Source organism: Streptomyces sp. NPDC107521 (assembly GCF_055598485.1).
In genome coordinates this window covers 1-115,343 of record NZ_JBVKAT010000003.1, presented here as the reverse complement: position 1 = coordinate 115,343, position 115,343 = coordinate 1, and the positions used below count along the sequence as shown (strand labels likewise).

Annotated in this window: 82 protein-coding genes and 3 tRNA genes; 45 read left to right on the top strand and 40 right to left on the bottom strand. The window is 74.7% G+C overall.

Annotation, left to right across the window (positions count from 1 at the left end; translation table 11 throughout):
- Window positions 1-47 precede the first annotated feature (47 nt).
- The 5 genes from chpG to ACZ7LB_RS06535 all read left to right on the top strand — a co-directional run bounded on the left by chpG (window position 48) and on the right by ACZ7LB_RS06535 (window position 2,924).
- Window positions 48-287 (top strand): chaplin ChpG, encoded by a 240-nt coding sequence (chpG, locus tag ACZ7LB_RS06555; RefSeq protein ID WP_265293831.1) that lies wholly within the window; start codon window positions 48-50, stop codon window positions 285-287.
- Window positions 288-533: 246 nt separating this feature from the next.
- On the top strand, window positions 534-815 hold the full coding sequence (locus ACZ7LB_RS06550) for a hypothetical protein (protein ID WP_161225874.1): 282 nt from the start codon (window positions 534-536) through the stop codon (window positions 813-815).
- Between the two features lie 40 nt (window positions 816-855).
- Window positions 856-1,368, top strand: coding sequence for a hypothetical protein (locus tag ACZ7LB_RS06545; protein ID WP_471465700.1), 513 nt, complete (start codon window positions 856-858; stop codon window positions 1,366-1,368).
- A gap of 148 nt (window positions 1,369-1,516) precedes the next feature.
- Window positions 1,517-2,074: a tyrosinase family oxidase copper chaperone gene (locus ACZ7LB_RS06540; protein WP_471465699.1), complete on the top strand. Its 558-nt coding sequence runs from the start codon at window positions 1,517-1,519 to the stop codon at window positions 2,072-2,074.
- The gene (locus tag ACZ7LB_RS06535; RefSeq protein ID WP_471465697.1) at window positions 2,058-2,924 is read left to right on the top strand and encodes a tyrosinase family protein; all 867 of its coding nucleotides are present in this window, start codon (window positions 2,058-2,060) and stop codon (window positions 2,922-2,924) included. Before ACZ7LB_RS06540 ends, ACZ7LB_RS06535 begins: the two co-directional genes overlap by 17 nt.
- A 106-nt stretch (window positions 2,925-3,030) precedes the next feature.
- On the opposite strand, the gene ACZ7LB_RS06530 is transcribed toward ACZ7LB_RS06535, so the two are convergent.
- From ACZ7LB_RS06530 to ACZ7LB_RS06500, 7 genes are all read right to left on the bottom strand, one after another.
- The gene (locus ACZ7LB_RS06530) at window positions 3,031-3,312 is read right to left on the bottom strand and encodes a chaplin (RefSeq protein ID WP_471465695.1); all 282 of its coding nucleotides are present in this window, start codon (window positions 3,310-3,312) and stop codon (window positions 3,031-3,033) included.
- 219 nt (window positions 3,313-3,531) lie between these two features.
- Window positions 3,532-4,785: a cytochrome P450 family protein gene (locus ACZ7LB_RS06525; RefSeq protein WP_471465693.1), complete on the bottom strand. Its 1,254-nt coding sequence runs from the start codon at window positions 4,783-4,785 to the stop codon at window positions 3,532-3,534.
- Window positions 4,782-6,020 carry a cytochrome P450 family protein gene (locus ACZ7LB_RS06520; RefSeq protein WP_471465691.1) on the bottom strand — a complete coding sequence of 413 codons (1,239 nt, stop codon included), beginning with the start codon at window positions 6,018-6,020 and terminating at the stop codon, window positions 4,782-4,784. Before ACZ7LB_RS06520 ends, ACZ7LB_RS06525 begins: the two co-directional genes overlap by 4 nt.
- Window positions 6,017-6,628, bottom strand: coding sequence for a GTP-binding protein (locus ACZ7LB_RS06515; RefSeq protein WP_237532163.1), 612 nt, complete (start codon window positions 6,626-6,628; stop codon window positions 6,017-6,019). The genes ACZ7LB_RS06520 and ACZ7LB_RS06515 overlap by 4 nt, the downstream gene beginning before the upstream one ends.
- Before the next feature lie 4 nt (window positions 6,629-6,632).
- The gene (locus ACZ7LB_RS06510; RefSeq protein WP_265293822.1) at window positions 6,633-6,992 is read right to left on the bottom strand and encodes a DUF742 domain-containing protein; all 360 of its coding nucleotides are present in this window, start codon (window positions 6,990-6,992) and stop codon (window positions 6,633-6,635) included.
- Window positions 6,989-7,408 (bottom strand): roadblock/LC7 domain-containing protein, encoded by a 420-nt coding sequence (locus ACZ7LB_RS06505; protein WP_471465690.1) that lies wholly within the window; start codon window positions 7,406-7,408, stop codon window positions 6,989-6,991. The genes ACZ7LB_RS06510 and ACZ7LB_RS06505 overlap by 4 nt, the downstream gene beginning before the upstream one ends.
- Window positions 7,405-8,880 carry an ATP-binding protein gene (locus ACZ7LB_RS06500; protein WP_471465689.1) on the bottom strand — a complete coding sequence of 492 codons (1,476 nt, stop codon included), beginning with the start codon at window positions 8,878-8,880 and terminating at the stop codon, window positions 7,405-7,407. The genes ACZ7LB_RS06505 and ACZ7LB_RS06500 overlap by 4 nt, the downstream gene beginning before the upstream one ends.
- Window positions 8,881-9,368: 488 nt before the next feature.
- Here ACZ7LB_RS06500 and valS point away from each other — a divergent pair, with 488 nt between their 5' ends.
- Both valS and ACZ7LB_RS06490 read left to right on the top strand, forming a co-directional pair.
- Window positions 9,369-11,939, top strand: coding sequence for a valine--tRNA ligase (gene valS / locus ACZ7LB_RS06495; RefSeq protein WP_471465688.1), 2,571 nt, complete (start codon window positions 9,369-9,371; stop codon window positions 11,937-11,939).
- Window positions 11,940-12,270: 331 nt separating this feature from the next.
- Entirely contained in the window at window positions 12,271-13,089 is an 819-nt protein-coding gene (locus ACZ7LB_RS06490) for an SAM-dependent methyltransferase (RefSeq protein WP_471465687.1), read from the top strand.
- Here the strand turns inward: ACZ7LB_RS06490 and ACZ7LB_RS06485 are convergent.
- The 8 genes from ACZ7LB_RS06485 to ACZ7LB_RS06450 all read right to left on the bottom strand — a co-directional run bounded on the left by ACZ7LB_RS06485 (window position 13,062) and on the right by ACZ7LB_RS06450 (window position 29,051).
- Window positions 13,062-14,531, bottom strand: a complete 1,470-nt coding sequence (locus tag ACZ7LB_RS06485) for a helix-turn-helix domain-containing protein (RefSeq protein ID WP_471465686.1) — start codon at window positions 14,529-14,531, stop codon at window positions 13,062-13,064. The genes ACZ7LB_RS06490 and ACZ7LB_RS06485 overlap by 28 nt on opposite strands.
- 801 nt (window positions 14,532-15,332) lie before the next feature.
- Window positions 15,333-17,570, bottom strand: a complete 2,238-nt coding sequence (brxL, locus tag ACZ7LB_RS06480) for a BREX system Lon protease-like protein BrxL (protein WP_471465685.1) — start codon at window positions 17,568-17,570, stop codon at window positions 15,333-15,335.
- Window positions 17,571-17,586: 16 nt separating this feature from the next.
- Window positions 17,587-20,082: a BREX-1 system phosphatase PglZ type A gene (pglZ, locus tag ACZ7LB_RS06475; RefSeq protein ID WP_471465684.1), complete on the bottom strand. Its 2,496-nt coding sequence runs from the start codon at window positions 20,080-20,082 to the stop codon at window positions 17,587-17,589.
- On the bottom strand, window positions 20,075-23,587 hold the full coding sequence (gene pglX / locus ACZ7LB_RS06470) for a BREX-1 system adenine-specific DNA-methyltransferase PglX (protein WP_471465683.1): 3,513 nt from the start codon (window positions 23,585-23,587) through the stop codon (window positions 20,075-20,077). Before pglX ends, pglZ begins: the two co-directional genes overlap by 8 nt.
- A complete protein-coding gene (brxC, locus tag ACZ7LB_RS06465; protein ID WP_471465682.1) occupies window positions 23,587-27,093 on the bottom strand; it encodes a BREX system P-loop protein BrxC in 3,507 nt (1,168 codons plus the stop codon). Before brxC ends, pglX begins: the two co-directional genes overlap by 1 nt.
- Window positions 27,090-27,689, bottom strand: a complete 600-nt coding sequence (locus tag ACZ7LB_RS06460) for a DUF1788 domain-containing protein (RefSeq protein WP_365206239.1) — start codon at window positions 27,687-27,689, stop codon at window positions 27,090-27,092. The genes brxC and ACZ7LB_RS06460 overlap by 4 nt, the downstream gene beginning before the upstream one ends.
- Window positions 27,686-28,312 carry a DUF1819 family protein gene (locus ACZ7LB_RS06455; RefSeq protein WP_471465681.1) on the bottom strand — a complete coding sequence of 209 codons (627 nt, stop codon included), beginning with the start codon at window positions 28,310-28,312 and terminating at the stop codon, window positions 27,686-27,688. The genes ACZ7LB_RS06460 and ACZ7LB_RS06455 overlap by 4 nt, the downstream gene beginning before the upstream one ends.
- Window positions 28,313-28,978: 666 nt before the next feature.
- Window positions 28,979-29,051, bottom strand: a tRNA-Arg gene (locus tag ACZ7LB_RS06450).
- Between the two features lie 321 nt (window positions 29,052-29,372).
- Between ACZ7LB_RS06450 and ACZ7LB_RS06445 the strand changes: the two genes are divergently transcribed.
- The 7 genes from ACZ7LB_RS06445 to ACZ7LB_RS06415 all read left to right on the top strand — a co-directional run bounded on the left by ACZ7LB_RS06445 (window position 29,373) and on the right by ACZ7LB_RS06415 (window position 39,520).
- Entirely contained in the window at window positions 29,373-30,980 is a 1,608-nt protein-coding gene (locus tag ACZ7LB_RS06445; RefSeq protein WP_471465680.1) for a dynamin family protein, read from the top strand.
- A gap of 909 nt (window positions 30,981-31,889) precedes the next feature.
- Window positions 31,890-33,743, top strand: coding sequence for a YfjP family GTPase (locus ACZ7LB_RS06440; protein ID WP_471465679.1), 1,854 nt, complete (start codon window positions 31,890-31,892; stop codon window positions 33,741-33,743).
- Between the two features lie 434 nt (window positions 33,744-34,177).
- Complete coding sequence (locus tag ACZ7LB_RS06435; RefSeq protein WP_471465678.1) at window positions 34,178-34,729, top strand: single-stranded DNA-binding protein; 552 nt, start codon at window positions 34,178-34,180, stop codon at window positions 34,727-34,729.
- A 413-nt stretch (window positions 34,730-35,142) separates the two neighbouring features.
- A complete protein-coding gene (locus ACZ7LB_RS06430; RefSeq protein WP_471465677.1) occupies window positions 35,143-36,558 on the top strand; it encodes a Cys-Gln thioester bond-forming surface protein in 1,416 nt (471 codons plus the stop codon).
- Between the two features lie 158 nt (window positions 36,559-36,716).
- Window positions 36,717-38,381: an energy-dependent translational throttle protein EttA gene (gene ettA / locus ACZ7LB_RS06425; protein WP_471465676.1), complete on the top strand. Its 1,665-nt coding sequence runs from the start codon at window positions 36,717-36,719 to the stop codon at window positions 38,379-38,381.
- A 6-nt stretch (window positions 38,382-38,387) separates the two neighbouring features.
- Window positions 38,388-38,831: an acyl-CoA thioesterase gene (locus ACZ7LB_RS06420; RefSeq protein ID WP_471465675.1), complete on the top strand. Its 444-nt coding sequence runs from the start codon at window positions 38,388-38,390 to the stop codon at window positions 38,829-38,831.
- Complete coding sequence (locus ACZ7LB_RS06415; RefSeq protein ID WP_471465674.1) at window positions 38,828-39,520, top strand: DUF8010 domain-containing protein; 693 nt, start codon at window positions 38,828-38,830, stop codon at window positions 39,518-39,520. Before ACZ7LB_RS06420 ends, ACZ7LB_RS06415 begins: the two co-directional genes overlap by 4 nt.
- Window positions 39,521-39,636: 116 nt before the next feature.
- Here the strand turns inward: ACZ7LB_RS06415 and ACZ7LB_RS06410 are convergent, their stop codons facing one another.
- On the bottom strand, window positions 39,637-40,041 hold the full coding sequence (locus ACZ7LB_RS06410; RefSeq protein WP_471465673.1) for a globin: 405 nt from the start codon (window positions 40,039-40,041) through the stop codon (window positions 39,637-39,639).
- Between the two features lie 234 nt (window positions 40,042-40,275).
- Here ACZ7LB_RS06410 and ACZ7LB_RS06405 point away from each other — a divergent pair, with 234 nt between their 5' ends.
- Window positions 40,276-41,277: a methyltransferase domain-containing protein gene (locus tag ACZ7LB_RS06405; protein ID WP_471465672.1), complete on the top strand. Its 1,002-nt coding sequence runs from the start codon at window positions 40,276-40,278 to the stop codon at window positions 41,275-41,277.
- 90 nt (window positions 41,278-41,367) lie between these two features.
- Here ACZ7LB_RS06405 and ACZ7LB_RS06400 read toward each other — a convergent pair whose 3' ends face one another.
- The 11 genes from ACZ7LB_RS06400 to ACZ7LB_RS06350 form a co-directional block, all read right to left on the bottom strand.
- Window positions 41,368-42,780 carry an FHA domain-containing protein gene (locus tag ACZ7LB_RS06400; protein WP_471465671.1) on the bottom strand — a complete coding sequence of 471 codons (1,413 nt, stop codon included), beginning with the start codon at window positions 42,778-42,780 and terminating at the stop codon, window positions 41,368-41,370.
- Window positions 42,781-42,845: 65 nt separating this feature from the next.
- Complete coding sequence (locus ACZ7LB_RS06395; protein ID WP_471465670.1) at window positions 42,846-44,192, bottom strand: vWA domain-containing protein; 1,347 nt, start codon at window positions 44,190-44,192, stop codon at window positions 42,846-42,848.
- Between the two features lie 113 nt (window positions 44,193-44,305).
- Window positions 44,306-45,766 carry a PP2C family serine/threonine-protein phosphatase gene (locus ACZ7LB_RS06390; RefSeq protein WP_471465669.1) on the bottom strand — a complete coding sequence of 487 codons (1,461 nt, stop codon included), beginning with the start codon at window positions 45,764-45,766 and terminating at the stop codon, window positions 44,306-44,308.
- 3 nt (window positions 45,767-45,769) lie between these two features.
- Window positions 45,770-48,379: a serine/threonine-protein kinase gene (locus ACZ7LB_RS06385; RefSeq protein ID WP_471465668.1), complete on the bottom strand. Its 2,610-nt coding sequence runs from the start codon at window positions 48,377-48,379 to the stop codon at window positions 45,770-45,772.
- A 28-nt stretch (window positions 48,380-48,407) separates the two neighbouring features.
- Window positions 48,408-49,805, bottom strand: coding sequence for a hypothetical protein (locus tag ACZ7LB_RS06380; RefSeq protein WP_471465667.1), 1,398 nt, complete (start codon window positions 49,803-49,805; stop codon window positions 48,408-48,410).
- Between the two features lie 232 nt (window positions 49,806-50,037).
- Window positions 50,038-51,084 carry a glutamate ABC transporter substrate-binding protein gene (locus ACZ7LB_RS06375; RefSeq protein ID WP_471465666.1) on the bottom strand — a complete coding sequence of 349 codons (1,047 nt, stop codon included), beginning with the start codon at window positions 51,082-51,084 and terminating at the stop codon, window positions 50,038-50,040.
- A gap of 58 nt (window positions 51,085-51,142) precedes the next feature.
- Window positions 51,143-52,525: a hypothetical protein gene (locus tag ACZ7LB_RS06370; RefSeq protein ID WP_471465665.1), complete on the bottom strand. Its 1,383-nt coding sequence runs from the start codon at window positions 52,523-52,525 to the stop codon at window positions 51,143-51,145.
- Window positions 52,526-52,786: 261 nt separating this feature from the next.
- On the bottom strand, window positions 52,787-53,752 hold the full coding sequence (locus ACZ7LB_RS06365) for an N-acetylglucosamine kinase (protein ID WP_471466049.1): 966 nt from the start codon (window positions 53,750-53,752) through the stop codon (window positions 52,787-52,789).
- Window positions 53,749-55,014: a 6-phospho-beta-glucosidase gene (locus ACZ7LB_RS06360; RefSeq protein WP_471465664.1), complete on the bottom strand. Its 1,266-nt coding sequence runs from the start codon at window positions 55,012-55,014 to the stop codon at window positions 53,749-53,751. The genes ACZ7LB_RS06365 and ACZ7LB_RS06360 overlap by 4 nt, the downstream gene beginning before the upstream one ends.
- 73 nt (window positions 55,015-55,087) lie before the next feature.
- A complete protein-coding gene (locus ACZ7LB_RS06355) occupies window positions 55,088-56,299 on the bottom strand; it encodes an ROK family transcriptional regulator (RefSeq protein ID WP_471465663.1) in 1,212 nt (403 codons plus the stop codon).
- Between the two features lie 604 nt (window positions 56,300-56,903).
- Window positions 56,904-57,440: an HNH endonuclease gene (locus ACZ7LB_RS06350; RefSeq protein ID WP_471465662.1), complete on the bottom strand. Its 537-nt coding sequence runs from the start codon at window positions 57,438-57,440 to the stop codon at window positions 56,904-56,906.
- A 307-nt stretch (window positions 57,441-57,747) separates the two neighbouring features.
- On the opposite strand from ACZ7LB_RS06350, the gene ACZ7LB_RS06345 reads away from it, so the two are divergent.
- Window positions 57,748-58,830: a mechanosensitive ion channel family protein gene (locus tag ACZ7LB_RS06345; protein ID WP_471465661.1), complete on the top strand. Its 1,083-nt coding sequence runs from the start codon at window positions 57,748-57,750 to the stop codon at window positions 58,828-58,830.
- Window positions 58,831-59,305: 475 nt separating this feature from the next.
- Here ACZ7LB_RS06345 and ACZ7LB_RS06340 read toward each other — a convergent pair whose 3' ends face one another.
- From ACZ7LB_RS06340 to ACZ7LB_RS06330, 3 genes are read right to left on the bottom strand one after another with little or no spacing between them, the layout of a single operon-like run.
- Complete coding sequence (locus ACZ7LB_RS06340) at window positions 59,306-60,673, bottom strand: FtsX-like permease family protein (protein WP_471465660.1); 1,368 nt, start codon at window positions 60,671-60,673, stop codon at window positions 59,306-59,308.
- Window positions 60,670-61,380, bottom strand: coding sequence for an ABC transporter ATP-binding protein (locus tag ACZ7LB_RS06335; protein ID WP_471465659.1), 711 nt, complete (start codon window positions 61,378-61,380; stop codon window positions 60,670-60,672). Before ACZ7LB_RS06335 ends, ACZ7LB_RS06340 begins: the two co-directional genes overlap by 4 nt.
- The gene (locus tag ACZ7LB_RS06330) at window positions 61,377-61,910 is read right to left on the bottom strand and encodes a PadR family transcriptional regulator (RefSeq protein WP_471465658.1); all 534 of its coding nucleotides are present in this window, start codon (window positions 61,908-61,910) and stop codon (window positions 61,377-61,379) included. The genes ACZ7LB_RS06335 and ACZ7LB_RS06330 overlap by 4 nt, the downstream gene beginning before the upstream one ends.
- A gap of 435 nt (window positions 61,911-62,345) precedes the next feature.
- Here ACZ7LB_RS06330 and ACZ7LB_RS06325 point away from each other — a divergent pair, with 435 nt between their 5' ends.
- From ACZ7LB_RS06325 to ACZ7LB_RS06315, 3 genes are all read left to right on the top strand, one after another.
- A complete protein-coding gene (locus tag ACZ7LB_RS06325; RefSeq protein WP_471465657.1) occupies window positions 62,346-62,621 on the top strand; it encodes a hypothetical protein in 276 nt (91 codons plus the stop codon).
- A gap of 10 nt (window positions 62,622-62,631) precedes the next feature.
- A complete protein-coding gene (gene malQ, locus ACZ7LB_RS06320) occupies window positions 62,632-65,400 on the top strand; it encodes a 4-alpha-glucanotransferase (protein ID WP_471465656.1) in 2,769 nt (922 codons plus the stop codon).
- A gap of 74 nt (window positions 65,401-65,474) precedes the next feature.
- A complete protein-coding gene (locus tag ACZ7LB_RS06315; RefSeq protein ID WP_471465655.1) occupies window positions 65,475-65,753 on the top strand; it encodes a hypothetical protein in 279 nt (92 codons plus the stop codon).
- 335 nt (window positions 65,754-66,088) lie between these two features.
- Here the strand turns inward: ACZ7LB_RS06315 and pepN (ACZ7LB_RS06310) are convergent, their stop codons facing one another.
- The 4 genes from pepN (ACZ7LB_RS06310) to ACZ7LB_RS06295 all read right to left on the bottom strand — a co-directional run bounded on the left by pepN (ACZ7LB_RS06310) (window position 66,089) and on the right by ACZ7LB_RS06295 (window position 75,921).
- Complete coding sequence (gene pepN, locus ACZ7LB_RS06310; RefSeq protein ID WP_471465654.1) at window positions 66,089-68,665, bottom strand: aminopeptidase N; 2,577 nt, start codon at window positions 68,663-68,665, stop codon at window positions 66,089-66,091.
- A 228-nt stretch (window positions 68,666-68,893) separates the two neighbouring features.
- On the bottom strand, window positions 68,894-69,910 hold the full coding sequence (locus tag ACZ7LB_RS06305) for an aspartate-semialdehyde dehydrogenase (protein ID WP_471465653.1): 1,017 nt from the start codon (window positions 69,908-69,910) through the stop codon (window positions 68,894-68,896).
- 129 nt (window positions 69,911-70,039) lie between these two features.
- Window positions 70,040-72,316: a TerD family protein gene (locus ACZ7LB_RS06300; protein WP_471465652.1), complete on the bottom strand. Its 2,277-nt coding sequence runs from the start codon at window positions 72,314-72,316 to the stop codon at window positions 70,040-70,042.
- Between the two features lie 293 nt (window positions 72,317-72,609).
- Entirely contained in the window at window positions 72,610-75,921 is a 3,312-nt protein-coding gene (locus tag ACZ7LB_RS06295) for a S8 family serine peptidase (RefSeq protein ID WP_471465651.1), read from the bottom strand.
- Window positions 75,922-76,210: 289 nt separating this feature from the next.
- On the opposite strand from ACZ7LB_RS06295, the gene ACZ7LB_RS06290 reads away from it, so the two are divergent.
- Both ACZ7LB_RS06290 and ACZ7LB_RS06285 read left to right on the top strand, forming a co-directional pair.
- A complete protein-coding gene (locus ACZ7LB_RS06290) occupies window positions 76,211-76,735 on the top strand; it encodes an NUDIX hydrolase (RefSeq protein ID WP_471465650.1) in 525 nt (174 codons plus the stop codon).
- A 69-nt stretch (window positions 76,736-76,804) separates the two neighbouring features.
- On the top strand, window positions 76,805-77,980 hold the full coding sequence (locus tag ACZ7LB_RS06285; RefSeq protein WP_471465649.1) for a serine hydrolase domain-containing protein: 1,176 nt from the start codon (window positions 76,805-76,807) through the stop codon (window positions 77,978-77,980).
- A gap of 172 nt (window positions 77,981-78,152) precedes the next feature.
- Here the strand turns inward: ACZ7LB_RS06285 and ACZ7LB_RS06280 are convergent, their stop codons facing one another.
- Together ACZ7LB_RS06280 and pepN (ACZ7LB_RS06275) are read right to left on the bottom strand one after the other, a co-directional pair.
- Window positions 78,153-79,196 (bottom strand): hypothetical protein, encoded by a 1,044-nt coding sequence (locus ACZ7LB_RS06280; RefSeq protein WP_471465648.1) that lies wholly within the window; start codon window positions 79,194-79,196, stop codon window positions 78,153-78,155.
- Window positions 79,197-79,642: 446 nt separating this feature from the next.
- Entirely contained in the window at window positions 79,643-82,225 is a 2,583-nt protein-coding gene (gene pepN, locus ACZ7LB_RS06275; RefSeq protein ID WP_471465647.1) for an aminopeptidase N, read from the bottom strand.
- A 254-nt stretch (window positions 82,226-82,479) separates the two neighbouring features.
- On the opposite strand from pepN (ACZ7LB_RS06275), the gene ACZ7LB_RS06270 reads away from it, so the two are divergent.
- Window positions 82,480-83,118 (top strand): mycothiol-dependent nitroreductase Rv2466c family protein, encoded by a 639-nt coding sequence (locus ACZ7LB_RS06270; protein ID WP_471465646.1) that lies wholly within the window; start codon window positions 82,480-82,482, stop codon window positions 83,116-83,118.
- 188 nt (window positions 83,119-83,306) lie between these two features.
- Here ACZ7LB_RS06270 and ACZ7LB_RS06265 read toward each other — a convergent pair whose 3' ends face one another.
- A complete protein-coding gene (locus ACZ7LB_RS06265; protein WP_471465645.1) occupies window positions 83,307-83,948 on the bottom strand; it encodes a superoxide dismutase in 642 nt (213 codons plus the stop codon).
- Window positions 83,949-84,317: 369 nt separating this feature from the next.
- Between ACZ7LB_RS06265 and ACZ7LB_RS06260 the strand changes: the two genes are divergently transcribed.
- From ACZ7LB_RS06260 to ACZ7LB_RS06240, 5 genes are all read left to right on the top strand, one after another.
- Window positions 84,318-84,896 (top strand): biotin transporter BioY, encoded by a 579-nt coding sequence (locus ACZ7LB_RS06260; protein ID WP_471465644.1) that lies wholly within the window; start codon window positions 84,318-84,320, stop codon window positions 84,894-84,896.
- 142 nt (window positions 84,897-85,038) lie between these two features.
- Window positions 85,039-85,524: a ribose-5-phosphate isomerase gene (locus tag ACZ7LB_RS06255; RefSeq protein WP_265293756.1), complete on the top strand. Its 486-nt coding sequence runs from the start codon at window positions 85,039-85,041 to the stop codon at window positions 85,522-85,524.
- Window positions 85,525-85,642: 118 nt separating this feature from the next.
- A complete protein-coding gene (locus tag ACZ7LB_RS06250) occupies window positions 85,643-86,572 on the top strand; it encodes an Fpg/Nei family DNA glycosylase (protein WP_471465643.1) in 930 nt (309 codons plus the stop codon).
- A 121-nt stretch (window positions 86,573-86,693) separates the two neighbouring features.
- A complete protein-coding gene (locus tag ACZ7LB_RS06245) occupies window positions 86,694-87,884 on the top strand; it encodes a SpoIIE family protein phosphatase (protein WP_471465642.1) in 1,191 nt (396 codons plus the stop codon).
- Window positions 87,885-87,915: 31 nt separating this feature from the next.
- A complete protein-coding gene (locus tag ACZ7LB_RS06240) occupies window positions 87,916-88,422 on the top strand; it encodes an HD domain-containing protein (RefSeq protein WP_471465641.1) in 507 nt (168 codons plus the stop codon).
- 210 nt (window positions 88,423-88,632) lie between these two features.
- Here the strand turns inward: ACZ7LB_RS06240 and ACZ7LB_RS06235 are convergent, their stop codons facing one another.
- The gene (locus tag ACZ7LB_RS06235) at window positions 88,633-89,805 is read right to left on the bottom strand and encodes an acyltransferase family protein (protein WP_471465640.1); all 1,173 of its coding nucleotides are present in this window, start codon (window positions 89,803-89,805) and stop codon (window positions 88,633-88,635) included.
- Between the two features lie 596 nt (window positions 89,806-90,401).
- Between ACZ7LB_RS06235 and ACZ7LB_RS06230 the strand changes: the two genes are divergently transcribed.
- On the top strand, window positions 90,402-90,596 hold the full coding sequence (locus tag ACZ7LB_RS06230) for a hypothetical protein (RefSeq protein WP_471465639.1): 195 nt from the start codon (window positions 90,402-90,404) through the stop codon (window positions 90,594-90,596).
- A 279-nt stretch (window positions 90,597-90,875) separates the two neighbouring features.
- Here ACZ7LB_RS06230 and ACZ7LB_RS06225 read toward each other — a convergent pair.
- Window positions 90,876-90,949, bottom strand: a tRNA-Gly gene (locus ACZ7LB_RS06225).
- A gap of 177 nt (window positions 90,950-91,126) precedes the next feature.
- Between ACZ7LB_RS06225 and ACZ7LB_RS06220 the strand changes: the two genes are divergently transcribed.
- The 5 genes from ACZ7LB_RS06220 to clpX all read left to right on the top strand — a co-directional run bounded on the left by ACZ7LB_RS06220 (window position 91,127) and on the right by clpX (window position 95,986).
- Window positions 91,127-91,203 (top strand) — tRNA-Pro (locus tag ACZ7LB_RS06220).
- Window positions 91,204-91,450: 247 nt separating this feature from the next.
- A complete protein-coding gene (gene tig / locus ACZ7LB_RS06215; RefSeq protein ID WP_471465638.1) occupies window positions 91,451-92,839 on the top strand; it encodes a trigger factor in 1,389 nt (462 codons plus the stop codon).
- A 341-nt stretch (window positions 92,840-93,180) separates the two neighbouring features.
- Window positions 93,181-93,786 (top strand): ATP-dependent Clp protease proteolytic subunit, encoded by a 606-nt coding sequence (locus ACZ7LB_RS06210; protein ID WP_030399935.1) that lies wholly within the window; start codon window positions 93,181-93,183, stop codon window positions 93,784-93,786.
- Window positions 93,787-93,836: 50 nt separating this feature from the next.
- The gene (locus ACZ7LB_RS06205) at window positions 93,837-94,517 is read left to right on the top strand and encodes an ATP-dependent Clp protease proteolytic subunit (protein ID WP_161225941.1); all 681 of its coding nucleotides are present in this window, start codon (window positions 93,837-93,839) and stop codon (window positions 94,515-94,517) included.
- A 182-nt stretch (window positions 94,518-94,699) separates the two neighbouring features.
- Window positions 94,700-95,986 (top strand): ATP-dependent Clp protease ATP-binding subunit ClpX, encoded by a 1,287-nt coding sequence (gene clpX, locus ACZ7LB_RS06200; RefSeq protein ID WP_161225942.1) that lies wholly within the window; start codon window positions 94,700-94,702, stop codon window positions 95,984-95,986.
- 72 nt (window positions 95,987-96,058) lie between these two features.
- Here clpX and ACZ7LB_RS06195 read toward each other — a convergent pair whose 3' ends face one another.
- The gene (locus ACZ7LB_RS06195) at window positions 96,059-97,018 is read right to left on the bottom strand and encodes a hypothetical protein (protein WP_471465637.1); all 960 of its coding nucleotides are present in this window, start codon (window positions 97,016-97,018) and stop codon (window positions 96,059-96,061) included.
- Window positions 97,019-97,213: 195 nt separating this feature from the next.
- Between ACZ7LB_RS06195 and folC the strand changes: the two genes are divergently transcribed.
- The 12 genes from folC to ACZ7LB_RS06135 all read left to right on the top strand — a co-directional run.
- Window positions 97,214-98,734, top strand: a complete 1,521-nt coding sequence (gene folC, locus ACZ7LB_RS06190) for a bifunctional tetrahydrofolate synthase/dihydrofolate synthase (RefSeq protein ID WP_471465636.1) — start codon at window positions 97,214-97,216, stop codon at window positions 98,732-98,734.
- 5 nt (window positions 98,735-98,739) lie between these two features.
- Window positions 98,740-99,099: a DUF4233 domain-containing protein gene (locus tag ACZ7LB_RS06185; protein ID WP_471465635.1), complete on the top strand. Its 360-nt coding sequence runs from the start codon at window positions 98,740-98,742 to the stop codon at window positions 99,097-99,099.
- Between the two features lie 742 nt (window positions 99,100-99,841).
- Window positions 99,842-100,255: a nucleoside-diphosphate kinase gene (gene ndk / locus ACZ7LB_RS06180; protein WP_471465634.1), complete on the top strand. Its 414-nt coding sequence runs from the start codon at window positions 99,842-99,844 to the stop codon at window positions 100,253-100,255.
- A 306-nt stretch (window positions 100,256-100,561) separates the two neighbouring features.
- Window positions 100,562-101,581 carry a rod shape-determining protein gene (locus ACZ7LB_RS06175; protein WP_161225982.1) on the top strand — a complete coding sequence of 340 codons (1,020 nt, stop codon included), beginning with the start codon at window positions 100,562-100,564 and terminating at the stop codon, window positions 101,579-101,581.
- Between the two features lie 307 nt (window positions 101,582-101,888).
- Window positions 101,889-102,950, top strand: a complete 1,062-nt coding sequence (gene mreC, locus ACZ7LB_RS06170; protein WP_471465633.1) for a rod shape-determining protein MreC — start codon at window positions 101,889-101,891, stop codon at window positions 102,948-102,950.
- A gap of 14 nt (window positions 102,951-102,964) precedes the next feature.
- Complete coding sequence (mreD, locus tag ACZ7LB_RS06165; RefSeq protein WP_161225948.1) at window positions 102,965-103,636, top strand: rod shape-determining protein MreD; 672 nt, start codon at window positions 102,965-102,967, stop codon at window positions 103,634-103,636.
- Window positions 103,637-103,776: 140 nt separating this feature from the next.
- A complete protein-coding gene (mrdA, locus tag ACZ7LB_RS06160) occupies window positions 103,777-106,233 on the top strand; it encodes a penicillin-binding protein 2 (protein WP_471465632.1) in 2,457 nt (818 codons plus the stop codon).
- Window positions 106,230-107,429 carry a rod shape-determining protein RodA gene (rodA, locus tag ACZ7LB_RS06155; RefSeq protein ID WP_471465631.1) on the top strand — a complete coding sequence of 400 codons (1,200 nt, stop codon included), beginning with the start codon at window positions 106,230-106,232 and terminating at the stop codon, window positions 107,427-107,429. Before mrdA ends, rodA begins: the two co-directional genes overlap by 4 nt.
- Before the next feature lie 217 nt (window positions 107,430-107,646).
- Window positions 107,647-109,581 (top strand): TIGR03960 family B12-binding radical SAM protein, encoded by a 1,935-nt coding sequence (locus ACZ7LB_RS06150; RefSeq protein WP_471465630.1) that lies wholly within the window; start codon window positions 107,647-107,649, stop codon window positions 109,579-109,581.
- A 214-nt stretch (window positions 109,582-109,795) separates the two neighbouring features.
- Window positions 109,796-110,563, top strand: coding sequence for a TIGR03936 family radical SAM-associated protein (locus ACZ7LB_RS06145; protein WP_471465629.1), 768 nt, complete (start codon window positions 109,796-109,798; stop codon window positions 110,561-110,563).
- Window positions 110,564-110,842: 279 nt separating this feature from the next.
- A complete protein-coding gene (locus ACZ7LB_RS06140; protein ID WP_471465628.1) occupies window positions 110,843-115,111 on the top strand; it encodes an Rne/Rng family ribonuclease in 4,269 nt (1,422 codons plus the stop codon).
- Window positions 115,112-115,227: 116 nt separating this feature from the next.
- On the top strand, window positions 115,228-115,343 hold a 116-nt coding region (locus ACZ7LB_RS06135; protein ID WP_365213003.1), incomplete at its 3' end, for a sugar phosphate nucleotidyltransferase.

Genomic DNA, 115,343 nt, shown 5'->3' with positions numbered 1-115,343 from the left:
ATCCCCGCCCGGATGTCTGACGAGCAACCCCCAAGGAGCACCTCTCCATGTCGCGTATCGCGAAGGGCCTGGCCCTGACCTCCGTCGCCGCCGCCGCGGTGGCGGGCACCGCCGGTGTCGCCGCTGCCGACAGTGGCGCGCAGGCCGTCGCCGCCCACTCCCCGGGCGTCCTGTCCGGCAACGTGCTGCAGATCCCGGTCCACGTCCCGGTCAACGTCTGCGGCAACACCATCGACATCATCGGCCTGCTGAACCCCGCGTTCGGCAACGGGTGCGTGAACGGCTGACGCCGCTCCCGGCACCCGGGCCGGCCGTCCGCCGCGCGGTCACCCCGCGCGGGCGGGCGGCCGGTTCCGCGTTCCCCGGCACACTCCCGGCCGGTCCCGCCCTCCCCGGGGCGCGGGACCGGCCGGGAGTGTGCCGGGGATCTCATATGTCTTGCGCCGGGCGTGGTTTCCCCGCCCCCTCCGCGCTCGTTGGGCACGGCGCCAGCACGTCCACCGGCGACCCCCGTCGCCGACGAAAGGAACACGATGAAGTCCCTGAAGGCTGCCGCTGTCGTTGCCGGGTCCCTGGCCCTCGCGGGCGCCGCCGCGCCCGCGTTCGCCCAGAACACCGCCGACCTCACGCCCACCAGCCTCAACGGCGCGGTGAACTCGCTCACCAAGGGCCCCATCGACGTGATGCCGCTCAAGCACCAGTCGGACGCGCTCGACACCGAGAACAAGGACTCCGTGCTGCACACCGTGAACGGCGCGACCCGGAAGCTCAACACCGGCACCGGCCTGCTCGGCGGCCTCCCGCTCGGCGGCTGACCCGCCCCGTCACGCACTCCCGAAAGGAGCCGCGCCCGCCATGAAGCGGACCACCAGAGGCGCCCTCGCCGCCGCCGTCGCCGGTCTGGCCGCCGCCCTCGGCGCCACCGCCACCCCCGCCGCGGCCGCCGCGGCGGTCCCCGTGCCGGTGCCGCTCGGCGGCGCCGAGACCGCCCTCGGCGCGGAACTGCCCGAGATCGCGGGCGAGCTGCCCGTGCCCACGGCCGGCGCCCCCGAGGGCCCCCGGTACACCGAGGGCCGCCTGCTGCCCGACCGGACCCTGCCCCAACTGCCGGTGACCGGGGGGCTGCCCGGCCTCGACGTCCGCCAGCCCCTGCCGCGCCTGCTCGGCGAGGGCTTCGACCACGCCGCCCTCGACGCCCCCGCCGCCGGGCTGCGCACCCTGACGCCCGGCCTGGCCCTGGACACCCCGCTGCGCGCCCCCGCGGCCGCCGGCGGGCTCCCGTCCCTCGGCCTCCCCCGCGCGGGTGTACTCGCGCCCGTCGTCGAAACGGTGCCCGCGGCCGGTCTCGGTGTGGGACCGGGCCTGTAGGAGGCCGTCGCCCGTTCCCGGCGCGGCGGCCGGACGTCCGGCCGGCCGGTGCTCCGTGTGGCCCTGCGGTGAGTGACCGCAGGGCCCGTCGCCCGGTTACCGCTACCGAGCGCGGACCAGCGCACCGAACGAGAACGAGGAGCGAGCCATGGCCAACACCACCGGCACAGCGGCGGACCCGGCGGACGGGACCGGCCGGGAACCGGGCGGCCCGGCGAGAGGCGGACCCTTCCACGGCACCAGGCGGGAGATGATGCGGGGACTGCTAGCCCCCGCCCTCGCCCTCTCCGTGGCCCCGCTGATCGCGGCCTCCGCGCCCGCCGACGCCGCCCGCGGCACCCGCCCCGCGCCCCCGCTGCCGGGTGCCGAACCGCCGTCCGGCGGACGGACGGCCACCCGGCCCCTGACCGGCGCCGTGTTCGACGAGACCTACCGGGGCCACCGCATCCGCGGCGTCCGCACCGCCGCCGACCGCTCCGCCGAGGGCGACGCCTGGCACGTCACCGTGGACGGCCGCCCCCTGCACCTGATGCGCCGGGCCGACGGCACCTGGCTCAGCATGATCGACCACTACCAGTCGTACCCGACCCCGCTCGACGCCGCCCGCGCCGCCGTCGACGAGATGGGGCCGGACACCCGGCTGAACGAGGAGCCGTCCGACGGCGGCCGCACCCACCTGGGGGGACACCGTGGCGTACACGCGTAAGGACGTCAGCACGCTCACCCGCACCGAGAAGCGCCGCTTCGTCGACGCGCTGCTCGCGCTCAAACGGAGCGGAGAGTACGACGAGTTCGTCCGGCTGCACATCGACTACTACGTCTCCGACGGCGAGAAGAAGCTGCGCACCGCCCACATGGCGCCGTCCTTCCTGCCCTGGCACCGCCGCTTCCTGCTGGACCTGGAGAACGCGCTGCGCCGCGTCGACTCCTCGGTGACCGTGCCCTACTGGGACTGGACCAAGGACCGCTCCACCACCGGCGCGCCCTGGACGGACGACCTCCTCGGCGGCAACGGCCGGCGCTCCGACCACCGGGTCACCACCGGGCCGTTCGCGCACGCCACGGGCAACTGGCCGATCAGGGTCAACGTGGTGAGCACCTCCTACCTCACCCGGAACCTCGGCCGCCCCGCCGACCCGCTCGCCCTGCCGACGAAAGGCGACGTCACCTGGGCCCTCGACGACCCGGTCTACGACGCCTCGCCCTGGGACTCCACCGTCCGCACCGGCTTCCGCAACAAGCTGGAGGGCTGGGGCAGCGGCACCGGCAGCGTCTCCTGGCGCAACCACAACCGCGTCCACCGCTGGGTCGGCGGCGCCATGCTGGGCGGCGCCTCCGTCAACGACCCGGTGTTCTGGCTGCACCACGCCTTCGTGGACCTCCAGTGGACCCGCTGGCAGGCCCGGCACAGCAGCCACCGCTACCTGCCCGCCGCACAGCCCGCCCAGGGCAGCGCCCAGCGCGGCCGGATCGTCGCCCGGCACGAGAAGCTGCCGCCGTGGAACGTGACCCCGGACCAGCTGGACGACGTCGGCGGCGTCTACCGGTACGCCTGAGCCGCTCCGCCCGGCCCCCGGTGTCCGGCGGCGGGCCGGGCCCACGGCGAGGGGCCCCGGCGTCATCGTCGTGACGCCGGGGCCCCTCGGTGTGCCCGGGGCGGGTTCAGCCGCCGTAGCCGTAACCGCCGTGGCCGCCGCCGTGACCACCGCTGTTGACGCAGGTGTTGCCGAAGGCCGGGTTCAGCACACCGACCACGTCGATGGTGTTGCCGCACAGGTTGACCGGGATGTTCACCGGGACCTGGACGACGTTGCCCGACAGCACACCGGGCGAGCCGACGGCCGCGCCCTCCGCGCCCGCGTCCGCCATGGCCAGGCCGGTGCCGCTGAGCACCACGGCACCGGCGCCCAGGGCGACACCGGCAGCCTTCGCGATGCGAGACATCACGTTCTCCTTCTGACTCGGGGAGCGCGGCGGCAGGACGCGCCACCGCACTGCCGGGTTCAACGCGGGGGAGCGGGCGGGGTCACGGGAGGGAATGCGCGGATCACCCGTTTCGGGCGCGGGGACGGCCGGGGACCGCGCGCCGGTCCGCGCGCCCCGCCCCGTGCCGGACACAGCGCCCCGCCCCGTGCCGGACCCCGCGCCGGAACACCGGGGCGGTCAGCCGTCCCCGGCCGAGCGGGTCAGCCGGACGGGGATCTCCTGCCAGCCGTAGGCGATGAACGACGGCACCTGGCGCAGCCCGTCCGGCCCGTACGCCGGGGCGATGTCCGGGAAGCGGTCGAAGAGCGCGGGCAGCGCCGCCATCGCCTCCATCCGGGCCAGCGGCGCGCCGATGCAGCGGTGCACCCCGATCCCGAACGACAGGTGGTCGTCCGCGCCCCGCGCCGCGTCGAACTCCGCCGCGTCCGGGCCGTAGCGCGCCGGGTCGCTGCCCGCGGCGGCGTACGTGGTCAGGATCGCGTCGCCCGCCGGGATGGTGACTCCCGCCACGGTGATGTCGGTGACGGCGTAGCGCAGCGGCAGGTTCGCGATGGACGGGCGGGACCGCAGCGTCTCCTCGATCACCTGCTCCCAGGAGATCCCGCCCGCCCGCACGGCGGCGAGCTGCGCGGGCCGCTCCAGCAGGGCCACGACACCGTTGCCGATGAGGTTGACGGTGGTCTCGAACCCCGCGCCGATGACCAGCAGCAGCGTGTAGAGGAGTTCCTCGTCGCTGAGCCGGCCGCCGTCCTCGTCGCGGACCCGGAGCAGTTCGGTGGTCATGTCGTCGCCGGGGTGCTCGGCCTTGTGGGCGATCAGGGCGCCGAGGACGGCGGCCGTCTGCTCCTGGACGAGGGCGCCGTGCTCGGGGCTCGGGTCCGAGGTGTCCATCAGCGCGGCGATCAGCCGCCCGGTGGCGCCGACGAGATGGTCCGGCACCCCGAACAGGTCGCAGATCATCCGCATCGGCAGCGGATGGGCGAGGGCGGCCCGCAGGTCCACCACCGAGCCGTCCGCCCCGGCGGTCCCCAGCTCGCCCAGCAGCTCCTCCGCGATGGCCTCGACCCGGCCCCGCATGGCCTCGGTGCGGCGGGCGGTGAAGCTGGGGGCGACCAGCCTGCGCAGCCGGGTGTGGTCGCCCCCGTAGGCGCTGAGCATGTTGACGACGCCCACCCAGCCGAGGATCCACACCCACTCCGGGTTCTCCGGGACGCGCGGGAACAGCGACCAGTGCCGGCGCGGGTCCTTGCTCACCCGGGGGTCGAGGATCAGCTCCTTCAGCACGTCGTGCCCGGTGGGGGCCCAGGCGGGGATGCCGCCCGGCAGCTCCACGGGCACCACCGGGCCCAGGGAGCGCAGCCTCGCGCTCTCGGCAACGATGTCGGAGCCGAACGGATCGATGACGACGCGGGTGGGGTCGGACACGGTCATGCACGATCTCCTGCCTGGTCGGGAACACGGGCGGTGAAGCGGACGGGCAGTGCCGTCAGGGAGCGGTGGAAGGGGCCCGGACGCCACTGGAGGCGCTCGCGGGCGACGGTGGGCCGCAGGTCCGGCAGCCACTGGGTGAGGCGCTCGACCGCCTCCGTGGCGATCAGCAGCGCGGGCTGCTTGACCGGGCAGGAGTGGGGACCGGCGCCCCAGGACAGGTGCGAGGCGTCGTGCGGGTGGTGGGTGCCCGCGTGGTCCCGCTCCGAGAAGTGCCCCATCGCGCCGAAGGAGATGATGATCGGCACCGCCGCCTGGAGCCACATCCCGTGGAAGCTCGTCGACCGCCGGGCGAAGTGCACCCCGTAGTTGGAGAGCGGCGTCTCGTAGCGCAGCACCTCCATGACCGCGTCCATGACCGGCCGCGCGCCCGAGGTGAGCGTCGAGTAGTAGGCGGGGTTGCCGAGGATGCGGGAGAGGGCGTTGGAGATCAGGTTGGCGGTGGGCTCGTGGCCGGCGCCCAGGGTGAGGAACACCTGCCAGGTGACCTCCTCCGGGGTGAGCCGCAGCGGGTGGTCCAGCAGCCGGCTCGGCAGGTCGTCGCCGCGCCGCGCGGACTTGACCGCGATCAGCTCCATGACGTACTTGCCGTACTCGGCCTCGCCCGCGGCGGACTCCTCGCCGCCCTCCATCATCAGGCCCAGGGCCGCCTCCAGGCGGCCGGACTCGCTGTCCGGCAGGCCGAAGAGGTTGTTGAGGACCAGCGTCATCAGCGGGCGCGCGAACTGGCGGACGAGGTCGGCCTCGCCGTCCGGCCCGAAGCGCGAGACCAGGATGTCCACCGAGCGGTGCACCCGCTCCCGCAGGTCGTGCGGCTCGACGAGGTCGAAGGCGTCCAGCAGGGTCTGCCGGTAGCGGATGTGCTCCCCGCCGTCCGCGAACAGGCAGTTGGGCCGCCAGCGCATCATGGACAGGAGCTGGGAGTCCTCCGGGACGGTCCGCTCCCAGGGGCGGGGGTCCACGGAGAAGGACTCGGTGTCGTGCAGCAGGTCCAGCGCGGCCCGCCGGTCGGTGACCACGTACGCCGACTGCCCGGGGGCCAGCTCGGCCCAGCCGACGGGCCCCTGGGCGCGCAGGGCGGTGTAGTAGGCGTAGGGGTCGAGGGCGAAGCCGTCCTCCCACAGGCGCACCGGCGTGCCCTGGGCGAAGGCGTCGGAACGGGCTGGGTGGGTGGTCACCGTACCTCCGCGGACATGCGGTCGATGAGATGCTGGACGAGGGAGATCAGCGCGTCGAGGGACGAGTTGGTGTCCCGGGCGTCGCAGACCACGAGCGGGGTGTCCGGCTCCAGGTCGAGGGAGCGGCGGAGCTGCTCCTCCGTGTAACGGGGGGAGTCGGGGAAGGTGTTGAGCGCGACGGCGTACGGCACCCCGCTCTCCTCGACCAGGCCGAGGACGTCGAAGGACTCGTCGATGCGCCGGGTGTCGACGAGGACCAGCGCGCCGAGCGCCCCGTAGGCGATGTCGTCCCACAGCGGGCGGAACCGTTCCTGCCCGGGGGTGCCGAACAGGTAGAGGACGACCGAGTCGCCCAGCGACGCCCGGCCGAAGTCGATGGCGACGGTGGTCGTGGTCTTGTCCCGGACGCCGGCCAGGTCGTCGACCGCCACGGACGCCTGGGTCAGGTGCTCCTCGGTGTGCAGGGGGCGGATCTCGGACACCGCGTCGATCAGGGTGGTCTTGCCCACCCCGAACGGCCCGGTGACCAGGATCTTCACCAGCTCCCGCGCGGTCTCCGGGAGGTGCAGCTCCGAGGCGGTCGGGGGCGGGGCGGACGCGCTGTACATCCGGTCAGAGCTTGAGGGCGCGGAGGCCATCGGCCACTCTCTCCAAGAGGTCACGGTCGGGCAGGGCGGCGAGGGGGACGGGCGGGCGGGCGCTCACCAGTCCCTGGTCGGTCAGGGCGGCGGCGAGCACCCGCAGCGCGGAGACCGGCAGCCGCAGCAGGGCCGCCGCCTCCACCACGGTCAGCGAGCCGCCCTCCAGCGCGCCGAGCAGGGCGTGCTGTGCCGCGGGCAGGCCGGCCGGGGCGGGGCCCCCGGTGCCGGTCAGGACGGACAGCCGCTCCAGGCTGTTGCGGCTGGGCCGGGCCACGCCCCCGGTCGAGAGATACGCGGGGACGAGCGGGCGGCCGGTGCGGCGGCCGGTCATGCCGGGTGGCCGTCGGCCCCGCGGGGCGCGGCGGTCATGGCCTTCTGGCCGAGCCGGGCGACCTGGGAGTGGACCCGGTGACCGAGCAGGTCCAGCCGTACCTCGGGACCGCCGTAGGCGGCGACGCAGGTGCCGTGGTCGGTGGGCGCCACCAGGATGTAGCCGTGGTCGGACTCGATGACGACCTGGCGCAGCAGCGCGCCGGGGGCGTCCGCGAAGGCCGCGGCGGCGGTGCGGCAGGCGCCCTGCACGGTCGAGGTGATCGCGGCGACCCGCTCGGCGGACTCCTGGGCGAGCGCAGCGGAGTATCCGGAGACCAGACCGTCCCTGGTGAGCAGCACGGCGGCCCGTACGTGCGGGATCTCCAGGATCGGGTCGAGAACCCAGGCGGTGTCGCCGGTCTCGCGGCTGTTCATAGCGGGTCGCTCCCTTCGGTGGCGGCGGCCTGTCGGGCCGCGTTGGTGGCGGACTGGAGTGCGCCGAGCGCGGCGGCGGATTCCTCGGGGGTACGGACGGGGGACCTCGGCGGTGCCGCCCGGTCGTCGTCGGCGGCGGCGGTCCGGGCCCGGCGGCGGCGCTGCGGGAGCAGGTCGCCGTCGGGGTAGCCGCCGGGCGCGGACCGGGGGGTGATCCCGGGCCCGGTGCCGGGGGCGGCGGCCGGTGCGGGCGGGGGCGGGGGGTCCGCGGGGGCGGGCGGGTGCGGGAGCGGGGTGTCGAGGGCGGCACCCCGCGCGGCCTCCTCCCGGGTGGGGCGCCGGTCGGCGAAGGCGTCCGGGTGCCCCTCGGGCCCCTCGTGCTCCTCCGTCCGGTACTGCCGGGTGGAGGGGGCGGCGCTGGCGGAGGGCGGGTGGAGCAGGGGGTCGATGTACGACAGCAGATGCGTCTTGATCAGCAGGATGGCGCGGACGCCGCCGTAGGGGGAGGGCGTCGACAGGTCGACGGAGAGGTCGAACTGCCGGGTGAGCTGGCCGATGGCGGCGAGACCCATCCGGGGCGGGTCGCCGAGGTCGGACAGCATGATCGGCTCGGTGCCCGCCACCAGCCCCTGGGCGGTGCGGCGCTCGTCGGGGGCCATGCCGACGCCCGCGTCGTCCACGGTGACGGTGATGCCGTGGTGGGCGCGTTCGAGGTTGACGACGACGGCGGTCTCGGGCGAGGAGTGGCGCAGGGCGTTGTCGAGCAGCTCGGCCATGATGATGGCGACCGGCTCCACGGCGTGCGAGACCAGCGCGGTGCCGGGTTCGAGGTGGTTCTGCACCCGCACCCGGTGGTAGCCGACGAGCCGGGCCTGGCCGCCGGTGACGGCGTCGACGAGATGCGACTCCTCGCGGGCCAGCCCGACCCACGCGCCGCAGATCACGGCCGCCACCTGGGCGCGGCGCAGCGACTGCTCGTTCTCGTGGTCGAGGGCGTAGAGGGTCTGCGCCAGCTCCGGGTCGTCGTAGCGGAGCTGGAGTCCGTGCAGCACGTCCTGGAGGCGGTAGAGGCCGGCCTGGATCTCGCGGGTGGTGCCGCGCATCCCGGAGCGGGCGGCGGCGTCGACCCGCTTGCGTTCCTGGAGGACGGCCCGGCGCAGCTCCGCCAGCACGGGCTCGGTCCCGGCGCCCGCCGGCCCGAGCGGCCCCGGCACGGGGACGTGGGGGTGGGCCAGGCGGGAGGCCTCGGCGGGCATCCGCTGGGCGGCGAGGTGGTCGAGCTCCGCGGAGAACGCGGCCTGTGCCCGGACCAGTTGGGTCTGTGCGGCGTCGAGCCGCTCGCGCACCGCCTCGGTCTCGGCGTTCTGGCGGGCTCGTCCCCGCCGCGCGCTCAGCAGTCCGCCGCCGAGTGCGAAGGCGGTCAGCGTCCCGGCGGCCAGGCCGGCTGCGGCCAGCTCCGGTATCTCGATCATGGAAAAGGACCTCGGAAGGGGCAGGGGAAAGTCCACGCGATGTGGACGCGCCAAGTACACACTGCAATCGGCCACTTGTCCGCAGTTTTGGCCGGAGATCCTTTTTGTTTTGTCCGAACCACGACTTTGCTGTCGCGGTGTCTCGCTGTGTGACGGGTCACACACACCGATATCCGGTGGCCGCGGTACCGCTTTCCCCGGTACGGCCCCGCGGGCCGCGCCGTCCGGGGCACCGGGGGGACGCCGTCCGGGGCGCGGTCCGGGGCGCCGCCGGGGCGTCGCGCGCGGGACGTCGCACGGCTGTGCGGGGCGTCGCGCCGCGGGCCGCCGTGCCGGGCCCGGCCGGGGCCGGGCCGTCTACACTGGGCGCGGGGTCGTGTTGCATCTCGGGATCACTGATCATCTGCGCATGAGGCGAATACCGGCCGACGGCGTCGGTCGCCCAGCCGGCCTCTGGAAGTAGAACTGACTGGGAAGGGTGTGTCGGAGTGACGCGCTATGGGTCTCCGCTGCCGGAGAAGCCACTGCTCGACGGACTGGAGACCAAGTGGTCCCAGTTCTGGAGCGAGGCCGACGTATACCGCTTCGACCGGCCGGGCACCCGCGACACGGTCTTCTCCATCGACACCCCGCCCCCCACGGTGAGCGGATCGCTGCACGTCGGGCACGTGTTCAGCTACACCCACACCGACATCGTCGCCCGCTACCAGCGGATGCGCGGCAAGCACGTCTTCTACCCGATGGGCTGGGACGACAACGGCCTGCCGACCGAGCGCCGGGTGCAGAACTACTACGGCGTGCGCTGCGACCCCTCGCTGCCCTACGACGCCGACTTCGTGCCGCCGGTCCCCGTCGCGGAGCGCACCGGCAAGGACAAGAAGGCGCCGGCCGTCAGCATCTCCCGGCAGAACTTCGTCGAGCTGTGCGAGCGGCTCACCGCCGAGGACGAGCAGGTCTTCGAGGAGCTGTGGCGCAAGCTGGGCCTCTCGGTCGACTGGTCGATGACGTACACCACCATCGGCAAGGAGGCCCAGAAGGTCTCCCAGGCCGCCTTCCTGCGGCTGCTCGGCCGCGGTGAGGCGTACCAGTCCGAGGCGCCGACCATGTGGGACGTCTCCTTCCAGACCGCGGTCGCCAACGCCGAGGTCGTCGAGAAGGAGGTCGCGGGCGCCTACCACCGCCTGGCCTTCAAGCACGGCGACGAGGACGTCTTCATCGAGACGACCCGCCCCGAGCTGCTGCCCGCCTGTGTCGCCCTGGTCGCCCACCCGGACGACGAGCGCTACCGGCCGCTCTTCGGCCAGGAGGTCTCCTCCCCGCTGTTCGGCGTCCGCGTCCCGGTGGTCGCCCACCACGCCGCGGACCCCGAGAAGGGCAGCGGCATCGCCATGATCTGCACCTTCGGCGACATGAACGACGTGCTGTGGTGGCGCGAGTTCAAGCTGCCCACGCGGACCGTGATCGGCCGCAACGGACGGCTGCTGCCGGTGGACTTCACCGAGCTGCCGTGCGAGGACGCGGCGCGCGCCCAGGAGGTCTACGACACCGTCGTCGGCAAGACCGTGCACACCGCCAGGGAACTCCTGGTGGCCGAGCTGCGCGAGTCCGGCAGCCTCGTCGGCGACCCCCGGCCGACCACCCGTCCGGTGAAGTTCTTCGAGAAGGGCGACAAGCCCCTGGAGATCGTCAGCAGCCGGCAGTGGTTCATCCGCACCGTCGAGCACCGCGACGAGCTGCTCGCCCGGGGCGAGGAACTCCAGTGGCACCCCCGGCACATGCAGTCGCGGTACAACGACTGGGTCAAGGGCCTGAACATCGACTGGCTGATCAGCCGCCAGCGCTTCTTCGGCGTCCCCTTCCCGATGTGGTACCGGCTGGACGAGGCCGGTCAGCCGGACTACGACGCGCCGATCGTCCCGGACGAGTCGACGCTGCCGGTCGACCCCTCCAGCGAGTGCCCGCCCGGGTACACCGAGGAGCAGCGCGGCGTGCCCCACGGCTTCATGGGCGAGCCGGACGTCATGGACACCTGGGCCACCTCCTCGCTCAGCCCGCAGCTCGCGGGCGGCTGGCTCTCCGACCCGGAGCTGTTCGCCCAGGTCTACCCGATGGACCTGCGCCCCCAGGCCCACGACATCATCCGGACCTGGCTGTTCACCACGGTCGTCCGGTCCCAGCTGGAGTCCGGCGTCCTGCCCTGGAAGCACACGGCGCTCTCCGGCTGGATCCTCGACCCGGACCGCAAGAAGATGTCCAAGTCGCAGGGGAACGTCGTCACCCCGGGCCACCTCCTGGAGGAGTACGGCGCGGACGCGGTCCGCTACTGGGCGGCGAGCGGCCGTCCGGGCACGGACACCGCCTTCGACCCCCAGCAGATGAAGATCGGCCGCAGGCTGGCCATGAAGCTGCTGAACGCCAGCAAGTTCGTGCTGTCCCTGCCCGCGCCGGCCGAGGGCGCCCGGACGACGGACCCGTTCGATCGGGCCCTGGCGGCGCGGCTCGCGGGCACGGTGCGGGAGGCCACGGAGGCGCTGGAGGGCTTCGACTACACGTCGGCGCTGGACAGCATCGAGCGGTTCTTCTGGTTCTTCTGCGACTACTACGTCGAGCTGGTCAAGGAGCGCGCCTACGGCAAGGAGTCCCAGGAGGGCGCCGAGTCGGCGCGGGCCACGCTGCGGCTCGCCCTGGACGTGGTGACCCGGATGCTCGCCCCGGTGCTCCCCTACACCACCGAGGAGACCTGGTCCTGGACCCATGACTCCACCGTGCACCGGGCCGCCTGGCCGGTGGTGGAGGAGCTGGCCGGGGCTGCCGCCGAGGGCCGCCCGGAGCTGACCGAGGTCGCCTCGTCCGTGATCACGGTCATCCGCAAGGCGAAGTCCACGGCGAAGGTGTCCATGCGCGCCGAGGCCGCCCGGGTCGTCCTGCGGGCCCCGGCCGCGGTGCTGGAGGACGTCCGGCTGGTGAGCGCGGACGTCCGGGCCGCCGGCGCGGTGCGGGAGTTCGAGTTCGTGGCGGACGAGGACGCCGAGCTGACCGTCGAGGTCGAGCTGGCGTGACGCCCGCGCGGCGGTGACCGCCGCCCCGAACGCCCCCGAGGGCCCCACCGCGCCGCGGTCGGGGCCCTCGGCCGTGGCGGGGGCGGACGGGGAACGGGCGGTGCGGGGCCGCGGGCCGGCGGTGGTGCCCGGGCTCGCGGGGCCGGTGGGGCCGGTGGGGCCGTCGGGCGGACTCCGGGCCCGGCGGTACGCTTCTGATCCACCGTCATTCACATCGGGCGGCCCGGGACATTCGCCGGTGAACGGGCCGGTCCGCGGGGGGAGGCGGCGCACCGGCGCCCGGTCCCGGCGCGGACGGCGTCCGGCGCCCGGGGCCGCCGGGGAGCAGCCCGTGCCTGAGCCGGAACAGAGTGGTGCGCACACCGATTTGGGACAGGAACGGCCCCACGGCGCCCGGATCTACGACTACCTCCTCGGCGGGGCGACGCACTACGCCGTGGACCGGATCGCGGGCGACGAGATGGCCCGGGCGTTCCGCCCCATCGAGACCACCGCCAGGGTGAACCGGGCCTTCGGGCTGCGGGCCGTGGGCCGGCTCGCGCGCCTGGGCGTCCGGCAGTTCGTCGACGTGGGCACCGGCTTCCCGCACGCGCCCCACCTCCACGACGTGGCACAGGCGATCGCCCCCGAGTGCCGGTTCGTCCACGTGGACAACGACCGACTCGTGATCGTCTACGCCGACGAACTGCTGCACGGCACCCCCGAGGGGCGCACGGACCGGGTCCGGGCCGACGTCACCGACCCGGTGCGGCTCTGGGAGGCGGTGACGGGGCTGGGCGTCCTCGACCCCGGCTCCCCGGTCGCCCTCGTCCTGCACGGGCTGCTGCACCTCGTCCCCGACGGACGGGCCCACGAGAGCGTCGCCCGGCTGCTGGAACCGCTGCCGCCGGGGTCGTACCTGAGCCTGAGCCACTGCACCGGGGACTTCGCCCCCCGGGAGTGGCGGGCCGTCGCCGAGGTCTGCGCGCGGTACGGCACCCCGCTGCGGGTGCGGGGGCACGCGGAGGTGGCCGCCTTCTTCGACGGCCTCGAACCGGTCGGCCCCGGGGTGGTCCCCGCCCACCGGTGGTATCCGGAGCCGGGCAGCGGGCCCGGGGTGGTCAGCGACCGGCAGGCGTCGCTCTACGCGGGGGTCGCCCGCAAGCCCTGACCGCCGCTGCCGCTGCCACCCGCGCCGCCGGGGGCGGGGGCGCGGCCGGAGGCCCCGTCCGCGGGGTCCCCGGCGGACGGGGCGGTGTCCCTGCCGGGTGGGCCGGAGGGCGGGTCGGGCACGGGGCGGGCCGGGGGCGCGGCCAGGACGGGCGGGCGGTCCGGGGCCCCGTGGGCCGGGGTGCCACCGTCCGTGCCGTCCGCGCCCGTCGTGCCGTCCGCGTTCGCCGTGCCGCCCGTGCCCGTCGTGCCGTCCGCGCTGTCCGTGCCCGCCACGCTGCCTGTGCTGCCTGTGCTGCCCGTGTCGCCAGCGCCCGCCACGCTGCCCGTGCCGCCCGCGCGGCACATGCCCGTCATGCCTGCTGTGCCGCCCGTGCCCGCCACGCCGCCTGTGCCGCCCGTGCCGCACATTCCCGCCGCGCCCGTCCGGTCGCCCACGCCCCCGGCGGGCTCCGCTGTCGCCGGGCCGCCCGCTCCGCCGCGTCCCGTGGACCGGCCGTCGGTCCGGTAGCGCTCCGCCAGTTCGCGGAGCCGGCTCCGCGACGCCTCCGGTTCCAGCGCGTGGGCGCGCAGCCGGTCGAAGGCGCGCTCCCGGTGGTCCACCATGTCCTCCTCCTGGATGAACAGCCCGCCGTCCAGGCTCTCCGCGTAGGCGACCTTGGGCACCCGGCCCTCGAAGTCGAAGAGCAGGGTGCTGCCCAGCTCGACCGGCAGGTCGTAGTGGCGCCCCTGTTCGGCCACGCGCACCTGGTGGCCGCGCCGCCGCGACAGGGCGATCAGGTGCTCCATCTGCCCGGCCATGATCTCCGGCGAGCCGACCGGGTTCAGCAGCGCCGACTCGTGGACCACGCAGATCAGGTTCTTCCCCGGCGTCGCGGCGAACCGCTCCCGGCGGGCCCGGCCCAGCCGCAGCAGCGCGTCATGGGCCCCGCTCCCGCCGGGGCCGCGCCGGACCAGCGCCTCGGCGTAGGCGGGGGTCTGCAGCAGTCCGTACAGCAGGACGCAGTCGTTGGCCTTGACGCGGGTCGCCATGTCCTCGAAGCTCACCACCGCCTGGAGGTACGGCGGGGCCACCGTCGACCATCTGTCCCACCAGGTCGGCCGGTTGGCGAGTTCGGCCAGGCGGAACAGCCGGTCGCGCTCCCGCGTCTCCTCGACCCCGTAGACGAAGAGCAGTCGCAGCAGGTCCTTCTCCTTGAACAGGTGGTGGCCGCGCTCGATCCGGCTCAGCTTGGAACCGGAGCAGCCCATGTGGCGCGCCACGTCCTCCAGCTTCAGGCCGCGCTCCAGGCGCCGGGCGCGCAGGGTGCGGCCGAGCAGCATCCGGGGCGCCGAGGGGCCGATCTCGTTCCGGAGGTAGCGCACCGCGCTCCGATGGCCCTGCCGCTCGCCCCCGCCTCCGCCGTCGCCAGGCTCCGCGGTGCCAGTCGTCTGCCTGACCAACGTTCGCTCCTCGTATCCGGAATCGTCACCGAGCGTGACCTCCCGGGACCCGTGGCGCGTGGTGCCGTGCCTCGCGGGGTGTGTCGCGGGGATGTCCCCGGTGGTACGCGTGTCCGACCGCCCGCCGGCCCCGGCGGGTGTGCCGCCGGTCGCGCGCGGTGGGCGTCGCGGTGGTCAACGTAGCGTCCCCCGGCGGGGGCCGGGGCACTCGCGGGCGGCCGGGATGGCGCATTCGCGCGGTCGCCGCGCCCCCGGAGGGCGCCGCCGCCCCCGTCGACGCCGCCGCCACCGGGGGTGATGCGCCGTGCGCGGTGGGTGGGCGACGGAAGGGGCCCGCGGTGGTACGGCCGGTTCCGGGCGGGTGGGCGGAGGCGTCCGTCAACGGGATGCCGCCGGGGTGCCGGTCCGAGCGGGCGCATACGGGCCGACCTGCGGATACGTGGCCGGACCGAGGGGGTCCGAAGTCGTCCCGGGAGGGGGTGGGGGGTGTGGCCGGGGCCCGGGGGAGGGGGCTCCCGCCGGTGCTCCGGCACGGTCCTTCGCGGGGCCCCGGAGCTGTGCCGGGAGCGCCGCCGGGGCGGCCCGGTGGGGTCCGGTCCGTCCGGGCCGTCCATTCTGGCCGGTATGCGAGGGTGGTCCGGACGGTCCGCTCGCCCTGTTTGGGCATATGCGGCCATCATGTGCCATGGTTGCCGGAGGCATATGACCCGCGGTGGTCGCGCACCCGCCGGGCTATCCGGAGCCGGTCGGCCGGGCCCGCCCGTGCCCGGGTGCCCGGACCGGGGCGGCGGTGCTTCGCGGTCACCCGCCGTCGCGGATGTACGTCACCCCGAACGCCCGCACCTGGCGGTACTCCTGGAGCCTCGTGGCGAGGTCGAAGGCGTCACCGGTGACGTACTGGAAGATGTCCAGCCCCCGGCCGAGCACGATCCGCCACCCCGTGTCGGTGACGACCGAGCGGTCGTGGATGGTCGCGGAGAACGAGACCTCCAGCCGGATGCCGGCCGCCGCCGCGCCCTCCCGCACCTTGAGCAGGAACTCGAGCTGCTTGCGGACCTTCTCCTCGCCGCCGGTGCTCTCCGAGGTGACGAGCGCGACCTCCACCTCGTCGGCGGCGTCCTTGGCGGTGGCGATCCCCTCCAGCAGCTCCATGAGGTTGCGGGCCTGGTGGAACTGGCGGATGTAGGGATCGGTGACGGTGATCCGCGCCGCGCCGCGCAGATACGGCACGAGGAGCGTGCCGAACGAGACGCCGCGCTGGTTCTCCTGGAACTCGCGGTGCCCCTCGAACAGCGGAGCCTCCCCGGGCGGCGCGGGCTCGCCGGGACTCCCGTTCCGGGCGGGCGGCACCGTGGCGGTGGCCACCGGCTCCCCGCTGGTGCCCGCGGCCTCCCCGGCGGTGTCCTCCGCCTCCGCGTCGGCGCTCCCGCCGGTGTCCGCGGGGCCGCCGTGGGAATCGGCGCGCCGCCCGGAGCGGTAGTACGCCGGGTACTCGTCCTCCTCCAGCGTGGAGACCGGATGCCAGGTCCCGCCGCCGTCCAGGTAGCCGAACCTGACGCCGGGCATCGTCGGGTCGATCCGCAGGATCTGGTCCTTGACGCGCCTGCGGCCCTCGATCGCGAACCGCAGGATCTCCTCGGTCTCCTGGAGCGAGGCCTCCCCGTGCGGGTGGAGGATCTTCATCATCCCGGAGAACGTCTTGTGGACCCCGTCGCGGTCGCGCGTCGAGATGTCCGGGGAGAGCGAGAGGCGGTGGCGCAGGTAGCGGTCGGAGAAGTCCTGGGAACGCATCGACTTGAGGACCTCGGCGATGTAGTCGACGACGAAGCCGTAGCCCCGCGAGAACATCTCGCCGCGGATGGTGTCCACCTCCCACCCGGGGAGGTAGCAGTGCAGCCGGTCCAGGTAGGCGGAGTCGTGGTAGCTCTCGGGCAGTTCGTCGAACAGGTCGGAGTGCTTGAGCATGTAGGGCACGGTGTGCGAGGTGTTGCCGACGAACACCATCGACGCCTCGGCGCCCAGCGTCTCCACGCCGCGGGAGAAGGACTTGTTCGCCATGTAGTTCTTGAGGATGTCCACGAGCGCCCGGTCGGCCCGCTTCTTCCGGCCCGCGAACTCGTCGAACGCCACGACGTCCCAGTAACCCACCAGGCCGAGCCGCCCGTTGGCGTTGTTGACGAACAGCTTCGGCACGGTGACCTCGCCGCCGGAGACCAGCATGCCGTGCGGCGAGAACTCCGAGTAGACGTGGGACTTCCCGGTGCCCTTGGGGCCCAGTTCGACGAGGTTGTAGTTGCGCTCGGCGAACGGGACGAGCCGGGCGAGCTGGAGGAGCTTGGCCCGCCTCCCGAACAGCGCGGGGTCGAACCCGACGGACTGCACCAGCAGGTCGATCCACTCGTCGGTGGTGAACTCGCGCCGGGCCGCCAGATAGCCGTCGAGGTCGAAGTTCGACAGCTGGATGGGCTTGATGGACCCGAGGATCCACGGCACGGCTCGCGGGTCGGAGCTGTGGAAGTACTCGATGTCGCAGATGCACCACACCCCGCCGACCAGCAGCTTCGGATGGGCCTTGACCGTGGCGGGCTCCACCCGCACGCCCTTGACGCCGAGGTTGGCGAACTCGGCCTCGTAGACGTCGTCCTTCTCGTTGAGCGTGACCGTGACCCTGTCGATGATCCGGTGCCGGCCCCGCTCCCGGATGGTGGACTTCACCAGTTCGGACTGGTTCCGGTGCACGTAGTGGTCGGCCAGGATCCTGCGCACCGTGTCGATGCCCGCCCGGATGGTGGCCTCGTCGTCGGAGGCCGCGTACTGCCCGAGCAGGTACTCCAGCACGTAGGACGGCACGATGGCGTTGCCCTTGACGGCCTTGACCAGGTCCTTGCGCACGACGGCGCCCGCGAAGAGCCGGTTGGCCTTCAGGTCCAGGGCGCTCCTGACCGGAGCGGCGCCGTCCGTGCCGCCGGCGCCGCCCGCGGCCGCCGCCGCGCCGGGACCCGTCCGGCCGGCCGGGGCCGCCTCGCTCACGTCACTCACTGCCGCACACCCTCCCTTAGAAGTCGAAGTCCGAGGCGAACGAGCGCTTGAGCGTGTACAGCGCCCGGCCGTGGACGCGCCACTGGTTCGTGTGGGGGATCTGCTCCTCCAGCCTGAACTCGACCGTCCGGTCGTTGTGCCGGTTCGCCTCCCGGCCGAGGAGCATGACGGCGCTCTGGTACCGGTCGCGCTTGTCGGCCGACTCCTGGTCGAACACCAGCCGGACCTGGTTGGAGATCAGGGTGTCACCGCAGTACAGACCGGCCCGCACGGTGCGCGGCTGGACCTTCGCGCTGACCGGCTCGCTCTGGAACAGCTTGACCACGAGCTGACCGGTGGTGATCTTGTCCGTCTCCGGGAGGATGTCGATGTTCACCGGCCTGGTGTCGCTCCGGCGCTTGCGGTTGACGGTGAGCACGGGCACCACGATCTCCTGGAGCGCCGCCCCGCCGTGGACGAACCGGGCGCCCGAGCCCCGGAGCCGCAGCCGGTGCACCGACTTGGGGATCTGCACCTCGAGGTCGCTGTCCAGCCCGAGCTGCGCCGGGGTGAACGTGTGGAACGCCGGGTCCTCCTTCAGCCCCGTGCCCAGGACGAAGCGCCGCGCCTGCACGGCGATCCGGTCGCCCTGGGGGGCGACGGACAGATGGCCCTCGTCGCCCGGGGCCGAGTCCTGGAAGAGGAAGCCGTGGTCGGCGGTGACCAGGATGTTGGTGGCGTCGGCGCTCGTCAGCCGCTTGATCAGGGCGACGAGTTCCCGCAGCGTCTCCTCCGCGGCCTCGAACACCTGCCGCTCGGTGCTCCGCTTGTCCCCGGTCGCGTCGATGCGGTTGTGGTAGACGTACAGGACCTGGTGGCGGCGGTACAGCTCGCGGACCTCGTCGCGGGTCATCCCGAGCAGGTCCTCGGCGGGCACCGCCGTGCCGCCCTCGTCGGCGAGGATCCTGCCGCGGTTCTCGCTGCCCGCGGTCGGCCGCCCGTCCACGTGGACCAGATCGCGCCGGCCGGTGTGCCCGAGCGTGGTGTGCGGCAGCAGCGCCGCCATCCCGAGCTGGGTGTAGCTCGGCAGCACGCCCAGGACGGCGTCCAGGGCCGCGTCGAACCGGTCCTCCTTGCGGACGCGCTCGCCCAGTTCCTCGGCGATCTCGTAGCGCAGGGCGTCGGAGACGATCACGACGGCCTTGCGCCGGCCGTCCCGGACGAGGGGGCGGACGTGGTCCGCGAAGAACGAGGTCTGGGGGCGCAGGACGGCGGAGCGCCACCGGCCGACCCCGTCGACGTGCCGCTGCCAGGCCGCGCCCAGGGGGTGCAGGAACCTGTTCGCGTAGAACCCCTCGACCTGCGCCCGCAGTTCCTCCAGCGGCCCGGCGTGCTCGGCGGCGCGCGCCGCGCGGGTGAACCGCCGGTAGAGCTGGTCGACGCGGAACCACTCGTGCCGGTAGCGGTCCAGTCCCTCGTCGAACGATCCCATCGACAGGTCGATCGAGCCGAGCGCGGTCAGCAGCTCGGAGGCGCTGCCGATCGCGGCGTACAGGTTGCGGTACCCCTCGATCCAGATGCTGCTCTGGCGGGCGCGGACGATCTCGGTGACCTCGCGGGCCGGGAGGGTGCGCTCGGCGACGGCCCGGGCGAGATCGCTGATGATCTTCCGGTCCACGTCCTCGAACAGGTCGTTGCCCACGAGGTCCGCCAGGGCCGCGTCCTCGATGGCGGCCGCGTGGTCCAGATCGCGGGCGGCCCGCCGGGCGAGGGTGCTCATCGCCCCCTGGCTGCGGACGTCGTAGCGCAGGCTGCCGAAGTCGAGCTGGATGTTCCGCAGTCCGCCGGGGTGCTCGGCGGCGAACCCGGCGACGGCCTGCCGGAACATCCACAGCACGAAGTCGTCGACGCCCGGCCGCTCCGACCGGTAGCCGTAGATCCTGGCGACGCCCCTCCAGTGGAACGCGTCCAGGCCGTGGTCGGCCAGGAGGCGGTACCCGGCGTCGTCGCCGGCGGCGTTCCCGACGAGCAGGGCGCGGGTGATCTCCAGCAGACTGTGCTCGCTCTGGCCCAGCAGCACCGCCGCCATCTTGGCGCGCAGCCGGTCGGCGTCGTCCCCGGGGTGGAGCAGCGCCCTGAGTCCCTGCACCCGCTTCGCGGCCCGGAAGAACCGCTCGTGCTCCCGCACCACCTCGCCGGTGCCCTCGTCGGTGAGCCCGAGCTCCTTGCGCGTCAGGGAGACCCGGTCCGCGGTGAACACCCCGTGGGCCAGCTCCAGGTCGAGCAGCCAGTTGTCGATCCCGGTGGGCACCGGGCCCCGCCGGTAGACGAGGAACTTCGCGGTGGGCTCCGCGCGCAGCAGCCGGTGCTTGACCGCGTACTCGTCGTTGGCGACCCGGACGACCTCGACGCCCTCCAGGCCGAGCGCGTCGAGGTCGGCGGCGTACTCGCCCTCCGGGTCGTGCCAGAACACCACCCGGCGCGTCTCGAACCGCCGCTCCAGGTGGGAGCGGACGGCGGACGCCTCACTCATGGCCCGCCTCCAGCCCGGGGATCCGCCGCAGGGCGGCGCCGAGCCTCGGGTAGTTGGCCCGCACCCCGTCGTCGAGGTCGAGCCGCACCTGCTGGGTGGCCAGCGGATACAGCACGTCGTGCTCGTAGGCGTCGAGTTCGAGCAGGACCTTGCGCAGCCGGTCGGTCTCCTTCTGGGCGGCGGCCCGCTCCCGGGCGGTGCCGGTCCCGGCGGCGATCCCCTCGTGGTGCCTGCGGCCCGCCTCCAGCTTCGCCCGGAACTCGCGCAGGTACTCGTTGAGCACGGTGGAGACGGTCGACGGCGTGTAGCGGTGGGCGTAGACGAGGGCGTTGAACGAGCCCTTGGGGCTGGAGAACATCCAGTAGACGGGGCGCTTGCGGTACCGCTGGACGTGGTCCTTGTAGAACGACTTCAGGAAGTAGTCGCGCAGGTCCCCCACGCCGAGCGACGCGGTGACGAAGCGCAGGTTCTCCTCGAAGTGCTCCTCGCCGAACGCGGTGCGCAGGAACCGGCGGAAGCGGGCGGCGATGTCGTCCTCGAACCAGTCGCCGCCGACGATCGGGATGACGTTGTCCTTCTCGGGCGGGAACGACGGCTCGGGCACCTTCGCCAGGTAGTCCTGGAGGGTGGCCCCCTGGTCCGCGAGGACCAGTCCGGGCACGTCGAGGCTGTAGCGGCCGAACATGCAGCCCACGGCGTAGGAGACGAGGTCGGCCAGCCACTCGGGGGCCCGCTTGCCCTCGGACTCCGTGGTGAAGTGGGTGAAGTCGGTCGCCGTGTCCGGCGGGGTGTAGCCGTACGTCCGGTTGAGGACGTCCTCGTTCTCCCGCTCCAGCTCCCGCGCCTCGGCCCCGAGGCCGGCCCACTCCTCGCGCAGGCCGTCCAGGAAAGCGGGGAGCGGGGCCCGGCCGTGCCGCGCGACGCGGTCGCCGAACCCGGTGAAGTCCCAGGAGGTCTCCGACGCGTCCCAGTCCGCGCGCGCGATCTCCACCAGCCGCCGCGCGTTGCGGACCAGGACCGCGGCGTCCGGTGCGGACGGCTCGGCGAAGGGGATCTTCGCGAGGTCGCCGACCTGGATCGTCGTCGAGGGGTTCAGCGCCGCGGTGAACTCGTGGGTGACCCTGCTGTTGAGCAGCGCGAGGACGATCTCGGACGGGACGCCGTCGGGGAAGCCCGAGGACCCCTTCACGTCGAAGAGGAACCCGGCGGGGGAGTGGCGGGCGGCGAAGCCGGAGGTGGAGATGTCCGACCAGGTCACGCCGGGCCGGAAGTACCACTCCTCGTTGGAGATCTTCCAGCTCAGGTTGTCGGGCGAGAGCTGGGGGTAGGCCGCGAGGGTGGCGGCCTTGATGTCGCGCCCGTCGTCGAACCAGTCGACGACGAAGTCCTGGTTGCCGTACCAGCGCCGGAGCCCGCCGCCCTTGTGGTACGGGAACCAGCGGCGCCCGGAGGCCACGGCCGCGTCCGCGCTCTCGCAGCCGCGGCCGATGCCGCCGTGGGAGACCTCGTACCAGCGCCGGAGGAAGCGCTCGTTGTCGCCCGTCCGCATGCCGATCTTCGGCCGGAGCGCGGTCCTGAGGGCGACGGGCAGGGCGAAGGCCGCCGCCAGCGCGTCGTCCAGCCAGTAGGCGAGCGGGGCGCCGGGCAGCGAGAGGAAGAAGCCGGACGACCGCTGGAAGGTCCGCGAGGCGTCCCGTCCCGCGGCGGCGTCCCGCAGGGCCGTGTCCTTGGCGGCCTCCGTCCCCTCGGCGGTCAGGCGGACGAAGGTCCCGGCCCGGTCCGCGGCGCCGCCCGCCTCCACCACGAAGGCCGCCGTCGACACGACCTCGCCGTTGATCGCCCCGAAGGCCCGTGTGCCGAGGTGGGCGAAGGCGGTGGGCCGGTTGGCCGCCAGCAGCTCCTTGCGCATCGCCTCGTAGGCGCTCAGGAACATCCACGTCTGCATGGTGACCATGGCGACCGAGCCGCGCGGCGCGACGAGCTGGAAGGCGCGCTCGATGAACATCGCGTACAGGTCGTGCCGGGTGCGGGGGAAGACCCGCTTGGCGAAGGCGGTCAGCTCCGGACCGAAGCTCCGGGCGCCCATGTAGGGCGGGTTGGCCACGACCACGGTGTACTGCCGCAGCAGGGCCTCGGCCTGGGCGACGACACGCCGGGCCCGCTCGACCACGTCCTGGCTCATCAGGTCGTCGCCGTCGGGGACACCGCTCGCGAGGTGGGCGGCGAGCCGCGCCGTCAGCTTCTCGTCGGGACGGATCAGCGAGCCCAGCACGTCCGCGTGGGCGAACTGGTTCCAGAACGCCTCCTCGGCCGCGCGCGGCCCCTCGGCGGTGAGGAGGAGGTCGAGTTCCTGCCGGGTGAAGGAGTGGGGTTCGAGGACGCGGATGCCCGGCTCGATCCCCTTGGCGAAGAAGGTGCGCTGGCGGGCGCGGCCCTTCATCGAGAGCGCGAACGCGGCCAGCGCGCCGGCCCGGGGGTCGATCTCGGTCCCGTGGAGGTTGTGGGTCAGGATGAGCCCGGGGATGTCGGAGGGCGCGTAGCCCTCCTCCTCGTAGATGGCGTACAGCAGGTCGAACGCGTAGGTCAGCAGGTGGCCGGAGCCGCACGCGGGGTCGATGATCCGCAGTTCCTCGGGGCCGCCGATCCTCGGGTGGTCGCCCTGCTCGCCGTCCGGGGCGATGTAGTGCTCCATCCGGTCCGCGAGCCGGGAGTCGGGCCGGTTGAGCAGCCAGATCCGCCCGAGGGAGTTCTCGACGAGGTGGCGGACGATCCAGTGCGGGGTGAAGAGCTGGGTGGCGGCGGGGATCTCGGCGGCGCCGGCCTTCCTCTTCCGCTTGAACCCGGCGAAGACCTCGTCCTTCCGCTCGGAGATGTAGAACTGGTAGAGCCAGCCGATGACCTCGACGTCCTCGCAGACCTCGGGGGTCAGCACGGCGGCGGCGCGGGCGAGCACCGAGTCGTCCGCGAGGAGGTTCGCGGGGATGAGCAGCTCGGTGTAGTCGCCCTCGCGCTCGAACATGAACGGCATCGAGCGGTTCCAGTGGCGGCAGTACTCCGCGAGCAGCAGCGCGTACGCCTCGCCCTGCGGGTCGTCGCTGCGGCGGGTGCCGTCGAGCAGGTCCGTGACGGTCCGGGCGGCGAGCGGGCCGACGACCGCGTCGTCGAGGCTTCCGCGCTTGGCCTCGGCGAGGATCTCCGGCTGGCCCGCCGCGCCGTCCCGGCCGGGCGAGACGACGCCGACGCCGGTGTAGCCCCTGGCGTCCATGAACCGCAGGGCGACGACGCGGTTGAACCAGGTGTAGGCGACCCGGTCGGCGACGGCGGCGCGGCCCCTCTCGCCGCCGCCGGCCGCGGCGACGGCCCTCTCCAGTGCCGCGACGGTGCCCCGCCGCTCCACCCGCTCCGGCGAGGCGGGGGCGAGGACGACCGCGACGCGTGCCGCCACCTCGCGGATGAGGGCGGAACGCGCCCAGGTGGCGAAGGACTTGAGCGGGGCGGTTTCCATCAGAGGGCGATTCGCTTTCCGTCGTCGAGCGTGGACAGCAGGGCGCCGCGGAGCGCGTCGAGGTAGCGCTCGACGTCCTCGGCCGTCTCCAGCACCCCGTGGGCGCCGGGCACGGAGACCGTCCTGACCGAGACGGTCCGCCGGGCGGGCGCGGGCGGCGCGCCGCCGGTCCCGTCGCCGCCGGTGTCCGCGGGGCGGGCGGCGGCCAGCCGGTCGAGCAGTTCGGGGTAGGTCTTCTCGTCGAAGCCGTTGCCCGTCTCGCGGACCAGGGCGATCTGCGTCTCCCGCGCCAGGCGCAGCAGGACGCCGTCGATCTCGTCCGTGACCCGCTGCCGGGCCTCCTCGGTGGCCGCCGCGTAGGAGGGCCCGGCCAGCAGTTCGTCCCGGCGGGCCTCGACCGCGGCGGTCACCGCGGCGCGGCCGGCCGCGAGGGTCCCGTCGATCAGGTCGCCGAGCGCCTGCGCGGCCTGCTTGAGCCGGGCCATGCGGTTGCCGCGGAACGCGTCGGGGTCCGCCAGCAGCCGCCGGACGTCGGCGTCGCTGCCCGGGGGCAGATAGCCGAGGTTGGTGGCGTTGGCGGCGAGCAGCGCGGCGGCCTCGTCGTAGATGACCCGCTGGGCGCCGTTGAGGAACGACTGGACCGGGTCGATCACGGAGTCCTTGGCGTCGAGCAGTTCGTCGCCGAGCCCGAAGCCGGTCAGGTACCACTCGTGGGGCTGGTCGACGACCTGTTCGAGCAGGGCGAGGGGCTCCGCCAGCCGCTCGGTGAAGGGGTAGGCCGCCGGGTCCCGCCGGGCCCGCAGCTCGTCGAGCAGGGCGCGCAGCCGCTCGCCGCCGTGCCGGGCGAGCTCCAGGGGGTCCTTCGGCGCGGACGCCTCGTCGAAGAACTCGCCGCAGAAGGCGCGGAACGCCGCGACCCGCCGCTCGTCGAAGACCTTCTGCGGGGTGAGCAGCGCGTGGGCGTGCTTCTGGGTGTTGCGCAGCACCGGCGCGACCTCGGTGCGCTTGAGCGTGTTGCCGTCGACGAGGACGGTGAGCTTCGAGGTGCCGACCAGCCGGGCCACGACGGCCTCGATGCTGGCGAGGTCCCAGCCGTAGGGCTTGGTCTGGAAGGCGGCCACCACCGACCTGACGGTCACCTGCTCGCCGAGCCGGTCGCGCCGCACCACGTACGAGAGGATCTCGTCGGCCGGGGCGGCGAGCCGGGACAGCGCCTCGTCGTCGAAGAGGCCGGCCGCGTCGGGGTCGGCGAACGGGGCGATCTGCTGCTCGCCGTAGGTCGCCCCGCCGAGCAGGCCGAGCTGGGTGTAGGTGCGGCCGACGAGGTCCTGGAAGCCGTCGCTGACCCGGGTCAGGGCGTCCCGGGACGCGGAGGCCACCTCGGCGGCGTTGATCACCAGCGTCGCCCTGCCGACCGCCTGGCCGACGCGGTCGGCGAGCTCCCGCTCCCGGTCGACGTTCTGGGCGGCCCGGGAGTTCAGGATCTGGGTCTCGACCGCGGTGAGCGAGGTCGTCTGCTTGCGCCTGGTGTACTTCTCGGTCTTGATCAGGAGCCGCAGGTCGGACAGGACGCGCTCGTCGGGGTCCAGGACGACGCGCAGCTCGTCCTTCCCGGCGCTGTGCATCCGGGTCTCCTCCGGACCGAAGGGGTACTCGGGGGTGATGAAGTGGACGGACAGCTCGTGCTGCTTGCCGTGCACCTGGTCGTCGAGCCGGTAGCCGAAGGTGAAGTCCTGCCCGTTCCGGGCGTAGCGCAGCCGGTTGGTGCGGATGACCTCGCCGGACAGGATCCGGAACAGCCGGGCGGAGACCTCGGAGGCGTCGATGTCGACGTTCTTGATCTCCTCCTCGATGATCTGCTCCTCGTTGCTGAGGTACTCGTAGACGGTGCCGTTGCGCTGGACGTAGGTCTGGGCCTCCAGGACCGCCAGCGCCTCCTGCACCTGCCGGGAGAGGACGGGCAGGTCGAGCCCGAACCGGTCGTGGACCAGGACGGTCAGGTTGCGCGGGGTCGCCTGGAACCCCTCCACGTACTTGACCAGGAACAGGGCCTTCAGCAGGCGCACGGCCAGCTCGTCGGGGAGGTTGCGCTCCGCGACGTCGATCGAGCGCTGGGCGGCCGACTTCAGCGAGGCGCGGATGCCGGAGAACATGCGGTCGAAGGTGGCGAGGGTGCCGACCTCGGCGTCGCCGACGTCCTTGGCGACCTGCTGCACCACGCCGAGCATGGAGCGCTCGCCGACCGAGCTGTTGCGCCCCTCGAACACGTTGTGGTCCGACAGGCCCTCTATCGCGGCCTGGAACAGCGGGAACTGGTAGCTGACGAACGGGTACGTGCCGGTGAAGTGCGCCTCGTCGGTGTAGTTGCGGTAGGTCTTCGCGCCGTCGGCGAAGTCGAAGAGGGTCTTGAAGTCCGCGTGCCGCTCCGCGTGGATCCGGGCCAGGGCGGCCCGGCCCGCGTCGTTCTTCTCCAGCAGCCGCTTGCGGATGACCTCCTCGACGTCGGCGCTGGTGAGCTTCACCCGGGTCCGGAACCGCGCCTGGATCTTGGAGAAGTCGTTGCCCTGCTGCCGGGTGCGGTCGCCGACGACCTTGTCCATGTCCTCCTGGGAGGTGACGAACACCCAGGCCCGTCCCCGGCACTTGGTGTTCAGGGACTCGGCGATCGTCTGGAGGTTGAGCATCAGATGGGTGCTGGACCCGATGAACTGGCCGACCTCGTCCACGAAGAAGTTCAGCCGGAAGCCCTCGCCCTGACGGTCGACCCAGGCCGCCACCTCGTGGGCGAAGTCCTCGATCGAGACCCCGTACTCCTTGCGGTACTTGGTCAGGATGTCGGTCGGCGTCCCCTCGCCCCCGCCGCTGATCTCGGCGTAGGCCCTGGCCACGTTGGCCTCCTCAAGGACGCCCTCCTCGCGGCCGTGGGTCCAGTCGCGGCCCGCGATCCGCGCGTACGCCTCCTTGAAGGCGCCGTACTGCCCGCGGTTGTCCAGGTCCCGCTCGAAGCGGGCCACATGGCCCTGGTTGCCGTAGTAGCCGCAGCTCTCGTCGAAGACCTTGACGAACACCTTCAGCAGGGCGTCGCCCTGGTCCTTGGTGATCAGCGTGGCCTTCTGGTCGATGTTGAACAGCAGGCTCTTCGCCGGGACGCGGGCGGCCCGGTCCAGCAGGGCCGGGAGGAACGCGCCCTGCGCCTTGGCCCGGAAGCTCTCCGAGACCCGCTCGCGCGGGAACTCGCGGCCGTCGACGTCGCCGAGCAGATGCGCGAGCATCTTCAGCAGGTGGGACTTTCCGGAGCCGAAGAAGCCCGAGATCCACACCCCGTTGGCGTTGGTGTAGTCCGTGTACGCCTCCAGCAGGAGTTCGAGCCCCTTGGCCGCCTCGTTGGTCAGGACGTACTCGTCCACCTCGGTGCCCAGGTGCGCGGTGTCATCGGCCTTGATGACGCCCTCGATCGGACGCTGGACGTCCTTGGCGAAGATCTCGTTCAGCTTCAATCCGGTCACGCCTCCTGCTCCAGGATGTTCTTGGCCCGGTAGTACTGGTCGTCCGTGAGCCGCCCGAAGAGCACCAGCGACGAGCCCAGGGTGTCGGACTGCCGGTAGTGGCCCGGGAAGAACAGCAGCATCGGCCGGCCGGTCACGACGCTCTGCAGGTTGTTCAGGACGTTGTGCGAGCGGATGTACGGGAAGACCTCGCCGATGCCGGTGAGGAAGAGGACGTCGAAGTCGTCCCCGGCGAGCCGGGCCCGGACGGCGGGCGCGAGGTGGTCCTGGGGATCGAGCATCCCCTGGAGCAGCTCGCGGAAGTCGGCCTTGTCCTGCCCGGGTTCCAGGGCGAGCAGCCGGTCCCAGACCCCGCGCTCGGTGAGCAGCTCCACCGACAGGTCGTAGAGGTCGATCTCGCGGACCGTGATCCCCTTGTTGGCCAGCCGGTTCCTGACGCGCCTGCGGGCGCCCGCGACCGCGAGGGCGTCCTCGGGGTCGTAGGGGTAGAGGAAGAAGGGGACCTCGTTGCTCAGGCCCTCCATCCGCAGGAACCGCTCGCCGCTGAGCACCTGGAACAGGTGCTCCTCCTGCTCGGACAGTTCGGTCGGTGTCACCGCTGGGCCCTTCCGGTGGCGTCGTCGGGGGTCGGGAAGAACCGCAGGTCGCCCGGGGGCCGCGCGGACAGGGCGGCGGCGACGCGGCCCGACGGCACGGCCCGCAGGAGCCGCCCGTCCGCGAGCAGGCCGGCCTCGGCCAGCATCAGGAACAGGTTCGAGCGCAGCTTGCGCAGGGTCGCCCCGCTGACCTCGGCCAGCTCGGGGTGCCACAGCGTCCTGCCCCGTACGAAGGCGTCGAAGTCCTCGTGCCCGAGGGACGGCGTCAGCAGCAGGAACCGCTCGCGCACCACCTCCTCGGCGAACTCGCCGATCAGGGCGTAGCGGCGGCAGGCGGCGGCCCACAGCAGGTGCGCGCGCTCGGTCGCGGTGGCCCCGGTCAGCAGCTCCAGCTCACCGTCGGTGAGCACGGAGAGCCGCTGGGCGACCTCGCGGGCGGAGCGCCGGCCGGACGCGACGGTGCGGGCCTGGAGCAGGTTGTCCCGCTCGATCGCCGCGCGCGTGCGCGGCCAGTCGCGCTCGCGGAGGTACAGCGGGGCGGCGACCAGGGCCTCGCGCATGAGGAGGGCGCCACTGGTGAACGAGAGCGCGTAGCGGGGCGCGGGGGCGGTCCCTTCCGCCACGGGGCGTCTCCTTCCGGGTCGGGTCGGTCATTCAGGATACGGCGGGCCGGACCCGTCCCGGACGGCGGCCGTGCGGCCCCTCGCCTCCCCCGGACGGGCACGCCCCCGCCCGTCCCCGGCGGCGGTCCGCCGCCGACGAGTGTAGGCCGACCGGCCCACGGGGAGCGGGGGCGGAGGCCGCCCCTGGGGTCCGGGTCCGGACCTCGCCGTCCGGGCATGGCGGGCGCCTCGGGAGGCCGGGAGGCCGCGGGCCCTCCGTCGGCCGGGTCCGTCGGCCCGGTCCGCCGACCGGGTGCGGGGGCCGGACCGCGGAGCCGGGGCGCGGGCGGGCGGAGCGGCCCGGGGGAGCGGGTGCGAGGGGGCCCGGCCGGGGTGCGGGCGTCGTGGGCCCGGGGCGCGGGTCTCCGGGCGGGCCGGGACGGGACGGGCGGGGACGGGCCCGGACAGGGGCGGCGCGGTGTCCGGGAGCGGGGCGTGGACGGGGCGCGAAGGGGGGAGCCGGGCGGGGCGCGGGCGTCGTGGACCCGGGGCGCGGGCGTCGTGGGCCGGGAGAGTGCGGGCCGTCCGCTCGGGGGCGGCGCATACCACTGATCGAACGCCAGAGGAAGGGCCCTCCGCGAAGTTCTCGCGAAGGGCTCGGAACGGCCCATGGCCGACACGGCCGCGCGCCCCCGGCAGGACTCGAACCTGCGGCCAAGTGCTTAGAAGGCACCTGCTCTATCCACTGAGCTACGGGGGCCTGATGGGGTGGCCGCTGCCCGGGCGGCCCGCGCGGGGCCGGTCCGTGGCAGTGCCGGGGACAAGGATAGGGCTCCCGGTTCCTCGTCCCTGGTGCCTCGCCTCCGTGGCTCAATGTGGAGGTTCGGTGAAGCGGTCCTGATAATCGCAGGCGGGTACGAATCGTGCAGCGCTTTTCACGCCTCGCGCGGCGGGTGTTGTGCACTCGTTATGCCTGGACCGCCCCCGCGCCCCACTCGCCCTCTCCGTCCGAAGTGTCCGGTCGGCGCGCAGGCATGCGCATATGCTTCAGAATTCCCCTAAAATTGGGCATTCTTCCCATGTGGTGACCTTGGACGTACGGCCTCAACTGCTCGACGCACTCTCCGCGCTGCGCGACCGCGTCGCGGCCGCACGCTTCCCGCTGCCCCTGCCCGGGGCCCCCCGCGCGCGTGCCAACCGCGACGAACTGCTCGCCCAGCTAGACGACTACCTCGTGCCCCGCCTGAGAGATCCCGAAGCACCGCTGCTCGCCGTGGTGGGGGGCTCCACCGGCGCCGGCAAGTCCACCCTCGTCAACTCGCTCGTGGGGCGCCGGGTCAGCGAGGCCGGCGTCCTGCGGCCCACCACCCGGACACCGGTGCTGGTCTGCCATCCCGAGGACCACCACTGGTTCAGCGGCATGCGCGTCCTGCCCGACCTCGCCCGGGTGTGGACCCCCCGCCGGGAGACCGACGACGACCTGCTGCCCCCGGGCGAGGACCCCGCACGGGTGCTGCGCATCGAGACCGCCGACAGCCTCCCGCCCGGCGTCGCCCTGCTGGACGCCCCCGACATCGACTCCCTCGTCGCCGACAACCGCGTCCTGGCGGCCGAGTTGCTCTGCGCCGCCGACATCTGGGTGATGGTCACCACGGCCGCGCGCTACGCCGACGCGGTGCCCTGGCACCTGCTGCGCACCGCCAAGGAGTACGACGCCACCCTCGTGACCGTGCTCGACCGGGTGCCGCACCAGGTCGTCACCGAGGTCTCCCGGCGGTACGGCGCCCTGCTCACCAAGGCCGGGCTGGGCGACGTCCCCCGCTTCACCGTGCCCGAACTGCCCGAGTCCGCCTGGGGCGGCGGCCTGCTCCCGGCCACCGCCGTGGCCCCGCTGCGCGCCTGGCTCGTCCACCGGGCCCAGGACCTCGGCGCCCGGCACCACGCCATGGCCCGCACCGCCCACGGCGTCCTCGACTCCCTCGGCGCCCGGATGCCCGAACTGGCCGGGGCCAGCGCCGCCCAGTACGCCGCCGCGCTGCGGCTCACCACCGCCGTCGACGAGGCGTACGACGGCGAGCACGCGCGGGTGCGGGGCAGGCTGAAGGCGGGCGCGGTGCTGGCCGGGGACGCGCTCAAGCGCTGGCGGGCCTTCCCCCTGGACTGCTCCCCGGCGGAGCTGCTCGACTCCCTGGTGGAGAGCCTCACCGCCCTGCTGCTCTGCTCCGTCACCGCCGCCGACGAACGCGTCGACGCGGCCTGGCGGCGCGAACCGGCCGCCGGCGCCCCCGGGCTGGAGGAGCCCGACCCCGAGCCGGACACCGCCGAGCACCGCATCGGCATGGCCGTCCGGCGCTGGCGGCGGGAGCTGGAGGAGCACGCCGAGGAGGAGACGCGCGGGCTGGACCGCGCGGTGGCGCCGGAGCCCGAGACGGTCGCCGCCCTCGTCGCCACCGTCCTGCTGGGCGGACGCCGGGCGCGCGGCGCCGGGGAGGGCCTCGCCGAGCGGATCGGCGCCCACGGCGCGCTGCGGCTGCGCGACCGGGGCGGACGGCTGCTGGCCGAGCAGGTCGACCTGGTGGTGCACACCGAGCGCGAGCGCCGCCTCGCCCCGCTGGACGCGCTGGACGTCCACCCCGAGCCGCAGGCCGAACTCATCGCCGCGCTGTCCGTACTGCAGAAGGAGAGGTGACCGGTGACCGCCGTCACTGACCAGGACCCCACCGAGCACACCGACCACACGGAGGGGCAGGACCCCGGGAGGCACGGGGGAACGGACGAGCGCGGCGCGGGGGGCGCGGCGGGGGGTGCCGCGCCGGGGGAGGGGACCGCGGGCGCGGGGCCCGGCGCGGGAGCGGGGGACGGCTCGCGCCCCCGGGACGGCGTTGGCCCCCGGGACGGCGCGGGCCCGGCCCGAGGCGCGGACGCGGGGGCGGCGGGGCGGGCGGACCGGGGCCGGGGCACGGGGACGGGGACAGGGGCGGGCGGTGCCGGGGCGGGGGCCGGTGGTGAGGGGGGATCGGAGCCGGGCCCGGGCTCGCGCCATGGCTCGGTCCACGGACCCGCGGGTGCGGCTGGGCGGCCGGGGGCGCGGGGCGAAGCGGGCTTCGAGAGCGAGGGTGCCGGGGGCGCGGTGCGGGGGGCTGCCCGCGGGGCGTGGGGTGCCGTGGGCGCGGGCCGTGCGGAGCGTGCGTCCGGTGAGGCCGGGGCGGGGGCCGTGGGACGTGGGGCCGGCAGGGAGGGCACGGGGGGCACCGGAGCCGGCGGGGCCGGCAGTACGTCCGGCGGGTCCGAGGGGCGCGGCGGGTCCGGCGGGGTGGGGGGTGCCCGGGACGCGCGGGGCTCCGGAGCCGGTGCCGCCTCGGGAGCCGCCGGTGGCGTCGGTGGGACGGGCAGGACGGGTAGGGCCGGAGCCGTCGGTGGCCCCGGTGAGGTGGGAGCCGCCGGTGGTGCCAGTGGGGCCGGTGGAGCCGGTGGAGCCGGTGGTCCCGCCGGGCCCGGTGGAGCCGGTGGTGACGCGAAGGGCGTCACCCGTGAGGACCGTGCCGGGACTCCGCCCCGGAGCGGGCACGCCGGACGCCCCCCGGAGCACGGGGGGCGGATGGACGGCGTGCCCACGCACGGGCACACCGGGGACCGCGCCCCCGCGCGCGGGCACGACACCCCCGGCGACTCCCGGCGCGCGGCACCGGAGGACGGCGGCGCGGCCGACGGCACCGCGCCCCCGCGGGCCGCCGCCCGCGGCCGTACGCCCGAGGAGGGCGTCTGGGGCGACGGGCTGATCGCCCGCCGGGTGGAGGAGAGCGGCGGCGCGGAACGCCACGCCCCCGCCGACCGCGGGCTCCCCGGCTCCACCGCCGTGACCCCGCTCGCCTATGACGGGCCGCTGCGCGCCCGGCTGGACGCGCTGCGCGAGCTGGTCGGCCTCTCCCGGGCCCGCGTGGACAACGGGACGCTGGCCGAGGCCGGCCGGGTCCTCGACGAGGCCGCCGCGCGCCGCAGGCTCTCCGGCCGGCACACCGTCGTCGCCATCGCGGGCGCCACCGGCAGCGGCAAGTCGCAGCTCTTCAACGCGCTCGCCGGGGTGGCGATCTCCGAGACCGGGGTGCGCCGCCCGACCACCTCCGCGCCCATCGCGTGCAGCTGGAGCGACGGCGCTGCGGGCCTCCTGGACCGGCTCGGCGTCCCCGGACGGCTGCGCCGCCGCCCCCTCGGCCACCCCGAGGAGGACTCGCCGCTGCGCGGGCTGGTCCTGATCGACCTGCCCGACCACGACTCGGCGGCCGTGGAGCACCGCGCGCAGGTCGACCGGGTCCTCGGCCTCGTCGACGCGGTCATCTGGGTCGTCGACCCCGAGAAGTACGCCGACGCCGTCCTCCACGAGCGCTATCTGCGGCCGATGGCCGGTCACGCGGAGATCACCCTCGTCGTCCTCAACCAGGTCGACCGGCTGCCCGGGGAGGCCGCCGAGCAGGTCCTCGACGATCTGCGCCGGCTGCTCGACGAGGACGGGATCGCCCTGGGCGAGCACGGCGAACCGGGCGCCACCGTCATGGCGCTCTCCGCCCTCACCGGCGACGGCCTGGACGAACTGCGCGACGTGCTCGGCCGGTTCGTCGCCGAACGCCAGGCACCGGCCCTGCGCGTCGCGGCCGACGTGGACGCCGCCGCCGGACGGCTCCGGCCCGTCTACGTCACCGGACGGCGCACCGGGCTCAGCGAGGAGGCGCGGGAGGAGTTCGCCGACCGGCTCGCCGACGCGGTCGGCGCCACCGCGGCGGGCGACGCGGCGGAGCGCGCCTGGCTGCGCAACGCCAACCGGGCCTGCGGCACGCCCTGGCTGCGGCTGTGGCGCTGGTACCACGACCGCCGCGAACCGGTCACCGGGCGGCTCGCCGTGCGCGCCCAGCACGACGAGGAGGCCACCGCCCGGCAGCGGGTGGAGCAGGCGGTGCGCACCGTGACCGACCGGGCGTCGGCCGGGCTGCCCGCGCCGTGGGCCCAGGCGATGCGGGAGGCGGCGGCCCGCGGCCTGCGGGGGCTCCCGGAGGCGCTGGACGAACTGGCGGTGCGCAGCACCCCGCCGCAGGGGCGCCCGCCGCGGCCGGGATGGTGGCCGGCGGCCGTGCTCGCCCAGGCGTCCATGACCCTGCTCCAGGTGCTGGGCGGCCTGTGGCTGCTGGGGCAGATCGTCGGCCACCTGTCGCCCAACCTGGGGGTTCCGGTGCTGTTGATGATCTCCGGGATCGTGGGCGGGCCGGTCATCGAGTGGAGCTGCCGGATGGCCGCCCGGGGCCCGGCCCGCCGCTACGGCGACGAGGCGGAACGGCGGCTGCGGGAGGCGGCTGCGGGGTGCGGCCGGGCCAGGGTGCTCGATCCGCTGGCGGCGGAGCTGCTGCGGTACCGGGAGGTGCGGGAGCAGTACGGGAGGGTCACGGGGGCGGGGGTGCGGTAGGGGGCGGTGCCTTCCGGGTGCGGCGGGGGCTGTGGGAGGGGGCCGGTGGGGCTGCCGGCCTCCGAAGCCGCCGGGCCGTGCGGCCACTCTGCTGCCGGGCTGCCGGGCTGCCGGGCTGCCGGGGCGCCCTGCCGCCGGGGCGCCGGGGGTGTCCGACCGCTGAGGGCGGGAGGCCGCTGGTGTCCCGGATCCTGCCGGGGCCGATGGTCCCGCCCGGACGGGCTGCCCGGGACCGGGGCACCGGGATCGGGGCGCCGGGGCCGGGGCCCAGGCCCGGGGTCCGGCGGTTCATGGATACGGCTCACTCGTCCGGGTGGCGGAGTTCTCCACAGGCCCGGGGCCGTCCACAGGCCCCGGCGGGACCGGGCGAAGGAATGCACTCTGGCATCGCGGCGGTCGCGACGGACGCGGTCGCCCCGAGGGAGGCATCCGCGATGAACGACACAATGATCTGCGCCGTGGGCAATGTGGCCACCCAGCCCGTGTTCCGGGAGCTGCCGAGCGGGCCGTCGGCGCGGTTCCGGCTGGCGGTCACCGCGCGCTACTGGGACCGGGAGAAGAACCAGTGGGCGGACGGCCACACCAACTTCTTCACGGTGTGGGCCCGCCGCCAGCTCGCCGCCAACGCCGCCACCTCCCTCACCGTGGGGGAGCCGGTGATCGTGCGGGGGCGGCTCAAGGTCCGCTCCGAGGCGCGCGAGGGGCAGAACTGGACCTCGGCGGACATCGACGCGGTGGCCATCGGCCACGACCTGGCGCGCGGCACCTCGGCGTTCCGCCGCCCGAGCAGGACGGAGGGTGCCGTCCCGTCCCCCTCCGGCCCGGAGCCCCGGTGGGAGACCCCGGAGCCCGGATCACCGGACGCCACGCCGGCAGCGGCGGCGGCCGGGGCGCCGGACGGTGCGGTGGGGGAGGCGGACGGTGTGGTGGAGGCGGCGGCGTGGGAGGGCACCGGCCGGAGCCGGGAGCCCGCCGCGGTGGGGTGACCGGACGGGAGGAGCGTGCCGGGCGCCCCTGCCGGGGCCATCCGCCGGGACGCCCGCGCCGGAGGCCGCTCCGGACACCCGCGCGGCCCGTCGGACGTCGCCCGTCGGACGCCGCCCCCGCAGCCCGGACGCCGCAGTCCTGACGCCGCCCGCCGCATCTCGGCCGGCCGGGCGGTCCCGCGCGCACCCCGGGTGAACACCCGCCGGGTGGTTCCCGGTTGCTTTGTCGACAAGCCCTGTCGGGCAAGGCCGCCGGGATAACGATTCCGAGTCGGATCACCGCTCGGACGACCCTCCCCGGCGAGCGTGGTGCGCAAGGTACTTAGGATGCCGAACAAGCCCTCCGGGGCAACTGATTCTGCTGGTGGGACCGTTTCCCCCGCATCAACGGGTCCCGCCGGAAGGGGAGTTTGGTGTTTTCTTCGCTCGCTCTGCTGTCCCGGCCCGGCCGGGGGGCGGCCCGTGCCGCCGTCGCCGCACTGGTGCCGGCCCTGGCCGCGGCCGGGGTGCTCGCCGGCGCGGGACCGGCCGCGGCCGAGGGCGTCGGCCAGGAGCGGGGCGGGGCGACGGCCACGATGGGCGGGCTCAAGACGTACGGCGCCGCGGTGATCCACGGACCCGACGGCGACCAGCGGGTGTCGGCCGGGCTGTTCGAGATGGCCGTCGAGGGCGGCGGCACCCTCCAGACCTACTGCGTCGACGTCCAGACCTCGGTCCAGAAGGACGCCAAGTACCACGAGACACCGTGGGGCGGCACCTCCCTGGGCACCAACAAGGACGCCGGTCGCATCGCCTGGATCCTGCGGAACTCCTACCCCCAGGTCGACGACCTCACCGAACTCGCGAGGAGGGCGGGAGTCCCCGGCGGGCTCACCCGGCAGGAGGCGGCGGCCGGCACCCAGGTGGCCATCTGGCGCTACTCCGACCACGCCGACGTCGAGGCGGTCGGCGCCCGGGCCGAGCGGCTCGCGGACTACCTGGAGAAGAACGCCCGCCCCCGGGCCGAGCCCGGGGCGTCCCTCACCGTGGAGCCCCGCGCGGTCGCCGGACGCCCCGGCGAACCGCTCGGCCCGGTCACCGTCCGCACGGGGGCCGGCAGCGCGACGGTGACACCGCCCGCGGACGCCGCCGCCAACGGCGTCCGGATCGTCGACCGCAAGGGCCGGCCGGTCACCTCCGTCGCCTCGGGCACCCGGGTCTACTTCGACGTGCCCGAGGACGCGGCGCCCGGCACCGCCCGGCTCACCGTGCAGGCGTCGACGACGGTCCCGGTCGGCCGGGCCCTCGCCTCGGAGAACCGCAGCCAGACGCAGGTCCTCGCCGGTTCCAGCGAATCGACGGTCTCCGCGACCGCGACGGCGGCCTGGGCCGCCACCGGGGCGGTCCCCGCCCTGTCCGCCGAGGAGAACTGCGCCGAGGGCGGGCTGGACATCACCGCCGTCAACAAGGGCGACGAGCCCTTCTCCTTCACGCTGCTGGACACCGAGTACACCATCGCGCCGGGCGAGCGCCGGACGGTGGCGCTCCCGCTGCCCGAGGACCGCGCCTACGACTTCACCATCACCGGCCCCAACGGCTACGCGCAGCGGTTCGCCGGCGTCCTCGACTGCCGCACCCAGGCGGGGACGGCCGCCGACATCCGCACCCAGACCGCCGCCGGGCCGTCCCTCGCCCCGGTGAACGTCCCCGCCCCGTCCGCCGGCCCCGACCTGGCCTCGACCGGCGGCTCCAGCCTCACCCCGGTGATCGGTGTGCTGGCCCTCACCCTGATCGCCCTCGGCGGCGCCACCCTCCTGGTCATCCGCCGCCGCGAGACCCACGGGAGCTGACACCCCCACCCGGCCGCCCCGGGACCGGGCCCCCGGCCCGCCCCTCCGCCCGCCCGGGCCGGAGCGCCCGATGAGGACGGGTTTTCGCCCAGGGCTGGCGGTGCGGCAAGATGGGGTGTATCTGCCCACTGCCTGATCGAGCTGCCGGACGGTTTCTCTTGGCTGAGTTCATTTACACCATGCGCAAGGCGCGCAAAGCGCACGGCGACAAGGTGATCCTCGACGACGTCACCCTGAACTTCCTGCCGGGGGCGAAGATCGGCGTCGTCGGCCCGAACGGCGCCGGAAAGTCGACCGTTCTCAAGATCATGGCCGGTCTGGAGCAGCCGTCGAACGGCGACGCCTTCCTCACCCCCGGCTACACCGTCGGCATCCTGCTCCAGGAGCCGCCGCTGAACGAGGAGAAGACCGTCCTGGAGAACGTCCAGGAGGGTGTCGCCGAGATCAAGGGCAAGCTCGACCGGTTCAACGAGATCGCCGAGCAGATGGCGACCGAGTACACCGACGAGCTGATGAACGAGATGGGCAAGCTGCAGGAGCAGCTCGACCACGCCAACGCCTGGGACCTCGACGCCCAGCTCGAACAGGCCATGGACGCCCTGGGCTGCCCCCCCGGCGACTGGGCGGTGAGCAACCTCTCCGGTGGTGAGAAGCGCCGCGTCGCGCTCTGCAAGCTGCTGCTGGAGGCCCCCGACCTGCTGCTCCTCGACGAGCCCACCAACCACCTCGACGCCGAGTCGGTGAACTGGCTGGAGCAGCACCTCGCCAAGTACGAGGGCACCGTCGTGGCCGTCACCCACGACCGGTACTTCCTGGACAACGTGGCCGGCTGGATCTGCGAGGTCGACCGGGGCCGTCTGCACGGCTACGAGGGCAACTACTCCAAGTACCTGGAGACCAAGGCCACCCGCCTCAAGGTCGAGGGCGCCAAGGACGCGAAGCGCCAGAAGCGCCTCAAGGACGAGCTGGAGTGGGTCCGCTCCAACGCCAAGGGCCGCCAGGCCAAGTCCAAGGCGCGGCTGGCCCGCTACGAGGAGATGGCGGCCGAGGCCGACAAGATGCGGAAGCTGGACTTCGAGGAGATCCAGATCCCGCCGGGCCCCCGGCTGGGCAGCATCGTCGTCGAGGTCGACCACCTCACCAAGGCCTTCGGCGAGAAGGTCCTCATCGACGACCTCTCCTTCACGCTGCCGCGCAACGGCATCGTGGGCGTCATCGGCCCCAACGGCGCGGGCAAGACCACGCTGTTCAAGATGATCCAGGGCTTCGAGCAGCCCGACTCCGGCTCCATCAAGGTCGGCGACACGGTCAAGATCTCCTATGTCGACCAGAGCCGCGAGAACATCGACCCCAAGAAGACGCTGTGGGCCGTCGTCTCCGACGAGCTGGACTACATCAACGTCGGCCAGGTCGAGATGCCCTCGCGGGCCTACGTCTCCGCGTTCGGCTTCAAGGGCCCGGACCAGCAGAAGCCCGCGGGCGTGCTGTCCGGCGGTGAGCGCAACCGCCTCAACCTCGCGCTCACCCTCAAGCAGGGCGGCAACCTGCTGCTCCTCGACGAGCCGACCAACGACCTCGACGTCGAGACCCTCTCCAGCCTGGAGAACGCGCTGCTGGAGTTCCCCGGCTGCGCCGTGGTCGTCTCCCACGACCGGTGGTTCCTGGACCGCGTCGCGACCCACATCCTCGCCTACGAGGGCGACTCCAAGTGGTTCTGGTTCGAGGGCAACTTCGAGTCGTACGAGAAGAACAAGATCGAGCGGCTCGGCCCGGACGCCGCGCGTCCGCACCGCGCCACCTACAAGAAGCTCACCCGGGGCTGATCGGTCTTGCGGCATCTCTACCGCTGCCCGCTGCGCTGGGCGGACATGGACGTGTACGGCCACGTCAACAACGTGGTCTTCCTCCGCTACCTGGAGGAGGCCCGTATCGACTTCCTGTTCCGTCCGGACAAGGAGTTCAAGCAGGGGTCGGTGGTGGCGCGCCACGAGATCGACTACAAGCGGCAGCTGGTGCACCGGCACGCCCCGGTCGACATCGAGCTGTGGGTCACGGAGATCAGGGCCGCCTCCTTCACCCTCACCTACGAGGTGAAGGACGGCGACCTGGTCTACGTCCGCGCCTCCACGGTGATCGTGCCCTTCGACTTCGAGGCACAGCGGCCCCGGCGGCTCACCGAGGAGGAGCGCGAGTTCCTCCGGGAGTACCGGGACGAGCCCGGGGGCCCCGGCCCCGGCCGGGCGAAGAACGAGGAGGAGGCCGTCGCGGCATGACGGTGCTGCACCTCGCCGACGAGGGGGAGGCCGCCGACCTGGCGGCCTTCCTCTCGCGGCTGCTCCACTACGACCGCGCGGCGGCGGTGCGCCTCCAGGCCGCCGGCACGACGCTCGCCGTCTTCGGCCGCCCGCCCTCCTTCGAGGTGCTGGCGATCCGCACGGCACGGCTGTCCAAGCCCTACGAGAAGGGGCTGGAGGTCACCCTCGACACCACCGTCTCCGCCGGTGAACTGCTGGACTCGGTGGACGACCGGGCCGCCACGGCCGCCGTCCCCGCCCCGGTTACCGGGCCCCCGTGGGCCGGGGTGCTGCCCCCGCGCGGCGGCTGGCGCCCCGTGCCGGGTCTCCCCGCGCCGGAGGCGCTGCGCGCGCTGGTCTCGGCCGCGGTGGCCGAGTTTCGCGCCCGCACCGGGGCACTGGCGCCGGAGCGGCGGACCCGGGCCGTGCTGGACGCCGTCGGGCGGGAGATCTGGTCCCGCACCGTCGCGGAGACCGCGCTGCCGGTGCGCGCGGTGCACGCCGCCCAGTCGCTCGGCTTCCTGCGCCCGGCCGGGGGTCCGTCCGGCGCCGGGGCGCCCGCGCTGGTCGCCGCCGGGTCCTGGCTGCGGCTGCGCACCCCGTTCGGCTCGGTGGCGCTGCGCCGGACCGGGGCGGGCCTCGGGGACCTGGGCGTCAGCGTGCGCTGACCCGGTCGGAGCCGGGGCGTCCGGCGGGCCCGCGCCCGCCCCGGTTCCGCCCCGCCGCCCCCGTACCGCCGGGGCCGGGCGGGAACGCCAGCCGCGCGGACCCGGCGGGTGCGGGGTCAGTCCGGGGCGTTGATCAGGGTGGACGCCGCGTAGGTCAGGTACTTCCACAACGTCTGCTCGTGCTCCTCGGAGAGCCCCAGCTCGTCGAGGGCGTCCCGCATGTGCTTCAGCCAGGCGTCGTGCGCGGCGCGGTCGACGGTGTAGGGGACGTGCCGCATCCGCAGCCGGGGGTGGCCCCGGGTCTCGTTGTACGTGGACGGGCCGCCCCAGTACTGCATCAGGAACAGGGTGAGCCGGTCCTCCGCCGGGCCGAGGTCCTCCTCCGGGTACATCGGCCGCAGCAGCGGGTCGGTGGCGACCCCCTCGTAGAAGCGGTGCACGAGACGGCGGAAGGTCTCCTCCCCGCCGACCTGCTCGTAGAACGTCTGCTCCTGAAGCGTGCCGCGCCGAATCTCGGTCACCGTGTGTGCCCCACCAATCTCCTGCCGGTCCGCCCCGGGCGTCGGACCGGGGCGCCCGGGGTCGCGCCCCCGGAACTGCAGTACCCCTCCATCGTCTCAGACCCGGGGAACCAGGACCCGAGACGTAGGCCGCCCTCCCGCGACCGCCCCGGAGCCCGGCGGACCCGCCCGGCGGACCGCCCGGCCGGACGGGCGCCGTTCGCCCCGGAGCCCGGTCCGCAGCACAGTGGAGGCATGGGCGGACACGACGACGGCGACGGACGGGACGGCGGGCCCCCCGGCCCCGTTCCCGCGGAGGCCGCGGCGTCCGCGCGGGCGGCGCTGGTGCGCGAGATCGGGCTGAGCGGGGCCTGGGACGCCGACCCGGTGTGGCGGGAGGCGTTCCTGGCCGTCCCCCGCCATCTGTTCGTGCCGTACTACTACGCGGGCGGACAGGAGCGCCTCTGGTGCGAGGACCCCGACCCGGCGGTCCGGGCGCGCTGGCTGAGCGGTGTCTACGCCGACGCCCCGCTGGCCACCCGGCTGCGCGACGGCGAACTGCTCTCCTCCAGCAGCCAGCCGTCCCTGATGGCGATGATGCTGGTGGCGCTGGAGGTCCGGGACGGCGACCGGGTCCTGGAGATCGGCGCCGGGACCGGCTACAACGCCGCCCTGCTCGCCCACCGGCTGGGCGACGACGACCTGGTCACCACCGTCGACCTGGATCCGGAGATCACCGAGTCGGCCCGGCGGCACCTGGCCGCCGCCGGTCACCGCCCGGCCGTCGTCACCGGCGACGGAGCGCTGGGCGTGCCCGGGCGCGGCCCCTACGACCGGATCATCGCGACCTGCGCCCTGTCCGGGGTGCCGCCCGCCTGGCTCGCGCAGTGCCGCCCCGGCGGTCGCGTCCTCACCCCGTTCGCCACCGGCCTGCTGGCGCTCACCGTCCACGGCGCCGGCCGCGCCGAGGGGCGCTTCCTGCCCACCCCGGCGTACTTCGTGCCGCTGCGGGGCGCGGGCGGCTCCCCGGCGCCGGAGCCGGTGCCGGGCGGGGTGCCGAGTACGGTCCGGGTGGACGACCGGTTCCGTTTCCTGCTGGCGCTGAGCCGGGGCGGGCTGGAACCGGGCGAGGCGTACGCGCTGTGGCGGCGCGAGGGGGCCCCGCCGCGCGAGCGCTTCGGCGTCACGGTGGACGACGGCCGCGCCCGCGCCTGGCTGGACGACCCCGACGGCCCGGACACCTGGCCGCTGCCCTGACGCCGCCCGCCTGTGCCGGGCCCGCCCGTGCCGGGCCGTGCCCGCAGGGGGGCGTGACCGAGGGCCGGGGACCCCGGCGGGGCGCCGGTCTCAGCTGCGGTGGATGGTGATGGTCGTCCAGGCGCCGACGTGCACCCGGTCGCCGTCCTGGAGCGGCACCGGGACGAAGGGCTGGATCGGCTCGTCGGAGCCGTTGACCGTGGTGCCGTTCGTCGAGTTCTGGTCGACGACCGCCCAGCTCCCGTTCGGCTGCTGCACCAGCATCGCGTGCTGGTGCGAGACGCCCGGGTCCTCCGGCGGCACCGAGAGGTCGATGTCGGGGGTGTCACCGGTGGAGTGGCGGCGGCGGCCGATGGTGATCTGGTCACCGGCCAGTGTGCGCTGCTGCTCGGGCGAGTACGCGGGCAGGTTCAGGCCCGCGGCCTCGGGGCCGGAGCGCTGCATCATCGCCATGAAGTACTCGCGGTCCGGACCGATGGTCGCCGACCAGGTCACCGGCTGCCGCTGTGCCTGGGGGTCCGGGTAGCCGTGACCGCCGTGGCCGGGCGGGGGCGGCGGGGCCTGGGTGGCTCCGGGCTGGGGGTAGCCGTAGCCACCGCCCTGCGGGGGACCGCCGTGGCCGCCGGAGGACGGCGGGGAGAGGACCCAGTCGTCGTCCCCGCCGAAGCCGGGGCCGCCGGGCTGCGGACGGCCGGTCTCCTGCGGGAAGGCGGGCGGGGCGGGGGGACCGGCCTGGTACGCGTGCGGGGCGCCGCCGTGGCCGCCGGGACCCTGCGGTCCGCCGTGGCCGGGAGGGCCGCCGGGGCCGCCGGGAGCACCGTGGCCGCCGGGCCCGGGCGGCACGGACCGCGACGGGTCGGCGCCGAAGCCGGGCGGGGGCGGCGGGCCGCCATGGCCTCCGTGGCCCCCCGGAGCGCCGGGACCACCGTGGCCGCCCGGGGCGCCGGGACCACCGTGGCCGCCGGGTCCTCCCGGGACGCCGGGGCCACCCGGACCGCCCGGGCCGAAGGGCCCCGGACCGATCGGCTCGGCGGGCCGGTTCACCTGCGAGGGGCGCGAGCCCTGGTAGTCGTAGCCGTCACCGCCGCCGTACGACGGGCCGCCCGGCGGCTGCGGGAAGCGCGGGGCACCCGGCCCCCCGGGACCCCGCAGATCGGGCGCCGGCGGGCGCGGTGCCGCCGGGGTGTACGACGTGGCGGTGTTGGTGAGGAAGTTCCACCGGCACTCCTCGCAGAACGGCGCCCCGCCCTCCCGGGGCGTGCGGCACTGCGGACAGAGCTGCGGTCCGGCGCCGGGGTGCCCCCCGGGAACCCCGTGGCCGCCTCCCGGAGCGCCGTGGCCGCCCCCGGGGCCGCCGGGGGCGCCCGGTGGCGGGAAGCCGTAGCCGCCGCCCGGGGGCGGCGGGGGCGGGGGCGGGGGTGGGACGGCACCGGCCATGCGGTGACCGCAGACCTCGCACCAGTCGTCGGAACCCGACTGGTGTCCGTTCGGGCAGGTCGGCATGTCGGAGCTTCCCCCTCTTGCGGGCTAGTCGCTCCTCGCGGAGCTGGTCGCTGTGGTCTTCGCTGTCACTTCTTGACGCGCACGGTCTTGGTGGACCGGGTTTCGAGAGTCATCTCGTCCGCCTCCTCGACCTTCGCTTTCAGTCGCACAGTACCTTCCGCGGCGTCGACCACGTCCACCACCTTCGCAAGCAGTTTCGCGGTGTCCGCGTTCCCCGAGGCCCCGGCGAGCTGGACCGCCCGCCCCAGTTTGGCCGTGGCTCCCTCCATGTCTCCCGCTTTGCGCAGATCCAGCCCCTGCTGGATGACCCGGGCCAGCTCGGCCTGCCCGGTGTAGTGCGCGACCTGCGGGTTGATCGAGGTCGAGGCCGTGGTGTCGGCGGTCCACACGGCCCGTACGAGGCCCTGCGCGCCCGGTTCCCCGGCGGCGGCGCCGGACTCCGGGACGACCAGGGAGATCCGGGCGGCCAGCATCTCCCGGCCCAGGGCGGCGGGCGGCACCTCGACGCAGACGTGGTAGTCGCGGGACTCGTCGCCCCAGGAGCCGGTGGGGTAGTCCCCGGCCCGCGGTCCGGCCTCGGAGCGGCGGCCGGTGAGGTCCTCGACGGTGGGCGCGACCTGTTTGACGAACCGCACGGTGGTGCCCTGCGGGGTCCAGAGGCGCAGGGCGACGTCCGCGACCTCCTTGCCCATGGCCTCCTCCATCATCCCCGTGAAGTCCCCCGCCAGCCGGGCCGGGTCGGCGACGATGTCGGCGGTGCCGAGCAGGGCGGAGGCGATGGCGGTGACCTCCTTCACCTCCCAGTCGGTGCCCACCCCGCGGGCGTCGCAGGTGAAGCGCCCGGCGCAGGCGTCGAGCGCCGCCCGGAGCTCCTCGGGCGACTCGTGCTCGTTGCGGCCGTCGGTGAGCAGGATGCCGTGCCGGATGGTGACGTCGGCCGAGGACAGCAGCCGCTCGGCCAGCCGCAGCCAGGTGCCGATGGCCGTGCCGCCGCCCGCGCTCAGCCGCCGCAGCGCCTGCTTGGCCCGGTCCCGGGTGGTGGCGTCCGCGACGGCCAGCCGCCCGTTGCCCGGGTAGACCTCCCGGGCCGTGTGCGTGCCGCCGACCACCGCGAAGTGCACGCCGTCGCGCAGGGTGTCGACGGCGGCGGCCGTCGCCTCGCGGGCGTTGCGCATCTTGGCGGGCGGGTAGTCCATCGAGCCCGAGCAGTCGACCATGAGCACCACCGCCGCGGACGGCCCCGTGCCCGGCGGGTACCGGTCGGGCGCGGCGACGGCGGTCCCGACCGTGCCGCCGCCGGTCGCCGTCACCGTGACGATGGCGTTGACCTCGTGGCCGCCCTCGGGCAGGAACTCGTTCTGGTACACGTCCACCGAGAACCGCGGCACGTTCGACTTCGCGAAATTGGCCATGCCGGATCGCTTCCCCCTCTGCGGCCCCACGGTGGTGGGGCACTGGCTGCTGGCGCGGGCCGCCCCCTGCGGCCCGCGAGGCCGCACCGCGCGCGTCCCTCCACGGCGCGGTCTCAGGCCGATCCTGCCCCCTGCGGCGGGCCCGGGAACGGTACGAGGGCCACTGTTACGTTGTCGTGGCCCCCGCCGTCGAGGGCGTGGCCGACCAGGACCCGGGCGCCGTGCAGCGGGTGCGCGGCGGCGTCGGACGGGACGGCGGCGGCCATCTCCTCGGCGGATTCGGCGTAGTTCCAGAGGCCGTCGGTGCAGACCACGACCACTCCGGGGCGGTCGGGCTTGAACGAGGCGGTGTGCGGCTCCAGTTCGTAGGCGTCCGCGCCGAGCCAGCCCGTGATGGCGTGGGCCCGCTCGTCGGCGTAGGCCTCGGCCTCGTTCATCAGGCCCGCGGCGACCATCTGCGCGGCCCACGAGTCGTCCTCGGTGAGCCGGGCCGCCGGACCGCTGCGGTCCTCCGGCACCCAGTAGACGCGGCTGTCCCCGACCCAGCCGACGATCAGCAGACCGGCGGTGACCACCGCGCCGACCAGGGTGCAGGCGGGGGCGTTCTGGTGCGGCCCCTGCTCGCGGGCGGTGGCGGGCTCGTCGGCCAGCGCGTTGACGGCGTGCGAGGCGGCGATGATCGCGTCGTGCATGGCCTGCTGCGGGTGGGTGCCCCGGGGCAGGGCCGCGAGCAGCGCGTCCCCGGCGGCCCGGGAGGCGGCGAGGGAGGCGTCGTCGGGGCGGGTCGCGGAGGACACCCCGTCGCAGACCACGGCCAGGGTCGCGGGGCTGCCGTCGGGCAGCGCGGTGCGGCCCACGCAGAAGGCGTCCTCGTTGCGGTGGTGGCGCAGCCCCCGGTCGCTGACGGCGGCGGCGGGCCCGCACTCCTGTTCCATGTGGTCGCGTTCGCGGGGCTGGGCGTGGCCGCAGTTCTCGCAGTAGCCGTCGCCGTCCACCCGGCCGGTGCGGCAGGCCACGCAGACGACGGCGCCGGGCGCCGGTGCGGCCGCCGGGGGCGGGGCGGGGGCGGCCGCCGGGGCGGGCGGGGCCGCGGGCGGTGGCACCGGGCCGGCGGGCAGGCGCGGGTCGGGCGCCTGGAGCGGGTACTCGTCGGGCTCCGACGGCCGGTCGAACCGCACCCCGGTCCCCGTGCCCGGCGCGGGGACCGGCGGGGCGGCCGGCGGCGGGGGAGGGGGCGGCGGCACGGCGGGCGCGGACGGTGGCGGCGGCGGCACGGGCGGGGACGGGTGCAGCGGGGAGCCGCCCGAGTCCGTGCCCGCCATGTCGGACGGCGAGTGCGCGGGCAGCGGACGGCCGGAGCCGTCCGAGTCCCGGGCCGTCGGCCAGTCCACACCATCGGGGGACGCCGAGACCGGCGCCGGGCCGTCCGGGACGCGGTCCGGGCCGTCGGGGGACCGCGCGGTCACGGCGGACAGCTCGTGTCCGCACGCACCGCAGAAGCGGTCCCCCGGCTCCAGGGGTTCCGCGCAGCTCGGGCACGTCGGCACTGCGGCCTGCTGGGGCTTCTGCGACATCAACTACACCCACGTCCGGGGGCGGTAACGGTTGGCACGTTCCACCAGGTCGATCCTTTCCTCGCCGCCCCGCGCCAGCCGGGCCAGCATGCGGTACGAGCGCTCCAGGCCGAAGCGCAGGCCCCGTTCGTCGAGGCCGCTGCCCAGCAGCGTCCGTCCTCCGGCGGCGGGAGGGACGGAACCCCGGCCCCCGGAGAGTACCCAGTCCAGCGCGCAGCCGAGGACCTCGACGGACAACTGCTCGCGGCGCGCCGGGTCCAGACCGTATCCCTCCAGCGCCTCGACCTGCCGCGCGGAGGCGGTCAGATCGTCCAGGAACGCCGTGTCCCCCGGGTCCGCCGCCCGGCGCCGCAGCCGCGCCCGCACGGCCGCCACCCGGGCCGCCGTGCAGTGCACCGAGGACTCCGGCACCGAGTCCAACGTCCGTACGGCGCCGGGCCGGTCGCCACCGGCCAGCAGCACCCGGGCGAGCCCGAAGGCGGCGCTCACATGGCTCGGGTCGGCCGACCACACCAGGCGGTAGTACTCGGCGGCGTTGTCGAGCTGGCCCAGCACCTCGGCGCACAGGCCGAGCGCCAGCTTCGGCGCGATCTCGCCGGGGAAGGCGTCGTACAGGGCGTCGAAGGCCAGCGCGGCGTCCTCGTGACCACCCGTCACCAGCGCCGCCAGGCCGCGGTACCAGACCACCCGCCAGTCCTCGGGCCGTTCGTCCTCCAGCGCCCCCAGCGTCGCGAGGGCCCCGGGCGTGTCGCCCTGTTCCAGCCGGGCCCGGACCTCCCTCAGCCGGGTCTCGGCCGACGGCGCCGGGGCCGCGGCCAGGGCGGTCAGGAGCTCGCCGGGCGCGGAGGCCGACAGGCCCGCCAGGAAACCGGCGTTGGGGTCGGCCGGGTCGACCCGGGGCACCGGCAGGGCCAGCGCGGCGGCGGGCACGTCGGCGGCCCGGACCAGCGCCCCGCCGGGGGCCGCGGCGCCCGCGGGACCCGGGCGGCCGGCGGTGCCCGCCGTGCCGCCGGTGGCGGTGCCCGCGGCGCCGGGCGGCAGGGCGGGCCGGGCCGCGCCCGGGGGGAGCGCGGCGGCGGCGCGCCCCCGGCGCCGGACGGGCCGGGCGCCCAGCACCGACACCTCCCCGTCCAGCAGGGGGAACAGTTCGGTGTCCGTCACCCGGGTCTCCGGTCCGAACAGCGTGGACAGCGCCGGTCTGGCCCGTCCCGTCCGCACCGAGACGATCTCCCGCAGCACCCCCGTCAACTGCTCCGCCATCTCCCGCGCGGAGCCGAACCGGCGCTGCGGATCGGGGTCGGTGGCCCGCGCCAGCAGCCGGTAGAAGGACTCGTGCCGCCGGAAGACCTCCACGGTGTCGGGGTCCGGCAGCGAGTCGGCGTGCACCGTGGTGTAGCCCTGGAAGTCGAAGGTCAGCACGGCCAGCGTGCGCCCCACCGTGTACAGGTCGGACGCCACCGACGGACCGGCCTCCGCGACCTCCGGCGCCTGGTAGCCCACGGTGCCGTAGATGGCCGACTCCTCGTCGTCCGCGCGGCGCACCGCGCCCATGTCGATCAGCTTGAGCTGGTCCTCGGTCTGGATCGCGTTGTCGACCTTGAAGTCGCAGTAGAGCAGGTTGCGGCTGTGCAGGTGGCCGAGGGCCTCCAGCGCCTCGATGCCGTAGGCGCACGCCTGCTCCACCGGCAGCGGATCGCGGCGGCCGTCCGGGGCGCGCCGCTCGTTGGCGATCTCCTTGAGCGCCTTGCCGCCCACGTACTCCATGACGATGTACCCGTCGAGGGAGCCGGTGCGCTGGTCGAGGTGCTCGACGAAGTTGTAGATCCGCACGATGTTGGCGTGCTCGATCTCCGCGAGGAAGCGCCGCTCGTTGATGGCCGCCGCCATCGCGTCGTGGTCGCCGGTGTCCAGCAGGCCCTTGAGGACCACCCAGCGGTCGGCGACCGGCCGGTCGATGGCGAGGTAGATCCAGCCGAGCCCGCCGTGCGCGAGGCAGCCCACCACCTCGTACTGGCCGTGCACCACGTCCCCGGCGGCGAGCTTCGGCACGAAGGAGTACGGATGGCCGCACTTGGTGCAGAAGCCCTCCGTGCGCCCGGGCCGCTCGCCGCGCGCCCGCCCGACCGGCGCCCCGCAGTCCGACCGGGAGCAGAACCGCTTGCGCTCGGGCACCTCGGGCCGCTCCAGGACCATGGCGCGCGGGTCGGGCCGGGGGATGGGCGGGACCTCGACCAGCCCGGCGCCGAGCCGGCCGCTGGAGCCCGCCCCGTTCCCGGTGCCGGTACTGCGCACCGACACCGAGCGGTTGGTGGCCCGCCCCGACAGGGCTGACGACAGCCGCCCGGACACCGAGCGGCGGGAGCGCGAGGACTGGGACGAGGAGCGCGCACCGCGCCCGCCCGTGCCGCCGCTCCCCGGGCCGGGGGAGCCGCCGGACACGGAGCCGCCCGGCCCCCGGCGGGCCGTGACCCCGGTGGGGGCGGCGCCGACCGTGCCGCCGGCCGACACCACGGGCGCCAGCCCGCAGGTGCCGCAGTACAGCTCGCCGCCGCCCATGTCCTCGTACGTGCCGTCGCAGTCGGGACGCTGGCACGCGCTCCGCTCCTGGCTCATGACGCCTCCCCGGTGTCCCCGTAGCCGCTCATGCGCCCGGCCCCGTCCGGTCGCGGTCGGTGCGGTGCGTGCGGTCCGCCGCGGCCCGCTCCCCGGGGGCGGCGGCGGGGCCGGGCACCCGGGGTTCCGCGGCCGGTCCGGGTACCCGGGGCTCCGCGGCGAGAGCCTCGGCCGCCACCCGCTGGTAGCGCAGCACCGCCTGCTCGGCGACGCGCAGGTCGCAGGGCGCGCTCCACAGCATGCGCCGGGCCCGCTCGTAGGTCTCGACCAGCTCCGGGTCCTCGGCGAAGCCGAGCCGGGACATCTTCGCCCGGTACGCGTCCAGCCGCCCGCGCAGCTCCGCGCGGACCGCCAGCGGCGCGGTGACCGCCGTCAGCGACTCGCGGGCGCGCAGCAGTTCGTCCTCCGCCCGGCCCTCCAGGGACTCCAGGAGCGGGGACAGCCGGTGCCACTGGGCGTGCCTGCGGTACTCCGCGGCCGTCGCGACCTGCTCCTGCAGCGCCGTCGGGGGGCCGCTGACCACGGGCACCTCGGTCGCGGCGATCTTCGCCAGCACCTCGCCCCGGGCGGTGCGCGCCTCGGCCAGGGTGCGGTCGGCCCGGGAGAGCACGTCCCGCAGCCGCAGGATGCGCTGCTCGGCGTCCCGGCGGACCGCGAGCACGGCGTCGATCTCCCGGCGCACCTCCTCCAGGGCGCGCGCCTCCCGGTCGTAGACCGTGGTGTCGGGGCGGCCCCCGCCGGGCGCCGAACTCCCCTCGGCGGGAACCCAGTAGGCCAGCGGATCCGACACCACCCGCTCGCGCAGCCGGGCCAGGGTGCGGGTGATCCGCTCCAGGTCGTCACCGGCCGGGTGCTCGCCCGGGCGCACCCCGACCGAGTGGGCGAGGCCCAGGGTGCGGCGCAGCTCGGCGGCGAGCAGGTCGATCCGGGCGGGCAGCGCCGACCAGACCGCGTCGGCGGCGACCACCAGGTCCAGGGCGGCGGCGTAGAGCCGGTTCATGCGGTCCACCAGCGTCTCCAGCGAGTACCGCTCGCTGAGCCGCCCCCCGCCGCCCGCCGGGGCGCCCGCGGCGGCGGTGGCGGCGCCGGGGACCATGACGGCCTCGCCGCGCAGCAGTTCGGTCAGCTCCGCCAGGTCCTCGCGGCTGGACCAGCGGCGCCGGGCGCGGATGCCCCGGGCGGTGCGCAGGGCCCGGGTGTACGCGTCGAAGTAGGTCCACAGCAGGGTGATCGACGCCTCGGCGGCGGCCCAGCGCCCGGCGGTGACACCGGTCAGCCCGGCGCCCTCCAGGAGCCTGCGGCCCGCGTGGTCCTGGAGCGCGAACAGCGAGGTCTCGACCGCCTCGTGCTCCGCGCCGAGCCGCGCCAGCGCACGGTCCACCTCGTCCCGGTCCATCACCGGCCCGGCGGGTCCCGCGTCGCCCATCGATCACCTCTCGCTGCTGCGGATCCGGTCCGCGACGTGTACGGCTGCGTTGGCTGTGTCCGTGTGGGGGTGGTCTGTCCGTGGGGGTCCGTCCGTGGGGTCTCTTCGTGGGGGAGGCCGGCGGGCCGGCCGTGGGGCGGGGCCTTCGGTACGGGGGAGGTGCGGGGCGGTGGGCGCCCCCGCGGCCTGCGGGACCGTGCCGTCCGGGGCGGGCCCCGGGGGCGGCCGTCCGTCAGGCCCGGCGCAGATAACGCGGTCGCGGCGGAGCCGACTTGGCGGAGTCGGCGCCCAGGGTCGCCTTCAGCCAGGTGTCGTAGGAGTGCTGCCAGCCCCGCTCCCGGTCGGCCCGCCACTCCACCAGCACCCGGTTGACCCGGCGCACCAGGTCGTCGGCGTCCTTGCGCATCGCCACGCCGTAGTACTCGGTGGTGAAGGCGTCGCCCTTGAGCTGGACCGTCGGGTCCTGCGCGGCCTGGCTGGCGGCCAGGGCGCCGTCGGTGACCACCGCGTCGACCTCGCCGAGCTGGAGCCGCACCAGGCAGTCGAGCTGGTTGGGCACCGTGGTGCTCAGATCGGCGGAGCGGACCAGCCGGCCCTCGGCCCGGTCCCGCTCCAGCGTGCTGAAGGCGGTGGAACCGTCCGCCGAGCAGATCCGCCTGCCCGCGAGGGAGGCGTCGTACCCGGTGATCGGGGAGGACTTGGGCGCGAGGATCTGCTGCCCGGTCCTGAAGTACGGGGCGGAGAAGGCGACATCGGCCATCCGCTCGCAGTTGATCGTCATGGTGCGGACCACCATGTCGACCCGGCCGTTCTGGATCGCCGGTATGCGCTGGTCGGTGGGGATCGCCTTGAACTGCACGGCGTCGCGGTCCCCGAGGATGTCCTGCGCTATCCGGTGCACCAGGTCGATGTCGAAGCCCTCCAGCCGGGCGGCGCCGCCGCTGTTCGGGTCGCGGTAGCCCCACCGGTAGCTGTTCTGGTCGACACCGACGACGAGCTTGCGCTTCTCGCCCTTGCGGCTCTTGATCGCCTCGATGGTGGGGCCGTCGGCACCGGAGGGCTCCAGGGTCTGCCGCTCGGGCGCCGCGCAGTCCGGGGCGACCCGGGCCTGGCTGCCGCGGGCGACGCCCTGGACGGCGCCGGTTCCCCGGACCGCCTCCCCGTGCGAGCGGACCAGGGGCAGCAGCAGCGCGAAGACGACCGCGAGGGCGCAGGCGACCGCCATCGCTCCCACTCCGCCCCAGCCCCTCAACCCGGCCCGGAGCCGTCGTGCTCCCATCCTCACGCCCCCTTCCACGGGTTCCCCTTCCCACCGGCCCACGCCGCCATGATGCCGCTCACCGGTACTCCGAGAGGCGCCGGCCGATGCCCAGCACGGCCCCGGCCGCGCCCAGGAGGGCGAGCGCGCCCGCGCCCTGCGGAAGCCCCGTCATCGCGTCCCGTCCGGCCCGCGCGGCCTGCCGGAACTGCCCCTCCTCATGGGCCAGGGCCTCGGCGAGCGCGGCGTCCACGGCGTCGAAGTACTCGGCGGTGGAGCCCTTGCCGCCGATCACCAGATCGAGTGCCTGCTGGTAGTTGCCGTTCTCGTCCTGCTCACGGGCGGCGATGTGGCGCTCGCGCCACCGCGTCATGTCGGCCTCGGCCGCCGCGACCGGCCGCCCGCCCGCCGCGTCGTCGGCGAGCCGCCGGGCCTCGGCCAGACTCCTGCCGAGGTCCCCCATGTTCGTCCCGAAGTCGAAGTCGTAGGCGTCGTACGTCTCGCCGTTCACCTTCGTGGTCTCCGCGCCGCGCGCCACCAGGGTGAGGTTCTCGTTGCCCCGGGCCTTGAGCGAGGCGATCCGGGCCTCGTGCAGCGCGTCCAGGGAGCGGACGCCGTGGGCGCGGGAGTCGCTGAGCTGGGTGACGGCGACCGTGTGCCCGACGGCCAGCCAGACCAGGACGGCCGCGGTGGCGGCGCTCGCGGCGACCAGGCCCCGGTTCAGGACCCGGTTGGTGCGCCGGTAGGAGCGGTGCTGCGCCCAGGCCAGCACGGCCAGGGCGAGCACCCCGAGGCCGATGGCCGCCCACGGGTAGGGGCGCGCGTCGGCGTAGTCGTCCCGCAGCCGCTGGTTCTCCGTGTTGTACAGGTCCTCGGCGGCCGGGAGCATCTCCCGCTGCATCTTCTCGTTGGCGTAGCGCAGATAGGCGCCGCCGACCGGGAAGCCCTGCCGGTTGTAGGTGCGGGCCCGCTCGACCAGGCCCTTGTACTCCGGCAGCAGCCGGTTGAGCTTCGCCACCGTCGCCGCGGAGGCCGAGTCGGGGTCGGAGTTGGCGGCGGCCCGCACCAGTTTGGTCGCGGCGGTGCGGATGCCCTTCTCGTAGCGGTCCCTGGACTGCCGGGTCTCCTGACCGCCCGCCAGGAAGCCGCTGGACGCGGCCGTGTTGGCGTCGGCGAGGGAGCGGTAGATGTCGGCGGCGTCCGAGGTGAGCGGCTGGCTGCGGGTCAGCACGTCGTCGGCGGCGGCCGCCCGGGTGCTCGTCTGCCAGGCCGTCACGGAGCCGAAGGCGACCACCAGGACGGCCAGCAGGGCGCCGATGATGCGCAGCCGGCCGGGCTCGGTGACCGCCGCCGCCCGCAGCCGGTCCAGGCCCTCGGCGAACGCCGTGCGCCGAGGCCGGGGCGGATGCGGCGCGGGGGGAGGCCCCCCGGGGCGCCGCGCGGACGCCGACTGGCGGGGCACGGCGGGCGGACGGGACGGACCCGCGGCGGCCGGTGCCGTCGCCGCGCTGCTCCTCGGCGGTCGATTCACTGCCTGACCTCCCCCGTGGTCGTCCGTCGCCGTACCCGTCGCCGCCCTCGCCGGCCCGCGGACCGGGCCGTGACCCGATCATGGGGCTTACGGGGCGTCACGCACCACCCCTGCCCATGAATACGTGACGGGAACCGGTTCGGTTCCCCGGTTCCCGTCGGGGGCGTGCCCGGAGCGCTTCTCAGGGGCGCGTCAGCTCCCGAAGTACGCCCGCGCCCGCTCCTGCGCCCCGGCGTCCGCGCCCACCCGGTCGAGCCCCAGCAGCACCGCGCCCAGGACCGGCGGGGAGGCCACCACCCGGGGCACGGCCAGGGGCGCGCGCTCCGCCAGCCGCTCCCTGATCCGGCCGTCCAGCCGGGGGTGCCGGGCGGCCAGGACGCTGCCGCCGAGCAGCACCGGCGTCTCCTCGCCCAGCAGCTCCAGCCGGGTCAGCGCGACCACGGCCATGGCGACCACCTCGTCCGCCTGCCGGTCCACGAGCCCCCCGGCGATCCGGTCGCCGTCCGCCGCCGCGGCGAACAGCACCGGGGCCAGCTCGTGCCGCCGCGCGCTCTCCACCCGGCCCAGGTGCAGCGCCTCGATCAGGGCGTACATGGAGGGCAGCCCGAAGTGGCCGGGCAGGTCGCGGGCCAGGGAGGTGGGCTCCCCGCGGCCGTCCTCGGCGCGCGCCGCGTGGTGCAGCGCGTCCTCGACCAGGCCCCAGCCGCCGCCCCAGTCCCCGGAGATGCGGCCGATGGCCGGGAACCGGGCGGTGCGGCCGTCGGGGCGCATTCCGGCGCAGTTGATGCCCGCCCCGCAGACGACGGCGACGCCGCGCGGTTCGGTCACGCCGGCCCGCAGCACGGCGAAGGTGTCGTTGCGCACGTCCACCGAGTCGCCCCAGCCGCGCGCGTGCAGGGCGGTGGCCAGTCCGGCCTCCTCCACCGGCAGGTCCGCGTTGGCCAGGCACGCCGAGACATGGCCGACCCGGGTGACGCCCGCCGTCGCGAAGGCGCGCTCCACCGCCTCCCCGAGGACGTCCACGGCGGGCCCGACGCCCATGGACGGGGGCTGGAACCCGCCGCCCCGGGCGGTGGCGAGGACGGTGCCGTCGCCCGTCACGACCGCCACGTCGGTCTTGCTGTTGCCCGCGTCGACGGCGAGGAAGCTCGTGCTCACGCCCACGGCAGGTGCTCCCGGTTGTGCGCGATCAGCTCGTCGGTGAGCCGCTCGGCGTAGGCGTACTGGCCGATCAGCGGGTGGGCGAGGAGGGCCCGGAACACCCGGTCCCGCCCGCCGCGCAGGGCCGCGTCCAGGGCCAGGTCCTCGTAGGCCGTCACGTTCGCCATCAGCCCCGCGTACAGCGGGTCCACGTGCGGCACCGGCAGCGGGGCCGCGCCCTCGGCGCCCACCGCCGCCTGCACCTCGACCACCGCGTCGTCGGGCAGGAAGGGCAGCGTGCCCCGGTTGTACGTGTTCACCACCTGGTACGGCGATCCGCCGCCGCCCAGCAGGGCCGCCGCGAGGTCCACGGCCGCCTCCGAGTAGAAGGCGCCGCCGCGCTTGGCCAGCAGCGCGGGCTTCTCGTCCAGGGCCGGGTCCCCGTACATCTCCAGCAGCTCGCGCTCCATCGCGGCCACCTCGGCGGCCCGGGACGGCTTGGTGCGCAGCTCGTCCACGACCTCGTCGTGCGAGTAGTAGTAGCGCAGGTAGTAGGAGGGGACGACGCCGAGGCGCTCCAGCAGCGGGCGGGGCAGCCGCAGGTCGTCCGCGACGGCGTCGCCGTGCTCGGCGAGCAGCCGGGGCAGCACGTCCTCGCCTCCGGGGCCGCCGAGGCGGACGGCGGTCTCCCAGGTGAGGTGGTTCAGGCCGACGTGGTCCAGGTGCACCGCCGAGGGCTCGGTGCCGAGCAGCGCGGCGAACTTGCGCTGGAGCCCGATCGCCACGTTGCACAGCCCGACCGCGCGGTGCCCGGCCCCCAGGAGGGCGCGGGTGACGATGCCGACGGGGTTGGTGAAGTCGATGATCCAGGCGTCCGGGTTGGTCCGGCGCACCCGCTCGGCGATGTCCAGCACCACCGGCACCGTGCGCAGCGCCTTGGCCAGGCCGCCCGCGCCGGTGGTCTCCTGGCCGACGCAGCCGCACTCCAGGGGCCAGGTCTCGTCCTGCTGCCTGGCGGCCTGGCCGCCGACGCGCAGTTGCAGCAGGACCGCGTCGGCGCCGTCCACGGCCGCGTCCAGGTCGGAGGTGGTGACGACGCGGCCCGGGTGGCCCTGCTTGGCGAAGATCCGCCGGGCGAGCCCGCCGACCAGCTCCAGCCGGTCGGCGGCCGGGTCGGCCAGCACCAGCTCCTCCACCGGCAGTGTGTCCCGCAGCCGGGCGAATCCGTCGACGAGTTCGGGGGTGTAGGTCGAACCGCCGCCTACCACGGTGAGTTTCATCCGGTCATCAGCCCTTTGCTCCAGTCGGTGCGGTGCCCGTGCGGGCGGCCTTCGGTCGGTGGGGGTGCGGGGGTCAGCGGGAGGTGTCGAAGACCTCGTCGCGGGTGGCGGCCAGCGCGCTCTCCAGCGCGCCGCGCAGGACGGGGTGTCCGGTGACGGTGGCGACGGCCAGCCGGGGCTGGGCGGCGGCCAGTTCGGCCATCTCGTCCTCGACCAGGGCGCGCAGCGTCTCGCCCCCGGCGGTCAGCACGGTGCCGCTGAGCACCACCAGTTCGGGGTCGAGGACCGAGACGAGCGAGGCCAGACCGGTGGCCAGACGGGTGGCGTAGGCCCGCAGCAGCCGCAGGTGCGGGGCGTCGGCGGTGCGGGCGGCGCGGGCGATCAGCGCGGCGGCGGTCTCCGGGTAGGGGCCGTCGGGCACGGGCGGGAGGCCGCACTCGCGGGCCAGGTGCGGGATGACCTGGGCCCCGGCCAGCTCCTGGAAGCCACCACTGCCGGTCCGCCCGACGCCGCGCGCCAGGGGGGTGCCGGGCACCGGCAGGAATCCGATCTCCCCGGCGCCGCCGGTCCAGCCGCGGTGCAGCCGCCCGCCGAGCACCAGGGCGGCGCCCAGGCCCTCCTGGTTCCACAGCAGGACGAAGTCGCCGTGGCCGCGGGCGGCGCCGAGCCGCTGTTCGGCCAGGGCGGCGAGGTTCACGTCGTTCTCGTACCCGACCGGCATCGGCAGGGCGGCGGTGAGTTCGCCGAGGAGGGCGGGGGAGTGCCAGCCGGGGAGGTGGTCGGCGTAGCGCAGCCGCCCGGTGTTCGGGTCGAAGGCACCGGGGGTGGCGATGACCAGGCGGCGCACGGCGTCCGGGGTGATCCCGGCGGCTTCGACGGCGCCGTCGAGGGCCTCGGTGACCTGCCGGACGACGGAGGCGCCGGGCAGGCGGCCGGGGACGGACAGCTCGTGGTGGCCGACGGTGCGGCCGGTGAGGTCGGCGACGGCGGCGCGGACGCGGCCGGGGGTGACGTCCAGCGCGGCGGCGTGGGCGGCGGCCGGGTTGACCTCGTAGAGCCGGGCGCCGGGGCCGGGGCCGCCCTCGGTGGTGCCCCCGGCGAGCACCAGCCCGGCGGCCTCCAGCCGGGCGAGCAGCTGGGAGGCGGTCGGCTTGGACAGCCCGGTGAGCCGGCCGATCCGGGTGCGGGAGAGGGGCCCGTGCTCCAGGAGCAGCTCCAGGGCGGCGCGGTCGTTCATGGCCCGCAGCACGCGCGGGGTGCCGGGCCCCCCGGTGACAGCCGCCATCCGCACCGCTTCCCCTCCGCGCCGGTGGAGCACTGTTAGGAAACTTTCCTGTCCCTCGGCGGAACGGTAGGGCGGCCTCCGGGGAGCCGTCAAGACCGGCTGCGGGAGAGGGACGGCGGGGCGTGCGGACTCGGCGGAGCCCCGTGGGAGCGGCGGGCCCGGCGGGTGAGGGGGAGCGCGGTGGAGGGGGGCGGTGGAGTGCGGGAGGAAGCGGGCGTACGCGGGGGAGTGCGGTGGGCCCGGGGAGGAGCCCCGTGCGGGCGGCGGGGGAGAGGGGGCCGGGCCGTGGACGCCGACGGGCCCGGAGGCCCGTCACCGGTCCCGGACGCCGTGCCGTGCCGTGCCGTCCGCCGTGTCCCTCCGGGGTGCCCCGCGACGGGAGTGGGCCCCCGCCGCCCCTGCCGTGGGCCCCGGGACGGGGCGTGGCCCCACGGGCGTGGGCCCCGTAGGGGCGGCGTGCGGGCCGTGTGCCGCCACGGTCGTGGGCCCGCGGACGGGGCGGGGTGGGCCCGGGGAAGGGCGGGCGCGTGGGCCCCGGACGGGCGGGCCGGCGGGCCGCCGGGGGCGGGGCGCCGGGGGCCGGGCGGGCCGGCGGGACCCGTGGTCAGGCCGAGATGCCGTCGATCCGGGCCAGCGCGTCGTCGGCGCCGTAGGGCTGGAGGTAGGGGAGCCAGCACGGGTCGCGGTGGCCGGTGCCGATGATGCGCCAGGCCAGACCGGTGGGCGGGGCGGGCTGGTGGCGCAGCCGCCAGCCGAGCTCGACCAGGTGCCGGTCGGCCTTGACGTGGTTGCAGCGGCGGCACGACGCCACCACGTTCTCCCAGGCGTGCTGCCCCCCGCGGCTGCGCGGGATCACGTGGTCGACGCTGGTGGCGATGGCGCCGCAGTACATGCACCGGCCCCCGTCGCGGGCGAACAGCGCCCGCCGGGTGAGCGGGACGGGCCCCCGGTAGGGCACCCGCACGAAACGCTTGAGCCGGACCACGCTGGGGGCGGGCACGGTGAGGGTCGCGCTGTGCAGATGGGCGCCGGACTCCTCCAGGCACACGGCCTTGTTCTCCAGGACGAGGACGAGCGCGCGGCGGAGCGGTACGACGCCGAGTGGCTCGTACGACGCGTTGAGCACCAGGACATGCGGCACGGATGCCTCCTTGTACGCCGGCGGCGCGTGGCTCGCGCCGGGACGATCCGTAGTCAGTCTCCCCTCATGCCTGGCAGGAGCGCCACCATGTGCCGGTAACGGGCCGGAAGTGTTCTCGGCCACACGGCGGGCGCCCCGAGGGCCCCGGCCCGTCCCGGCGCCGGGCGGCGCGGCCCTTCGGCCGGGCGGCGGGCCGGGGCGGGAACCGTGCCCCGTTAGTGTGGTGGGGCCGCCCTTTCGATGACTCCCGCCCGACGCCGGACCGCCCGCGCACGAGGGGACGGCCGCCGTACTGGAGGTATCCGCCGTGTTCCTGTCCGCCGCCCCGACGGCCACCGGCCCGTCGCCGTCACCGGCCCCGACGGCCCCGGTGGTGCCCACGCTCCAGGACGCCCAGGAGCACGCCACCAACGCCGCGAGCTGGGTCGAGGAGAACTGGTCGACCTGGCTCGCGATCGGACTGCGGGTCACCCTCATCGTGGTGATCGCGGCCGTGCTGCGGGCGGTGGTGCGACGCGCGATCACCAAGCTGATAGACCGGATGAACCGCACCGTCCAGGCGGTGGACGGCACCGCCCTGGGCGGGCTGCTGGTCAACGTCGAGCGGCGGCGCCAGCGCTCCCAGGCGATCGGGTCGGTGCTGCGCTCGGTGGCCAGCTTCCTGATCCTGGGCACGGGTGCCCTGATGGTCCTCGGCACCTTCGAGATCAATCTCGCCCCGCTGCTGGCGTCCGCCGGTGTCGCGGGTGTCGCGATCGGCTTCGGCGCCCGCAATCTGGTGACGGACTTCCTCTCGGGCGTCTTCATGATCCTGGAGGACCAGTACGGCGTCGGCGACACCGTCGACGCGGGCGTCGCCTCCGGCGAGGTCATCGAGGTCGGGCTGCGGGTCACCAAGCTGCGCGGCGACAACGGCGAGATCTGGTACGTCCGCAACGGCGAGGTCAAGCGGATCGGCAACCTCTCCCAGGGCTGGTCCACGGCCGGGGTGGACGTGACCGTGCGCGCGGACGAGGACCTGGACCGGGTCGAGGAGGTGCTGGACGGGGTCGCCGCGCGGATGGCCAAGGAGGAGCCCTGGAACGAGATGCTCTGGAGCCCCGTCGAGGTGCTCGGCCTGGACTCGGTGCTGCTGGACTCCATGGTGGTCCGGGTCTCCGCCAGGACCATGCCCGGCAAGGCCGTCACCGTCGAGCGCGAGCTGCGCTGGCGGATCAAGCGGGCCTTCGACGCGGCCGGCATCGCGATCGTCGGCGGCGCCGTCCCGGTGGAGGACCTGCCCGCCCCCGACCCGGCGGCGGGCGTAGCGGCCCCGTCGGCGTACGCGAGCGCGGTGTCGCCGCAGTCGATGGCCGCGGCGCCGATCCCGCCGCCCAACATCGCCAAGTAGGCCGACGGGCCGGGCCACGGCTCCGGCCCCGCGCCCGGGACCCGCCCCGGGCTCCCCGCCCACCGACCCGCTCGTCCGGGCCCCTACCCCCGCCCCGGTGCCCCGCGGGGGGCGGCTCTCCGCCGCCTCGCCCGGGCCCCCGCCCGCTGCCCCCGCCCACGGCACGGCCCCGGCGCCTCGCGCGGCGTCCCGTCCGGGTCCCCGGTCCATGGCTCCCCCGTCCGCCGCCCCGAACGGCCGGACCCCGTCGGCCCCGTGCCCGGCGGGGCCCCGTTCGGCGGCTCTCCCCAGGGCTCTGTCCCGGGCTCCCCGTCCGCCGTTCCACCCGTCCAGGACGGGTGTCCCCCGTCCCCCGCGGGGCGCCTCCGGCAGGCCGCTCGGAGCCCCGTGAGCCCGCCGCGTCGTGGCCCGCCCCCGTCCCGGCCGGGTCGCGGCCCCCCCGCACGCACGGTTCGGGCGGCGGTCACGGCGGTCGCTACGCGTACCGCAGCTCCCCCGGCCGCACCGCCCGTCCCAGCAGGGGCAGGGCCGTCGCCGAGGCCAGCAGGCAGGTCCCGTAGAAGGCGGGGGCGACCAGCAGGGCGCTCCACGGCAGCCCGGGGCTGTCCGCGACGCTGCCGTAGACGAGACCGGCGATCAGTCCGCCGCCCCAGGCCAGCAGGATGGCCGGGGCCAGCGGCAGCGCGGTCTCCAGGAGCAGGGCGCGGTTCAGGACGGAGCGCGGCACCCCGGAGGCGACCTGGGCGGCCAGGGCGCGGCGGCGGCCGGTGAGCGACTCCGCGGTGCCCACGGCGAGGCCGGACAGGGCGATGGCGAGCGCGACCAGGAGCGCGGTCCCGGTCAGGTTCAGGCCGGTGGTGTAGAAGGCCGGGGACGCGGCGGTCACCTCGCCCCGGTGCAGCCAGTCGAGCATGGAGTGCCGCACGCACAGGAACATCGTCGAGGAGGCCGTCACCAGGAACACGGCCGCGTGGGCGCGGGCCGCGGCCCACGGGTCGTCGCGCAGCCGCTCCGCCGCGAGCAGGACCGCCGCCGACCGGGCCCGCCCGGCGACCAGCCGGCCGAGCAGCCGGGACGCGGCCCCGGACAGCCACACCGCCCCCGCGCCGAGCGCGACGACCGCCAGGAACGCCGTCAGCGCCGGCAGCCACGGGAGCCCGCCCTGGGCGCCCCGGGCGGAGCCCGTGCCCCACGCGGCCGCCGCGGTCAGCAGGACCAGCGTGCCCAGGACCGCCCACCCCGGCCGGCGCCCCTCCTCCGGCCGCGACCGCCGCACCCGGCCCAGCGGGGAGGTCACCACCCGGCGCAGCGCCAGCGCCGCCGCCGCGGCGCCCAGCGCCGGCACGGCGACGGCGACCAGGGCCATGCCCGCCCAGACCCGGGCGGACGGCGCGGGCCACGACCTCGCCACCAGCAGGGCGCAGAAGACGGTGGCGACCGCCGAGCCCGCGAGGCAGGCCGGCGCGGTCTCCAGGGCCGCGATCCGCCGCACCTGCCAGGGCGTCGCCCCGGCCAGCCGCAGCGTGGCCAGCCGCCGGTCGCGGTGCGCTGCGCCGATCCGCGCGCACTGCCCGAGGAAGGCCAGCACCGGCACCAGCGACAGCAGCAGCCCGGCGATCACCCCGTACCGGGTGCCGGACTCGCTCACCAGCCCGTGGAAGCGGGAGACGGAACGGCCTTCGGGCACCGCCGCCAGCACGGCGGCGGCCAGCGCGAAGCCCGTGGCGGCCGCCGTGCCGACGGCGGTGAGCAGGAGCCGTGTCCACTCCCGGCGGTCCGATCCGCGCAGCAGGTGCCGGGCCAGCCGGGCGTCCGACAGCGGCGTGGGGCGGCGCGCGCTCACGCGGTCACCTCCTGCGGGGTCACCGCTCCGTCCCGCAGCCGGATCTCGCGGTCCGCGTACGCGGCGACCTGGGCGTCGTGCGTGACCAGCAGCACCGCGGTGCCCGACTCGCGGGCGGTGCGCGCCAGCGCCGTCATGACCTGTTCGCCCGCCAGGGAGTCCAGCGCTCCGGTCGGCTCGTCCGCGAACACCACCCGGGGCCCGGTGACCAGGGCGCGGGCCAGTGCCGCCCGCTGGGCCTGGCCGCCGCTCAGCTCGCCCGGCCGCAGCTCCTCCTGTCCGCGCACCCCGAACCGCTCCAGCCATTCGGCCGCCCGCTCCAGCGCGCCGGTCCGTCCGGCGCCGGCCAGCATCAGCGGCAGCGCCACGTTGTCCCGGACCGTCAGCTCCGGGATGAGCTGCCCGAACTGGAAGACCACCCCGAACTCGGTGCGCCGCAGTTCGCTGAGCCGCTTCTCGGGCAGCAGGTCCAGCCGCTGCGGCCGCCCGGGGCCCGGGGCGTAGGTCACCGTGCCCGCGTCCGGCCGGACGATGCCGGCCAGGCAGTGCAGCAGCGTCGACTTCCCGCTGCCGCTGGGGCCGGTGAGGGCGAGGATCTCGCCCGCGCGCAGCTCCAACGAGGCGCCGCGCAGCGCCCGTGCCGTGCCGTGCGCCTTGCGCAGGCCGTCGGCGGCGAGCAGCGGCAGTGCCGTGTCCCCGTTCGTCATCGGGAGCGGACCTCCGTGGTCAGAGTGGTGAGCCGGGCCGCCGTGGTGGTCATCCAGCGGAGGTCGGCGTCCAGGTGGTTGAGGGCGTAGTCGGCCGAGAGCACGGTGGTCAGATCCGTGTCCGGGGCCGTCTTGAGTGCCGTGAGTTCCCGCATGCGGGCCATGTGGGCGGCGCGCTGGGCCCGCAGATGGGCGTCCGCGTCGCCGCCGGTGAGGATCAGGACGACGAGCCGGGTGAAGATCTCGTTCGTCACATGGGGCGCGGGCGGCGCGATCTCCCCGGTCCAGCGGGCCAGTTCGCTCGCCCCCGCCTCCGTCGTCCGGTACGCCGTGCGCTCCGGGCCGCCGTCCGAGTCGGTGCCGTCGACCTCCGCGAAGCCGTCCCGCACCAGGCGCTGCAGGGTCGTGTAGACCTGCCCGTAGGCCAGGGGGCGGGCCCGGGGGAAGTTCTCGTCGTGGCGGCGCTTCAGGTCGTAGCCGTGGCTCGGCCCCCGGACGAGCAGCCCCAGCAGGATGTGACGGGTACTCATGGCGATCAGTATTCACCACGTACATGTACTGAGTGAATAGATGAGGCCGGAGCGGGGGCCACTGGTTCCGGAAGCGGTGATTCCGACAGGGGGTCGGCGGTGCTCCCGGGGCCCTCCGGGGGTGCGGGCGGTCCCCGCGAGCGGAGAGTGTGACCGATTTGTGTGATCCTGGGTGGGTCGGTGACCGGCGCGACCGCGCGCGGGGCAGTGATCGCAGGGCCCGGATGTGACCAAGGTCACCTTGCCCGCCCCTGGGGGCCTGTCCTCGCGCCGACTGGGTAGGCGCGGCCGTGACCCGACCCCCGATCGCGTGCTCCCGCACCGAAACACGAGGAGGCCCCCGTGGCTGCGTTGGTACCCCTTCTGCTCCCGGCCCCGTCCAAACCCGTGGCGGAGGACACCGGGACCGGCGGACGCCCCGGACCGGCCGGGCCCGTGAGCGAACCCTCCGCCGCCCTCGACAGCGCCTTCGACGCCGCTTTCGACACAGCCTTCGACACCCCGCACTACCGCGTCTTCGGCACCACCGGCTCCGGTGTCGGCGCCCCGCTCACCAGCGAACCGCCGCTGCCCGAGACCGAGCCCCTCACCAGCGAGTCCCCCTTCGCCGACGCCGTGCCGCTGACCAGCGAGTCCTCGCCCGAGCTCACCGCCGACGTCCCCGAGCAGGGCGGCCCCTCCTTCGCCGTGCCGGAACCCACCGGAACCTAGGGGCCACCGGATGACCGCCGCCCGGCCGGCCGGACCCGCCCTCCGGGAACTCTCCGGGGACCTGACCCGGCTCGCCGCCCTGCACGGCGTCGCCACCTCCCACCACGCCTCCCCGGACCGCACGGTCACGGCCCCGGCCGCCGCCGTCACCCGCGCCCTGGCCGCCCTCGGCGTCGACGCCGGGACCCCCGGGGCGGTGCGCGCCTCCCTGGCCGCCGCCCGCGCCGAACGGGCCGCCCGCCTGCTGCCGCCCACCGTGGTCGCCCGCGCCGGCCGGGGCACCCCCGCGGCCCTCACCGGGCTGCCCGGGGGCACCCGGCTGCGCGTCGACACCGAGGACGGCCGCACCCTCGACGGCACCGCGGAGCTGCCGCCGGGCGTGCACCGGCTCACCGCCACCGCCCCCGGCGGACGCCGCGCCGAGGCCCATCTGATCGTCGCCCCCGACAGGCTGCCCGCCCCCGCCGGGCGGTCCTACGGGCTCCTCGTCCAGCTCTACTCGCTGCTCTCCCGGCGCTCCTGGGGCATGGGCGACCTCGGCGACCTCGGGGAACTCGCCGCCTGGGCCGGACGCTCCCTCGGCGCGGGGTTCGTCCAGGTCAACCCCCTGCACGCGGCCGTGCCCGGTCCCCCCGCCGACCCCTCCCCCTACCGGCCCTCCTCCCGGCGCTTCCCCGACCCCGTGCACCTGCGCGTCGAGGACGTGCCCGAGTACGCCTACGCCGACGACCCCCGGCTGCGCGCCCTCGGGGAGCGGGCCCGTTCGCTGCGCGAGGCGGTGCTCTCGGGCGGCGCCCTCATCGACCGGGACGCCGTCGGCCGGCTCAAGCGCGAGGCCCTGGAACTGCTGGCCCGGGTCCCCCTCGGCCCCGGCCGCCGCGCCGCCCTCGCGGACTACCGGGCCGAGCGCGGCGGCGCCCTGGAGGACCATGCCACCTGGTGCGCCCTGGCCGAGGTCCACGGCCCCGACTGGCACCGGTGGCCCGAGCCGCTGCGCGACGCCCGCTCGGCGGCGACCGCGCGGGCCCGCGCCGCCCTGCGCGACCGGGTCGACCTCCACGCCCGCCTCGCCTGGCTCACCGACGGACAGCTCACCGCCGCCCAGCGGGCCGCCCGCGAGGCCGGGATGCCGGTGGGGATCGTGCACGACCTCGCCGTCGGTGTGCACCCCGGCGGTGCCGACGCCTGGGCCCAGCGGGAGTTCTTCGCCGCCGGCATGTCCGTCGGCGCCCCGCCGGACGCCTTCAACGCCCGGGGCCAGGACTGGGGGCTGCCGCCCTGGCGCCCCGACCGGCTCGCCGCCGCGGGCTACGCTCCCTACCGGGAGCTGCTGCGGGGCCTGTTCCGGTACGCGGGGGCGCTGCGCATCGACCATGTCATGGGCCTGTTCCGGCTCTGGTGGGTCCCCGAGGGGCATCCGCCCACCGAGGGCGCCTACGTCCGCTACGACGCCGAGGCGATGCTCGCCGTGCTGGTGCTGGAGGCGGCCCGGGCCGGTGCCGTCGTCATCGGCGAGGACCTCGGCACCGTCGGGCCCGGGATGCGCGAGGCGCTGCGCGAGCGCGGGGTGCTGGGCACCTCGGTGCTGTGGTTCGAGCGGGACTGGGCGGGCGACGGACGGCCGCTGCCGCCCGAGCGGTGGCGCGCCGACTGCCTGGCCACCGCCACCACCCACGATCTGCCGCCCACCGCCGCCCGGCTCTGCGGCGAGCACGTCGCGCTCCGCGACCGCCTGGGCCTGCTCACCCGCCCGGCGGCCGTCGAGCGGGCGGAGGCGGACGCGGACGCGGCGGAGTGGCGGGACGCGCTCACCCGCCTGGGCCTGCTGCGGCCCCCCTCCGGGCGGGGGGACGACACCCCCGCCGCCCCTCGGGGGGAGGTGCACCCGGACGGGTCGGCCGGACCGGACGGCGCCGAGGGTCCCCACGGGCCCGAGGTCCCCCACGGGCCGGACGGACCCGAGGCCCCTTACGGGCCTGAGAGCCCTTACGGGCCTGAGCACCCCTACGGGCCTGAGCACCCCTACGGGCTTGAGGCCCCCTACGGGCTTGAGGCCCCCTACGGGAGCGAGGACTCCTACGGGCCCGAGCACCCCTACGGGCCCGAGCACCCCTACGGGCCCGAGCACCCCTACGGGCCCGAGCGCCCCTACGGATCTGAGGGCTCCCATGGCCCGTACGGGGCCGGACACCCCTACGGGACCGAGATTCCTGAGGATGCGGCTGCCCCGGGCGGGCCCAGGGCTCCCGGGCGCGGTGGAACCGAGCACCCTCACGGGCCCGAGGTCCCTCGCGTGCCCCGGCACCTCCGCGTGCCGGAGGGGCCGGACGTGCCGGACGGGCCCGAAGCCCGTCGCGAGGCCGGGGACTCCCGTGCCCCCGGGACCGCCGGCACCCCCCGTACCCCCGGCGCCGCCGATGTCCCCCGTGCCCCCGGGACCGCCTTCCCCCGCGCCCCCGGTGCCCCCGTCACCCTCGCCGCCCCGCCGCCGGAGGCCCCCGGCCCCGGCCTCGACACCGCCGTCTCCTCGGAGGAGGCCGAGATCCAGGCCGTCCACCGGTTCCTGCTCCGCACCCCCGCCCGCATGGTCGGCCTCTGGCTGCCCGACGCGGTCGGGGACCGGCGCCCGCAGAACCTCCCCGGCACCCGGGACCAGTACCCCAACTGGCGCCTGCCCGTCGCGGACGCCCGGGGCCGCCCCGTGACCCTGGAGGACCTGGCCGACTCGCCCCGGCTGCGGGCCCTGATCGACGCGATGCGGACCCCCTCCGGCGGCTGAGCGGCGCCCCGGGGGGAGCCCCGTACGGCACCCCGGGCGCGCGCCCCGTTCGGCCGTTCGCTAACTTGGGCTCCGTGGACAAGAAGAACGCCCTGCGCGCCGGCGCCCTGGCAGCCGGTACGACGCTGATGATGCTGCTCATGACGTCCCCCGCGCTCGCGCTGACGCGCGACGACGGCGACGACCCCGGCCAGGGTCTGAGCGTCGTCGAGACGCTGGGCCTCTACGTGCTGGCCCCGATCGGCCTGTTCGTGGTCATCGCCGCCCTGGTGATGGTCCTGGACCGGTCCAAGGCGGAGCACCGGGTGATCGCCCCCGGCAAGGCGAAGACCAAGGCGGGCGCGGGAGCCTGACGGCCGCCCGGCCCGCGTGAACGGCGCCGCACCCGGCTCTCCCTCCACGGGAAGCGGAGCGGCGCCTTCGCCATGCCCGCGCCCGGCCCGCTCCGGCCCTCCACCACCGCGCCACCGCACCACCCCGACACGCGCCCCAGGGGCGCCCGGCACCGTACCGGGCGCCCCTGGGGCGTTTCGTCAGGGGACCAAGGGCGCACTGAGCGGGAGCGCCGCGAGGACTGCCCGAGCACGCCGCGAGAGGTGCGCGGGAGCGCCGCGAGGACCGGGCGGCAACGCCGCGGGGGCCGCCCGGCGCACCGCCGGACGGCCCCCGCGGACCCCGCGCGACGGGGTCAGGCCGCCGCGGCGGCCGTGTCGGCCGCCTGGGCCCTCAGCGCGCGCTCGACGCCCGATCGGGCCTCGGAGACCAGGCGGCCCAGCGCCGCGTTGGGACCGGCGGAGACCAGCCAGGCGTCCGTGCGCTCCAGGGTCTCCCGGGAGACCTGCTCCGACGGGTACAGGCCCACGGCGATCTGCTGGGCGATCTCGTGCGAACGGGCGTCCCAGACCTCCTTGAGCACCTCGAAGTACCGCTCCGCGTACGGCGCCAGCAGCTCGCGCTGGTCGCTCTGCATGAAGCCGTCGATCACCGCCTCCTGCACGGCGTTCGGCAGCTTGTCGGACTCCACGACCGAGGCCCAGGCCTCCGCCTTGGCCTCCTCGGACGGGCGGGCCGCCCGGGCGTGGGCGGCGTGCCGCTCACCGGCGGCCGTGCGGTCCCGCTCGTACTCGGCGGCGATCTCCGCCTCGTCGAAGCGGCCCACCGCCGCGAGCCGCTGCACGAACGTCCAGCGCAGCTCGGTGTCGACGGCCAGGCCCTCGACGCTCTCGCCCCCGTCCAGCAGCGCCTCCAGCAGATCGAGCTGCTCAGGCGTCCTGGCCGTCGCCGCGAAGGCGCGCGCCCAGGCGAGCTGGTGGTCGCCGCCCGGCTCGGCGGTCCGCAGGTGGGCCAGCGTGGCCTCCGTCCAGCGGGTCAGCAGCGCCTCCCGCCCGGCGGGGTCGGTGTAGTGGTCGACGGCCAGCTTCACCTGGCGGTGCAGCGACTGGACGACGCCGATGTCGGACTCCTTGCCGATTCCGGACAGCACCAGCGACAGGTAGTCGCGGGCCGCCAGCTCCCCGTCCCGGGTCATGTCCCAGGCGGAGGCCCAGCACAGGGCGCGCGGCAGCGACTCGGTGAAGTCCCCGAGGTGCTCGGTGACCACCGCGAGCGACCGCTCGTCCAGGCGGACCTTGGCGTACGACAGGTCGTCGTCGTTGAGCAGCAGCACCGCCGGGCGGGCCCGGCCCACCAGCTCCGGCACGGCCGTCAGCTCGCCGTCGACGTCCAGCTCGATCCGGTCGCCGCGCACCAGGCGCCCCTCGGCGTCGAGGTCGTAGGCGCCGATGGCGATGCGGTGCGGGCGCAGCGTCGGCTCGCCCTTGGCCCCGGCGGGCAGCGCGGGCGCCTCCTGGCGGACGGCGAAGGAGGTGATGACCCCGTCGGCGTCCGTCTCGATCTCCGGGCGCAGGACGTTGATGCCGGCCGTCTCCAGCCACGCCTTCGACCAGGTCCGCAGGTCCCGGCCGGAGGTCTCCTCCAGCGCGCCCAGCAGGTCGGACAGGCGGGTGTTGCCGAACGCGTGCCGCTTGAAGTACGCCCGCACACCCTGGAAGAACGCGTCCTCGCCGACGTGGGCGACGAGCTGCTTGAGGACGGAGGCGCCCTTGGCGTAGGTGATGCCGTCGAAGTTGACGAGCACGTCGTCCAGGTCGCGGATGTCCGCCATGATCGGGTGCGTGGACGGGAGCTGGTCCTGCCGGTACGCCCAGGTCTTCATGGAGTTGGCGAACGTCGTCCACGAGTGCGGCCACTTGGAGCCGGGCGCCTCGGCCTGGCAGGCGGCCTCGGCGTAGGTGGCGAACGACTCGTTCAGCCAGAGGTCGTTCCACCACTCCATGGTGACCAGGTCGCCGAACCACATGTGGGCCAGCTCGTGCAGGATCGTCGCGGCCCGGCCCTCGTACGCCGAGTCCGTCACCTTCGAACGGAACACGTACTGGTCGCGGATGGTGACCGCGCCCGCGTTCTCCATCGCGCCCGCGTTGAACTCGGGGACGAAGAGCTGGTCGTACTTCTTGAAGGGGTACGGGTAGTCGAACTTCTCCTGGAACCAGTCGAAGCCCTGCCGGGTCACGTCGAGGATCGCGTCGGCGTCGAGGTGCTCGGCGAGCGAGGGGCGGCAGTAGATGCCGAGCGGCACCGACTGGCCGTCCCGCTCGTACACCCCGTGCACGGCGTGGTACGGGCCGACGATCAGGGCCGTGACGTACGACGAGATGCGCGGGGTCGGCTCGAACGCCCAGACGTTGTCCCGGGGCTCGGGGGTGGGCGAGTTGGAGATGACCGTCCAGCCCTCCGGCGCCGTCACGGTGAACCGGAAGGTCGCCTTGAGGTCGGGCTGCTCGAAGCTGGCGAAGACCCGCCGCGCGTCCGGCACCTCGAACTGGGTGTACAGGTACGCCTGGTCGTCGACCGGGTCGACGAACCGGTGCAGCCCCTCGCCGGTGTTGGTGTAGGCGCAGTCCGCGACGACCCGGAGCACGTTGCGGCCCGCCAGCAGGCCCGGAAGGGCGATGCGGGAGTCCCGGAACACCGTGCCCGCGTCCAGCGCGCCGCCGTTCAGGGTCACCTCGTGGACCGTGGGCGCGACCAGATCGATGAAGGACTCGGCCCCGTCCTCCGCGACGTCGAAGCGCACCGTGGTCACGGACCGGTAGGTGCCGCCCTCCTGCGCGCCGGTGAGATCCAGGTCGATCTCGTACGAGTCGACGGTCAGCAGGGTCGCCCGCCGCCGTGCTTCTTCGCGAGTCAGGTTTGTGCCAGGCACGCGGTCATCTCCTCGATATGGGTGGTCGCGCCATCCTTCCACGGGAGCTGTCCGGAACGCGATCTCCAAAAGGCCGGACGGGGCCGGACGGCGCCGGGGGCCGGGCCGGGCACCCGGCGGGCCGGGGGACGCCGGGTGCCCGGGGAACGCCGACGGCCCGGAGGAGGCGCGGGTGCCTCCTCCGGGCCGCGGGGTCACGGCCGGCCGCGCGGAGCGGCCGGGCGGTGCTCAGCCCTTGAGCTCGGCCGCCACCAGCTCCGCGATCTGCACCGTGTTCAGGGCCGCGCCCTTGCGCAGGTTGTCGTTGGAGACGAACAGGGCGAGGCCGTTGTCGACCGTCTCGTCGCGGCGGATGCGGCCGACGAACGACGGGTCCCGGCCGGCCGCCCCGAGCGGGGTCGGCACCTCGGTGAGCGCCACGCCGGGCGCGCCCGCGAGCAGCTCCCGGGCGCGCTCCACGTCGAGCGGGCGGGCGAAGCGGGCGTTGATCTGGAGCGAGTGGCCGGTGAAGACGGGCACGCGCACACAGGTGCCGGAGACCTTCAGCTCCGGGATGCCCAGGATCTTGCGGGACTCGTGGCGGAGCTTCTGCTCCTCGTCCGTCTCGTGCAGGCCGTCGTCGACGATGGAGCCGGCCATCGGCAGCACGTTGTACGCGATCGGCGCCACGTACGTCCCGGGCTCCGGGAACTCGGCCGCCGAGCCGTCGTGGGTCAGCTTCGGCGCGTCCTCGCCGACCTTGCGCACCTGCTCGAACAGCTCGTTCACGCCCGCGAGGCCGGAGCCGGACACGGCCTGGTAGGTGGAGACGACCAGGGCCTCCAGGCCCGCCTCGGCGTGCAGCGGACGCAGCACCGGCATCGCGGCCATCGTGGTGCAGTTCGGGTTGGCGATGATGCCCTTGGGGCGGTCCGCGACGGCGTGCGGGTTCACCTCGGCCACCACCAGGGGAACCTCGGGGTCGCGGCGCCAGGCCGAGGAGTTGTCGATCACCACGGGCCCCTGGGCGGCGACCTTCTCGGCCAGGGCCCGGGAGGTGGCGCCGCCCGCCGAGAACAGCACGATGTCCAGGCCGGAGTAGTCGGCGGTGGCCGCGTCCTCCACCGTGACGCCGTCCAGCTCCTTGCCGGCGGACCGGGCCGAGGCGAACAGGCGCAGCTCGGTGACCGGGAACTCCCGCTCGGTGAGGATGCCGCGCATGACCGTGCCGACCTGACCGGTGGCTCCGACGATTCCGACCCTCACAGCGACTCCTTATGACGACGTGCCTGTACCCGGCCGGGGGGCGGGGCGGTTCCATCATGCGCGGCATCCCGGTCGGTGTGTCCAATCGATTGCCCGGGTAATGGACGGGTATGCCCCCGGCCGGGCGGCTCAGTCGTGCCGTTCGATGGACCAGTCGCCCAGCGCCCGGACGTGGTAAATCCCTTCCGACAGGCGGTAGGGGCCGGAAGTTGCGGTCAGCTTGTGCCGGGGGAACAGATTTTCGTCGAGCCGGAAGAGGTGCTGGATGCCCCCGGTGGCGACGAAGGACACCTCCGCGTCCGGCCCGGTGTGACGTACGACTCCATAGGCCGTGCCCTGGGTCCGCCGACCCAGCGGGACCGCCTCGGTGAAGGGCGCCGACTCCAGCCGCCACTTGACGTCCTCGGTGCAGTTCACGATGAGGAAGCAGGAGCCGCCGGGGTCGACCCAGACCGGGCCCAGCGCCGGGCGGTGCCGGTGGCCGAGGTCCGCGATGACGGCGGACTTCCCATAGGGGTGGTTCGAGGCGTGGGCGATCAGCTTCCCCTCCTTCCCCCGGGAGGTGCGCCGCAGGGTCATCAGGGTGGGCGGCCCCTGGTAGCGCAGCACGGTGGTGCCCTTGCCCTCGAAGGAGCCGGTGAACAGCGGCGCCTCCTCCTCGGGGAACAGCCGCAGGCTCCACTCGCCCGAGTAGGTGATCCGCACGGTCTTCTCCGACAGGCCCTGGCCGAAGACCAGCCCCGCGCCCCGGACGCCGTGGGTGTGGGTGTCGAGCCACTCGGTCTCGTCGCCGTACTCGTCGAGCGGGCGCACCTCGACGCCGTAGCTGTGGGGAGCGCCCCGGAACTCGAAGCGGGCCAGCGCCGGGCGGCCCGGCCGGGGGCTGACCAGGGTGACGGTCTTCTCGCCCCGGCCCTCGTAGCGGCCGGTCTCCCGCTGCCGGGCGGGATCGAGTCCGGGCCGGGCCTCGACGGCCAGCTCCCAGCGGTGCGCGCCCGCGCCGACCGCCAGCAGGAGGGGACCCGCGGGGAGTTCGGCGGTCTCCCTGACCCGGCGGCCGTTCCAGCTGTGGACCAGTTCCTCGGGGCGCCGCAGCTCCTCGGCGGTGTCGCCCCGGTGGACGCTCATCCCGAAGATGCCGTTGTGCCGGTCCGAGGCCCGGACCTTCAGCTTCGCCGCGCCCCCGGTGTGGGCGAAGACCTCCGGGCCCCTGCCCTCGGCCCGGCCGGGGCCGAGCGGGAGGGCCGCCGACAGGGGCAGCACGGTGAGGGTCCACTTCCCGGAGTTGCTCACCCTCAGCTTCACCGGGCCGCCCCTGCGGGGCGGTACGAGGAGGGCGCGGCCGCGCAGATCGGGCAGGTCGGCGCAGAGGACGTCGTCGTCGCGGCCGGGTATCCGCACCCTCAGGTAGGGGTACTCGTCGACCCGCGCCTCCAGGATCACCGGCCCCGAGTCCGGCGGGAACGGCAGGTCCACGGTGATGGTGCGCTCGCCCTCGCCGTGATGCGTCTGCGGCGCGAACGCGAACGCGAGCGGGTGGTCCGGCCGGGGACCCCCGGTGCCCCCGTCACCCAGCGGTGCCGGGCCGGGTGTCCCGAAGGCGGGCACCGCCGGGGACGCGGCCGCCAGGGGGGCCGTCGCCGCGTCCGTCTTGGACACGCCCGGCAGCGGCACCGGTCCGGCGCCCGCCAAAGCCGCCGGTACGGGCCCGGGCGGCGCCGCCGGGAACGGAGCGGGCGGCAGCGCGGACGCCGCCGGGAACGGCGCCGGGGGCAGCGGTGGCGCGGGCGCGGGTGGAGGCGCGGAGACGAGCGTGGGGGTGGGGGCGGGTGCCAGCGCGGGCGGTACGGCGGGCCCCGGTCCGGCGGCCGGCGGTCCCGGCTCCGCCACGTCCATCCCGAAGTCCCTCGCCAGCCCCGCGAGCCCCGTGTCGTAGCCCTGCCCGACCGCCCGGAACCGCCAGCGGCCGTCGCGCCGGTAGAACTCGCCGAGGACGAACGCCGTCTCGCTGGACGCGTCCGTGACGTCGTAGTGCGCCACCAGGGTGCCGTCGGCCGCCACCACCTGCGCGTACAGCCCGGGGACCTGCCCGAACACCCCGTCCTCGCAGGACCCGGTGACCAGCACCCGTTGGACGGCGGGCTCCGTCCCCGGCAGGTCCAGCTCCAGCCACTCGGCGCTCTGCCCGCCGCCCTCGCCGGTGCCCAGGTGACGGACGGCGCCGGAGGGGTGCGCGAGCCGGCCGTGGAAGACGATGTCGGCGTCGCCCCGCACCGTGCCGCTCGCGTCGAGCAGCAGCGCGGCGGCGTCCACGGCCGGGGTCCCCGGGGCCTGCCTGCGGCCCACCGCGATCCGCAGGGGTGCGTCCGGGACCGGGGTGTTGGCCCCCTTGGCGATGTGCGTCATGCGGCACATGGTGACAGTGGGGAGGGCGCGAGGAAAAGATCTTCGGTGACGGGCGTTCCCCGGCCGGGCGGCCGGCGGACCCGGGGGCGCGACGACGCCGCCCGGGGGAGGAGTCCGGGGGAGTACCCAGGGGTTCCCCCGGAGCACGGCGCGCCCCGGGGGAGCGGCCCCTCGGGGGTGTCCCCGGGTCCTGCCGCCGGACCGCCCCGTCCGCCCGGAGGGCGGGCCCGGCGGCACCGGAACGCGCGGGGTGCCGCCGGGCGGACGGGGCGACGACGGATACGCCGCGGGTACTACCGGGGCACGACGCTGCCGATCCGGACGCTGCCCGTCCCGGCGACGGTGCCCCGCGCGTTGACGAGCCGGACCCGGCCGAAGAACTCGCGGCCCTCCGGAGCGGCGGCCAGCGCCGTCACCCCGCCGGTGAACGTGGCGGAGGCACCGGTGGCGAGCCGCACCGGCGCCGCGTCGCCCACGGTGACCGAGCCGAGGGCGGGCGAGAAGTACACGTCGCGGTAGTCGTACTCGGTGCTGCCCGACGGCACCGAGTAGGCGTCGACCTCGACGGTGTAGGTGCCCGGGGCGGGGTCGGACAGGGTCACCGCCTCCTCCGAGTCGCCGTCCGCGGACCGGGCGACCTCCCGGCCGTCGCGGTGGACCGTGAGGTCCAGGTCGGCGGCGGCGTCGGAGACGCCCCCGATGGAGACCGACAGCGAGGTGGCGCCCGCGGGCACCTCGACGGTGGAGACCACCGTCGCGCCCTGCGCGATGCGGGGCCGGGAGGACACGGAGGAGCCGAGCGGGCCGCCGACGAGCCTGCCCTCCAGGGCCGCGTTCCGGTTGGTCACGGTCCAGGAGGCCGCGGCCGGGACGCCCACCCGGGCCTCGGGGACGGTCACCACCTCCGGGGCGAAGTCGGCGCCGAACACCCCGACGTCCAGCGTGTAGGGGTTGTCCAGCAGCGGCGAGGTGCGCCGCGACTCGACCTCGATCTCCCAGACGCCGGGCTGCGGATCGGCGTAGGAGCGCACGTCGGGGCGGCAGCCGTTGCCGTCCAGGTGGTTGTTGTAGCAGTACGGCGTGGAGGTCCGGTCGACCGGGAGGCCGTGCGGGTGGACGGCGATGAAGCGGGTCTGGCTCCCGGCGCCCAGTCCGCCGATGGCCACCTCCAGCGTCCGCGCGCCCTCGGGGACCGTCACGAAGTACGAGCGGGTGCCGTTGCGCTGCACCGAGCCCTTCGCGGTGAAGGAGTGCCGCAGCGGCGCGGCGGCCACGACCGTGGTGAGGATCTGGCGGTCGACGCCCTCGGTGCGCGGGTCGTCCAGCTCCAGCACCGCGCTGCTCACGCCCGCCGTGCCGGGCCGGGCCTCGACCCGGACGGTGACCGGCCGGTTCAGCGGCAGCGCCACCACGTCCGGGCCGACGACGCGGAAGGTGCCGCCGGGGTCGTTCTCGAAGTGCAGCTCGTGCCGGACCGGACGGTCGGCGCCGGAGGTGCGGGTCAGCGTGATCTCGTACGTCCTGCGCTCTCCGGCCCGCAGGCCGCCCTCGCGGTCGTAGAGGCCGGTGCCGCGGCCCGGGACCTCCAGGAACCGGTCCAGGGCGGTGTCGACCGGTGCCTCCACCCGGTACGTGTGGGCGGTGGCGCCGCGCCGGACCGACCGCCAGGCGTCGACCACGTTGATCAGGCCCGCGCCCTGCTCGTGCGCCTGGGCACCCCTGACGCGGTCGGCGGTGGAGGTCAGGGCGGTGCGCAGACCGGCCGGGGTCAGCGCGATCCCGGCGCGCCGTGCGGCGGACAGCAGCAGCGCCGAGGCGCCGGTGGCCTGCGGGGCGGCCATGGAGGTGCCCTGGAGCATGGCGTATCCGGCGGGCAGGGCGTAGCCGGCCTCCGGTACCGGGCCGCCCGCCATCCAGGTCTGGATGGTGTTGACCGCCGCGCCGGGAGCCGTGAGCGTCGGTGTGAACCCGCCGTCCTCGCGCGGGCCCCGGGAGGAGAACGGCATCATCGCGTAGGCGGCGCGCACCGCGGAGCCGTAGTTGGCGGCCCAGGTCTCGCGGGAGGCGGCGGCGCCCACCGAGACGACCTTGTCGGCCAGGCCCGGGTCGCCGATGGTGTTGGTGCCGGGGCCGGAGTTGCCCCCGGAGACCACGAGCTGGACGCCGTAGGTGTCGATCAGGCGGGTGTAGAGCCTGGCCCGCGCGTTGTTGCCGTCGTTGAGGGCCGGGAGGCCGCCGATCGACATGTTGACGATGTCGACGCCGCGGTGGGCGACGAGGTCGATCATGCCCTCGGTGAGCGCGATGGTGGTGCAGCTCCCGGACCAGGTGCAGGCGCGCGAGGAGACCAGCTTCGCGCCCGGGGCCGCGCCGTTCATCCGCCCGCCGAACAGCCCGTTGGCGGCGGTGATGCCGGCCACGTGGGTGCCGTGCTCGGACTCGATGAGGCCGATGTTGACGAAGTCGGCCCGGGTGCCCGCCGCGTCGACGACGACGTCCTCGCGGATCTCCACCACGAACGGCTGGCGCTCGGCGACCTCGGTGGCCGGGTCGTCGGTGCCGAAGTACCCGGTCTGGAAGCCGTCCTTGTAGGGCTTCATCGGGACGTCGTCGGTGAAGTCGTGGTCGTTGTCGAGGTCGACGCGGACGGTGCCCGACAGCGGGTCGTAGAGCACGCCCCAGACGTCGGTGGTGTCGCCGTCCCGGTTGACGTCGCCCGCCGCGTCGCCGCCGAGGGTGGCCGACTCGCGGAAGACGTTCATCCGGTAGGACCCGGCGGGCGCGGTCCAGGTCCGCCCGCCGTAGGTGAACACCGGGCCGGAGACCCGGGTGGTCATCGGGCGCCAGGTCTCGTCGCCGTCGGCCACCGGGTCGGTCGCGGTCACCCAGTCGACGATCTTGCGCTCGCCGGTGGTGGTGCGCTGGAGCGCCGGGTGGGCCAGGTCCACACCCGAGTCGAGGATGCCGACGGTGATCCCCCGGCCGTCCGCCTCCGGGTTCTCGCGGACGAAGTCCACGGCGCCCGTCTCGAAGGACGGGTTGTACGGGTTCTCGGCGGGCGTGCCGCGGCCGGGCGCGGGATACGCGCCCCGGGCGGCGGAGGCGCCGGCTCCCCCGCCCCGGGCGGCGCCGTCCGGGCGGCCGTCCTCCAGCGGGATCTCGTCGCGCAGGTCGATCCCCTGCACGGAGGAGAGCTTCGCGGCGGCGGCGATCACCGCGTCCGCCCGGCCGGTGGGCACCGTGGCGCGCACATAGCCGAGCCGGTCGTGGGTGCGGCCCACGGTGGCCCCCTCGACCGCGTCGAGCTGCGCGGTGACCTGACCGGTGCGGCCGGGCTCGGTGGCGATCATCATCGTCACCGTCCGCGCGCCCTCGGCACGCGCCTCGGCGAGCAGGTCCGCGTCGTGGGCGCCGAGCTTGTCGGGGGCGGGCTTGACGGCGGCGCCGGCGGGCGGCGGCGCCGGTGGTGCCGCCGGTCCGTCGGCGGCCAGGGCCGCGGGTATCGGTCCGGCCGCGCAGAGCGCGGCGGCGAGCCCCGCGGCCAGGACGGCCCGGGCGGCGCGCCCGGTGCCGGGCACCGGTCCGCGCTGGGGGGTGTGGGTCATCGGCATCCCTTGTCGAGGAGGGAACGGGAAGGGGCGGGAACGCGTGGGAACGGGCGGGACGAGGGGACCGGACGGCACGGCGTACCCGGACCGGCCGGCCCCGGCACGCCCGGAAGATGTTCCGGGCGACCGTCAGCCTTACCCAACGGTTCACCGGTTGGGGGTAGTTGTCCTGGACCGGATGGACCATGGCGCACTTCCGCCATACGCCAACGGGGGCACAGGGGGCGAGCCGCGACATTCCGCCGGCCTCTGCCCGTCCGGCCGCGCGCCGGGTTACCGTCCCCGGGTGCGCCGGAGACTCAGGGTGGCGGCCTACGCCGTGTGCGTCCGTGACGGCAGGGTGCTCCTCGCCCGCTCCCCGGTCCCGGACGGGGAGCCCGAATGGGTGCTGCCGGGCGGCGGCGCCGACCACGGTGAGGATCCCCTCGACACCGTCGTGCGCGAGGTCGCCGAGGAGACCGGCTACCGCGCCGAGCCCACCGCCCTGCTCGGGGTCGACTCGCTGCGGCTGACCAGGCCCGCCCGCTTCCGGCCGGCCGGCCCCTTCGGGCTGCGGGGCCGCCGCCGGGTGGACCACCACGGCGTGCGGATCGTCTACGAGGCGAGGATCACCGGCGGCGCGCTCCGGCCCGAGACCGGCGGCTCCACCGACCTGGCCGCGTGGCACGACCTGGCCGCCGTCCCCGCGCTGACCCGCGTCCCGCTGGTCGACACCGGGCTGCGGCTCTGGCGCGAGCGCCCCGCCACGGGCCGGGTCGCACGCCCCGGGGCGCACGACGACCGGAACACGCCCAACCACCCCGAAGGGTGACAACCTTCCCCGCGGCGGCGGGGTCCCTCCTCCCGACCGCACTCCACCACGCACAGCTTGGGGGAAGAGATGACAGCACGCGCACGCGCCCTCCTGGTGACGGCCACCGTCGTGGCCCTGTCCGCCGGAGCGGCCCTGCCCGCGTCGGCCGCGCCCGGGACCGGCGCTGCCGCCGCTCCCGCCGGTCACGGCACGGCCCGCGGCGGCCACGACGCCACCCGCGCCGCCCTGCGGGCCGCCGTCGCCGACGGCGTCCCCGGTGTCACCGCGACCGCCCGCGACGCCCGCGGCACCTGGAGCGGCACCGCCGGGGTGGGCGACCTCCGCACCGGCGCGCCCCGCTCGGCGGACGACCGCTACCGGGTCGGCAGCATCACCAAGACCTTCGTCGCCACCGTCCTGCTCCAGCTGGAGGCCGAGGGCCGCCTCTCCCTGGACGACACCGTCGACTCCTGGCTGCCCGGCCTGGTCCGGGGCAACGGCCACGACGGCCGCCGGATCACCCTGCGCCGGCTCCTCAACCACACCAGCGGCATCTACAGCTACACCTCCGACGAGGGCTTCGTCCGCGACTACTTCCTGGCCGAGGGCTTCCTCGCCCACCGCTTCGACCCGGTGGCGCCCCGGGACCTCGTCCGCATCGCCATGGCCCACCGGCCGGACTTCGCGCCCGGCACCGGCTGGAACTACTCCAACACCAACTACGTCCTGGCCGGCCTCGTCGTGGAGAAGGCCACCGGCCGCCCCTACGGCGAGGAGGTGCGCCGCAGAATCATCGCGCCGCTCGGGCTCCGCGCCACCTCCGTCCCCGGCGACCGGACCGGCGTGCCCGCGCCCGGCGGCCGGGCCTACTCCCGGTTCGCCGAGCCGCTGACCGGCCCTACCTACGACGTCACCCGGCTCAACCCGGCGATCGCCTTCTCCGCCGGGGAGGTGATCTCCGACTCCGCCGACCTCGGCCGCTTCTACACCGCCCTGCTGCGCGGCCGGCTGCTGCCCCGCGAGCAGCTGGCCGAGATGACCACGACGGTGCCGGTCGCCCCGGGCACCGGCTACGGGCTGGGGCTGATGCGGCGCGACCTCGGCTGCGGGGTCACCGTCTGGGGCCACAACGGCGGCATCCACGGCTCCGCCTCCGAGGCGGTCGCCACCCGGGACGGGCGCCACACCCTGGCCTTCAACTTCAACGGCGACTGGGCGGGCGACGGAGGCGCCGTGATCAAGGCGGAGTTCTGCGACAAGTAGCCGCCGGGGAGGGCCGCCGGGGGAGCGCTGCCGGGGGAGGGGCCACGGCGCCGCCCCGGCGGCCCGATCCGGAGCGGCCTTCCTCCCCCTCCCCGAGGCGCCTCCCCGGGAACTCCTTCCCGCCGTGCCCGCCGTGCCCGCCGCGCCTGCCGTTCCCGCCGTGCCTGCCGTGCTACCGGGGCAGCACCACGAGGTGCTCGGCCGGTTCCCGGTCGCCCGCCGCCATCAGCGCCGTGCGGACCACCGCCGCCTGGTGCTCCGCGCAGTCCCGCAGCCCGCGCGGGGAGAGCCGCACCACGATGACGCCCAGCCCCTCCAGGCGCTCCCGCTCACGGGCCCGCCCCCCGCCCGTCGCACCGTCACCGCCGCGGGCGCCGCCGGGGTCCAGGACCACCGCCACCCCCTGCTCGGGCCAGAAGGCGTCCGCGCCGCCGACCAGGGGGCCGTCCGGCAGCCGCAGGGCGACGTCCCACACCGGGTCCGGGAGCCGGTGCTCGCGCACCATCCGGTACAGCCGATCCTCCGCCGTCGCCCGCCCCTCGGCCACCAGCGACTCCACCGCGTCCACCACGTGCGGCCGGTCCAGCAGCCGCGCCCGGCTCAACTCCCGCACCACCGCCGCCGCCTCGCAGTGCCCGTCCCGCACCGCCTCGGTCAGCAGCCCGCGCACCGTGCCCGCGTCGGAGGGGCCCGCCACCGCGTCGGCCAGGGCCCGCGCCACCGGAGCCACCGGCAGTCCGTCGATCCGCTCGGCGGTCGGCAGCGCCGCCGTGCGCACGACCCGCGCCCACCCCACCGACCGCAGCCGCCGCAGCAGCGGGACCAGGACGTCGACGCGCTCCAGCGCCGCCGCCGGGGGAGTGCCCGCGAAGCCGTGCAGCGTCAGCGCCGCCGCCCCGGTGATGACCGCCTCCGTGTAGACGGGTGCCGCCCCCGCGCCGAGGGGCTGCGCGGGAACCCCCGGGGTGCCGTCCGCCGTCCGCTCGCGCGCCGCGTACATCAGGACCGCCCGCAGGCGCTCCTCGGCGGTCGGTGGTCCCGGGTGGAGCAGCACCACGCCGGGCAGGAGCCGTGACCAGGGCCCGCCGGGGCGGCACCGCTCGGCGGTCTCGGCGGCCGGGACGCCGTGCGCCCGCAACTGGGCGGCCGTCAGCAGCCGCCGTCCGTCGGCGAGGTGGTGGAGGGGGCGGGGGGAGAGGGGGGTGTCGTACGTCATGACCCGGAATCTCCCGCACCCCGCCCGCCGCCGAACCGCTGTTACACAAGTGGCACCGAACCAGGACGGAACGCCCTTCGGGGACGGGTGTTCGGTTGCCCGTCGCCCCTGGTCCGGGCGGGTGCGGACGGGAGGTTACGGCCTCGGCCGCGCCGGTCCTGTCACAACCCGCGAACCCGCCCCGCGGCCCGGCGCAACGTTCCTGCCGTGGGCCGTGGGCCGTGGGCCGTGGGCCGTGGACGCGGGGCGCGGGGCGACAGGGGCGAGCCCAGGGGGCGAGAGGGGTGAGGCATGAGCCGTGAGGCGAGAGCGATGAGCCGTGAGCGGCGCCGGTGCGGTCCGGCGCGCGGTCGGCGCGGCCACCCGGCGGCCGGGCGCCGTCGCGCGCGGACGGCGCCCGGCGGGCGGGGGCACCGTCCGCCGGGCCCCGCCCGCCGGTCCGCCGGTCAGTCCCCGGTGGCCGCCGCGTCGCACGCCTGCCCGCGCAGGGCGCGCGCCAGGTCGTCGCGGGCCTCCAGCACCAGCCGCCGCAGCGCCGGGGCCGCGTCCTCGTGCGCCGCCAGCCACGCGTCGGTCGCGGCGAGGGTCTCCGGCGTGTCCCGCAGCGCCGGGAAGAGGCCGCGCACCACGTCCATGCCGATCTGGATGGACCGCTCCTCCCAGACCCGCTCGACGGCCGCGAAGTACCTCTCCGCGTACGGCGCGAGCAGCTCCCGCTGCGAGGGCTGCGCGAAGCCGTCGATGGTGGCCTCCACCAGGGCGTTCGACAGCTCGTCGGACTCCACCACGGCCTCCCACGCCCGCGCCTTGACCTCCGCCGAGGGGCGGGCGGCCAGGCAGCGCACCTGGTGGCGCCTGCCGGACGCGGTGTCGTCGCGGGCCAGTTCGGCGGCGAGCGCCTCCTCGTCGGCCCGGCCGTGGGCGGCCAGCGGCGTCAGGAACGCCCAGCGGACCTCCTGGTCCACCTCCAGGCCGTCGATCTTCTCGGTGCCGTCCAGCAGCTCGCGCAGCAGCCGCAGCGCGTCGCCGCCGGAGGCCGTCGCCGCGAAGAACCGCGCCCAGGCGAGCTGGTGCTCGCTGCCCGGCTCCGCGCTCCGCAGCTCCCGCAGCGCGCCCTCGGACAGCAGCCGCCCGCACTCCTCGCGCCGCTCCGGCGCCGTGTACTGCACCAGCGCCGAGTCCGCCCAGGAGTGCAGCATCTGGAGCACTCCGATGTCCGTCTCCCGGCCCGCGAAGCGCAGCACCAGGGCCACGAACTCCCGGGCCGGCAGCAGCGCGTCCCGGGTCAGGTTCCAAAGGGCCGACCAGCACAGGGCGCGGGCCAGCGGGTCGGTCAGGGCGCCCAGGTGCTCGCGCAGGGTGGCCAGCGAGGTGGCGTCGAAGCGGATCTTGCAGTACGTCAGATCGTCGTCGTTGACCAGCACCAGCTCCGGCGCCTCGGCACCGGCCAGCTCGGACACCACGGTGCGCGGCCCGTCGACGTCCGCCTCGGCGCGGGCGTACCGCTCCAGCGTGCCCCGCGGGGTGCGCCGGTACAGGCCCACCGCCACCCGGTGCGGGCGCAGTTCGGGGTGGGACTCGGCGGCCTCCTGCACCACGGCCAGCTCGTCGACGGTGCCCTCGGCGGTCAGCAGCACCTGCGGCGTCAGCGAGTCGACCCCGGCCGTCTGGAGCCAGGAGCGCGACCAGGCGGCCATGTCCCGCCCGCTGGTCTCCTCCAGGACCGACAGCAGGTCGCCCAGGCGGGTGTTGCCGTAGGCGTGCCGCTTGAAGTAGCGCCGGGCCCCCTCCAGGAACGCGTCCTGGCCGACGTAGGCCACCAGCTGCTTGAGCACGGAGGCGCCCTTGGCGTAGGTGATGCCGTCGAAGTTGAGCTTGGCGTCCTGGAGGTCGCGGATGTCGGCGGTGACCGGGTGCGTGGAGGGGAGCTGGTCCGCCCGGTAGGCCCACGCCTTGCGGCGGTTGGCGAAGGTGATCCAGCCGTCGGTGAAGCGGGTCGCCCCGACCAGCGAGAAGGTGCCCATGAAGTCCGCGAAGGACTCCTTGAGCCAGAGGTCGTCCCACCACTCCATGGTGACCAGGTCGCCGAACCACATGTGCGCCATCTCGTGCAGGATCGTGGTGGCGCGCGCCTCGTAGGACGCCCGGGTCACCTTGCCGCGGAAGATGTACTCCTCGCGGAAGGTCACCATCCCCGGGTTCTCCATCGCCCCGAGGTTGTACTCGGGCACGAAGGCCTGGTCGTACTTCCCGAAGGGGTAGGGGTAGTCGAAGTGGTCGTGGAAGAAGTCCAGCCCCTGCTTGGTGACGAGGAAGACGTCGTCGGCGTCGAAGTGCGGCGCGAGGCCCTTGCGGCACATGGCGCCCAGCGGGATCTCCAGGCGCGTGCCGTCGGGCAGGGTCCGCTCGTAGGAGTCGGTCACGTAGTGGTACGGCCCGGCCACCACGCAGGTGATGTACGTGGAGATCGGCTCGGTCTCGGCGAACCGCCAGACGCCGTCGGCGCGTTCGCCCGCGCCGTTGCTCCACACCGTCCACTCCTCGGGCGCCCGCACCTCGAAGCGATAGGGGGCCTTGAGGTCCGGCTGCTCGAAGTTGGCGTACACCCGCCGCGCGTCGGCCGGCTCGTACTGGGTGTACAGGTACACCTCGCCGTCCTCCGGGTCCACGAACCGGTGCAGGCCCTCGCCGGTGCGGGAGTACGCGCACCGGGCGTCGACCACCAGTTCGTTGTCGGCGGCCAGGTCCTCCAGGAGGACGCGGGTGCCGTCGAAGACCTCGCCCGGGTCGAGGTCGCGGCCGTTGAGCGAGACGGCGGTGACGGACGGGGCGATCAGGTCGGCGAAGCTGCTCGCCCCGGGCTCGGCGCAGCGGAAGCGCACCGTGGTGACGGACCGGAAGGTGCGCGGGCCGTCCCCCTCCGGGGCCCCCAGGGCCGACCGCACGTCGAGGGACACCTCGTACCCGTCGACGGACAGCAGTGCGGCCCGCTCGCGGGCCTCGTCGCGGGACAGATTCTCACCGGGCACGGGCGGCACTCCCTCGTGTCGTGTCTCTCTTCGGGCCGGTCGGGTTCGACCGCGGGGCGGATCGGCGGGCGGAGCGGTGGGGCGTGGCCGGTCCGGTGGTGCGGGGCCGCTCCGCGCGGACCGCCGGTGTTCAGTATGCGGACAGCCGAGTCCGATCCTGCCATGTCCCCCCGCGCCCCGGCAGACCGGGAATGCCCCGGCGGACGGTCGCGTTGCGGCGAGGGAACGCTCGCACGCGCATCCCGAGGAGAGACATGCCGGCCAAGACCCCCGTCGACTTCTGGTTCGATCCGCTGTGCCCCTGGGCCTGGATGACCTCGCGCTGGGTGCTGGAGGTGGAGAAGGTGCGCGACATCCAGGTCCGCTGGCACCTGATGAGCCTGGCCGTGCTCAACGAGGACAAGCTCGACGACCTGCCGGAGGAGTACCGCGAACTCCTGGAGACCAAGGCGTGGGGCCCGGTCCGCGTCGTCATCGCCGCCCAGGAGGAGCACGGCGCCGAGGTGCTCGGGGACCTCTACACCGCGCTCGGCACCCGCATCCACAACCAGGAGGCCGGGCCGGAGCGGGAGACGGTGGCCGCGGCCCTCAAGGACGTCGGCCTGCCCGAGTCCCTGATGGAGCACTGGGACGGCACCCCGTACGAGCCGCAGCTGCGCGCCTCCCACCAGGAGGGCATCGACAAGGTGGGCCAGGAGGTCGGCACCCCGGTGATCGCCGTCCCCGGCGCCGACGGCGGCCAGATCGCCTTCTTCGGCCCGGTCGTCACCCCCGCGCCGAAGGGCGAGGACGCGGCCCGCCTGTGGGACGGCACCCTGGCGGTCGCCTCCGTCCCCGGCTTCTACGAGATCAAGCGGACCCGCACCAAGGGCCCGGACTTCAGCAACCTGTAGCCGGGCCCGGATCGGTGTCCGGGCCCGGACCGACCGGTGTCCCGGCCCGCATCCGTTCCGGGCGCGGGTCCGCGCCGCGCACGGGGAAGCCCCCGCGAGTCACGTCCTCGCGGGGGCTTCCGTTTTCCTCCGCCCGCCGCCGTGAAGGGTGAGAAGACGATCACGAGGCGGGACGACCGGGGCAGGCGTCAGGGCGCCAGCAGCAGCACGTCGGTCCGGGACTTCGCCGCCGCGTAACGGCGGGCCACGTCCTGCCAGTTCACGACGCGCCACATGGCCTCGACGAAGTCCACCTTCTGGTTGCGGTACTGGAGGTAGAAGGCGTGCTCCCAGGCGTCGAAGACCAGCAGGGGGACCGCCCCCTGGCCGACGTTGCCCTGGTGGTCGTAGACCTGCTCGACGATCAGCCGGCCGCTCAGCGGCTCGTACGCCAGCACGCCCCAGCCGGAGCCCTGTGTGGTGGCGGCGGCCTTGGAGAGGTGGGCCCGGAACGCCGCGAAGGAGCCGAAGTACTCGGTGATCGCGTCGGCCAGCTCGCCCACGCCGTCCTTCTCCAGCGGCTCCCCGCCGCCGTCGCCTGTCATGTTCCGCCAGTAGATGGAGTGCAGGATGTGGCCGGACAGATGGAAGGCCAGGCTCTTCTCCAGGCCGTTGACCGATCCCCAGGACTCCTTGTCCCGTGCCTCCGCGAGCTGCTCCAGCGTGTCGTTGGCGCCCTTCACATAGGCCGCGTGGTGCTTGTCGTGGTGCAGCTCGATGATCTCGGGACTGATCACGGGAGCCAGCGCGGAGTAGTCGTACGGCAGTTCGGGAAGCGTGTAGACGGGCATGGCGGAATCCTCCGGACCCTCTTATTGCAAAAGACTTGCAAGTGCACGCTAGCAGCAATACGGCGGCGGGGAGCGGGAAGCCGTGCGGACGGTCCGCGCCGCGCCGGGGCGCCATGTGCGGGATGGGCGGAGGGTTTTGGTGACTTCCCACAAGTCGGTGCGGCCCCCTCCGTCCCGCTCCCGCCGTGGTGCATGCCTCCTCACCTCAGTGACCGGCGTCACGCCCGGGGAGGTGTGGAGCGCGGCCTTTGTCGGGAACCCACCAACGGTTCGATCGGGCCTTTGTCGAACGCTGCTCCTGTCCGGCCCCGGCGGGCTGGGATAGCGTCGCCGTGTCCCGACATGTCCCCGGTTTCCAGCGGAGTTCCCATGAGCAGCGCAGTCGTCCCCGTCCGTTCCGGGCAGGTCCTCGCCGACCTCATCCCCTCCTCCCGAGTGCGGGACGTCGCGCTCGTCGTCGGCGGTGCGGCGCTCACCGGCGTCGCGGCCCAGATCGCGGTGCCCGTGCCCGGCTCCCCCGTGCCGGTGACCGGCCAGACCTTCGCGGCCCTGTTCGTCGGCACGGCCCTCGGCGCCGGGCGCGGCCTGCTCGCCCTCGTCGTCTACGCGCTCGCCGGTCTCGCCGGGACCCCGTGGTTCGCCAACGGCTCCTCCGGCCTCACCGTCTCCTTCGGCTACGTCCTCGGCATGCTCCTCGCCGCCACTGTCGTCGGCGCCCTGGCCCGCCGCGGGGCCGACCGCTCGATGTGGCGCACGGCCGGCACGATGCTGCTGGGCGAGGCGGTCATCTACGCCATCGGCGTCCCGTACCTGGCCGCCTCCGCCGGGATGTCCCTCACCGCGGCCGTCGCGGCCGGGCTCACCCCCTTCCTGATCGGCGACGCGGTCAAGGCCGCCCTGGCGATGGGCCTGCTGCCGAGTGCCTGGAAGCTCGTCGGCAGGCGCTGACCGCCCGCCGTCCGCACCGGCCCGGCCACCGCGCCGGACGACGCCCCCGGGGTCCCTTCCCCGGGGGCGTTTCCCGTGCTCCCGGGCGGCCGGCCGAGGGTCACCCGGCCGCACCCGGCCGGGCACATGTCACACTCGACGCATGCGCGTGTATCTCGGCTCCGACCATGCGGGCTTCGAACTCAAGAACCACCTCGTCGAGTGGCTGAAGGAGGCGGGCCACGAGCCCGTCGACTGCGGCCCGCACATCTACGACGCCCAGGACGACTACCCCCCCTTCTGCCTCCGTGCCGCCGAGCGGACGGCCGCGGACCCCGACGCCCTCGGCATCGTGATCGGCGGCTCCGGCAACGGCGAGCAGATCGCGGCGAACAAGGTGAAGGGCGTCCGGGCGGCCCTCGCCTGGAGCGAGGAGACCGCGGCCCTCGGCCGCCAGCACAACAACGCCAACGTCGTCGCCGTCGGCGCCCGCATGCACACCGAGGAGGAGGCCACGGCATTCGTCGGGACCTTCCTCGCCACCCCGTTCTCGGGTGACGAGCGCCACATCCGGCGCATCGACATGCTCTCCGAGTACGAGACGTCCGGCACGCTCCCGGCCATCCCCCCGCACCACCCCAACGCCTGACCCGACCGCTCCCGGCCCGGGGCCCCCGCCCCGGGCCGCCGGTGCCCCGGGCGGGAGGCGGGAGGAAGACGGTCCGCCCAGGACGGCGGGGCGGGCCGAGGAAAGGAAGAGAGCGACCGTGCCAGAAGGGCATACGATCCACCGCCTGGCCCAGGACTACGCCGCGGCGTTCGCCGGCACGGAGGTCCGGGTCACCAGCCCCCAGGGCAAGTTCAGCGACGCCGCGGACCTGCTCACCGGCGGCCGGCTCACCCGCACCGACGCCCACGGCAAGCACCTCTTCCTCGGCTTCGGCCCGGCGGGCCACCCCCTCCCGGCCGAGTCCATACCGGCGCGCCCCGCCGCCCCCGGCCCTGCGGCGGCCCCGGCGCCCGCCGCCCGGGACCACGGCGACCCGGACCACGACGACACCGCCCCCTCGGGCTGGGTCCACATCCACCTCGGCCTCTTCGGCAAGGTCGGCTTCGGCCCGGTCCCCGCGCCGCCGCCTACCGACACCGTCCGCCTCCGCCTGGTGAACGACACCGCCCACGTCGACCTCCGGGGCCCCACCACCTGCGCCCTGATCACCGCCCCCGAGAAGCGCGCGGTCCACGACCGCCTCGGCCCCGACCCGCTGCGCGACGACGCCGACCCCGGCGCCGCCCACCGCCGGATCTCCCGCAGCCGCACCCCCGTCGCCGCCCTCCTCATGGACCAGACGGTCATCGCGGGCGTCGGCAACGTCTACCGCGCCGAGGTCCTCTTCCGGCACGGCATCGACCCGTACCGCCCCGGCCGGGACATCACCCCCGCCGAGTGGGACGCCCTCTGGGGCGACCTCGTGGACCTCATGCGCGAGGGCGTCCGCGCCAACCGCATCGACACCGTCCGCCCCGAGCACACCCCCGAGGCCATGGGCCGCCCGCCCCGCGTCGACGACCACGGCGGCGAGGTCTACGTCTACCGCCGGGCCCAGCTCCCCTGCCTGCTCTGCGGCACCCCCGTCCGCACCGCCGGCCTCGCCGCCCGCAACCTCTTCTGGTGTCCCGCCTGCCAGCAGAGGTGAACCACCGCGAACGCGGCACGACGGCCGAACGTGAAGTTGACCGTGCAGTCCGGCCCCGGACGGGGGACAAGTGACACCTCCCGTACCGTGCGGCCGGTCCGATGGATAGGGTCCCCAACTGATGGCAGCAGGACGAGAACGGCGCGCGGCGGCCGACACGTTCCCGGCCCGGTGGAAGAAGCAGTGGCACCGGGCCCGCGTCGGCGTGCGCCGGGCCGCCGTGGACTACTTCCGCGGCAACGGCTCCGACTGGGTCGCCCTGACCGGTCTGCTGCTGATGATCCCCGTGATCGCGGTCAGCACCATGGCCAACCCCGTCTGGTGCTCGCCCAGCGCCCTGGTGCTGCCCATCGTCGCCGGGGGGCTGCTGCTGCGCCCCGCGAGCCTGCTCGGCCTGTACGCGGCGGCGGCCACCGCGCTCATCGTCGAGTCGGTCCGCCTCGGCCCCTACACCGAGGGCCCCGCCCGGGTCACCCCGGGCGTCGTGCTGGTCGTCGCCGCCTGCGGCTTCTTCGGGCTGCTGGTCGCCCAGTTCCGCAGCCGGGTCGGCGTGCCCTGGCGGCGCGGCGGCACCATGCTCTTCGACCTGCGCGAACGCATCCGCGTCCAGAGCGAGTTGCCGCCACTGCCGACCGGCTGGCACCGGGAGATGGCCCTGCGCCCGGCCGGCGGCCAGTCCTTCTCCGGTGACTTCGTGGTCGCGGCCCGCACCAACGGGGGCCGCACCCTGGAGGTCGTCCTCACCGACGTGTCCGGCAAGGGCATGGACGCGGGCTCCCGCGCCCTGCTGCTGTCCGGCGCCTTCGGCGGACTGCTCGGCAGCCTGCCCCCGCACGCCTTCCTGCCCGCCGCCAACGGCTATCTGCTCCGCCAGGACTGGGACGAGGGCTTCGCCACCTCCATCCACCTCGTCCTCGATCTCGACTCCGGCGACTACGAGTTGTACTCCGCGGGCCACCCGCCGGGCCTCCAGCTCAGCGCCGGCACCGGCCGCTGGGAGGAGAAGGCCGCGGAGGGCCCGCTGCTCGGGGTGTACGACGGCGCCCAGTTCGACCCGGTGAAGGGCTCGCTGCGCCCCGGCGACGTCCTGATGCTCTTCACCGACGGCCTGGTGGAGACCTCCGAGCGGGACATCGCCGAGGGCATCGACCGTCTCACCGGCGAGGCCGACCGCTATGTCGCCGGCGGCTTCCACGGCGCCGCCTGGCACCTGATCGAGGCGGTCGCCAAGGACGTCAACGACGACCGGGCGCTGCTGCTGATCTCCCGCGAGGGCGCCACCGCCCAGGCGCTCGCCGCCCGCGGGGACTGACGCCCGCCCGGCCGCCGGGCACACTGGGGGCATGCCCGACACCCCACGACTCACCCCGCGCGAGGTGGCGGCCACCGCCCGCGCCGCCCACGCCGAACAGACGGACAAGGCCGGACGGCCCTACGCCGAGCACCTGGCGGCCGTCGCGGACGGCGTGCGGCGCCGCGGCGGGGACGACGACCAGATCGCGGCGGCCTGGCTGCACGACGCCGTGGAGGACGGCGCCCTGTCCGAGGAGTGGCTGCGCGGGGCGGCGCTGAGCGGCCGGACCAAGGACATCGTCCTGGCCGTCACCAAGCGGGCCGGGGAGCCGCCCGAGGCGTACGCGGCCCGGGTGCTCGCCACACCGGGCGCGCTGCTCGTCAAGGAGGCGGACCTGGCGCACAACGCCGACCCGGCCCGCCTCGCCGCCCTGGACCCGGCCACCCGGCTCCGGCTGACCGCGAAGTACGCCCGCATGCGCGCCCTGCTGGGCCTGGCCGCAGAGGCGCTGCCGGACCCGGGGGAGACCGGGGGAGCGCCGCTGCCGCCGTCCTGACGCGCCCGGCGCGGACGCCGACCCGACCCGGGCCCGGCGTACGGCTCGGGCCCGGCGTACGGCTCGGGCGGGCGGTCCCGGCGGGGCGGCCCGGAGACACCCGGTGAGCCCCGGCCCCCGGACGCGGAACGGCCCGGCCCCGGCCCACCGGCCGGACCCGGGCCGTTCCGGGCACGGCGGGCGGCTCCCGGGCCGGGCCGCCGTGCCCGGCTACACCGGGGCCCTCTCCTCCCGCGCGGCACCCTGGGAGGCGCCGGCCGGGGCGTCCGCGGTACCGGTGTCCCCGGCCTCCGCGGCGGTCTTCCCGGCGGTCTCGGCAGGCCGCCGGTCCGGCCGCCCCGGGGCGCCGGCACCCGTGCCCGGGAGGGGCTTGAACGCCCACTCCATCCGGGGCTCCACCACGCACCGCAGCACCCGCCGCACGGGCTTGGTGCACAGCAGCGTGACGATGGCGACGCCGGCCACGGTCAGTCCGATCGCGCCCTCCGGCCGGTCCAGCACGGGCGCGTGGAACCAGCCCAGGTAGGTGCCGGTCCGCACCAGCAGGCCGTGCAGCAGATAGCCGTAGATCGTCCCGGCGCCCAGCGCGGTGAACCACATGCGCCGCCCCGGCACCCAGGCGAAGAAGCAGGCGCTCAGGACCACCGAGCAGCCGAACAGGGCCAGGGTCACCACCGGACCGCTCCACCACGGGGCGTCCGTGGCCTGCGCGGCGGCGTTGCGGTAGAACCACGCGATGTCCATGCGGGGCACCGACCACCAGGCGACGGCCACCGCCACCGCGCACACCGGCACCGCCGCGATGCGCGCCGAGCGGCGGCGCACCAGGGAGAAGTGCTCCGGGCGCAGCAGCAGCCCCAGCACGAAGCAGGGCAGGAACTGGAGCACCCGCTGCATGTTGAGGTCGTTGCCGACCGACGGGGCCATGGACGCCAGCGCGGCGATCACCAGGGAGACCGGCAGCGGCCAGCGGATCGTCTGCCAGATGGGCGTGGTCAGCCGCCAGATGAACAGGGCGCACAGGAACCACAGCAGATACGTGGGGTCGAGCAGGCTGATGGGGTGGTCGGGGGCGTCGTCGACGACGCGGCGGTGCAGCGAGTACACCACCTCGAAGACGACGTAGGGGACGACGACGCCGGTCACCAGCCGCCTGACGCGCTTCGGGCTCAGGTCGAAGGTGCGGGAGAAGTAGCCGGAGATGACGATGAACGCCGGCATGTGGAAGGTGTACACGAAACGGTACAGGGCCTCCACGGACCGGTTGCCGTCCAGGATCTGTCCCCAGGCGTGGCCCATGGCGACCAGGACGATCGCCAGGTACTTGGCGTTGTCGAAGAACGCGTCGCGTTGTCTGTTCCGTCGGTTCAGCGAGGCCGTCATGCGACCCCCCGCCGGGTGAACGGCGAGAGGGTCCATGGCCCCGCTGCGGGGGTGGGGGACGAGGCAGCGGAGAACATTTGAGGCACCCTAGCGTTGTCGGTGGGAATCCGTAAAACTCCTGATGTCATTCCTGTATTCGGGTCGTGAGTACTCCGCGAGTACCCCGTATTCCCCGGGACTTGACCCTTTCGGCCAGGTGACGGAGGCCACGCCGACGGTGCTTCCGGGGCCGGAACACGCCCTGCTTGTGGTGGAATCCGACGGTTGGCGCCCGTCGGGGCGCGACGGGTGACCTTGGCCGGTATCGCTCCGTCGGTATGTCCCCGGCCCCATTCGAATTGTCTGCGAACGCGGTGTGTGGACATGGAAACGAAACGGGCGTCATTCCAGGTCGGAGCGCATTTCCGAATTCCCTCGCGGAACGGGAGGGTTGTCCGGCCGCCACCCGGGTGAACGCCGGCCGGCCCCGGCGGGGCGGTTCGGACGGCGGGTCACCTGTCGCATAAGGGAGCCGGGTTGGTGGCACGATGGTGATGTCGGGGGTGTGCGGGCCGTACCCCCCGGCGGGTGCGGACCGACCGAGGGTGTGATCAGTTGTGGCCATTTCGCTGTCAGTCGTACTGCTGTTGGCGATCATCCTGGTGGTGCTCGTCCGAGGGGGGTCCCTGCGGCCGGGCCCCGCGGTCGTCGCCGTCCTCTTCGGCTTCTTCCTCGCCTCGACCGGCATGGCGGACGACATCCGGAACTTCCTGGACTCCATAGCCCAGTCCATCAACTCCATCCGCTTCTAGGGTCTTTCGTTCGGATCGGGCCGGACCCCGCGAGCCCGGCGTGATCCGAACGGGAGGCCCTGGGTCCGTTCGCCCGCGCTGAGAGATGGATCACCCCGGGGCGCCCGGCGGCGGCGTCCGCTCAGTGGTGCCAGGGGTGCCGCGCCGTGCCGCGGGGGAGGGGCGGCGCCGCGGGCGTCGCCGCCGCCCGGACGGCCCGCTCGGGAGCCCGCGGGCCCCGACGGGAACGGCCGTGGGCCGGGCCGGAGGAATCCACCTCCGGCCCGGCCCACGGCCGTATGGAGCGGGCGACGGGAATCGAACCCGCGTAGCCAGTTTGGAAGACTGGGGCTCTACCATTGAGCTACGCCCGCAAGACGCGCGCCGCCGGTCCGTGACCGCGGCACAGAAGGCATCGTAGCGGGTCGTCCACCCTCGTCGCACACCCCCGTTCCCCGCGCGCCCCGGGGTCCGGAGCGGCCCGCTGTGGGGGTCCGGTGAACGGAGGGGCCCCACCGCGCGGGGACATGTACCCTACGTGTCGCACCAGACGGGGTGTGGCGCAGCTTGGTAGCGCGTCCGCTTTGGGAGCGGAAGGCCGTGGGTTCAAATCCCGCCACCCCGACCATCCGGCACCATCCGGCGCCCTTCCCCACCGTCCGACGGGCCCTTCCCCGGCCCACCGGCGGCCGTCCGACCGCCCTTCCGGCGGCGATGATCGCGAGCGGTCGCCTTTTGGGCCGTGTAGTCGCTGCCGTTACTATGCAAGCTGCACGCCCGTGTGTCTCAGCGTCTGAAGTCTCCGGGCGGCGAAATCCGCCGGGCCTCCCAGGTTCCGGCAGAACCCAAGAAGTCAGCCACAAGGAGACCGAACCGTGAAGAGCGCCGTGGAGACCCTGAACCCGACCCGGGTTCGGCTCACTGTCGAGGTGCCCTTCGAGGAGCTCAAGGACAGCCTCGACGCGGCGTACAAGAAGATCAACCAGCAGGTCACGGTCAAGGGCTTCCGCAAGGGCAAGATCCCGGCCCGGGTCATCGACCAGCGTTTCGGCCGCGGTGCGGTGCTGGAGGAGGCCGTCAACGACGCCCTCCCCAAGTTCTACACCGAAGCGGTCAACGAGGCCGAGCTGAACCCGCTCGGCCAGCCCGACGTCGACATCACGGAGCTGAAGGACGGCGAGACGCTGAACTTCACCGCCGAGGTCGACATCCGCCCGGCCATCGAGATCCCGGACTACTCCGGCATCGAGGTCGAGGTCGACGCCATCGAGGTCACCGACGAGGACGTCGACAAGTCGGTCGAGCAGCTCCGCGACCGCTTCGCCGCCACCTCCCCGGTCGAGCGCGCCGCCGAGGACGGCGACGTCGTCACCCTCGACCTGGCGGCCAAGGTCGACGGCGAGGTCCTGGAGGACGGGATCGCCGACGGCGTCTCCTACACCATCGGCTCCGGCGAGCTGCTCGACGGCATCGACGAGGCCGTGAAGGGTCTGGAGGCCGGTGGCGAGGCCACCTTCACCTCCGAGCTGAAGGGCGGCTCGGCGGCCGGCAAGGAGGCCGAGGTCACCGTCAAGGTCACCCAGGTCGCCCACCGCGAGCTGCCCGGTCTGGACGACGAGTTCGCCCAGCTCGCCTCGGAGTTCGACACCATCGAGGAGCTGCGCGCCGACAGCCGCAAGCGCCTGGCCACCATGAAGCAGTACGACCAGGCCACGCAGGCGCAGGAGCGCGTGCTGGAGAAGTTCCTCGACCTGGTCGAGATCCCCGTCCCCGAGAAGCTCCTCGAGGACGAGATCAACACCCGCAAGCACAACCTGGAGCACCACCAGCTCCCCCAGATGGGCCTGACCCTCGACAAGTACCTGGAGATCCAGGGCAAGACCGCCGAGGAGTTCGAGACCGAGACCCGCGAGGCCGCGGTCAAGGGCATCAAGACCCAGTTCGTCCTCGACGAGCTGGTCAAGCGGGAGAAGCTCAACGTCAACCAGGAGGAGCTCACCGAGCACCTCATGCGGCGCGCGGCCTCCTCCGGCATGTCCCCCGACCAGTTCGCCCAGGCCGTCGTCGAGCAGAACCAGGTTCCGCTGCTCGTCGGCGAGGTCGCCCGCGGCAAGGCCCTGGCCGTCGTGGTCGAGAAGGCCACGGTCAAGGACACCAACGGCGAGGTCGTCGACCTGGACGACGAGGAGGACGAGGAGGCGCCCGCCGCCGCGTCCGCCGACGACGCCGCCGAGGACAAGGCCGACGAGAAGACCGAGGGCTGACCCCCGCGTCGCATCTGACCGCCGTACGACGGGCCCCGGGACGACCAGTGCCGGGGCCCGTTCGCATCACGGCCGCGCGGCCCCGGACGGGCCGTGCCGCGGCCCCGGCGCCCCGCGGCGCCCGCCGGGCCCCGGGACCGCCCGCACCGCGCCCCGCGGAGGCACCGGCCGCTACGCCCCCGGCGAACACCCGCTGAACCGGGATGGCGGCGCAGGCCCACCGCGTTAGGGTCCATGAATACGAGGGCAGGGGAGTCCCCGAAGCGGCTCCAGCCCCGCAGGGAAACGTGAGACGGCCCGGCGCCGTCGTAAGACGAGCAGGTGGATACGTGACGAATCTGATGCCCTCAGCCGCCGGCGAGCCCTCCATCGGTGGCGGCCTCGGCGACCAGGTCTACAACCGACTGCTCGGCGAGCGGATCATCTTCCTCGGCCAGCCGGTGGACGACGACATCGCCAACAAGATCACCGCGCAGCTTCTGCTCCTTGCCTCCGACCCGGACAAGGACATCTTCCTTTACATCAACAGCCCCGGCGGTTCGATCACGGCCGGCATGGCGATCTACGACACCATGCAGTACATCAAGAACGACGTGGTGACCATCGCCATGGGCCTCGCGGCCTCCATGGGCCAGTTCCTGCTCAGCGCGGGCACCCCCGGCAAGCGGTTCGCGCTGCCGAACGCCGAGATCCTGATCCACCAGCCCTCGGCCGGCCTCGCCGGTTCCGCGTCGGACATCAAGATCCACGCCGAGCGGCTGCTGCACACCAAGAAGCGCATGGCGGAGCTGACCTCCCAGCACACCGGCCAGACGGTCGAGCAGATCACCCGGGACTCGGACCGCGACCGCTGGTTCGACGCCTTCGAGGCCAAGGAGTACGGCCTGATCGACGACGTCATCGCCACGGCCGCCGGAATGCCGGGCGGCGGCGGCACGGGCGCCTGAGCCGTCCCGCGTCCCGAGCCGACCGCCTCAGCCCTTTTACAGGAGACACTGTGAACGACTTCCCCGGCAGCGGCCTGTACGACCGCCCCCGCGCCCAGTACACCGGCCCGACCGCCGAGTCCCGGTACGTGATCCCGCGCTTCGTCGAGCGCACCTCGCAGGGCGTGCGCGAGTACGACCCCTACGCGAAGCTCTTCGAGGAGCGCGTGATCTTCCTCGGCGTGCAGATCGACGACGCCTCGGCCAACGACGTGATGGCCCAGCTGCTCTGCCTGGAGTCGATGGACCCCGACCGGGACATCTCCATCTACATCAACAGCCCCGGCGGCTCCTTCACGGCGCTCACGGCCATCTACGACACGATGCAGTACGTGAAGCCGGACATCCAGACGGTGTGCATGGGCCAGGCCGCCTCCGCCGCCGCCGTCCTGCTCGCCGCCGGCACGCCCGGCAAGCGCATGGCGCTGCCCAACGCCCGCGTCCTGATCCACCAGCCGTACAGCGAGACCGGCCGCGGCCAGGTCTCCGACCTGGAGATCGCCGCCAACGAGATCCTGCGGATGCGCGCCCAGCTGGAGGACATGCTGGCCAAGCACTCCACCACGCCGGTCGAGAAGATCCGCGAGGACATCGAGCGCGACAAGATCCTCACGGCCGAGGACGCGCTCAGCTACGGCCTGATCGACCAGATCATCACCACCCGGAAGTTGGACAACTCCTCCCTCCGCTGAGGCGGGAGGCTGTATTGTCTGCCGCTCCCCGGCACGGCCCGCACGCGCTGCGCGCCCGAGCGAACCGTGCCGAGGGGGGCCCGAACGGGGGGCCCGGCAAGGTACCGTCGACATAAGGCAGCACCAGGAGTCGCTGGACTCGAACGCGTCCAGGCGGCTCCCAGGCGAAGGGGAAGCACACCGTGGCACGCATCGGTGACGGCGGCGATCTGCTCAAGTGCTCGTTCTGCGGCAAGAGCCAGAAGCAGGTCAAGAAGCTCATCGCAGGGCCCGGTGTCTACATCTGCGACGAGTGCATCGACCTCTGCAACGAGATCATCGAGGAAGAGCTGGCGGAGACCAGCGAGGTCCGCTGGGAGGAACTGCCCAAGCCCCGCGAGATCTACGAGTTCCTGGAGGGCTACGTGGTCGGCCAGGAGGCCGCCAAGAAGGCCCTGTCCGTCGCGGTGTACAACCACTACAAGCGGGTCCAGGCCGGTGAGAACGGCGGTGGCCAGGGCCGCGAGGACGCCATCGAGCTGGCGAAGTCCAACATCCTGCTGCTGGGCCCCACGGGCTCCGGCAAGACCCTCCTCGCCCAGACCCTCGCCCGCATGCTGAACGTCCCGTTCGCCATCGCCGACGCCACGGCGCTGACCGAGGCGGGCTACGTCGGCGAGGACGTCGAGAACATCCTGCTCAAGCTGATCCAGGCGGCCGACTACGACGTCAAGAAGGCCGAGACGGGGATCATCTACATCGACGAGATCGACAAGGTCGCGCGCAAGAGCGAGAACCCGTCCATCACGCGCGACGTCAGCGGCGAGGGCGTGCAGCAGGCCCTGCTGAAGATCCTGGAGGGCACCACGGCCTCGGTGCCGCCCCAGGGCGGGCGCAAGCACCCGCACCAGGAGTTCATCCAGATCGACACGACGAACGTGCTGTTCATCGTGGGCGGTGCCTTCGCGGGCCTGGAGAAGATCATCGAGGCGCGGGCCGGCGCCAAGGGCATCGGCTTCGGGGCGCAGATCCTCTCCAAGCGGGAGCGGGAGTCCACGGACCGCTTCGAGGACGTCATGCCCGAGGACCTGGTCAAGTTCGGCATGATCCCCGAGTTCATCGGCCGCCTCCCGGTGATCACCTCGGTCCACAACCTGGACCGCGAGGCCCTGCTGAAGATCCTGATCGAGCCGCGCAACGCGCTGGTCAAGCAGTACCAGCGGCTCTTCGAACTCGACGGCGTGGAGCTGGACTTCGAGCGCGAGGCGCTGGAGGCCATCGCCGACCAGGCCATCCTGCGCCAGACCGGCGCCCGCGGCCTGCGCGCCATCATGGAGGAGGTCCTCCAGGGGGTGATGTACGAGGTGCCGTCCCGCAAGGACGTCGCCCGGGTCGTCATCACCGCCGACGTGGTCCTCTCCAACGTCAACCCGACGCTCATCCCCCGCGACAACCGCGGCCGGGGCGCCGGGGAGCAGAAGACGGCGTAGCCGCCTTCCCCGGGCACGCGAAGGGGCCCCGGCCGACCGGCCGGGGCCCCTTCGGCGTACCGCCGGACGGCGTCAGAGCTTGACGCGGACGTCCTTGCGGAACTTGGCGGTCAGCTCGGCGGCCTTCCCCAGGTCGGAGGCCTTGCCCGACAGGGCGTCGACGAGGTCGATGTTCATGACGATGCCGAGCGTGCTGTGGTCGCTCCAGATGCAGATCGGCATGCTGAAGTTCTCCGGCCCGACAGCGGGTTCCGAGGAGCCGCCGCTGTCGTTCTTGGCGCTGGCCTCCTGGCACTTCACGATCGCGCCGTCCAGACCGGCCGGGGAGAACGCCTTGGGCTCGCCGACGAGCTTGCCGTCCCCGTCGCCCTCCTTGAAGGCGTTCTTGTTCATCTCGTCGAACATCGAGTCGATGAGCTTCTCGGGGTCATCGATCTCCCCGTAGACCCCCATGAAGTTGATCATCTTCATGGCGAGCGGGTTCGACTCGTCGCCGGCCTGGTACTCGGCGGTGACGTCCTTGGGGTTGGTGACGCCGTACTTCTCGGCCTTCTTGATGTCGTCCTTGTCGAAGCCGCCGCTGTCCTCGGAGTCGCCCTTCTTGTACGTGCCGTCGAGCACGGTGCCGGGCGTCGTGAGCTTGTGGGGACCGTCGTCGGCGATGTCGCTGCCGCCGCCCTTGCCGCTGAAGACGAAGTACGCGCCGACGGCCAGCGCCACCACGACGGCCGCGCCGCCGATGATCAGGCCGGTCCTCTTCCCGCCGCCCGAGGGGGGCGGCGGCTGCGGCGCGCCGTAGGGCTGCTGGCCGTACGGCGGCTGCTGGCCGTAGGGGGGCTGCTGGGGCGGGACGCCGCCCTGCTGGGGCTGCTGCTGCGGGTAGCCGTAACCCGGCTGCGGGGGAGGGGCCTGCTGCGGGTAGCCGTAGCCGGGCTGGGGGGCCTGCGGCTGCTGGCCGTAGGGCCCCTGCTGGCCGTACGGTCCGGGCTGCTGGGGCTGCCCGCCGTACGGGCCCGGCTGGTTGTGACTCATGACGGGGTTCCCCTCCAGATGTTTACACGGTGCTGACATCCTGACGCAGACATGCCTTCCGCAGAGCATCGGGGGCCCCACCGTTACAAAGCGCGCGGGTTTCGGAACAGAGCCGTGACGCCGCCGGGCGGCACGCCGTCCGGGGACACCCGGGTGCCGCGCGGGAAGGGGGCGGCCCTCCGTAGACTGGGGCCCGTGAGTGAGCTTCCCCCGCGTGACAGCAGCGAGCAGCCCGACCCGTCGGAGGCGTTCGAGGAGATCGTCGCCGCCGAGACCGGGCGCGACCCCGATCTCGCGGTGATCGAGGCCGGCAGCCGGACCCTGCGCACCCGGGGCGGTCCGCCCCGGGGCGAGGCACCGGCGCGTCCGGAGGACCCGGAGACCGACCGGGCGCTGCGCGAGGTGGAGGCGGAGCTGGCGTCCCGCTGGGGCGAGACCAAGCTGGAGCCCTCCGTCTCCCGGATCGCCGCCCTGATGGACATCCTGGGCGACCCGCAGCGCGCGTACCCCTCCATCCACATCACCGGGACCAACGGCAAGACCTCCACGGCCCGCATGATCGAGGCCCTGCTCGGCGCCTTCGAGCTGCGCACCGGCCGGTACACCTCGCCGCACGTGCAGTCGGTCACCGAGCGGATCAGCCTGGACGGGGCGCCCGTCTCCGCCGAGCGGTTCGTCGAGACGTACCGGGACATCGAGCCGTACGTGGCGATGGTCGACGAGCGGCAGGAGTACCGGCTCTCCTTCTTCGAGGTGCTGACCGGCATGGCCTACGCCGCCTTCGCCGACGCGCCGGTCGACGTGGCCGTCGTCGAGGTCGGCATGGGCGGCACCTGGGACGCCACCAACGTCATCGACGCGCGGGTCGCCGTCGTCACCCCCATCTCCCTGGACCACACCGACCGGCTGGGCGGGACGCCCGCCGAGATCGCCGCCGAGAAGGCCGGGATCATCAAGCCCGACGCCACGGTGATCCTCGCCCAGCAGCCGGTGGACGCGGCCCGGGTGCTGCTGAGGAAGGCCGTCGACCTGGACGCCACCGCGGCCCGCGAGGGCCTGGAGTTCGGGGTCGTCGCCCGCCGGGTCGCCGTCGGCGGCCAGTTGATGACCCTGCGCGGACTGGGCGGCGACTACCCGGAGCTGTACCTGCCGCTGCACGGCGCCCACCAGGCGCACAACGCGGCCGTGGCGCTCGCCGCCGTCGAGGCGTTCTTCGGCGTCGGGGCGCAGCACTCCCAGCCGCTGGACGTCGAGACCGTCCGCAAGGCGTTCGCCGCGGTGACCTCGCCGGGGCGGATGGAGGTCGTCCGCAGCTCGCCCACCGTCGTCCTGGACGCGGCGCACAACCCCGACGGGGCCCGGGTCACCGCCGAGGCCGTCGGGGAGGCGTTCCAGTTCAGCCGGCTGATCGGGGTGGTCGGCGCGAGCGACGACAAGGACGTGCGGGGGCTGCTGGAGGCGTTCGAGCCGGTCTTCGCGGAGATCGTCGTCACCCGCAACTCCAGCCACCGCGCCATGGACGTGGACGCGCTGGCCGCCGTCGCCGTCGAGGTGTTCGGCGAGGAGCGGGTCCAGGTCGAGCCCCGGCTGCCCGACGCCCTGGAGGCCGCGATCACCCTGGCCGAGGAGGAGGGCGAGTTCTCCGGCGGCGGTGTCCTCGTCACCGGTTCCGTCATCACCGTCGGCGAGGCCCGACTGCTCCTGGGGAAGGGCTGACACCCGTGCGCACGCTCTGTTCTTCGACGCTGATCGGCGAGTTCTTCGTCATCGGGTTCGCCGGACTGGTCGCCATGAAGGACCCGGACCTGTCCATGGGGACGGTCTGGACGGTCAGCGGCATCGCCATGTTCCTGTGCGTCGCGCTGTGCGGCGTGGTGACCCGGCCCGGGGGCGTGGCCCTCGGCTGGGCGCTCCAGATCGCCCTGCTCGCCTCGGGCTTCGTGGTGCCGACGATGTTCTTCCTGGGCGTCGTCTTCGCCGGCTTGTGGTGGGCCTCGGTGCACTACGGGCGGAAGGTCGACGAGGCCAAGGCCCGCTTCGCGGCCCAGGCGGAGGCCGCCGCCGCGCCGGAAACCGCCTGACCGCGAGCGGCCCGGCCGGATCCCGGCCCGGCCGGGCCGGGGAACACCCCCGGGCCGGACGGCAACTCCCGGGGGACGGCCCCGTTGCCCGGCGGGGGACCGCCACGGGACGCCGTTCCCGTCGGAGCCCGGGCCGGAAGCCGTCACCCGACGGAGGCCGTCCGTGGAACGGGGCGTCCGTGGAACGAGAAGACCGGCGGGGGCCGTGGGACGGGGCGTCCGTGGGACGGGGCGTCCGTAAAACGGGGAAGACCGGCGACGGGCCCGCACCCCACGGGACAGTGCCCCGGCCGATCCCCCAAGGGGTCGTACCCCCTACGGGCCCCGCTCCGGCCGACCCCCTACGGACCGGAACCCCGCGACAGGACCCAGGGCCTGGCCGAACCCCTACGGGACGGGGATCCCCTACGGGCCCCGCCCCAGGCCGAGTCCCCTACGGGGCCGGAACCCCCTACGGGACCTGAACCCCCTACGGGACGGGAGTCCCTACAGGCCCCCAGGCCGAACCCCTACGGGACCGAGCCCCACGGAACCCCGGCCCGCCAGGAGCCTCGCGGGCCGGAACCCCGGAGGGAGGGGAAGCCCCGCGGGACCCCCGGGCCGTACGGGGCCGCCCGGGTGACCGGGGGCCGTCCGGGTCCTCCGGGTGGACGTCCGCGCCTGACGCTGCGTGACGGGCGGCGCGACACGCCCGGTAACCTCAGTCATCAGCCGGCACAACCGCACTCCCAAGGAGCCTTCCGTGACCCAGCGCAGCCTCGTCCTCCTCAAGCCCGACGCCGTCCGTCGCGGTCTGACCGGCGAGATCATCAGCCGTATCGAGCGCAAGGCCGGCTGGCAGATCACCGCGCTGGAGCTGCGCACCCTGGACGCCGGGACGCTGGAGCAGCACTACGGCGAGCACAAGGGCAAGCCCTTCTACGAGCCCCTGGTCGCGTTCATGGCGTCCGGCCCGGTCGTCGCGATGATCGTCGAGGGCGAGCGGGTCATCGAGGGCGTGCGCGTCCTGGCCGGCCCGACCGACCCCATCGCCGCCGCCCCCGGCTCCATCCGCGGGGACTTCGGTGTCATCGTCCGGGAGAACCTGATCCACGCCTCCGACTCCGAGGAGTCCGCCGAGCGCGAGGTGAAGATCTTCTTCCCCGACCGGGTCTGAACCACCGGGAGCGGTTCGTTCTGACGGTGCGTCAGCCCGGTGGCCGGGCGGCGGGGCCGGGGCGGTCGCGCCAGCGGCGGCCGCCCCGTGGCATACGCGTGCCGATCGGGGGAACGCGTGCCACCGTTGGCCCGTCTCCACAAGCGGGGCGCCCCGCCATCTGCTGACAATGGCGAAGACCCTCGCGCGGTGCTCGCGAAAGCGCGTCTACCATGGAAGCCTTCACGTCACCGCACCCACCCTCCGCCCTCCTGAAACGCCCTCAAGGGCTCCGGGAGGGCCAGTCGAATCCTGATGGGGAACTCAATGTCGTTCATCGGCCGTGACATGGCTGTCGACCTCGGGACCGCCAACACGCTGGTGTACGTCAGGGGTCGCGGGATCGTACTCAACGAGCCCTCCGTCGTCGCGATCAACACCAACACCGGTGGCATCCTCGCGGTCGGCGCCGAGGCGAAGAAGATGATCGGACGCACCCCCGGCAACATCGTCGCCGTGCGCCCGCTGAAGGACGGCGTCATCGCCGACTTCGAGATCACCGAGCGGATGCTCCGCTACTTCATCCTCAAGATCCACAAGCGGCGCTACCTGGCCCGGCCGCGGGTCGTCGTCTGCGTGCCCTCGGGCATCACCGGCGTCGAGCGCCGTGCCGTGATCGAGGCGTCGTCCCAGGCAGGCGCCCGCCAGGTGCACATCGTCGAGGAGCCCATGGCCGCGGCCATCGGCTCCGGCCTGCCGGTCCACGAGGCCACCGGCAACATGGTGGTCGACATCGGCGGCGGCACCACGGAGGTCGCGGTCATCTCGCTCGGCGGCATCGTCACCGCCCAGTCCATCCGCGTCGCGGGCGACGAGCTGGACAACGCGATCATCCAGTACGTCAAGAAGGAGTACAGCCTCCTGCTGGGCGAGCGCACGGCCGAGCAGATCAAGCTCACCATCGGCTCCGCGTACGACCTCGACGCCGACGAGCACACCGAGATCCGGGGCCGCGACCTCGTTTCCGGACTGCCCAAGACCGTGGTCATCTCGGCGGCCGAGGTCCGCAAGGCGATCGAGGAGCCGGTCAACGCCATCGTCGACGCCGTCAAGACGACCCTGGACAAGTGCCCGCCGGAGCTGTCCGGCGACATCATGGACCGCGGCATCGTGCTCACCGGCGGCGGCGCCCTGCTGCGCGGCCTCGACGAGCGGCTGCGCCGGGAGACCGGGATGCCGATCCACATCGCCGAGGACCCGCTGGACAGCGTGGCGCTCGGTTCCGGCAAGTGCGTCGAGGAGTTCGAGGCGCTGCAGCAGGTACTGGACGCCCAGCCGCGTCGATGACGGCAGTGCTCCGGTTCCGCCGTACGGGACGTTCCCCTCTCGTACGGCGGAACGCTGACATAGAGACAGAACCCCGTCTCCCGGCGGGCCCATACGGAAACCGTCCCGCGCGCCCGCCCGGGCGGGCGCGCGGACACCGGCGCGGAGGGCGCCGGGACGCAGCGGACCACGGGGGCCGCGACCGCCCTGCCGCCCGCGCGGGCACCCCGGGAACACCGTCCGCCGCCCGCCCGCCGACCACCTGACCGCCCCGCACACCGCACACGAAGAATCTCCGACTCCGACGAGGAAGGCACGGCCGCCGCACGTGAGGGACACGAAAGAGAGCCGGCTGCTCCTGGTGCTGCTGATCGCCATCGCGTTCGCGCTGATCACGGTGGACATCCGCGGCGGCCAGGACTCACCGGTCGACGGTGCCCGGCAGGCCGCGGCCAATGTCTTCGGTCCGATCGAGAGCGGGGTGTCGGCCGCGGTCGACCCGGTCGCCAACGCCGTCTCCGCGGTCCGCGAGTCCGGCGACCGGCACGACCGGCTCGCCGCGCTGGAGACGGAGAACGCGGCCCTGAAGGCGAAGCTCGGCAGCGACGAGCGCGGCCGCAGCAGACTCCGGCAGTTCGACCGGATGCTCGGCCTGGCCGGCGCCGGCCAGTACGGCATCAAGGGCGCCCAGGTCATCGCCGTGGGAGCGGCTCAGGGCTTCTCCTGGACCATCACCATCGACGCGGGCGCCAACGACGGTGTCCGGCGCGACATGACCGTCCTCAACGGCGACGGACTCGTCGGCCGCGTCACCACCGTCGGCCCGCGCACCGCCACCGTGCTGCTCGCCACCGACCCCGACTTCACCGTCGGCACCCGCATGGAGAGCGGTGACGAACTGGGCTTCGCCTCCGGCCAGGGCGACCGCCCGCTGCGCGTCGAACTGCTCAACGGCAAGGCCGACGTGAAGAAGGGCGACCGCCTCGTCACCTTCGGCTCCCAGGGCGACAAGCCCTTCGTGCCGGGCGTCCCGGTGGGCACCGTCAGCCGTGTCGACCCCGCCGGCGGCGATCTGACCCGCACCCTCTACGTCACGCCGTTCGCCTCCTTCACCAAGCTCGACATCATCGGCGTCGTCGTCAAGGCGCCCGCCAAGGACCCGCGCGACACGGTGCTCCCGGAGAAGTCCCGGCCCAAGCCCGTGCCGACCGTGACGGTCACCGTGACCCCGTCCGCCGGGGTCCCCGACGGCCTCACCCCCGACGGCCTCACCCCCGGGGGCCGGGTGCCCGACGGGCAGGACCCCGCCGCCGGGGGCGATCAGCCGGACCAGGGCGTCCGGCCGGGCGTGACCGCCCCGCCCGGCCCGTCCGGACAGACCGAGCCGTAGGAGCCATCCGTCCCATGCGCGTCAACCGAATCCTGCTCTCCGTCTCCCTCGTCGTCGTCGCCCTGGTGGTCCAGGTCAGCGTCCTGTCCCGGCTCCACCTGCCCGGCGCCGTACCCGACCTGCTGCTCCTGACCGTGCTGGGCCTCGCCCTGGTCTACGGGCACGTCGGCGGAGCCCTCGTCGGCTTCGGCGCCGGACTCCTCGCCGACCTCGCCCCGCCCGCCGACCACGCCGCCGGCCGCTACGCCCTGGTGCTCTGCGTCGTCGGCTACCTCGCCGGGCTCGCCAAGCCGGAGAACGGGCGGCTGCGCTCGGCCACCGGGGCGATGGCCGTCGTGGTCGCCGCCGCCGTCGGCACCACCCTGCTCTACGCCGGGGTCGGCGCCCTGGTCGGGGACACCGCGGCCCGCCATGTCGGGCTGCCGGGGCTGCTGTTCACCGCGGCCCTCTACGACCTGCTGCTGGCGCCGTTCGCCGTGCCCGGCATCATGGCCCTGGCCCGGCGGGCCGAGAACGACCCGCTGGCCGACGCCAACGCCGCCGCCCAGACCTCCGACATCGCCACCGGCTGGCACGCCTCCGGCACCGGGCTGCGCATCGGCAGCCAGCGCAACGGGCTGCGGGTGAAGGCGGCGCGGGCCCGGGGCGCCCGGGCGGGCCGCATCAAGGGGGTCAAGCGCCTGTGACGACGACCCCGGCGGCGCCCCGCGCGACGACCGTCCCGGCGGCGCCCCGCACGACCACGACCACGACGACGGGGGAGGAGCGGCAGTGACCAGCGCCCGCCCGTCGTCCACCAGCACCCTCGACCGAATGGGCCGCGCCCATGACTAACATTCCGGAGACCGGCCGCAGCACCCGGGTGCAGACCCGGCTCGTCGTCATCCAGATCCTCGTCCTCTCCCTCCTCGGCACCCTCGGCGCCCGGCTCTGGTACCTCCAGATCCGCCAGGGCGACGAGTACGCCCGGGCCGCCTCCGGCAACCACGTCCAGCAGGTCGTCCAGCCCGCCACCCGCGGCTCCATCCTGGACGCCCGCGGCGTGGCCCTCGCCGACAACGAGACCCGTCTGGTCGTCTCCGCCTCCCGCACCGAGCTGTTGAAGATGCGCGACGACGGGGAGGCCGTCCTCACCAAGCTCGCCGGGGTGCTCGGCATGAAGCCCCGGGAGGTGCTGGACAAGGTCAGGCTGTGCGACGCCAAGACCCCCCAGCCCTGCTGGAACGGCTCGCCCTACCAGCCGATCCCGGTCACCGACGAGGCCACGCCCAAGCAGGCCCTCCAGATCCGCGAGCGCGCCGAGGACTTCCCCGGCATCACCGCCGAGCCCATGGCCGTACGCCGCTACGCCGCCCCCGGCAAGTCCAACACCGCCCAGGTCCTCGGCTACCTCTCACCGGTCACCGACGAGGAGATCCAGAAGGCCCAGGACACCGACTCGCCCTTCCTCCGCTCCGACCAGGTCGGCCGCTCCGGGCTGGAGCGCCAGTACGACAAGGCGCTGCGGGGCAAGGCCGGGGTGACCCGGTACGAGGTCGACAACCTCGGCCGGGTCATCGGCCGGGCCGAGTCCGACGCGGGCCAGCCCGGCTCCAACCTCGTCACCAGCATCGACGCCCGCGTCCAGCGGGTCGCCGAGCACGAGCTGGACGCGGCGATGAAGGCCGCCCGGCACGAGTTCGACCGCAACACCAACACCACCTACAAGGCCGACGCCGGGGCCGTCGTCGTCATGGAGGCCAGGACCGGCCGGGTGGTCGCCATGGCCTCCAACCCGACCTACGACCCCAACGCCTGGGTCGGCGGGATCTCCGCCGCCGACTACCGGAAGCTCACCGGCAAGGACTCCAACTACCCGCTGCTCAACCGGGCCACCCAGGGGCAGGCCGCCCCCGGCTCGATCTTCAAGGTGGTCTCCTCGGCCGCCGCGGTGGAGGCCGGCTACGACTTCGACGGCCGCTACGACTGCTCCAGCTCCTACTCCGTCGGCAACCAGGTCTTCAAGAACTTCGAGTCCGCCGACGAGGGCGCCATCACCATCGGGCGCGCCCTGGAGCTCTCCTGCGACACCGTCTTCTACCGGCTCGCCCACGAGCAGTGGAAGAGGGACGGCGGCGCGGACGGCAAGAAGCCGAACGACTACTTCTACAAGGCCGCCCACCAGTTCGGCCTCGGCAAGGAGACGGGCATCGACCTGCCCAACGAGGTCTCCGGCCGCGTCCCCGACCGCCAGTGGAAGCAGCGGTACTGGCAGGCCAACAAGGACGGCTGGTGCAAGACGGGGAAGAAGGACGGCTCGTACGTCGAGATGATCGCGTACGAGAACTGTCTGGAGGGCAACAAGATGCGTGCCGGTGACTCCATCAACTACTCCATCGGCCAGGGCGACACCCTCGTCACCCCCATCCAGATGGCCACCATCTACGCGGCCCTGTCCAACGGCGGCACCCTGTACGATCCGACGATCGGCAAGGCCGTCGTCAGCCCCGACGGCAAGCGGGTCGAGGAGATCGAGCCCACCTCCCACGGCCGGCTGCCCCTCAGCCGCACCACGCTGGCCAGCATGGACGAGGCCCTCGCGGGCGTCGCCACCCGGGGCACCGCCGCCTGGCGCTTCGGCGGCTGGCCCCAGGACGAGATCCCGATGCACGCCAAGACCGGCACGGCCGAGGTCTACGGCAAGCAGACCACCTCCTGGTTCGCCACGTACACCAAGGACTACTCGATCGTCATGACGATCTCCCAGGGCGGTACGGGCTCCGGCGCCTCGGGCCCCGCCGTCCGCAACATCTACAACGCGCTGTACGGGGTGTCGCCGGAGGGCGCGATCGACGCCCGCAGGGCGCTGCTGCCCCAGCCGCAGAAGGGGCTGCCGAAGATCAAGGCGGACGGCACCATCGTCTCGCCCCGGCTGGCCGAGGACCCGGTGAAGACGCTCCGGCCGGCCCCGGCGGCCACCGGCGGCACCACCGCCCCCGGCACGGGCCAGGACCAGCAGGCCGGGCAGGACCAGCAGGCGGGGCAGGACCAGCAGGCGGGGCAGGACCAGCAGACCGGGCAGGACCAGCAGGCCGGGCAGGACGAGCGGACCGCGCGGGACCCGGCCGGGAACCCGCCGGACGGCCAGGACCCGCAGGCGACCCTGAACACCCGGGACGGCGTCAACCGCGACACCCGCCGACGACGGCGGCGCGGCGGCGCACCCGGCGGCGGAGCCCCCGGCGGCGACGGCGCGGGCGGCGGGCGCGGTGCGCACGGCGGACGACGGGGGGCCCGCGCATGACCGGCGTCAACAGCTTCCAGGTCTCCGGATACGGCCCCGAACGGGCCGGCTGGACCCGGCTGCTCGCCCGCGACTCGCTGGCCCGGCGGCTGGACTGGCCGATACTGCTGGCGGCGACCGCGCTGTCCCTGACGGGCTCGCTGCTGGTCTACTCGGCCACCCGCAACCGCACCGAGCTCAACCAGGGCGACCCCTACTACTTCCTCACCCGGCACCTGCTGAACACCGGCATCGGCGTCGTCCTGATGATCGGCATCGTCTGGCTCGGCCACCGCGCCCTGCGCACCGCCGTGCCGATGCTGTACGGCCTGTCCCTCTTCCTGATCCTGCTGGTGCTCACCCCGCTGGGCTCGACCATCAACGGCGCCCACTCCTGGATCAAGCTGCCCGGCGGCTTCTCCCTCCAGCCCTCGGAGTTCGTGAAGATCACGATCATCCTGGGCATGGCGATGCTGCTGGCCGCGCGGGTCGACGCCGGTGACAAGCCGCACCCGGACCACCGCACCGTGCTCCAGGCCCTCGGCCTGGCCGCCGTCCCCATGATGATCGTGATGCTGATGCCCGACCTCGGGTCGGTCATGGTCATGGTCGCCATCGTGCTCGGCGTCCTGCTCGCCTCCGGCGCCTCCAACCGGTGGGTCTTCGGCCTGCTCGGCACCGGCGCGCTCGGCGCGCTCGCGGTGTGGCAGCTCGGCATCCTGGACGACTACCAGATCAACCGCTTCGCCGCCTTCGCCAACCCCGAGCTGGACCCGGCGGGCGTCGGCTACAACACCAACCAGGCCCGCATCGCCATCGGCTCCGGCGGGCTGACCGGCTCCGGGCTGTTCCAGGGCTCGCAGACCACCGGCCGGTTCGTGCCGGAGCAGCAGACCGACTTCGTCTTCACCGTCGCCGGCGAGGAACTGGGCTTCCTCGGCGCCGGGTTCATCATCCTCATGCTCGGCGTGGTGCTCTGGCGGGCCTGCCGCATCGCCCGGGACACCCCGGACCTGTACGGCACGGTCGTCGCCGCCGGGATCGTGGCCTGGTTCGCCTTCCAGGGCTTCGAGAACATCGGCATGACGCTCGGCATCATGCCGGTCACCGGGCTGCCGCTGCCGTTCGTCTCCTACGGGGGCTCGTCGATGTTCTCGGTGTGGGCCGCGGTCGGCCTGCTCCAGTCGATCACCGTCCAGCGGCCGATGTCGGCCTGACCGCCGGCCGGGGCCGCCGCATACCCGGCCGCCCCGCCGACGACCCGGTCGCCCCCGCCCCTCCGCCGCGCCCCCGCCGCTGTGCGCCCTCTCCGCCGTGCTCCGGCCCGCGCGGGCGGGCGGTGCGGAGGACCCCGCGCGCCGGGTTAGGCTGGATGGTCACCCGCCCCCAGCCTGCGACCGGGGGACCCCAGTCACCACACGAAGGTTCCGTGAGATGCCTGCCGAAGCCGCCGAGTCGGTGTTCCCGCAGCTCGAAGCTCTGCTCCCGCATGTGCAGAAGCCGATCCAGTACGTCGGCGGAGAGCTGAACTCCACGGTCAAACCCTGGGACGAGTGCGACGTCCGCTGGGCCCTGATGTACCCGGACGCCTACGAGGTCGGCCTGCCCAACCAGGGCGTCATGATCCTCTACGAGGTGCTCAACGAGCAGCGGGGCGTCCTCGCCGAGCGCACCTACAGCGTGTGGCCGGACCTGGAGGCCCTGATGCGGGAGCACACGGTCCCGCAGTTCACCGTCGACAGCCACCGCCCGGTGCGGGCCTTCGACGTCTTCGGCCTGTCCTTCTCCACGGAGCTGGGCTACACCAACATGCTCACCGCCCTGGACCTCGCGGGCATCCCGCTGGAGGCCCGGGACCGGGGCATCGACGACCCGGTCGTGCTGGCCGGCGGGCACGCGGCGTTCAACCCCGAGCCCATCGCCGACTTCATCGACTGCGCGGTCATCGGCGACGGCGAGCAGGCCGTCCTGGAGATCACCGCCATCGTCCGCGCCTGGAAGGCCGAGGGCCGCCCCGGCGGGCGCGAGGAGCTGCTGCTCCGGCTGGCCAGGACCGGCGGCGTCTACGTCCCCGGCTTCTACGACGTGGAGTACCTCCCCGACGGCCGGATCGCCCGTGTCGTGCCGAACCGCTCGGGCGTGCCGTGGCGCGTCTCCAAGCACACGGTGATGGACCTCGACGAGTGGCCCTACCCCAAGCAGCCCCTGGTGCCGCTGGCCGAGACGGTGCACGAGCGGATGTCCGTGGAGATCTTCCGCGGCTGTACCCGCGGCTGCCGCTTCTGCCAGGCCGGCATGATCACCCGCCCGGTGCGCGAGCGCTCCATCACCGGCATCGGCGAGATGGTCGACAAGGGGCTGCGGGCCACCGGCTTCGAGGAGGTCGGCCTGCTCTCCCTGTCCTCCGCCGACCACACCGAGATCGGCGAGGTGGCCAAGGGCCTCGCGGACCGGTACGAGGCGGACAAGATCGGCCTGTCCCTCCCCTCCACCCGCGTCGACGCCTTCAACATCGACCTGGCCAACGAGCTGACCCGCAACGGCCGCCGCTCCGGGCTGACCTTCGCCCCCGAGGGCGGCTCCGAGCGCATCCGGCGGGTCATCAACAAGATGGTCTCCGAGGACGACCTCATCCGCACCGTCGCCACCGCCTACGGCAACGGCTGGCGCCAGGTGAAGCTGTACTTCATGTGCGGCCTGCCCACCGAGACCGACGACGACGTGCTCCAGATCGCGGACATGGCCACCCGGGTCATCCAGAAGGGCCGCGAGGTCTCCGGCTCCGGCGACATCCGCTGCACCGTCTCCATCGGCGGCTTCGTCCCCAAGCCCCACACCCCCTTCCAGTGGGCCCCGCAGCTCTCCGCCCAGGAGACCGACGAGCGCCTGGCCAAGCTGCGCGACAAGATCCGCGGCGACAAGAAGTACGGCCGCTCCATCGGCTTCCGCTACCACGACGGCAAGCCCGGCATCGTCGAGGGCCTGCTCTCCCGGGGCGACCGCCGGACCGGCGCCGTCATCCGCGCGGTCTACGACGACGGGGGGCGCTTCGACGGCTGGCGCGAGCACTTCTCGTACGACCGCTGGATGTCCGCGGCCGACAAGGCCCTGGCCCCCTTCGGCGTCGACGTCGACTGGTACACCACCCGCGAGCGCTCCTACGAGGAGGTCCTGCCCTGGGACCACCTGGACTCCGGTCTCGACAAGGACTGGCTCTGGGAGGACTGGCAGGACGCCCTCGACGAGACCGAGGTCGACGACTGCCGCTGGACCCCCTGCTTCGACTGCGGGGTCTGCCCCGCCATGGACACCCAGATCCAGGTCGGCCCCACCGGGAAGAAGCTGCTGCCGCTGACCGTGGTGCGGTAGGCGGGGCGGCCGTCCTCCCCCGGGTGGGAACCCGGGGGAGGACGAACGCGTACTCTAGGGAAGAGGACCGGGCACGAGGAGTCCCCGTGGTTCACGGGGGCGAGCCGGGCGGTTCCCGCCGGGTGCGGGGACGGCGCCGCGGTCCGGCCGCCCGTACACAAGGAGAAGTCCCCTGGGCAAGCGACAGCCCGAAGGCCCGCCGCCCGTACCCGCGGTGCAGCGCATCCGACTGCGCTACACCAAGCGCGGCCGCCTCCGGTTCACCAGCCACCGCGACTTCCAGCGCGCCTTCGAGCGGGCGCTGCGCCGCGCCGAGGTGCCCATGGCCTACTCGGCGGGGTTCACCCCGCACCCGAAGGTGTCGTACGCCAATGCCGCACCCACCGGCACGGGCAGCGAGGCGGAGTACCTGGAGATCGCGCTCACCGAGGCGCGCGACCCCGGGCCGCTGCGGAGGCTCCTCGACGAGTCGCTGCCCCCCGGGCTCGACATCGTCGACGCGGTCGAGGCCCGTACCCCGGGCCTCGCCGACCGGCTGACGGCTTCCGTCTGGGAGCTGCGGCTGACCGGGGTGGACCCGGCGGACGCCGAACGCGCCGCCGCGGCCTTCGTCTCGGCACCGGCCGTCGAGGTCCAGCGGCGCACCAAGAACGGTGTCCGCACCTTCGACGCCCGCTCCGCCGTGGTGAGCATGGAGACACGGAGCGCGCCGGCCGATGGGCCGGGCGACCGGCCCTGTGCGATACTGCGCCTGGTTGTTCGGCACGTGACGCCTGCCGTACGACCCGACGACGTCCTGTCCGGTCTCCGCGCCGTGGCCGACCTGGCGCCGCCGGTCCCCGCAGCGGTGACCAGGCTGGCGCAGGGGCTTTTCGATGAGGAGACCGGCGCGGTGACCGACCCGCTCGCGCCCGACCGCGAGGCAGCAGCGACCGCGCCGCAACCGGCCGACGCTCCCGCCGCCGCGACGGCGCCCGCGTAGGGAAGGTCCCGCACAGGGACGGACGTCGTAGCGCCGCCCTCGAACTCGGGAGCCACCTGGGTCGGGCAGCGCACCCACCACAAGACTTTTCGCCAGGCCGTGCACGACAAGGGGTACGGAACCGGCGAGACAAGACACGGATAGCTCCCGAGCGGCGCCCGCGCCCCGGACGGCGGCGAACGCGCATCGCGCGCGCCGCGGACGTCACCGGCGGCCGGCCGAATCGGCCCCCGCCGGACCAGGCGCGGCGCCCGGGAGCCTGACGGGAGAAACCCCCGCATGCTCGAACCGACCGAAGCCACCGAGTCCGCGACCGTCTCGACGGACCCCGCGGCGAACAACACCCCCAGCGACACCCTGCCGCCGCGCCGCCGGCGCAGGGCCGCCTCCCGCCCGGCGGGCCCGCCCGGCGGTGCCCCCGAGGCGGTGGCCGAGACCACCGCCCCCGCAGCCGAGCCCGCCGCCCCGGCCGCCGTGGCCGGGGACGGGGCGGACTCCGAGGGCGACGCCGCCCCGGCCCGCCCGAGGCGCCGCGCCGTGCGCCGTGCCTCCGCCCCCGCCGGGGCGCCCGCCGCCGGAAGCGCCGAGACCGTCGTCGCCGCGGCCCCGGCCGCCGAGGCCCCCGCTCCCGCCGCCGAGGCCGCCGAGCCCGCCGAGGAGGCCGCGCCGCGCCGCACCCGCCGCCGCGCCACGCGCGGTGCCGCGTCCCCCGCCGGGAACGTGACCGCCGCCCCGGCCGAGCCCGTGGCCGCCGAGGAGGACCCGGAGGCCGAGGAGGACGCCGAGGCCGCCGCCGAGGAGACCGCGGCCCCGGCCGCCGAGGAGGCCGCGCCGCGCCGCGCCCGCCGCCGCGCCACCCGGGTCACCACCTCTCCCGCCGCGGAGACCGCCGCCGCGTCCGACGCCGCCCCGCAGGAGACGCCGGAGCCCGCCGCGGCGCCCGCCGCCGCGGAGAGCGCCGGGACCGACGGCACCGACGACGCCGCCCCCCGCCGCACCCGGCGCCGGGCCACCCGCAAGGTGACCGCCCCGGCGGCGTCCCCCGCCGCCGACGAGCCCGCCGCCGTGGCCGACGAGCCCGCCGCCGCCGCGGCCGAGCCCGTCCGCGCCGCCGAGCCCGCCCGCGCCGCGCAGCCCGTCCAGGCCGCCGAGCCCGCCGAGGAGGGCGGCCCGCGCCGGGCCCGCCGCCGGACCGCGCGCAAGGCCGCCTCCGGGTTCGCCGCCCCGCCGCAGACCGCCGGTTCCGGCGGGGCCGACGACGCCCCGCGCCGTCCCTCGCGCCCGGCCGTCGCGGTCTTCCAGCCGCCGGTCTTCGCCGAGCCCAAGTTCCAGTTCCAGACGCCCGAGCGGGCCGCCGCCCAAGCCGCCGCCGAGGCCGCCGGGGCCGAGCCCGCCCGTGCCGACGAGGACGGCGAGGACATCGCGGAGGACCTGTCCGCGGCCTCCCGCCGCCGTCGCCGCCGCCGGGGTGCCGAGGAGGCCCCCGCCGAGCAGGCCCCGGCCGCCCCCGCCCCCGCTGCCGCGCCCGCGCCCGCCGCCCAGGAGGAGGCCGAGGCCGAGGCCGAGGAGGGCGACGACGACCACGACCACGACGACGCCGAGGGCTCCGAGGACGCCGGCTCGCGCCGCCGCCGTCGCCGGGGCGGCCGTCGCCGCCGCCGGGGCGACTCCGCCGACGCAGACACCGACGACGCCGAGGGCGACCACGGCCACGCCGACGGTCACCAGGACGCCGAGGACTCCGCCGAGCAGGGCGAGGACGACGCCGAGGACGACCACGGCCACGACGGGGAGGGCGCGGGCGGCTCCAGCAGCAGCCGCCGTCGCCGCCGTCGCCGCCGCCGGGCCGGGGACGGCTCCGGGGAGGCCGAGGGCTCCTCCGACGACCCCGAGCGCACCGTCGTCAAGGTCCGCGAGCCCCGCAAGGCCGCCGAGCCCTCCGACGAGGTCCAGTCCATCAAGGGCTCCACCCGTCTGGAGGCCAAGAAGCAGCGTCGCCGCGAGGGCCGCGAGCAGGGCCGCCGCCGGGTGCCGATCATCACCGAGGCGGAGTTCCTGGCCCGCCGCGAGGCCGTCGAGCGCGTCATGGTCGTCCGCCAGTACGGCGAGCGCACCCAGATCGGCGTCCTGGAGGACGGGGTGCTCGTCGAGCACTACGTCAACAAGGAGCAGGCCACCTCGTACGTCGGCAACGTCTACCTCGGCAAGGTGCAGAACGTGCTGCCGTCGATGGAGGCCGCCTTCATCGACATCGGCAAGGGCCGCAACGCCGTCCTGTACGCCGGCGAGGTCAACTTCGAGGCGCTCGGCATGGGCCACGGCCCGCGCCGCATCGAGGCGGCCCTGAAGTCCGGGCAGTCCGTGCTGGTCCAGGTCACCAAGGACCCGATCGGCCACAAGGGCGCCCGCCTCACCAGCCAGGTCTCCCTGCCCGGCCGCTACCTGGTCTACGTGCCCGAGGGCTCGATGACCGGCATCAGCCGCAAGCTGCCCGACACCGAGCGCTCCCGGCTCAAGGGCATCCTCAAGCGGATCGTCCCCGAGAACGCGGGCGTCATCGTGCGCACCGCCGCCGAGGGCGCCAGCGAGGACGAGCTGCGCCGCGACGTCGAGCGGCTCCAGGCGCAGTGGGAGGAGATCCAGCGCAAGGCGAAGAGCGGCAACGCCCCGACCCTGCTCTACGGCGAGCCGGACATGACCGTCCGGGTCGTCCGCGACATCTTCAACGAGGACTTCTCCAAGGTCGTCGTCAGCGGCGAGGACGCCTGGCAGACCGTCCACGGCTACGTCTCCCACGTGGCGCCGGACCTCGCGGACCGGCTGTCGCGGTGGACCTCCGAGGTCGACGTCTTCGCCACGTACCGGATCGACGAGCAGCTCGCCAAGGCGCTGGACCGCAAGGTCTGGCTGCCCAGCGGCGGTTCGCTGGTGATCGACCGGACCGAGGCGATGATCGTCATCGACGTCAACACCGGCAAGTTCACCGGCCAGGGCGGCAACCTGGAGGAGACGGTCACCAGGAACAACCTGGAGGCGGCCGAGGAGATCGTGCGCCAGCTCCGGCTGCGCGACCTCGGCGGCATCATCGTCATCGACTTCATCGACATGGTGCTGGAGTCCAACCGGGACCTGGTGCTGCGGCGCCTGCTGGAGTGCCTGGGCCGGGACCGCACCAAGCACCAGGTCGCCGAGGTCACCTCGCTGGGCCTGGTCCAGATGACCCGCAAGCGGGTCGGCCAGGGCCTGCTGGAGTCCTTCTCGGAGACCTGCGTCCACTGCAACGGACGCGGTGTCATCGTCCACCTGGACCAGCCGTCCGCCTCGGGCGGCGGCGGTGGCGGCAAGCGCCGCAAGCGGGCCCGCGCCGGTGCCGGTGAGCACGAGCACGACCACGAGACGGTGGCCGTGACCGGGCCGACGGCGGAGCAGGAGGCGGACGCCGAGTCGGAGTCCGCGGCCGAGGTCGCCGCCGAGGCGGCCGAGCCGGTCGCCCTGCCCGCGCCCGAGTTCACCCCGGACGAGGAGCTGTACAGCAGCGCCGCCGAGGCCGAGGCCGCCGCCACCCGCGGCCGGACCCGGCGCCGGGCGAGCCGCAGGGCGTCCGCCCCGGCGGGCGCGCCGCGGACGGCGCGCGGCGAGGACCGCGCCGCCGACCGGAGCCCCGCGCAGGCGCCCACCGCGCAGGACCTCACCGCCGCCGACGAGACCGGCCGTCCCGAGGTGCGCCCCGCCGCCGAGGTGCTGGCCGAGCCCGCGGCCGTCGAGGACGCCGTCTCCGGCGCCCCGGCGCCCGTCGTGGAGGAGGCCGCGCCCGTCGCGGAGACTCCCGCGCCCGCCGCCGAGGAGGCCGCGCCCCAGGGCCGTACCCGCCGCCGGGCCACCCGCAAGGTGTCCGCGCCGGCCGGTTCGCCCGCCGGTGCCGAGGCCGCCGTCGTGACGGTCGCCGAGACCGCGCAGGACGGGCAGCGGACGGAGGAGGCCGCCGAGGCCGCCCCGGCGGAGGAGGCGCCGGAGGCCCCGGCCGCGAGCGCCGCCCCGGCCCGCCCGCGCCGCCGCGCCGTGCGCAGGGCCACCGCGCCGACCGCGTCCGAGGAGACGGCCGTCGTGGTCGTCCCGTCCGCCGCCGAACCGGCGGAGTCGGAGCCGGCCCCCGCCGAGGAGCCCGCCGCCGAGGAGGCCGCACCCGCGGAGGCCGCCCCTGCGGAGGCCCCCGTCGGGGACGGGAGCGCCGACGCCGCCGAGGAGGCCGTCCCGGCCAAGAAGGCGGCGGCCCGCAAGACGGCCAAGAAGGCGACGGCGAAGAAGGCCGCCACCAAGACGGCCGCCACCACGGCCGCGGCGAAGAAGACCGCGGCGAAGAAGACGGCCGCCAAGAAGGCCACGGCCAAGAAGGCGGCCAAGACCACGACCGCCAAGAAGACCGCGGCCAAGACGACGACGGCCAAGAAGACCGCGGCCAAGTCGGCCACGACCCGCAAGACGGCGGCGAAGAAGACCGCGGCGACCGCCCCGCAGGCGTCCGCCGCCGACGCCACCGACGAGGGCTGACCCAGCCCTCACCGACGAGGCTGGAACCCCAGCCGCCGCCGCACGTGTGGTCCTGCCCGTCCGGGGCGGGACCACACGCGTCCGCGGAACCACCACCCCAGAGGAGAAGAACCGCGATGATAGGCCTCGTGCTCGCGGCCGGCGCCGGCCGGCGTCTGCGCCCCTACACCGAGACGCTGCCCAAGGCTTTGGTGCCGGTGGGTCCGGAGGGTGCGGAGGAGAGCATCACGGT

Coding starts and splice junctions, on each gene's coding strand:
- ACZ7LB_RS06265 (WP_471465645.1), bottom strand. CDS start 83,948: ATGCCCGTCTACACGCTTCCCGAACTGCCGTACGACTACTCCGCGCTG.
- ACZ7LB_RS06140 (WP_471465628.1), top strand. CDS start 110,843: ATGCTCGAACCGACCGAAGCCACCGAGTCCGCGACCGTCTCGACGGAC.
- pglZ (WP_471465684.1), bottom strand. CDS start 20,082: ATGAGTGAGGCGTCCGCCGTCCGCTCCCACCTGGAGCGGCGGTTCGAG.
- ACZ7LB_RS06210 (WP_030399935.1), top strand. CDS start 93,181: ATGCCCTCAGCCGCCGGCGAGCCCTCCATCGGTGGCGGCCTCGGCGAC.
- ACZ7LB_RS06380 (WP_471465667.1), bottom strand. CDS start 49,805: ATGGGCGACGCGGGACCCGCCGGGCCGGTGATGGACCGGGACGAGGTG.
- ACZ7LB_RS06175 (WP_161225982.1), top strand. CDS start 100,562: ATGTCGTTCATCGGCCGTGACATGGCTGTCGACCTCGGGACCGCCAAC.
- malQ (WP_471465656.1), top strand. CDS start 62,632: ATGACCGCCGCCCGGCCGGCCGGACCCGCCCTCCGGGAACTCTCCGGG.
- ACZ7LB_RS06525 (WP_471465693.1), bottom strand. CDS start 4,785: ATGACCGTGTCCGACCCCACCCGCGTCGTCATCGATCCGTTCGGCTCC.
- ACZ7LB_RS06280 (WP_471465648.1), bottom strand. CDS start 79,196: ATGACGTACGACACCCCCCTCTCCCCCCGCCCCCTCCACCACCTCGCC.
- ACZ7LB_RS06435 (WP_471465678.1), top strand. CDS start 34,178: ATGAACGACACAATGATCTGCGCCGTGGGCAATGTGGCCACCCAGCCC.
- ACZ7LB_RS06235 (WP_471465640.1), bottom strand. CDS start 89,805: ATGACGGCCTCGCTGAACCGACGGAACAGACAACGCGACGCGTTCTTC.
- ACZ7LB_RS06270 (WP_471465646.1), top strand. CDS start 82,480: ATGCCGGCCAAGACCCCCGTCGACTTCTGGTTCGATCCGCTGTGCCCC.
- chpG (WP_265293831.1), top strand. CDS start 48: ATGTCGCGTATCGCGAAGGGCCTGGCCCTGACCTCCGTCGCCGCCGCC.
- ACZ7LB_RS06260 (WP_471465644.1), top strand. CDS start 84,318: ATGAGCAGCGCAGTCGTCCCCGTCCGTTCCGGGCAGGTCCTCGCCGAC.
- ACZ7LB_RS06255 (WP_265293756.1), top strand. CDS start 85,039: ATGCGCGTGTATCTCGGCTCCGACCATGCGGGCTTCGAACTCAAGAAC.
- ACZ7LB_RS06405 (WP_471465672.1), top strand. CDS start 40,276: ATGGGCGGACACGACGACGGCGACGGACGGGACGGCGGGCCCCCCGGC.
- ACZ7LB_RS06415 (WP_471465674.1), top strand. CDS start 38,828: ATGACGGTGCTGCACCTCGCCGACGAGGGGGAGGCCGCCGACCTGGCG.
- rodA (WP_471465631.1), top strand. CDS start 106,230: ATGACCGGCGTCAACAGCTTCCAGGTCTCCGGATACGGCCCCGAACGG.
- ACZ7LB_RS06545 (WP_471465700.1), top strand. CDS start 856: ATGAAGCGGACCACCAGAGGCGCCCTCGCCGCCGCCGTCGCCGGTCTG.
- ACZ7LB_RS06395 (WP_471465670.1), bottom strand. CDS start 44,192: ATGGCCAATTTCGCGAAGTCGAACGTGCCGCGGTTCTCGGTGGACGTG.
- ACZ7LB_RS06390 (WP_471465669.1), bottom strand. CDS start 45,766: ATGTCGCAGAAGCCCCAGCAGGCCGCAGTGCCGACGTGCCCGAGCTGC.
- ACZ7LB_RS06440 (WP_471465679.1), top strand. CDS start 31,890: ATGGACGGCGTGCCCACGCACGGGCACACCGGGGACCGCGCCCCCGCG.
- ACZ7LB_RS06550 (WP_161225874.1), top strand. CDS start 534: ATGAAGTCCCTGAAGGCTGCCGCTGTCGTTGCCGGGTCCCTGGCCCTC.
- ACZ7LB_RS06500 (WP_471465689.1), bottom strand. CDS start 8,880: ATGATCGAGATACCGGAGCTGGCCGCAGCCGGCCTGGCCGCCGGGACG.
- ACZ7LB_RS06240 (WP_471465641.1), top strand. CDS start 87,916: ATGCCCGACACCCCACGACTCACCCCGCGCGAGGTGGCGGCCACCGCC.
- ACZ7LB_RS06150 (WP_471465630.1), top strand. CDS start 107,647: ATGCCTGCCGAAGCCGCCGAGTCGGTGTTCCCGCAGCTCGAAGCTCTG.
- ACZ7LB_RS06295 (WP_471465651.1), bottom strand. CDS start 75,921: ATGACCCACACCCCCCAGCGCGGACCGGTGCCCGGCACCGGGCGCGCC.
- ACZ7LB_RS06505 (WP_471465690.1), bottom strand. CDS start 7,408: ATGAACAGCCGCGAGACCGGCGACACCGCCTGGGTTCTCGACCCGATC.
- ACZ7LB_RS06300 (WP_471465652.1), bottom strand. CDS start 72,316: ATGACGCACATCGCCAAGGGGGCCAACACCCCGGTCCCGGACGCACCC.
- ACZ7LB_RS06355 (WP_471465663.1), bottom strand. CDS start 56,299: ATGGCGGCTGTCACCGGGGGGCCCGGCACCCCGCGCGTGCTGCGGGCC.
- ACZ7LB_RS06530 (WP_471465695.1), bottom strand. CDS start 3,312: ATGTCTCGCATCGCGAAGGCTGCCGGTGTCGCCCTGGGCGCCGGTGCC.
- ACZ7LB_RS06360 (WP_471465664.1), bottom strand. CDS start 55,014: ATGAAACTCACCGTGGTAGGCGGCGGTTCGACCTACACCCCCGAACTC.
- ACZ7LB_RS06540 (WP_471465699.1), top strand. CDS start 1,517: ATGGCCAACACCACCGGCACAGCGGCGGACCCGGCGGACGGGACCGGC.
- ACZ7LB_RS06510 (WP_265293822.1), bottom strand. CDS start 6,992: ATGACCGGCCGCCGCACCGGCCGCCCGCTCGTCCCCGCGTATCTCTCG.
- pglX (WP_471465683.1), bottom strand. CDS start 23,587: ATGGAAACCGCCCCGCTCAAGTCCTTCGCCACCTGGGCGCGTTCCGCC.
- ACZ7LB_RS06385 (WP_471465668.1), bottom strand. CDS start 48,379: ATGAGCCAGGAGCGGAGCGCGTGCCAGCGTCCCGACTGCGACGGCACG.
- ACZ7LB_RS06245 (WP_471465642.1), top strand. CDS start 86,694: ATGGCAGCAGGACGAGAACGGCGCGCGGCGGCCGACACGTTCCCGGCC.
- ACZ7LB_RS06335 (WP_471465659.1), bottom strand. CDS start 61,380: ATGACGAACGGGGACACGGCACTGCCGCTGCTCGCCGCCGACGGCCTG.
- mrdA (WP_471465632.1), top strand. CDS start 103,777: ATGACTAACATTCCGGAGACCGGCCGCAGCACCCGGGTGCAGACCCGG.
- ACZ7LB_RS06330 (WP_471465658.1), bottom strand. CDS start 61,910: ATGAGTACCCGTCACATCCTGCTGGGGCTGCTCGTCCGGGGGCCGAGC.
- ACZ7LB_RS06195 (WP_471465637.1), bottom strand. CDS start 97,018: ATGAGTCACAACCAGCCGGGCCCGTACGGCGGGCAGCCCCAGCAGCCC.
- ACZ7LB_RS06515 (WP_237532163.1), bottom strand. CDS start 6,628: ATGTACAGCGCGTCCGCCCCGCCCCCGACCGCCTCGGAGCTGCACCTC.
- ACZ7LB_RS06285 (WP_471465649.1), top strand. CDS start 76,805: ATGACAGCACGCGCACGCGCCCTCCTGGTGACGGCCACCGTCGTGGCC.
- mreD (WP_161225948.1), top strand. CDS start 102,965: ATGCGCGTCAACCGAATCCTGCTCTCCGTCTCCCTCGTCGTCGTCGCC.
- ACZ7LB_RS06375 (WP_471465666.1), bottom strand. CDS start 51,084: ATGGGAGCACGACGGCTCCGGGCCGGGTTGAGGGGCTGGGGCGGAGTG.
- ACZ7LB_RS06400 (WP_471465671.1), bottom strand. CDS start 42,780: ATGCCGACCTGCCCGAACGGACACCAGTCGGGTTCCGACGACTGGTGC.